This window comes from Nocardioides insulae DSM 17944, from assembly GCF_000422825.1.
Taxonomy (GTDB): Bacteria; Actinomycetota; Actinomycetes; order Propionibacteriales; family Nocardioidaceae; genus Nocardioides; species Nocardioides insulae.
Window position 1 is genome coordinate 572,743 of the sequence record NZ_KE383929.1, and the last position, 115,343, is coordinate 688,085.

A 115,343-nucleotide genomic window follows, 5' to 3' on the forward strand; every position below is an offset into this window, starting at 1 on the left:
GGACGACTCGGGCAAGGTGGTCGCCCGGGGCTCGGGCACCGCGGAGGGCTGGATGGGACGGCTCTATCCCTGGACCGTCCGCGTCGATCTGGGCCGGCTCGATCCGGGCACCTACACCTTCATCGCGCGCACGGACGACCCGACGGGTGGTCAGGAGGGCCCGGGGCCCTTCGAGGACTCCAAGACCATCACCGTGCGCTGAGCGCGCTCACGCCCACCGCGGCGTACGGGCCAGCAGTGCGGCGACCGCCACCACACCCGCCGTGGAGGTGCGCAGCACCTCGGCGCCGAGCTTGACCGTCTGGGCTCCGACCGCCTCGAAGGCGGCGATCTCCTCGGCTGTGAGACCGCCCTCGGGCCCGACGACCACCACGATCCGACCGCTCTCGGGCACCGGGACCGACGCGAGGGCGACCGCGCCCTCCTCGTGCAGGACCACCGCGAGGTCGGCGTCCGCGGCGAGGTCGACGGCCTGCTGGGTGTCGTGCAGGCCGCTCACCTCGGGGTGGTGGGCTCGCCGGGACTGCTTGGCCGCCTCCCTGGCGGTGGACTGCCACTTCGCCCGGGATCTGGTCGCCCGCTCCCCCTTCCAGACCGCGACCGAGCGGGCCGCCGCCCAGGGAACAATCCGGGCACACCCGACCTCGGTGAGCACCTCCACGGCCAACTCGCCACGATCGCCCTTGGGCAGGGCCTGGATCACTGTCACGGCGGGGTCCGGCTCCGGAGAGTGCTCCACGTGGGTGAGGGTGACCGAGAGCCGACGCTTCCCGGTCTCGGCGACCTCGCCGACCGCCGCGGTTCCGGCGCCGTCGGTGAGCATCACCTGCTCACCGACCCGCAACCGACGTACGGCGACCGCGTGGTGCGCCTCGTCGCCCTCCAGGGTGACGGTCTCGCCGGGCGCCACTCCGGCCAGTGAAGGACTCAGGTGGACCGGGAGCGACATGGCCGGCCTCTCAGTGCCCGTTGAACGCGTCGCGGAGCTTGCCGAAGAAACCGTGGCCACCCTGCTTGAGGTTGCCCGTGGGAGTGTCCTCGCCGCGGAGCTCGGCGAGCTGGCGCAGCAGGTCCTGCTGGGCGTCGTCGAGCCGGGTGGGAGTCTCCACGGCCACGGTCACGACCAGATCACCGCGGCCGCCACGCAGTCCGGGCACGCCACGAGCCTTGAGCACGGTGTCCTGGCCCGACTGGGTGCCCGGCTTCACCTCGAGGTCGAAGGAGGTCTCCAGCCCCTCGGTGTCAGGCGTCTCCCCTGCCACCAGGTCGGCCTCGAGGGTCGGCAGGGTGAGGGTGGTGCCGAGGGCCGCCGCGGTCATCGGCAGCGTGACCGTGCAGTGCAGGTCGTTGCCGTGCCGCACGAAGGTGGGGTGCTTGGCCACGTGGATCTCGACGTACAGGTCCCCCGCGGGGCCGCCACCGGGCCCGACCTCGCCCTGCTCGGCGAGTTGCACGCGGGTGCCGGTGTCGACGCCTGCCGGGATCTTCACGGTGAGGGTACGACGCGAGCGGACCCGACCGTCACCGGAGCACTCCCGGCAGGGGTCGGGGATGATGCTGCCGAAGCCTCGGCAGGCCGCGCACGGCCGCAGGGTGCGCACCTCGCCGAGGAAGGACCGCTGCACCTGGGCGACCTCACCGGCTCCGTGACACGTCTCGCACGGCACCGGGTGGGTGCCCGACGCGGTGCCCTCGCCCTGGCACAGGGTGCAGAGGACCGCAGTGTCGACCTTCAGCTCCCGGGTGACGCCGAAGGCAGCCTCGGCCAGGTCGATGTCGAGCCGGATCAGGGCGTCCTGGCCACGGCGTACGCGCGGACGCGGGCCGCGGCCGGCGCCGGTCCCACCGGCCGCCCCGCCGAAGAAGGCGTCCATGATGTCGGTGAAGGAGAAACCGGCGCCCTGGCCGAAGCCACCGGCCCCGCCGAACGGGTCGCCGCCCCGGTCGTAGGCCGCCCGCTTCTGCGGGTCGGAGAGCACCTCGTAGGCGTGCGAGATCTCCTTGAACTTCTCCTCGGCCTCGGGACCGGGATTGACGTCGGGGTGGTACTGCCGGGCCAGCTTGCGGTAGGCCTTCTTGATGGTGGCGTCGTCGGCGTCGCGGTCGATGCCGAGGAGCTCGTAGGGGTCCAACGTCTTCTCTTCCTAGTTCCGGTGCGAGTTCGGATGCCGGCCCGAGGTGGGCGGCCGGTTCACGTGGTCGGGATCGGTCTGGTGGCGGACCGGTCGGTGCGGATGTCTCACGACTCGTCGAGGATCTTGGAGACGTAGCGGGCGACGGCGCGCACCGCGCCCATCGTGCCGGGGTAGTCCATCCTGGTCGGGCCGACCACTCCCAGGGTCGCGAGAGCCTCGTCGCGCGGACCGTAACCGGTCGCGATCACTGAGGTCGAGGACAACTCCTCGTAGGGTCCCTCGGCCCCGATCCGCACGGTCAGCGCTCCACCGGCACTGGCCTCGCCCATCAGTTTGAGCAGGACGACGTGCTCCTCGAGGGCCTCCAGCAGCGGTCCGACCGCGGTGGTGAAGCTGTCGCCGTACCTGGCGAGGTTGGCGGTGCCGCCCACCGCGATCCGCTCGTCGGAGCGGTGGTCGACCATCGCCTCGGTCAGGGCATCCACGACCGCGCTGGTCGCGCCGGCGCCGGCCGGGTCGGCCTCCTCGGCGAGTTCCTTGAGCAACCTGGCCGCCTCGGCGATCACGCCCCCCTGAGCCACCTGATTGAGCTGGGTGCGCAGGTCGGCGAGCGCCTCGTCGTCGAAGTCGTCGGCGACCTCCACGACGCGCTGCTCCACACGGCCCGTCGAGAGGATCAGCACGACCAGCAGGCGGGTGTCGGTGAGCGAGACCAGCTCGATGTGCCGCACGGTCGAGCGGGCCAGGGTGGGGTACTGGACGACGGCGACCTGATGGGTCAGCTGGGACAGCACGCGGACCGAGCGCTGGACGACGTCGTCGAGGTCGACCGCCCCGTCCAGGAAGCTGGAGATGGCGCGGCGCTCGGCCGAGCTCATCGGCTTGACCGTGGTCAGGCGATCGACGAAGAGTCGGTAGCCCTTGTCGGTGGGCACCCGGCCGGCACTGGTGTGCGGCTGGTGGATGTAGCCCTCGTCCTCGAGGGCCGCCATGTCGTTGCGGACCGTCGCCGGCGAGACTCCGAGGCGGTGCCGCTCGACCAGGGTCTTGGATCCGACAGGCTCCGAGGTGGAGACGTAGTCCTGCACGATCGCCCGGAGTACGGCGAGTCTCCGGTCATCCTGCTGCACGCTGCTGCACCTCCTGATCGGGCCGGCCGGATCATCGGTCGATGTTGGCACTCAATACCCCGGAGTGCCAATGCTACAGCCCGGCCCCCCACCCCGACCCAGCCGAGGTGTCCGAGTGTTGCGCGCCACATGCCGTCGACTGGGACCATCGCATAGGTTAGGCTCACCTTAGTGAGTAGCAGTTGATCCGACTTCCCTGAGAGGTATCACCGTGCAGGTCGCCGACACGATCCGCCTCGCCGCCGAGGCGCGCAGCATTCTCTCCTGCCCCGCCCAGGTGGAGCTTGTCGTCGACGGCGTCCCCCTCGAGGGCGACGAGCGTACGTCGATGCGCGAGGCCGGCGCCGTGCCCACCTTCACCTGCGCCCTGGACGGACCGCTCTCCTTCGCGGGCGCCGCCGGTCACGAGGCCCTGCTCACCATCCACTCCGGCCTGGGCACACCGGGGTCACCGGCGCGTCGCACGACCCTGCGCGTCGCCGGGTCGCTGCGCACGATCGGACGGGAGGCCTGCACCTGCTGCGATGAGATCCGTGACCTGGTCGGCCTCGATGTCACCTATGCCCTGCTGGTGCGCTCCTCACCCGACGGTGCGCCCGAGGAGCGGATGCGGGTGCCGCTGGCGGAGTTCCGCTCGGACGTGCACCAGCTCAACGACGGCTACCTGCTCCGCTCGGCGGAGCACGCCAACCTGTGTCACCAGGAGGAACTGCGCCGGGCGGTCTCGCACCGCCAGCAGGTGCGCCTCCGCGAGATCGTCGGGGTCCAGCTCTCCGGGCTGACCCGCGACTCGGTGGCAGTGGACTGGGTGGATCTCGACGGAGCCCACCGGATGCACCTGGACTTCCCGCATCCGGCCGTCACCACCGAAGAACTCGGGATGCTGCTTCGCCACGAGCTGCACCCGGGCATCTGCTGAACCCGGCCTGACCTCACCCGCCCGCGGACACGGACCGCGGGACACCCCAGCGGGCAGGGCTGGCCCGCACCGGCCTCAAGGGGGATGGCCGGTCCGGGCATAGGGTGACGGCGTGAGGTCAGCCGGGTTCAGCGAGATATCCGACCGGGTGTGGCTGCTGCGGCACCCCTGGTGCGAGGTCAACCTCACCGTGGTCGGGGGCCAGGACGGACTGGTCGTCATCGACACACTCCCCTCCTCCGGCGCCGCGGACGACCTGGTGCCGCTTCTGCGCCGGCTCCCCGGCGAGGTGGTCGCCCTGGTCAACACCCACTGGCACGTCGACCACTGCTTCGGCAACCACCGACTCCGCGAGGAGTACGCCGGGGTGCCCGTCCACGCCCACGAGCAGGCGGCCGAGGAACTGCGCGAACATGCCGAGGAGGGTCGTACCGAAGCCCTCGGCACCGCCCCCGACGACGCCGCGCGCGAGGACCTGCGGCGGACCCCGGTCCTGCTGCCGGACCGGCTGTTCTCCTCGGTGGCCGTGATCGACCTGGGCGATCGCCGCCTCGAACTCCTGCACCCCGGCCGCGGGCACACCGCCGGCGACCTGGTGGTGACCGTGCCGGAGGCGGACGTCCTCGTCGCGGGCGACCTCGTCGAGGAGTCCGGGCCACCGGCGTACGGGCCCGACTCCTTCCCGCTGGAGTGGCCGCTCAGCCTCGACCTCGTCCTCGGCCTGCTCGGCCCCGACACGGTGGTCCTGCCCGGGCACGGCGCCCCGGTCGGGCGCGAGTTCGTGCTGGAGCAGCGCGCCTCCCTCGGCGTGGTCGCCGAGACGATCCGCCACCTGGCCGGGGAGGGACTCGACGCGGACGCCGCGCTCGAGGCGGCCGAATGGCCGTTCCCCGCCGCCACCCTGCGCGACGCCGTACGCCGCGGCTTCGCCCACCTGCCGCGCTCGCAGAAGCGGCTGCCGCTGATCTGATCGCCGGCTGGGGCCGGCGGATGGGTCACACCCCGCGCGTCGCGGCACCGGTGGAGGGCCCCGCTGGGCTACGGTCGCTCGTCGTGGATCGCTACGGGACCGACGTACTGGCCGGGGACTGGCGCAAGCCCAAGCGCGGGCGGGCCGTGGAGGCCCCTGCGGAGCTGGGTGCGGTGGTCGAGGAGGTCGAGACCGGGTGGGTCGGTGAGATCGTGCGGGTCGACCGCGACCTCGGCACCGTCACCCTGGAGGACCGGCGCACCAAGCGACGCGTCTTCCCGCTCGGCCCCGGCTTTCTGCTCGAGGGCAAGCCGGTGATCCTTCGCCCGGCCGTGCCCGCCAAGGCGGCGCCCGCCGGGCCGCGGCGCACGGCGTCCGGGTCGATCGCGGTGGAGAAGGCACCTGCCCGGGTCGCCCGGCAGAGCCGGATCTTCGTCGAGGGCCGGCACGACGCCGAACTCGTCGAGAAGGTGTGGGGCGACGACCTGCGGATCGAGGGGGTGGTGGTCGAGTACCTCGGCGGGGTCGACGACCTGGCCGACCACCTCGTCGACTTCCAGCCCGGCCCGCAGCGGCGGGTCGGCGTCCTGGTCGACCACCTGGTCCAGGGGTCCAAGGAGAGCAGGATCGCGAACGCGATCATGCGAGGTCCCCACGGCGCCCATGTCCGGATCGTCGGGCACCCGTTCATCGACGTGTGGCAGGCGGTCAAGCCGGACCGGCTCGGGCTGAAGGAGTGGCCCCGGATCCCGCGCAACATCGAGTGGAAGAAGGGGATCTGCCAGCAGCTCGGGTGGCCGCACCGCAACCAGGCCGACATCGCCCGCGCCTGGCAGCACATCCTGTCCAAGGTCGGTTCCTACGCCGACCTCGAGCCGGCCCTGCTGGGCCGGGTGGAGGAACTGATCGACTTCGTCACCGTGGAGTGAGCCCGGCCGGCCACGCCGTCAGGCTCAGTAGGCGGCCTTCGGCATGATGATCCACATCGCGATGTAGAGGATGAACTGCGGCCCGGGCAGCAGGCAGGAGGCGATCGCCAGGGCGCGGACGAGGGTGACGTTCCAGCCGAAGCGTTGGGCGATCCCGGCGCAGACACCGGCGATCATCGCGTCGTGGCTGGGGCGGGAGAGGGTCGTGCTGCTCATGTCCTCCACGCTACGGCGGACCGGCCGCCCACCCCATCGGGAGCGACCCTGATCTATCCCTGATTCAACCCAGGAGGTCGCGGACCACGGCGTCGGCCAGGAGCCGGCCGCGCAGGGTCAGCACCAGGCGGTCGTCCTCGAGGCCCCCGAGGCCGTCGGCCACCACCTGATAGGCGCGCTCGGGCTCCTCGAGAGCGGCCAGCGGCAGGCCGTCCCGCAGGCGCACCTCGAGTAGCACCCGCTCCAGCGCCTGGGTCTCGGCGTCGAGGATCTCCCGCTGGTACGCCGGGGAGAACCCTTCGGCCAGCCGGGCGGAGTACGCGCTGGGGTGCTTGACGTTCCACCAGCGCACTCCCCCGACGTGCGCGTGGGCACCGGGCCCGATGCCCAGCCAGTTCTGGGAGGTCCAGTAGTACTCGTTGTGCCGGCACCGGGCAGCTCGGTCCCGAGCCCAGTTGGAGACCTCGTACCACCCCAGTCCGGCGGCGCCGAGGCGCTCGTCCACGAGTTGGTACTTGTCGGCCAGGTCGTCCTCGTCGGGCATCGGCAGCTCGCCCCGCCTCACCCGGCGGGCAAGGGCGGTGCCGTCCTCCACGATCAACGAGTACGCCGACACATGGTCGGGCCGGCAGGCCAGCGCGGCCTCCACCGACCTCTCCCAATCAGCCAGGGACTCACCCGGCGTGCCGTAGATCAGGTCCAGACTGACCTGGTCGAACCCCGCTGCCCGCGCCCATTCGACGGCCCGCGGCACCCTCTCCGGATCATGGGTCCGGTCGAGCACCTCGAGAACGTGCGGCACCGCCGACTGCATCCCGAAGGAGAGCCGGGTGAACCCGCCCTCGCGCAGTTCGGCAAGGCTCTCGGGGGTCACCGAGTCGGGGTTGGCCTCGGTGGTCACCTCGGCACCGGCTGCGAGCCCGAACACCTCACGGACGGCCGCGAGCATCCGCACCAGGTCAGCGCTGGGGAGCAGGGTCGGCGTCCCGCCTCCGAAGAAGACCGTCTCGACCTCGGGCGCACCGGTGAGGACTCCACCGAGGAGTTCGACCTCGCGCACCGCGGTCTCGGCGTAGGAGGCCTGGGAGGCGCCGCCGCCCAGCTCGGTCGCCGTGTAGGTGTTGAAGTCGCAATAGCCGCACCGGACCGAGCAGAACGGCACGTGCAGATAGGCCCCCAGCGCACGTTCGGGAAGCGTCGCGAGAGCCTGGTCGGGCAGGCTGCCGTCGGCCGGCGCGGGGTCGCCGAGCGGCAGGGTGGAGGGCACCCCACCATCCTCCCAGCCCGCCCCGGTGACGGCACATTGCCGGGCGCACTCGCCCCGGGACGCTCGCGAAGCCGGTGTTGATCAGCGATTACCTAGGACTGGTAGAACCTGTCGATGCGCTCCTTCTGGTTCTGCTCCACGACGTTGCGCTTCACCTTCAGCGAGGGCGTCAGCTCACCGGACTCGATGGTCAGGTCGTGGTCGAGGATCTCCCACTTCTTGACCGTCTCCCAGCGGTTGAGCTGGGAGTTCAGCTGCTCGACGTAGTCGGCCACCATCGCGTGCGCCTGCGGCGAGGTCACGATCTCGGCGTACGGCTTGCCTCCGAGGTCGTTCTCCTCGGCCCACCCGGCGATCGCATCGGGGTCCAGGGTCACCAGGGCGACGACGAAGTTTCGCTCCGCCCCGAAGACCAGGAACTGGCTGGCGAAGGGGCAGATCGCCTTGAACTTCGCCTCGACGGCGGACGGCGCGATGTACTTGCCGCCCGAGGTCTTGAACAGGTCCTTGATCCGGCCGGTGATGGTGAGGTAGCCGTCCTCGTCGAGGCTGCCCTTGTCGCCGGTGTGCAACCAACCGTCGGCATCGATCGCCTCCGCCGTCTGCTCGGGCAGGTTGTGGTAGCCGGCCATGATGTGCGGACCGCGCAGGAGCACCTCGTCGTTGGCGCCCAGCTTGACCTCGCTGCCCGGCAGCGCCGGGCCGACGGTGCCGATGCGGTAGTCGAGCGGGTGGTTGACCGTGCCGCCGGCGGCGTTCTCGGTGGCGCCGTACCCCTCGAGGATGGTGACGCCGGCAGCGTCGAACCAGCGCGCGATGTCGGGGTTGAGCGCCGCGGCGCCGGAGATGAAGAACCGCACCCGGCCGCCGAACCGCTCGCGGATCTTGGCCAGCACGAGCTTGTCGAGCACCGCCAATTGGGCCGAGAGCAGCATCGGCACCCCCTTGCCCTGCTCGAGCAGCTGCCGGCGCTCCAGGGCGAGCTTGAAGGCGCGGTCGAACAGGGCCTTCTTCGGCCCACCTTCGGCCGCCATCATGGTGATGATTCGGGCATGGGCCTTCTCGAAGATGCGAGGCGCGGCGCCCATGAAGGTCGGCTTCACGACCGCCAGGTTGTCCACGATCTTGTCGATCCGACCATCGACGGCGGTCGGGAAGCCGACCGCCAGCTGGGCGCTGAGCAGCACCTTGCCGAAGGAGTGCGCCATCGGCAGCCAGAGGAACTGAAGGTCGGACTCGTCCAGGATGTCCTGGGCACGGACCGCCTCACCCTCATAGACCCAGGACCTGTGCAGGAGCCGGACACCCTTGGGCCGCCCGGTGGTGCCCGAGGTGTAGATCAGGGTGGCCAACTGGTCGGGCGTGATCGATTCGGCGATCCGCTCGACCAGGTCGGGGTGCTCGGCGAGGAAATCCTCACCACGTGCCGCCAGGTCGTCCAGCCCGATGACCCGCTCACCGTCGGTGGTGCCCTCGAAGGTCACCAGAGTGCTGAGGGCGGGCAGTTCGTCGGCGTGCTTGGCGATCTTCTCCAACTGGGTGTCGTCCTCGGCGAAGACGATCCGGCACTCCGAGTCGCCGAGGATGTAGCCGACGTCGGTGTCGTTGGTGGAGGGGTACACCGTGGTGGTCGCGGCTCCGGCGCACATCACCGCCAGGTCGGCCACGATCCATTCGTACCGGGTGCCGGAGGCGATCCCGACCCGCTGCTCGGGCTCGATGCCGAGGGCGACCAGGCCCGCCGCCAACCGGGTGACCAGGTCACCCACCTCACCCCAGGTCACCGATTCCCAGACCCCCTCGCCCTTCTCCAGGACCGGGAAACGGTAGGCCTCACCGTGCGGGCTGCTCTTCACCCTGTCGAGGAACTGGACCGCAACGTTGCGGGGCATGTGGTCGAGGAAGCTCACATCGGCATGAACAGGCATGATGCTCCTGGCGCGTCGGGGTCTGCAGGGGCTGGAATGGTGCCGACCCTATGCCACGGCGGTGAGCCGCGTCACGCCTTTCGGACGCTCAGGTGACCTGCCGGTAACCGATGCCCCATCGCCCACGGACCGACGGGGTCCTGGGCCGGGTGGGCCTCGGTGAACGAGCTGCCGCGGACATGACGAAGCCCCGGTGGGCCGACTTGCGGCGACCCACCGGGGCTCGACGTGTCAGATCAGGCGTTGACCTGGGCCGGCACGCTCTGGTTCGCGATCCGGTTCTCGGCGTCGACCATCCAGGCGAGCTGCTCGATGCGCGTGATGATCGCGTGCAGCAGGTCCGCGGTGGTGGGGTCCTCGGCGTCGACGTCGTCGTGGATCCGACGGGCGGTGCCGCTGACGGCGTACAGCGCGGCGGCGATGAGGTCCACGGTCGTCGCGGAGTCGACCTCGCGGGCCGGGAACGGCGCGAGCGTGGTCGCCTCGGCGATCGTGGTGGCGCGGGCGTCAGGGGTGACGTAGACGGCACGCATCCGCTCGGCCACCTCGTCGGTGAAGTCACGGGCCGCGTCGACGATCTCGTCGAGCTGGAGGTGCAGGTCGCGGAAGTTGCGGCCGACGACGTTCCAGTGCGCCTGCTTGCCCTGCAGGGAGAGCTCAGAGAGGTCGACCAGGAGCTGCTGGAGGTGGTTGGCCAGCTGCTCGCTCGCGGTGAACGGCGGGTGGGCGGTGTGGGTGTTCGCCATGGTCTGGGTCATCGTTGTTTCCCCTCGTTGGTGATTCCGAACGACCCCGACTCAACCACCTTCTTTGGAACCATTCCAGACAAGTGAGCCTTGCCTTAGCCCCGTTCCACGCTCGAACGACCCCCGCTTGCGACGTCGATGTGGGCGGGTTCACGCCGCTCCGCCGCGACCGTCCGCCTGCCGCCCGAGATGGGCGTCGATCCTGGCCCGCACCTTGGTCGCCAGGCCGTCGATCACGAGCAGTTCCGGCAGCCGCGAGCGGTCGATGTTGATCGCGTGGAACATGGCGGCCGCGGTGATGCCGTGTCCGGGACGGTGCACCACCTCGATCGGGTCGCCCGCCCTCAGCTCACCCTCCTCCACCACCCGCAGGTAGACCCCGGGTCGGCCGGCCCGCGTGTAGCGCTTCACCCAGCCCGAGCCGTCGAAACCTGACACCTCCATCCACGACCGGAACACATGGCACGGCGTCCGCACGTAGCTGAGCTCCAGCAGGGTCGAGCCCACCCGCCACCGCTCCCCCACCTCCGCGGCGTTGACATCGATCCCGGCGGTGGTGAGGTTCTCCCCGAACAGTCCGTCCCGGACCGGCCCGCCCAGTTCGCGGGCCCAGTCGTCGAGGTCCTCGCGCGCGAAGGCGAAGACCGCCTGGTCCGGCCCGCCGTGGTGGGCGGTGTTGCCCTGTTCGTCACCCGCCAGGCCCAGGCGTCGCACCGCGACCGGGCCGGTGACCGATCGCTTGTCGATCGCGGTGCGGTCCGCCCCGGCGTACGCACGCGCCCGGGCACGCCCCACGTTGACCGAAACGATGTGGGGGGTTCGCGCCTGGACCATGGCCCCACTCTCGCAGAGCGCCCGCGAGGATCGCACCGGCCCATCCGCCTGCCGGACGTCAGTCCTGGACCGCCTTGGTGACACTCACGCACATGGTCAGCAGCGCGTCGCCGGCGGTACTCCGCCCGGCGGCTGACGGATCCTCCAGCCACTGAAGCGCGAGATCCAGCATGCGTACGACGACCCAGCCACGGGCGCGCTGCTCGTCCAGCCCGGCGACGTCGACCGCCGCGAAGAAGCGGTCGCGCAGGCCGTCGCGCACCCGGTGGGCGAGTTCGTCGTACCGGTTCCAGAGCAGAGGCGCGACCTCGTAGTGCGGGTCACCGGAGAGCGGCTTGGGATCGATCGCCAACCACGCCTCGCGGTCCGCGGCCAGCACGTTGCCGTAGTGCAGGTCGGTGTGGACCAGGGTGCCGTCGGTCTCCGGGTCGGCCGCGAACTCGCGAGCGAGCCCGCGGGCCTGATCGACCAGTCGGGGCGGGAGCGGGACTCCGCCCGGCAACGCCTCGAGGCGATCGGCCAGGTGGGTCGCGTGATCCGAGAGCAGCCTCAGCTGCGGCGGCGCCGGCCGGTGCAGACGGGAGTAGAGACCGGCCACGGTCTCCGCGGCCTGGACGTCCCAGACCTCGCCGAGATCTTCGCGGTGGAGTCGTTCGAGCAGCAGCGCCCAGCGGTGCGGGTCGGCCCGGAGGAGACGGACGGCACCATCCCCGCCCCACCGCTGCAGGGCGAGCGCCTCGTGCTCGGCCTCGGGGTGCGGGAACCCCACCTTGAGTGCGCCGCTCTCGCCCGCCCCCGTGCGCACGGGGAGCACCAGCGAGCAGTGCCCGTGGGTGAGCTCACCGTCGGGCTGAAGCCGCCACTCGTCGAGCAGGCCGGCGGTCAATGCCGGGAGCCGGTCGATCCACTCCGCCCAGTCCGCACCGCGCGCGGCCGCTGCCCGGAGACCGGGCGGCACCTGGATCCTGATCATCGCGGCCGATTGTGCCGCACCGACGCGGACGGGCGGAGCCGGAGCCGGAGGCGAAGCGCGCTGCCCCGCTACGCTCCCGGGGTGGTCGCGATCTCCTGGTCGGAATTGAACGCCCTCAGCTGTGCGCGCCAGTTCGCGCATCCTCCGTCCCCGACCGCACCAGCCGACACCGAGCACGTCGCCGCCCTGGTCGATCGGATCGGGCCGATCCAGGCGCAGACGGCGCGCTCGCCGTTCATCGGGCTGGCCGCGCGGCTGCCGGGGTTGACCCGCGACACCGTGGCAGCGGCGTACGAGTCCGGCGGGATCGTCCGTGGGAGCACCCTGCGCGGCACGGTGCACACCTGTACGCCGGAGCAGCACGCGATCCTCGCCCCGGTCACCCGGATCGGGCTGCGGGCGCTGTGGCGCCGCACGCTCCGACTGCAGCACAGCACCCTGGAGGAGACCTGGGACGGGATCGAGGCCTTCGCGGGGGACGAGTGGCGCACCCCCGCGCAGCTCTCCGACCACCTGCGGGGCTGGCTGGACGCGCGCGGGGAGGACGTCAGCGTCCTCGACCCGCCCATCGGCCGATATCTCGCCTTCGGTCACGGCGGTCTGATCCGCCGCCCGCTCAGCGGCGGCTGGGAGCGCCAGGGTGCTCCCGGCTACCGCACCGCGGACCGCGTCGTGGACCGTGGCGCCGCACCCGCTGACCCGGTCCTCGCCGTCGCTCGCCTCCACCTGCGCGCCCACGGGCCGGCCACTCGGAAGGATCTCGCCTGGTGGTCCGGCGTAGGGCTGCGCGAGATCGACCGGGCCCTGCGGGTGCTCGACGAGGGGCCCGACGGGCCGCTGGTACGTCGTACCGGCCCCGACGGAGGTGAGTACGTCGACCTGCCGGACGCTCCCGAGCCGGTCGAGGAGAAGGGAGTGCGGCTGCTCCCGGAGTTCGACGCGGTGCTGTGCGGCTACGCCCCTGCGGCCCGCGACCGCTTCGTGGCACCCGACCACCATCGGCTGCTGTGGGAGAAGGCGAACGGCGTCATGCGTCCGCCGGTGCTGCTGAACGGACGGATCGAGGGGTTCTGGCGGTTCGATGGCAATGGCCGCACGCGCGCCCTGGAGGTGCACACCTTCGACCGGGTCGTACGCCGCCAGGACCTCGAGTCCCCGGTGGCGACCCTCGAGGCCGCCCTGGACCTCACCGTGGGGACGGTGACCCTGACCCGAGGCTGAGTCCGAACACCGGGTGCCTCGCCCACTCCGGTCCGCGCCCGATGCGCGCTCGACCGCCGCGACCTACCTGTCCGGCGATGCGATCGTGAGGACGACGACGCGAGCGCGGCCGCGCACCTCACCGGGCCCCATCACCAGGTCGAGGGCTCCCGCCTCCTCCGCTCCGGCGGCGACCCTGCCCTGGACGACGAACGCCGCCTGGTCCGCGGCCAGCGGCAGCACCGAGGTGCGGGAGAGCTCCAGGACGGTGGCCGAAAGCCGGTGGCCGCGCTCGGCGATGAGGTTGAGTGCGCGCACCGGCCCCTCCGGCAGCGCCGCGGCGACCTCGTCGTCCCCGGAGAAGGCGAACGGGCGGGCCGGTTCGACCACGCTCTCGGCGGGACCGTCCGGACCGCCGACCTCGAGCACCAACACCTCGCCCGCAACCAGGGTGAGCAGCCGGTCCTGACCGGGGAAGGAGGAGAAGGAGCCGGGACGGTCGACGTCGGCGAGGCTGATCCGCCACCGCCCATCGGCTGCGCTCAGCAGCTCGCGCGTCGTACCGCCACCGTTGGCCCACGGCTGCGGCACCACCTCGGCGGTGCGGACCACGGACACCGCGAGCTACTTCTTGCCGGTCTTCTCGTTGGACGGCTGGGTGGTGGAGAGCGCGGCCACGAAGGCCTCCTGAGGCACCTCGACACGGCCGACCATCTTCATCCGCTTCTTGCCCTCCTTCTGCTTCTCCAGCAGCTTGCGCTTACGGCTGATGTCGCCGCCGTAGCACTTGGCGAGGACGTCCTTGCGGATGGCCCGGATGTTCTCCCGGGCGATCACGCGGGCGCCGATGGCGGCCTGGATCGGCACCTCGAACTGCTGCCGCGGGATCAGCTCCTTGAGCTTGGCCGCCATCATCACGCCGTAGGAGTACGCCGCATCGCGGTGCACGATCGCGGAGAAGGCGTCCACCGGCTCGCCCTGGAGGAGGATGTCGACCTTGACCAGGTCGGCGGCCTGCTCGCCGGACAGCTCGTAGTTGAGCGAGGCGTAGCCCTTGGTCTTGGACTTGAGCTGGTCGAAGAAGTCGAAGGCGATCTCACCCATCGGCAGGGTGTAGCGCATCTCGACGCGGTCCTCGGAGAGGTAGTCCATGCCGAGCAGCGCGCCGCGCTTCTCCTGGCACAGCTCCATGATGGCGCCGATGTAGTCGCTCGGGGAGAGCAGGGTCGCCTTGACCACCGGCTCGTGCACCTCGGAGATCTTGCCCTCGGGAAACTCGCTCGGGTTGGTCACCACGTGCTCGGAGCCGTCCTCCATGAAGACCTTGTAGACCACGTTGGGCGCGGTCGAGATCAGGTCGAGGCCGAACTCGCGCTCCAGCCGGTCGCGGGTGATCTCCATATGCAGCAGGCCCAGGAAGCCGCAGCGGAACCCGAAGCCCAGTGCACCCGAGGTCTCCGGCTCGAAGGTGAGCGCCGCGTCGTTGAGTTGGAGCTTCTCCAGCGCCTCGCGCAGCACGGGGTACTGGTCGCCGTCGATCGGGTAGAGGCCGGCGAAGACCATCGGGTTGGGGTGCGCGTAGCCGCCGAGCATCTCGGTGGCGGGGCGCGTGGCCGTCGTGACCGTGTCGCCCACCCGCGATTGACGCACGTCCTTCACTCCGGTGATCAGATAGCCCACCTCGCCGACACCGATGGTGGTCGCCTTGGTCGGCTCCGGGCTGATCACCCCGACCTCGAGCATCTCGTGGACGGCGTTGGTCGACATCATCCGGATCTTGTCGCGGTGGTTCAGCTGACCGTCGACGACCCGCACATAGGTGACCACGCCCCGGTAGGTGTCGTAGACCGAGTCGAAGATGAGCGCCCGGGCCGGCGCCTCGGGGTCGCCGACCGGCGGCGGCGTCTGTCGCACGATCTCGTTGAGCACCTCCTCGACACCCATCCCGGTCTTGGCGCTGACCCGCAGCACCTCGTCCGGCTCGCAGCCGACCAGGTTGGCCAGCTCGGCGGCGTACTTGTCGGGGTTGGCGCTGGGCAGGTCGATCTTGTTGAGCACCGGGATGATGTGCAGGTCGGCGCCCATGGCGAGATAGAGGTTGGCCAGGGTCTGGGCCTCGATGCCCTGGGCGGCGTCGACCAGCAAGAGGGCGGCCTCGCACGCCTCCAGCGAGCGCGACACCTCGTAGGTGAAGTCCACGTGCCCAGGAGTGTCGATCATGTTGAGCACGAACGTGCGGCCGGCGTCCTCGCCCTCACTGACCGTCCAGGGCAGTCGCACCGCCTGGCTCTTGATAGTGATGCCGCGCTCGCGCTCGATGTCCATGCGGTCGAGGTACTGCGCCCGCGCCTCGCGCTCGCCGACCACGCCGGTCAACTGGAGCATCCGGTCGGCCAGGGTGGACTTGCCATGGTCGATGTGCGCGATGATGCAGAAGTTGCGGATGATCGCGGAGTCGGTGGAGCCCGGCTGGGGAGCCGCGGCCTTCGGCGCAGTGGACAAGTCGGCGAACACTTCCTTCACAGGGACGTCGATGCCGCCAGTGTCCCATGCACGATGACAAGGGACCCAACCCGCTGCCGCCTGCGCGCTCGGCGCCCTGTTCGCGCCACCGGTCAGATCGGGGTGGCCCTCGCTCCCGGGGCGTCGCGACACCCCGGACGTACCGCTGCCGCACCGGGAGTGGGGCCGGTGGGGAGTCGCGGAGCCGGGGCGTCCTCGGGGGCCAGTGGGGATGCCGCGATCGGGTGGGACACCGCGGGCGGGGGCCTCTCAGTACTGGTGGAACCAGAGGCCGAGGTACGCCGACTCGCCGGGGCAGGTGATGTTGCGATCGCGGTCGGCCTCGACCCACTGGGCCATCACCGCCGCACCGCCCTGGAACATCGCGTCCGCACCACATCGGCGCAGTGCCTCCGCGCGCGAGGTCTGGCCGGCGGCCCGCCACTCGGGGAGCCCGAGACGGAGGTCGCCCACCACCTGCCCCCACAGGTACTGGGTCGAGTAGACACCCACGTCGTAGCCACGGTCCTGGTAGGCCCGGACGCTCCCCCGTACGACCGCGGAGTTGGCCACCGGATCAGCGGACCACTCGAAGTCGCCGACCGGTTCGACGTCCACCCAGATGGCGGGCGCCTGCAACCCGGCCGAGGTCATCGTGCGGAGGTTGAACAGCGCCTGCTGGTAGCCGGCATTGCCGAGCCGGCCCTGCTCGGAGGAGGCGTCGAAGGGGCCGTCGTCGGCGTACTGCTGGAGGTGGTGGGCTTCGGGATAGCTGACCACGGCGTACGCACCGAACATCAGGTGGCGCTGCTTCACCCACTGGCCCTGCTCCGCCAGACACGGGTTGGGGTACATGCCGGGCCCGTTGGTCAGCCCGAGGACGACGAACTCCGAGTCCTCGAACGGCATCGGGGCCCCGTGCGACTTCTTCTCCGGGATCCCCATGCCGGCCGGGCACTGCGGCCAGCTGGCGTCCGCGCCGACCACGGGGCCGCGGTCGCGCAGTTCCGGCAGCGGCGGCACCGTGATGCTGGGCTCGGCCCCGCTCGCGGGGGGAGACGTCGTGGCCGGCGGTGCCGGGTCCGACGAGGCAGGTGCACCAGGCACTGCCGGGTTGGTCGCACCGGGCGGTTCCTCCCCCGCGGGCGGTGCGGCGGAGCTCGGCGCAGCCGGTGAGGCCGATGACACCGATGAGGCCGGTCCCGCGGGGTCCTGGGCTTCGCCGGCATCCCGACCCGTCCGGTCGCCGCAACCGGAGAGCAGGACGATCGCCGCGGCCACGCCAGCCACGCCAGCCAGGCCAGCCAGGCCACGACCGGCGGGGCGTCGTCCGCGGTGGTTCATGGTGCTCCTCTGCTCGTCACGTGGGGTTCAGGAAACCGACAGACCTCGCTCACCGTTCATTGTCCCCATCCCGACAACGTGTCCCATCGTGAACCTGCCCTCTCGGACCCCCTCCAGCCCCCTCGACTCCCCCTCCACCCCTGCTGGTGCCGCACTGGGACGCCGACAGATCCTGCGCGGGACCGCCGCCGGCGTCGTACTCGCTGCACCTCTGCTCGGCGGACCCCTGCTCGGCGCTCCGGCGGCCTCCGCCTCCGCAGCGGGGCGGGCGCCCTCCGCTCCGGCGTTCGTGCGCACCGGCCGCCCCGTCCTCACCCACGGGGTGGCCTCCGGTGACGTGACCACCCGCAGCGCGATGCTGTGGTCGCGGGCGGACCGGCCCGCACGCCTCGTCGCCGAGATCTCCGGAGACCCCGCGTTCCGTCACGCCGTCCGGATCCCCGGACCGCTTCTCACCGCATCCTCGGACTTCACCGGCTCGCTCCCGCTACACCGACTGCCGGCCGGCGAGGAGCTCTTCTACCGTCTGCGCGCGGTGGACCCACACGACCCGCGCCGGAGCGGACCCTGGGAGAGCGGCCGGCTGGTGACCGCCCCGGAGCGGCGGCGCGACGTACGCTTCCTCTGGTCCGGGGACGTGGCCGGACAGGGCTGGGGGGTCAACCCCGACCTGGGCGGCTTCCGGATCGCCGACGCCATGCGGGCCCGGCGCGCCGACTTCTACCTCAGCTCCGGCGACAACGTGTACGCCGACGGCGTGGTCACCGGGAGCGTGGCCCTCCCCGACGGGAGGATCTGGCGGAACCTGGTCACCGAGGAGAAGAGCAAGGTCGCCGAGACGCTCGCGGAGTTCCACGGCAACTACCGCTACAACCTGCTCGCCGACAACTGGCGGGCATTCCTCGCCGAGACCTCGGTCATCGCACAGTGGGACGACCACGAGGTCACCAACAACTGGTATCCCGGCGAGATCCTCGACGACGACCGCTACACCGAACGGCGGGTCGACGTGCTGGCCGCGCGTGCGCGACGGGCCTTCCACGACTACATGCCGGTCAGCGCCGTCTCCCCCGACCCGGACGGCCGGGTCTACCGGGTGCTGCACCTGGGACCGTCGCTGGACCTGTTCGTCCTGGACATGCGCACCCACAAGGATCCCAACACCTCCTCGATGGAGACCCGCGCGGACGGCGGCGTGCTCGGCGAGCGACAGACCGCCTGGCTGCTGCGGGAACTGGCCCGCTCCCGCGCCACCTGGAAGGTCATCGCCGCAGACCTGCCGATCGGGCTGGTCGTGCGCGACGGCGAGACCGCCCAGGAGGGACTGGCCAACGGCGACCCCGGTTCGCCTCGGGGCCGGGAGATCGACCTGGCCCGGGTGCTGTCCGGACTGCAGCGGATGGGCATCCGCAACCACGTATGGCTCACCGCGGACGTCCACTACACCGCCGCGCACCACTACTCACCCGACCGGGCGGCGTACCAACGCTTCGACCCGTTCTGGGAGTTCGTCGCCGGCCCGCTCAACGCCGGCTCCTTCCCGCACGGCGACCTGGACGCCACCTTCGGGCCCTCCCGGGAGTTCGTGTCCTCGCCACAGGCGGCCAACACCTCTCCGCTGGAGGGGCATCAGTACTTCGGCGAGGTCGAGGTCGACGGTCGGACCGAGTCGCTCACCGTCACTCTGCGCGACGTCGTTGGTGCCGCGCTCTACACGCGGACCCTGGAACCCGCCGCCCGCTGATCGGCCGGCTCCACCACCTCCGCGCCACCACTCCCACTGGCCCGCTCCGGGCGTTCCGGCCCGGCTGTCCCGCTCCGGGACGGTCCGGGTCGGTCCGGGTCGGTCCGGGTCCGTCGGTCCGGGTCGGTCGGTCCGGGTCGGTCGGCCGCGGTTGGTCGGTCCGGGTCGTTCGGCCCGGGTCGGTCGGTCCGCTTGCGTCGGTCCGGCGGAGTCGGTCTGGCTGCTCCGGCCGGGCGGGTCGTCGTACCCCCGGCGCACCCCCGGGGGTGGGAGCAGTCGGGCGCGGACGGCGGGTGGGCGAGGATGGTCGGCGTGATCGCGACGACCATTCCGCACGGCCGCACCGCCCGACGCCTGGACTGGGCGCATCTGCCACCCGTCGTCCGCACCGCGATCGAACGACGGCTGGGCTCCCGGGTGGTGGGGTCGGAGTCCCAGGACGCCGGCTACACGCCAGGCTTCGCCTCGGTGCTCGTCTGCGCCGACGGGTCGCGGCACTTCGTCAAGGCCGCATCCCTCAAGGCCCAACGGGCCATCGCGGAGGCCTACCGGGAGGAATCGCGCAACCTCCCCCTGCTGCCGCCGACCGTCCCCGCACCCCGGCTGCAATGGGTGCTCGACCAGGACGACTGGTTCGCCCTGGGGATCCAGTACGTCGAGTCCCGCCCGCCGCACCGGCCCTGGGTCGCCGAGGACCTGCGCGCCGCCGCAGACGCCCTTGTCGAGGCCGGCCGGGCCCTGACGCCCGCGCCGGGACTCGGGCTGAGCACCTTCGCCGAGGAGTTCGCCGCCTACCCGGAGTACTGGTCCCGGCTGACCCATCTGCCTCATCACGCGGAGGCCGCCGAACTGGCCGCCGGGTTTGCCGAGGTCACCGCCGGCGACACTCTCGTGCACACCGACATCCGCGACGACAACATCCTCATCACGCCCGACGGCACCGCCTCGGTGTGCGACTGGAACTGGCCGGTCGTGGGCGCCGACTGGATCGACTCCCTGCTCCTCCTGATCGGGCCGCGCGGCGACGGCGTCGACGTCGAGGCCGTGATCGCCGACCACCCGCTGCTCGCCGACGTACCGGCCGGATCGCTGGACCGGCTCCTGGCGCTGCTGACCGGATTCTTCCTGGTCTCCGCCACCGCTACCGCGCCCCGCACGTCGCCGTACCTGCGGACCGTGCAAGGATGGCAGGGCGAGGTGTGCTGGGACTGGCTCTGCGAACGCCGCGGCTGGCGCTGATCCCTCACGGCACCGCTTCGCCGGATTTTGGCGCCTCCGCGCGCGCTGGTAACGTTGCTGGTCGCGTGTTCAGCTAGGCCTCTCCCCTCTCACGCCCACGAGAGGCCACACGGGAGAGCGCGCCAGGCAATCACCACACCCACCTTCGAACACGAGGAACCAAGACTTCACATGGCGAACATCAAGTCGCAGATCAAGCGGAACAAGCAGAACGAGAAGCGCCACGAGCGCAACAAGGCTGTCAAGACCGAGCTCAAGTCGCTGATCCGCAAGTTCCGCGAGGCCGCCTCCGCCGGCGACAAGGACGCTGCGATCGAGGCCGGCCACGCCGCCAACCGCAAGCTCGACAAGGCCGTCTCCAAGGGCGTCATCCACAAGAACCAGGCCGCCAACCGCAAGTCGGCCATTGCGAAGAAGGCCGCCTCGCTCTGAGCCGAGCCCGGCTCTCAGGCCCGAGAAGGGCCCGTCTCCTCCGGGGGACGGGCCCTCTTCTCATTTCCGGCAGCAGGACTCAGCGCGCATGCTCTCGCAGGGCGGTGACCGTGAGGACCATCCGCTCCATGGTGTACGCCGGGTCGCTGGCCCCTCCCTTGAGGTCGGCGTCGGCAGCGGCGACGGCGCGGATCGCCAGCCCGAGCCCCGACGTGCTCCAACCCCGCGCGAGCCTGCCCAGCGAGTCACGACGCCACGGCGGGAGGTTGCCGTCGCGGTTGCCCGCAGCGTGGTTGGCCACCGAGCGGAGCTGCCCTGCCACCGCGGAGAGGATGTAGACCGGCGAGGTGCCGCGGTCCATCGACCAGCGCAACTCCTCCAGCGCCTTGACCCGCTGGCCGGCGAGGATGGCGTCGGCGATGACGTAGTTCTTCACCTCGGCCCGGCCACCGAAGTACTGCTTCACCCGGTCCTCGGTCAGCGTCTCGCCCGGGAAGTCGTCCACCAGTTGGTGCGCGGCCGCCGAGAGCGCCCGGAGATCCTGGCCCACCGCCTGGAGCAGGAACTCGATCGCGCCGTCCTCGATCCGGCCACCGAAGGACCGCACCTCGGCCGCGACGAACTTCGGGAACTCCGAGGACTTCGGCTCGGCACACTTGTGCTCGGTGACAGCCCGCAGCTTGCGCAGCTTGGCGAGCACGCCGCTGCCTCGGGCTCCACCGGAATGCACCAGCACCAGCGCGACCTCCTCCGAGGGAGCCGCCGCGTAGTCGAGCAGCCCGGCCACGGACTCATCGGGGAGATTCTCCAGCCCGCGCACGATCACGCAGCGGATGCTGGAGAACAGCGACGGCGCGGAGAGCTCGCCCAGGGTCGCCAGGGTGAGGTCGGCGGCCTGGGTCTCGCCGAGCTCGGACTCGGGGTCGAACCCCGTGACCGCTCGCCTCACCTCCGCGACCATGCGCTCGCCGAGGAACTCCTCCTTGCCGGTCACGAGGGTGACCCGCCCGAGGACATCTGCCGCTGCTACACCCTGTCGCGCCATGGTGGGACAAGCCTGTCACAGCACACCGACAGTGCCGGCGCGGGGCGCACGCTCGAGTGCCACCTGACCACCTTCGCGGGCGCGTCTGCCCACTCGCCCGTCCGGCGAGGCTCGCGACGGCGATGACGCCCGGACCCCGGTGAGCCCGGTGAGCCCGGTGAGCCCGGTGAGCCCCGGGGACGCCCGGTGAGCCCGGGTGAGCCCCCGGGACGCCCGGGCGACGGCGCTCAAGGAATCGGGCTCAGCTCAGGGCGGTCCGTCGCGCACCCTGACCTCGATCGCCCCCGCTTCGTCCCCCTCCCCCGACTCGGTGCCGACCCCAGCGGTCCTCGGCCGGCCGAGGACCGCGACCGCGCCGTCCCGGTCGGTGCGGTACACGTCCGCACCGGCGCCTTCCAGCGCCTCCAAGGTGGGCTCGGCCGGGTGTCCGTACTCGTTGTCGCCACCCACCGACACCACCGCCACCTCCGCCTCCAGCGCTGCGAGCCAGGCGGCGTCCTGGAACCTGCTGCCGTGATGCGGCACCTTCACCACGTCGACCTGGAGCCCGCTCGTGGCCCGGCCCAACGCCGCCTGGGCGGGTGGTTCGACGTCCCCGGTGAGGAGCATCCGCACCCCCGCCACCTCCACCAGTAGGACGACGCTGGCGTCGTTGGCCGCCGACTCCCCCTGCCCGAGGGACACGGCCCCCGGAACGGGCCCGATGACCTGGTAGGTCGCCTCCCCGACACCACCGGATTCGCCGTACGCCGCAGCGCGCAGCGGCACCCCTGCCCGATCGGCCAGGGCGTGCACTCGGCGAGCACCATCGGCCGGTTCTTCCAGCGGCGAGGCAAGGATCTGCCCCACCGGCCGCTCACCGAGGAGTCCGTCGAGCCCTCCCACGTGATCGGAGTGGAAGTGGGTGAGGACCACCAGGGGAACCTGCTCGATCCGGAGCTCGTCGAGGCAACGATCGAGCAGATCCGGCTCGGGCCCGGTGTCGACCACCACCGCCCGGTCCGGGCCGGCGCGGATCACCAGGGCGTCCCCCTGGCCCACATCGCAGGCGACGAGCGCCCAGTCGGCGGGCGGCCAGGCACCGGAGGGGGACCCGGGCCCCCAGGCGGCCGAGGGTGCGGTCACCACCGCCACCATCGCGATGGCGCAAAGGATTCCTCCCGCCGGGTGCCGCAAGACCCGCGGACCAGCCAGCGCGAGCAACAGGCTGAGCAGCGTGAGCAGACCGAGCGCCAGGGGTCCGCTGCCCCAGGCGATCTCGGCCACCGGCAACGCGGCGCCCCGCTCGGCGACCAGGATCACCCAGGCCACGCACCATCCGGCAAAGGTGCCGATCCGTTGGGCGGCACCCAGCCAGACCAGCGCCACCAGACCGCCGAGCAGCCCGAGCACCGTGGCCGGGCCCACCACGGTCTGGACAAGCAGATTGGCCACCACCGCCACCATGCTCACCTGACCCGAGATCGCCGCGATGACGGGAAGGCAGGCGAGCTGGGCCGCAGCCGGGACGGCGATCGCCTCCGCACACCACCGCGGGAGCCAGCGAGCCAACGCGTCGCGCCACGGCGGGCCGAACACCAGGATCCCTGCGGTCGCCAGCACGGACAGCGCGAAGCCGGCCGAGACCGCCAGCCAGGGGTCGACCAGGAGCAGACCCAGCACCGAGAGCCCCAGTGCCCGCAGGGCACGCTGAGCGCCGTTGCTCCCCATCGCGATCAGACCGACCGTGCCCATCGCAGCCGCTCTGACCACGCTCGGCTCGGTGCGGGCCAGCAGCACGAAGCCGAGGATCCCGAGTGCGCCGACGAGCAGGAGCCATCGCCCCCGGACCCGGCACCATCGCGCCACGACGAGAAGGAAACCCACGACCAGGGTGAGGTTGGTGCCGGAGACGGCGAGCAGATGGGTCAGGCCGGTGGTCCGGAAGTCGGCGGCAAGGTCCGGCCGGATCGCCTGGTCGTCGCCGTCGACGAGCGCCGGCACCAGGGCCGCCTGGTCGGCGGGGCGGGCCGCCACCGCCGACCGCACGGCGGCCCGGAGATGCGCGGCACCCCGCCACCACAGGTCCGGCCCGGCGAGGACCTCCGGGGCGCCGCGTGCGGCGGCGAACGCGGCCTCCTCCCCCTCACCGGGCCCGAGCCGCGCGCCCAGCCTGACCCGCGCACCGAGCGGAATCTCGGCCCAGGTCTGATCGCCACTGACCAGCACCTCGGCACCGAGTCGGTAGGAATGGCCCCGCCCGGTCACCTGCTGCACCCGAAGCCGGAGCATCCAGCGTGGGCCGTACGCCGTCTCCACCCGCCGAACGTCCGAGCTCACCTGTCCCTGGAGAGTGACGGCCGCACGATCCCGGCCGAGCTCGGCGACCGGGCTCCCCTCCGCCTGGGTGGAGCGGAGCAGCAGCCCGGCACCGCTGACCGCCGCGACCAGCAGGGTCACGAGCAACGTCGCGCGCCAGCGTGGGCTACGCAGCACCACCGCGAGCGCCATCAGCCCGACGACCCCGGCCATGACCAGCACCCAGGCAGGGAGGTGATCGTGCCCGGAGAGTGCGGCCGCGGCGAGCGTGCCGATCCATGAGGCAGCGCCCAGTGCCGGCAGTCTCAGGTCCGCACGTACGGCGGCACCGAGCCATCCCCTGGAGGCGTCCGCAGCCTCCTCGCTCTCGGGCAGCCGCGGCACGGTTCACACCGTGACCAGCGGTGCCAGCTCGGCCAGAGTGACCTCACCGATGCCGTCAACCTCGATGAGCTCGTCGACCGAGGTGAACCCACCGTGCTCGGTGCGCCAGTCGAGGATCGACTGCCCGGTCACGGGACCGACACCGGGCAGGGCGTCGAGCTGGTCGAGCGTCGCGGTGTTGAGATCGACCGGTGCCGCCGGTGACTCGGGTGCACTGGCGGCGGGCACTTCACCCGGCACCTCCGTCTGCCCCGATGCTCCTGTCTGCCCCGGCACCCGGCCCAGCACGACCTGCTCGCCGTCGACCAGCGGACGGGCGAGGTTGAGAGTGCTCAGATCCTTGGCCCGTCTGGCCCCACCTGCCGCCCGCACCGCGTCGATGACCCTCGAACCCTGTGGCAGGCTCAGCACCCCTGGGCGGCGGACCCGACCCACGACGTGCACCAGCAACTCGGCGCCGATCGCCGGCGACGTCGGGGCCGATGTTTCGGACGTGTCGGACGGCTCAGACCGCCCGGATGTCTCGAACCGCACGGCCGTATCGGCCACCTCGGTCGGCTGAACCGGCTGCCCGGCCTGGTCTGGGGCATCCAACGGAACCAGCGGAGCGGCGCTCGTCGTCGGGGAGGCAGGGGGCAGCGGTGCGGCGGCATCCCTCACCACCCACCACGAGGTGACCAACAGCCCGGCGACCAGGACGAGCACGACCGCCGTGACCTGCCAGGGACCGAGCCGCACCCGGCCGCGCAGCGTCTCGGGGACGGACCCGATCGCCGACGCGGCAACCGTGTCGCCGACCCGACCGCGCCAGTCAAGCCGACGCCGCTCGGCATGGCGCCCCGGACTCGGGACCGGAGACGACACCGGAGCAGCCGGCGCCGCGCCGGCCACCGTCGGGCTCAGGTCGGTCTCCCGCCCCGCGCCGCCCCTGGCTCCACGCACGTCGTGGGCCAGGGGCCAGGGTCCGCGACCGGGCTCCTCGTCGAGGCCCGACTCCTCCCCGACCGGTCCAGGCAGCCCGGGCTCGCGGGTGTGCGCGCCCCACCACGCATCGGGGTCAGCTCGGGGACCACTGCCGGCGCGGCCACCGGGGTCCTCGCCGGCGTGAGCGGTGCCGCGGTCGGCCACCGCTCCGGGCAAGGCCGACCCCGGCAACGCCGACCCCGGCAACGCCGACCCCGGCAGCGTTGACCCGGGCGATGAGGCGCTGCGGTCGCCCCGATCGCTCTCCCACCCGGCCTCCCGCTCGGCTCGCACCTGGGCCAGGCGACGGTTGAGTGTCTCCAGATGCTCCGCCCGCTGACGACCTCTCATGCGCCGAGGCTAGGAGTGGCGCGCCGGGCCCGCCGCGGTGGCCGAGCACGCTGGGGAGGACGGCGTCCGGCGGCGACGCTGTGAACGCGGACCGGCCCGCAGCACCGCCCGGGCCCGAGTGGACGCCGGCCGGCCACCTCGTCACAGGGCCGGAGCCACCACCACACCGAGCATGCCTGGGCCGACGTGGGCACCCAGTGCCGCACCGATCTCCGCCACGTAGATGGCCTCGCCGGCCAACCCTCCGGCCAGCCGCTCGGCCAGGTGATCACCCAGCGAGCGGGCGCGCTCGGGTGCGGCCATGTGGGCGACGGTGAGTTCGATCTGCCCGGCCCCGGCCGCTTCCGCGGCGAGGTCCTCGAGCCGCGCGAGCGCCCGTGCCGACGTACGCACCCTCTCCTTGGGCACGACCAGACCGCCGTCGACGGCCAGCAGCGGCTTGACGGCGAGGGCGGAGCCCACCAGCGCCGCCGCTGCACCGATCCGCCCGCCTCGACGCAGGTGCTCGAGGGTGTCGACGTAGAAGAACGAGGTGGTCGCGTCCGCGCGCGCCAGCGCCGCGCGCACCGACTCCTCGGGGGTGCCGCCGTCGGCCAGGGCGACCGCGGCCGCGACCGCGGCGTATCCCTGGCACGGGCCGACCCCGCGCATGTCGAGCACGTGCACCGGGACCGCGGCACCGCGGGCCGCCAGCTGGGCGGACTCGACGGTGCCGGAGAGTTCGGCCGAGAGATGCACCGAGACGATCCGCTCGGCGCCCTCCTCGACCAGGCCCTGGTAGAACTCGCCGATGACCGCCGGAGCGGGCCGGGAGGTGCTCACCGGCCGACGGGCCCGCATCGCTGCCACCACGGCCCCCGGGGAGGCCTCCGCGGTCCCGTCGTCGAAGGACTCTCCGTCGATGACGACCTGCAGTGGCAGGATCGCGATGTGGTGCTTCTGCGCCACCTCCGGCGGCAGCATCGCGGCCGAGTCGGTGACGACGGCGATGTGTCCCATGGCTGGCACCCTACTCGGGACGCCGGGCCTGGGAACCCGTCGCGTGATCGAGCCAGGCCTGCGCGGCGGCGTGCGAGCGCAGGTGGACGAGCTCGACGTGCGGTGCGGTCGCGGCCAGCTGCGCCGGGACGTCGCGGTACTTGTGCCGGGTCCGCCAGGCCCACCGGATGATGTGCTCGTCATCGGTGAGGATCGTGCGCAACGGTCCTTCGCGATTGCCGTTCCACAGTTCGGTACGGCGCAGCCGGCGCTCGACGGTACGCCGGGTGACCTGCCACATCGTCCGCGCCGTGGGCAGGTCGAGCCAGACCAGCGTGGTCGCCCGGGCGAGCAGGACGGGTCTGGCGGTGTCGTACTGCCACTCGGTGACCCAGTCCTCGGTCGCGCTGAAGGAGGCTACGTCAGCTTCGAAACTCGGCCGCTTCGTCCAGTCGGGCCCGTGGAAGAGGGCGTCGAGCTCGACGTACGGCAGGCCCTGGCGCGACGCGATCCGTCGCGCCAGGGTGCTCTTTCCGCAGCCGGAGACACCGGCGACCAGGATCCGAGGCACGCTCAGACGACGATGTTGACCAGCTTGGGCTCACGCACGATCACCTTGCGGATCTGCGCTCCGTCCAGCGCCCGCTGCACTGCCGGGTCGGCCAGTGCGAGCTGCTCCAGATCGGCGGCGGAGACCGACGGGGAGACCTCGAGCCGCGCCTTCACCTTGCCCTTGATCTGGACGACGGCGGTGACGGCGTCCTCGACCAGCAGGGCCGGGTCGACGCTGGGCCACCCGGCGCGGGCGACGGTGGGCTGGTGGCCGAGCCGCTCCCACATCTCCTCGGCGGTGTACGGCGCCACCAGGCTCAGCAGGATCGCCACGGCCTCGGCCGCCTCGCGCACCGCCGGGTCGGCGGGGCCGCAGCCGGAGTCGATCGCCTTACGGGTGGCGTTGACCAGCTCCATGGTGCGCGCGACCACGACGTTGAACCGGTGGCCCTCGATGAGCTGCTCGGCCTCGGCGAGGGTCTTGTGCGTCGCCTTGCGCAGCGCCGGATCACCGTCCTGGACCGCCGCGCCGGGCTCGGAGGCGACGTCGCCGGCGAGCCGCCAGGCACGCTGCAGGAACTTCAGCGAGCCGCCGGGGCTCAGGTCGGCCCAGTCGATGTCGTCCTCGGGCGGGCCCGCGAAGACCAGGGTCAGCCGGACCGCGTCGACGCCGAACTCGTCGATCATCTCGCCGAGGTTGACGCCGTTGCCCAGGGACTTCGACATCGCCTTGCCGCCGTTGATCACCTGGCCCTGGTTGAGCAGGGCGGTGAACGGCTCGGTGAAGTCCAGCATCCCCAGGTCGTACAGGACCTTGGTGAAGAAGCGGGAGTAGAGCAGGTGCAGGATCGCGTGCTCCACGCCGCCGACGTACTGGTCGATCGGCCCCCACTCACGCAGCGCCTCCGCGTCGAACGGCGCACCCTCCTCATGAGGAGAGACATAGCGCAGGTAGTACCAGGAGGAGTCGACGAAGGTGTCCATGGTGTCGGAGTCGCGCTTGGCGGGCCCGCCACAGGTGGGGCAGTCGACGTTGACCCAGGACTCCGCGGCCGCCAGCGGCGAGACGCCCTTCGGCTTGAGGTCGGCCCCACGCAGGTCGTCTGGCAGCACCACCGGCAACTGGTCCTCCGGCACGGGTACCTCACCGCAGGTGTCGCAGTGGATGATCGGGATGGGGGCACCCCAGAACCGCTGCCGGGAGAGCAGCCAGTCGCGCAACCGGAAGTTGACGGTGCCGGTCCCGCGCCCGTCGGCCTCCAGCTGCTCGATGATCCGGTGGATGCCGGCCGCCTTGTCGTCCAGGCCGTCCAGGGCGCCGCTGTTGACGTACACGCCGTTGCCGGTGGTGGCGACCCAGCTCTGCTCGGGGTTCTCCTCGCCGGTGTCGACGACGCGTCGTACCGGGAGCCCGAACTCGCGGGCGAAGTCGAGGTCCCGCTGGTCGTGCGCCGGCACCGCCATGATCGCGCCGGTGCCGTAGTCGGCCAGCACGTAGTCGGAGGCCCACACCGGCATCTGCTCGCCGGTGAGGGGGTTGGTCGCGGTGACGCCCAGGTCGACGCCGGACTTGGGCCGGTCGCTGGCCAGACGGTCGATGTCGCTGGCCTTGCGCACCTCGGCCAGGTAGGTCTCCAGCGCGCCCCGCTGCTCCGGGGCCACGAGCTGGCCCGCGAGCGCGGCGTCGGCCGCGACGACCATGAAGGTGGCGCCGTACAGCGTGTCGGGGCGGGTGGTGAAGACCGTGACCCGCTCGGTCCCACCGGAACCGTCGGCGAGCGCGATGTCGAAGTCGACATGCGCACCCTCGGAGCGACCGATCCAGTTGCGCTGCATCGCCAGGACCCGCTCGGGCCAGGTGTCCGCCAGCGAGTCCATGTCGTCCAGCAATCGCTGGGCGTAGTCGGTGACCTTGAAGTACCACTGGTTCAGTTCGCGCTTGGTCACGACGGCACTGCAGCGCTCGCACAGACCGCCGACGACCTGCTCGTTGGCGAGCACGGTCTGGTCGTGGGGGCACCAGTTGACCGGGCTGTTCTTGCGGTAGGCGAGGCCGCGCTCGCGGAACTTCAAGAACAGCCACTGGGTCCAGCGGTAGTACTCCGGGTCTGAGGTGTGCAGCCGGCGGGACCAGTCGAAGGAGACGGCGTACCGGCGGAAGGACTCGGCCTGGGTCTCGATGTTGGCGTAGGTGTAGACCTTGGGGTGCTCGTCCCGCTTGATCGCGGCGTTCTCGGCGGGCAGCCCGAAGGAGTCCCAGCCGATCGGGTTGAGCACGTCGTAGCCACGCTGCCACCAGTAGCGGGCGATGATGTCGTGCAGGGCCATCACCTCGGCGTGGCCCATGTGGAGGTCGCCGCTGGGGTAGGGGAACATGGTGAGCGCGTAGCGCTTCTCCGCCCCGGCACGCTGCCCGGCCCGGAAGGGATCGATCTCCTCCCACACCGGGCGCCACTTGTCCTGCAGCGCGGCCGCGTCGTAGACCGCCTCACTCACACTCTGCTCCTGCGTCATCGTCGTCTGTGCTCTCTGGGCTCGGGTTGTCTCGGGTCTGCTTCCCGACATGAAAAAACCCCTCACTCAGGGAGGGGTCGCCGCGCTGTGCTGGTCAGCGCGGCCGCGGAAGAAGCAGGTTCATCGACTGCACCCGCCCAGCGTACTCCTTTCCTCCCCTCGCTCCCCCACCGAGTCCGACGTCCCTCGCCGTGTCCCACCCCCGCATCCCCAGGTGTGTCCGGCGCACAACCGATCTGGGCAGAAATGTAAAGACCGATCGACACTCCGTACCCGCAGGTACTTGAGAATTGATCGATTCCGGCGGGCCGTGTAACACTCGACGCCAGCGCCGCCGGTGTGGTGCGCTGCTGAGCGGAAACCCCCCCATTTCGCTCAGCGGAGGCTCGTGCCGGCGGCGTCCTCCATCTCCGGCCGAGGCCCCGACGGGCTCGACGAGACAGACAGGCCCGACCGACGTCCACGTCGGCCGAGCCTGTCGAGGAGCGGTGATTCCGGTGGCTCAGTCGGCCAGGTAGGACACCACCACGGACGGCCGCGGGAAGTCATCGGTGTGCGGCCAGGTGCTGTACGGCGAGGCGAAGGTCGAGTCGTCGCTCTCCCCCGGGTGCTGGACGGCGACGAACAGAGACCGGTCGTCGTCGGCGACGAGCGGGCCGCAGGCCTCCGCACCGCGGGGGACCGTCACCATCTGCTCGACCCGGCCCCGGTCGCGACCGCTGAGCGGGACCCGGAAGACGCCGTCGTTCGATCCCAGCACATTGCCGTCGGTGGAGATCCAGATGTTGCCCGCCTCGTCGAAGGCGACGTTGTCGGGGCAGCTGATCGGACTCACCTTCGACTTGTCGTAGCCGGCGAAGTAGGTCTCGGGGGCTTCCGGGTCACCGCACACCAGGAACAGGTCCCAGGTGAACCTGTCGGAGGCATGGTCACCCCGATGGGGGGTCATCTCGAGCACGTACCCGTTGCGGTTGCCACTGGCCGCCGTCAGCGGGGCGCCGAGCTGGGAGCGCACCATCGAGGAGGCCAGGGGGTTGGCCTCGTCGGGCTCCATCCCCGCCTGGCCGCGGTTGGAGTTGTTGGTCAGGGCCGCATAGACCTTGCCGTTCCACGGGTTCGGCTCGACGTCCTCGGGGCGATCCATCCGGGTCGGGGCGACCTTGTCAGCGGCGAGGCGGGTGAAGACCAGCACCTCTTCCAGGCTCATCCCGGGGACGTAGCTGCGCCGGTGGGTGGCCAGCCGGATCCACTCCCCCGTGCCGTCGTGGACGCCGTCCTCGGTGCCGTCACCGGTGAGCCGCGCGACGTACAGGGTGCCCTCGGTGAGGAGCAGCTTGTTGTGCCGGCGGGCCCAGGGGCTGTCCGAGGGGAGGTAGCGCTCCTGGGAGACGAACTTGTACAGGTAGTCCCCGCGCTCGTCGTCGCCCATGTAGGCCACCACGCGACGGTCGTCGTTGACGATCACATTGGCACCCTCGTGCTTGAACCGCCCCAGCATGGTGTGCTTCACCGGGGTCGAGTGCGGGTCGAGCGGATCGATCTCCACGACCCAGCCGAACCGGTGCGCCTCGTGCGGCTCGGTCGCCAGGTCGAACCGCGGGTCGCTGGCCGCCCAGTTGCGAGCGGCCCCGCCGGTCGCGGAGATCCCGTAGCGCGCGTACTCGGTGGCGTACTGGGCGGGGACTGTGCCGGTCGAGGAGGAGAAGTACTGGTTGAAGTTCTCCTCGCCGGAGAGCACCGTGCCCCAGGGCGTGGAGCCACCGGCACAGTTGTTGAAGGTGCCGAGCACGGTGCGCCCGCGCCGGTCGGCCGAGGTCCGCACCAGGTCGTGGCCGGCCACCGGGCCGGTGAAGGCGAACTCGGTGGCGTCGTGGAACCGCCGGTTGTGCCTGGTACGCCGGGGCGAGACCGGTCGCCACGAGCCCGGCGTACGGCCGCGCTCCAGGGTGACCACGGACATGCCGTGGCTGGCCATCGCGATCCGGCGGATGTCGTCCTCGGAGTAGGTGTCGGCGGGGAACATCAGTTCCTCGTTGGTGTACTCGTGATTGACGACCAGCAGGGCGCGAGTGCCGGGCCGGTCGCCGGAGTCCAGCGGGATCAGGCCGACGTAGTCGCAGTTGTAGCCGAACTGGGCGCGCGCCGACGCGACGCTCTGCCGGTGGGGGTCGAACTGGGTGGCACCCGGGACCACGGGGTCGCCCCATCGCATCACGACCTCCGACTCGAGCCCCTTCGGGACGGTGAAGGCGTCGCGGACGTTGGGCGCCACCGGCTCCACGTCCACCCGGCCGAGGCCACCGCCGCGCGAACCGTGACCGTTGCCGTGACCCGGGCCGCGACCCGGGCCGTGACCCGGGCCGGGACCATTGCCGTGACCCCTGCCGGGTCCCGCCACTGCCGGGCCGGCGATCAGGCCGGCCAGCACCAGGGCCCCGCCGCCGACGGCGGCACCCTTGACCAGGGAACGGCGCTGCAGCGCCGTGTTGACGACGTCGCGGACGTGCGGGTGCTCGGAGCGGTTGGGCTCCGGGTGATCACACGCGTTGCCGCACCGGTAGAAGCAGGTCGCATAACTGCGCGAGCCATGTCGGGTCACGGGGAACAGCGGCAGGGAGCGACGCTCGGGGGCGGTCGTCATCGGGGCCTCTCTCGTTGTATCGGGGATGGACCGGCACGGTCCGGTCCGTCCGGAAGGTAGGGGTCGCGATCGCAACGGATGCGAGCCCCGGATGACGACGGGGTGAACGTCTCTCGACCAACTGAGGACCGACCTCCCCTCGAGGTCGGTCCGATTGGAAACTGAACCGTCCAGTCAGTACAGTTTTGGGGTGACCGCACAGCCGACCCCGACCACCGCTCCCCCTGTACGCCGCCCGGCCCGGCGATGGGCCGGTCTCGCGGTGCTGGTCACCGCCGTACTGATGCTCGGCATCGATGCCACCGTGCTCGCCCTGGCGATCCCGGCGCTCAGCGCCGATCTCGCGCCCAGCGCCACCGAACTGCTGTGGATCGGCGACATCTACTCCTTCGCCGTCGCCGGTCTGCTGGTGACCATGGGCGCCCTCGCCGACCGGGTCGGCCGCAAACGGGTCCTGCTCGTGGGCGCCACCGGGTTCGGTCTCGCCTCGGCACTGGCCGCCTTCGCACCGACCGCCGAGACGCTGATCGCCGCCCGGTTCCTGCTCGGCGTCACCGGCGCCACCTTGATGCCCTCCACCCTCTCCCTGATCCGCAACCTCTTCCCCGAGCCCCGTGAGCGGACCCGCGCGATCGCGATCTGGTCGGCGGCGGCGTCCGCCGGAGTCGCACTCGGGCCACTGGTCGGCGGCGTACTCATCGAGCACTTCTGGTGGGGCGCGGTGTTCCTGATCAACGTCCCGGTCGTGATCGCGCTGGTGGTCGCCGGCTGGCTGCTGCTTCCTGAGTCGCGCGACCCCCGACCGGGGCCGTTCGACCTGGTCTCCTCCGCCCTGTCGATGCTCGCCGTGGTGCCACTGGTGTTCGCCGTCAAGCACGTCGCCGACGGCGGCGCCGACCTGCTCGCACTCACGACGGCCGCGGTCGGCGTCCTGGCGGGCTGGGCGTTCATCCGGCGCCAGCGCCGGCTGCCCTCGCCGATGATCGACGTCGCCCTGTTCCGTAACGCCGCCTTCTCGGGCGCCGTCCTGGCCACCCTGATCTCGGTGTTCGCGCTGAGCGGGCTGCTCTACTTCTTCTCCCAGTACCTCCAACTGGCGCGCGGGTTCACCCCGATCCAGGCCGGACTGGCCGAACTGCCCAGTACGCTCGCGTCCCTGGCGGCGATCGCCCTGGTCGGTCTCACCCTGCGCCGGTTCGGTCTGGGCCGCTCGATCGCGACCGGCCTGGCCCTCACGTCGCTGGGGCTGCTGCTGGTCGCGGCGACCGAAGGCGCTGAGAGCTATGTGTGGCTCGCCATGGCCCTGGTCCCGCTCGGTCTGGGCGTCGGGCTGACACTGACCCTGTGCACCGACGCCGTGGTCGGGACGGCCCCGGCGCACAAGGCCGGGGCGGCCTCGGCGATCTCGGAGACCGCCTATGAGTTGGGCGTCGCACTGGGCATCGCGGTCCTCGGGTCGCTACTGTCCGTGCTCTACCGCTCCGGGCTCGCCCTGCCCGCGGGACTGCCTGCCGAGACCGGTGATCAGGTCCGCGAGTCGCTGGCCTCCGCGGTCACCGTGCTCCCGCCGGACTCCGAACTCGTCCACACCGCCCAGGAGGCGTTCGTCCACGCCATGCAGACCACCGCCGTCATCGCCGCTCTGCTCGCCCTCGCCGGCGCAGTGATCGCGTGGCGCACCATCCCGCGCGTCGCCGCCGCTCCCGCCGGACACGATTCCACCCTCGAGCCGCAGCCGCTCGGGAGGGGTGCCTGATGGGCCGCGCCGCAGGACGTACGCCGGAGCAGACCCGCCGCCAACTGCTGGACGCCGCCGCCACCGCCGTACAGCGGCACGGACTCTCCGCCCCGCTCTCGGAGATCGCCAAGGCTGCCGGGGTGTCCAAGGGCGGCCTGATCTACCACTTCGCCAGCAAGGAGGACCTGCTGCACGCGCTCGCCGCGAACCTCCTGGAGGAGTTCCGCGAGGCGGTCCACCAGGCGATCGACCCGGCCGACCGTGCCCCGGGCCGGCTGGTCCGGGCCTACGTCCGTGCCTCGCTCGACGCCCCCGACGACGCCAGCACGGTGCGCGAGCGGATCACCCTCCAGGCGATGCTGATGACCGACCCGGCGATCGAGGAACTCTCCCGGGCCGACACCGAGCGCTGGGAGCGGGACCTGGCCGAGGACGGGCTGGCCCCCGGCCTGATCACCCTGATCGTCGCCGCCGCCGACGGCGCGTGTACGGCCACGCTGTGGGGCGCCGACATCCGTACCGAGGCCTACGAGGAGCTCGGCGAGCGCCTCATCGCGATGACACGGGAGTGAGGGCCGCATCCACCTTCGGGGACTCCGGCCACCCCATCGTTCGCGATCCTCGGTCCTGCTCCGCGGACTCATAGGATGCAGCCGCGATGACCATGACCGATGCGCCCGACCTAGCCGCGATCCCCGGGATCGATCCCGCGAAGCTCGCCATCACCCTGGAGGTGCTCGGTCAGCTGCCGGACCTGCCACCGGACCACCCCGATGTACGGACGGTGAAGCGGGCGGCGTCGTACGTGTACAAGCTGCTCAAGAAGAGCCGGCGAACCTCGATCCGCCGGGAGCGGCTCGACCACGACCGCGGGGTCACCGAGCGCACCGCCACCGGATCGGCGATGCGGATCGACGACGAGACCGCCGGGATCCCGCTCGTCTCGCAGGCGCCGGGCGCCTTCGCAGGGGAACTGCGCAAGCCGCGGGACTGCTACATCTGCAAGCAGGAATACACCCTCGTCGACGCGTTCTACCACTGGCTGTGTCCATCGTGCGCCGCGACCAGTCATGCCAAGCGCGACCAGGGCACCGACCTGACCGGCCGGCGGGCGCTGCTCACCGGCGGGCGCGCGAAGATCGGGATGCACATCGCTCTCCGGCTGCTGCGGGACGGCGCCGAGCTGACCATCACCACCCGGTTCCCGCGCGATGCCGCCCGCCGGTTCTCGGCGATGCCGGACAGCGCCGAGTGGTTGCACCGGCTGCGGATCGTGGGCATCGACCTGCGCGACCCGACCCAAGTTCTGGCGCTGGCCGACGAGGTGGCTGCCGGCGGCCCGCTCGACATCCTGATCAACAACGCCTGCCAGACCGTACGCCGCTCCCCCGGCGCCTACACCCACCTGCTGGAGGGCGAGTCGACCCCGCTCCCCGAGGGTGTCGCCCTGCCGGATCTGCTCACCTTCGACCGGATCAGCGAGGCCCACCCGGCGGCGCTGACCGGAGCTCTCCGGGAGGGCGGTGTCGCCGGTTCTCCTACCGCCCGGGACGCGGCCTCGCTGGCAGCCCTGGCTCTGACCGCAGGCAGCGCCTCCCTGGAGGCGCACCTGACCGGCACCGCTGTCGACGCCGGCGGCCTCCTCCCCGACGTGGCGACCTCCAACTCCTGGACCCAGGTGGTCGACGAGGTCGATCCGCTGGAACTCCTGGAGGTGCAGTTCTGCAATGCCGTCGCGCCCTTCCTGCTGGTCTCCCGACTCCGGCCGGCGATGCGGGCCGCGGTCCGGGCCGGCCGGTCCCGTGCCTACGTCGTCAACGTCTCGGCCATGGAGGGGCAGTTCGGCCGTCGCTACAAGGGGGCGGGCCACCCGCACACCAACATGGCCAAGGCTTCCCTCAACATGCTCACCCGCACCTCCGCCGGGGAGATGTTCGAGACCGACCGGATCCTGATGACCGCGGTCGACACCGGTTGGATCACCGACGAGCGCCCGCACCACGAGAAGCTCCGCATCGCCGCGGAGGGCTGGCACGCCCCGCTCGATCTGGTCGACGGAGCCGCCCGCGTCTACGACCCGATCGTGCGCGGCGAGGCCGGCGAGGACCTCTACGCCTGCTTCCTCAAGGACTTCGAGCCCAGCCCCTGGTGACCCCCCTTTGGCGTCCTGTCGGTGGCGGCTGCTTCACTGACGCCCATGCATGAGGCTCTCCTCCGCCCCCTCTCCCTGGGTGCCGTCGACGTCCGCAATCGGGTGTTCCTTGCTCCGCTGACCCGGATGCGCGCGACCGCGCCGGGCGACGTGCCCAACGATCTGATGCTGGACTACTACCTCCAGCGCGCCACGGCCGGGCTGGTCGTGACCGAGGCCGCCCAGATCTCCCCGCAGGGCAAGGGCTACATGGACACCCCCGGCATCTACTCCGAGGAGCAGGTGGCGGGCTGGCGCCGGATCACCGACGCGGTGCACGAGGCCGGGGGGCGGATCGCGATCCAGCTGTGGCACGTGGGTCGGGTCTCGCACGAGTCGTTCCACGAGGGCGCAGCGCCGGTCTCGGCCAGTGCCCTGCCTTACCGCAACCGCACCACCATCAAGGGCGAGGACGGCCGCCCCCAGCGGGCGGACTGCCCGACCCCGCGGGCCCTGGCCACCGATGAGCTCCCCGGCGTGATCGCCGACTACGCCCGCGCGACCCGGCTGGCCCGGGAGGCCGGCTTCGACCTGGTCGAGGTGCACGCCGCCCACGGCTACCTGCTGCACCAGTTCCTCAGTGCGGAGAGCAACCACCGCACCGACGGGTACGGCGGCGGACTCGCCGGGCGGGCCCGGCTGACCTGCGAGGTCGTCGACGCGTGCGTGGCCGCCTGGTCGGCCGACCGGGTCGGCGTACGCATCTCCCCGCAGGGTGTCTTCAACGGCCTCGACGACACCGCCGGCGAGCCGATGGGACTCCATCTGGCCGCCGAGTTCGCCCGCCGCGACCTCGCCTTCCTGCACCTCTCCGAGCCGGACTGGGTGGGCGGAGCCGAGTTGGACGAGGAGTTCCGCAAGCGGCTGCGCGAGGCGTTCCCGGGCCCGATCATCGCCGCCGGGGCCTACACCCCGGAGAAGGCCGACCCGTTGCTGGCCGCGGGGCTGATCGACGCGGCCGCCTTCGGCCGGTCCTTCCTCGCCAATCCGGACCTGCCGGCGCGGATCCGCACCGGGGCGCCACTGAACACCCCTGACAAGACCACCTTCTACGGCGGCGGCGCCGAGGGATACACCGACTATCCCTTCCTGGGCGGCTGACCGGGCTCCTACGACGGGAGGCTCGCCGACTCGCCCGGCCGCAGGTCGAGCAGTGCACAGTCCGGTGCCACCCGGGCCAAGGCCTTGGTGAACTCCTGGTGGGGGCGGTCCATCCAACCCTGCGGGCGCTCGCTCATGAAGGGCACGTGCAGGGTGCCCCAGTGCACCGCCAGGGCGTGCCGGGCACCGGTGAGCGCGACCGCCTCCGCCGCCTGGGCGCCGTCCATGTGCCCGCCGGAGAGTCGCGGCCCCCACCCCGAGATCGGCACGATCGCCAGGTCGAGTGGGCGTCCGAGCAGGTCCGGGATGGCCGCCATCTCGTCGTACAGGCTGGTGTCGCCGGCCGCCCACACGGTCACCGCGGGGGTCCGCACCAGATGCCCGTGCGCGTCGTTGGGCCGGTGCGGCATCGGTCGGTGGTGGTGGTCGGCACGGGTGAGACGCACCTCGACTCCGTCGCGGACCCGATGCCAGGGCTGGTCGGCCGGGCCGTCGTCGAGCCCGACCGCTCCGGCGATCCCGTGCCGCCGCAGCCAGGCCACGTTGCCGCTCCCCGTGAGGACCGGCACCCCGGGCAGTCGGCGTAGCGAGGCGAGCTCGGCATGGTCGTGGTGCAGGTGCGAGATCAGCACGGTCTCGGCTCCGCGCCAGCGCTCGGGATGGGGCAGGTCGGTACGCCGCCGCAGCGGACCGTTGTGCGCGCTCAGCAGGGGGTCGGTGATGAGCCGGACGCCGTCCAGGTCCAGTACGACGGTCGAGTGGCCCAGCCAGGTCAGCGAGATCCTCACCTCCCGACCATAGGCCGCCGCGCCGGCGTGGTGGATCCGGCACGCGTGCGTCTCCGGGACCGGGCTCCCTGCTTCCTCGTCGTGGTCTCGGGCGGGGCACCGGCGCGGCGCCGGCGTGACCCCGCCCACCGCGGGTGTCTGGCATCCCAGACGGAAGTGGGGGCTCGGATGCGGGTGAACTGGCGGGGAGACGAAACGATGAGCACCATGATCAAGGTGGCGACTCACTCAGCAATCCTGGAGGTCGGTGTCGAGGCGGTCTCCTTCGCCGATGTGTACGCCGTGGCGCGCGAAGGCGCCGGGGTGCGGCTCGGTGAGGCCGCCGAGGCCGCCATCGAGGAGGGCCGGCGGGTGGTCGACAGACTCGCCGGAGCGCCCACCCCGGCCTACGGCATCTCGACCGGCTTCGGCGCGCTCGCCACCCGCCACATCCCCGGCGAGATGCGCACCCAGCTCCAGCGCTCCCTGGTGCGCTCACACGCGGCCGGGTCCGGCCCGGAGGTGGAGCCCGAGGTGGTCCGGGCGCTGATGTTGCTCCGCCTCTCCACCCTGGCCACCGGCCACACCGGCATCCGGGTCGAGACCGCTCGGCTCCTCGCCGGGCTGCTCACCCACCATCTCACCCCGGTCGTGCGGGAGTACGGCTCGCTGGGCTGTTCGGGGGATCTGGCACCCCTGTCGCACTGCGCGCTCGCCCTGATCGGCGAGGGCGAGGTGCGCGACGCCGAGGGCCGGCTGGTGCCGGCCGCCGACGCGCTCGCCGCGGCCGGCCTCGCACCCGTCGAGCTCGTCGAGAAGGAGGGACTCGCCCTGATCAACGGCACCGACGGCATGCTCGGCATGCTGGTGCTGGCGATCGAGGACCTCCGCCGCCTGCTCCGTACCGCCGATGTCGCTGCCGCGATGAGCGTGGAGGGACAGCTCGGCACCGATCGGGTCTTCGCCGCCGATCTGCAGGCCCTGCGCCCCCATCCCGGGCAGGCCGCCTCCGCGGCCAACCTGGTCGCCCTGCTCGCCGACTCCGGCGTGGTCGCCTCCCACCGCGGGCCGGACTGCAACCGCGTCCAGGACGCCTACTCGCTGCGCTGCTCACCGCAGGTCCACGGCGCGGCCCGCGACACCGTTGAGTACGCCGCCGGCGTGGCCGGCCGCGAACTCGCTTCGGCGATCGACAACCCCGTCGTGATCGGCGACCGGGTCGAGTCGAACGGCAACTTCCACGGCGCCCCCGTGGCCTACGTGCTGGACTTCCTGGCCATCGCGACCGCCGACGTCGCCTCGATCTCGGAGCGGCGTACGGACCGGTTCCTCGACGTGGCCCGCAACCACGGTCTGCCGCCGTTCCTGGCCGACGACCCGGGGGTGGACAGCGGGCACATGATCGCGCAATACACCCAGGCCGGCATCGTCTCCGAGCTCAAGCGACTGGCGAACCCGGCCTCGGTGGACTCGATCCCGTCCAGCGCGATGCAGGAGGACCACGTCTCGATGGGTTGGGCCGCGGCCCGCAAGCTGCGGCGTTCGGTCGACGGCCTCACCCGGGTGATCGCCATCGAGATCCTCACCGCCGCCCGCGCCCTCGACCTGCGCGCCCCGTTGAGCCCGTCGCCGGCGACGGCCGCGGTGGTCACCGCGCTGCGCGAGGCCGGCATCGCCGGGCCGGGCCCGGACCGGCACCTCTCCCCCGAGATCGAGGCCACGGTGGCGCTGGTCGCCTCGGGCGAGGTGCTCCGGGCGGCCGAGTCGGTGCTCGGAGACCTGGCCTGATCCGGAACGAGCCCGGCCGGCGACGCCGCTAGGCTGGCCCGCATGGCGGAGGTACCCGCGGCGGCGCAGACCCTGGCGGTCCTGTCCTACCTCTCCCGCCAGGCCGCCCCGGTGCCGGCCGGACTCTTGGCCCAGGCTCTGGGGATCCCTCGTTCGACGACCTACCACCTGCTCGGGACCATGATCGAGGCCGGGTTCGTGGTGCACTACCCGGAGGACCGCGCATACGGGCTCGGGCTGGCCGCCTACGAACTCGGCACGGGCTATGCCCGCCAGGAGCCGCTGCAGCGGCTGGCGCGTCGTCCGCTGGCAGACCTGTCCGACCGCTGCCGCAACAGCGCGCACCTGTGCGTGCTCATGCAACGCGAGGTCGTCTACGTGATCGAGGAACGTGCCCCCGGCCGGCCGCTCCTGATCACCGACGTCGGGCTGCGGCTCCCCGCCCATGCGACCGCCTCGGGTCGCGCCATCCTGGCCGCCCTGCCCGCAGCCCAGGTCAGGGCGCTCTACCCGAGTGCCGACGCGTTCGCGGGCGGTGCACCGAACACCCCGAGCACCCCCTCGGAGCTGCGGCGGCGCCTCGTCGACGTACGCCGGGAGGGCGTCGCCCTGGAGCAGGGTGAGGTCACCGAGGGGTTGTCCTCGATGGCCCTGGCGGTGCTCGACACCCACGACTACCCCGTCGCGGCGGTCACCGTGACCTACCCCGAGGCGGAGACGAGCGGCGGACGCTTCGCCGAGATCCGCCACCACCTCGAGGCCACCGTCCGGCTGCTCACCCGCCGCGTCGCCGGCCGCACCTGACTGTGGCGCTTGGGGGCGCTGGGGGGCGCTCTGGGTCGCGGTGGCCTCCCTCAGCCGACGAGCGACCCGCCGAGGAAGGTGTCGCGCACGAGCATCACGCCGGGGCGGTAGGCCAGATGCAGGTACGACGGGGCGTCGAGCACGACCAGGTCCGCGCGGGCCCCGACGCGGAGGTGGCCGATGTCCTCGCGGCGCAGCGCCCTGGCGCCGCCGAGGGTGGCCGCGATCAGCGCCTCGGCCGGGCTGAGGTACATCTCCCGCACGCCGAGGGCGATCGCCAGGGGCATCGAGCTCGAGTACCCGGAGCCGGGGTTGCAGTCGGTGGCCAGCGCGACCGTGGCACCGGCGCGGAGGAAGCGACGGGCGTCGGGGTAGGGCGAGCGGGTGGAGAACTCGATGGTGGGGAGCAGGGTCGCCACCACGCCCGAGTCCGCCAGTGCGGAGAGATCGGCGGCGGTGGCGTAGGTGCAGTGGTCCGCGGAGGCGGCTCCGACCTCGCAGGCGACCTGGATGCCCTCGCCGTTCCCGAGTTGGTTGGCGTGCACCCGCGGCATCAGACCGGCCGCGAGCCCGGCACGGAGGATCCGCCGGGCCGAGTCGGCGTCGAAGGCGCCCCTCTCGCAGAAGACGTCGATCCAGCGTGCGTGCGGAGCGCACGCGGCCAGCATCGGACCGGTCACCAGGTCGAGGTAGGCGGCCGGGTCCTGGCGGGCCTCGGGCGGCACCACGTGCGCGCCCAGGAAGGTGGTCTCCGAGGTCGCCTCGCAGGCCAGCCGGAGGGACCGCTCCTCGTCGGCCACGTTCAGGCCGTAGCCGCTCTTGACCTCCACCGTCGTGGTGCCGTGCCGCTGCATCTCACGCACCAGCCGGTGCAGGTTGGCCCGGAGCTCGTCGTCGGTGGCGGCCCGGGTGGCCTCGACGGTGCGGGCGATCCCGCCGGCGGTGTAGGGCTCCCCCGTCATCCGGGCGGCGAACTCCTCGGCCCGGTCACCGGCGAAGACCAGGTGGGCGTGGGAATCCACGAACCCCGGGATCACCGCACCCCCGCCCGCGGAGTGGCGGCGGTCGGCCGCGGGTGCCTCGGCACGCGGTCCGGTCCAGGCGACCACGCCGTCGGAGACCACCAGCGCGGCGTCGTGGAGCAGGCCGAGCTCGCCCGGGTGCCGCGGGTCGAGCGTGACGAGTTCCCCGATGTCCTCGATCAGCAGGCTCCTCATCGGGTCAGCCTCTGCAGCGAATCGGCGAGGGCCTCGACACCGGCCAGGCAGTCCTCGGGGGCGGCGTACTCCGCAGGCGCGTGCGAGATGCCGGTGGGGTTGCGGACGAAGAGCATCGCGGTCGGGATCCCGGCCGCGGAGAGTACGCCGGCGTCGTGTCCGGCCATCGTCGCGATCGCCGGCCAGGAACCGCCGTCCGAACGGCGTGAGACCTCGGCGGTCAGCGCCTCCTCGAAGCGGACCTCCGGCGACTCCGACTCCGCGGTCACGTCCACGCTGGTGCCATGGCCGGTCGCCTGCTCGCTCGCCGACGAGCCGATCTGGGAGACCACCGAGCGGAGGGCCTCCTCCGAACCGGCCCTGGCATCGAGCCAGGCCGTCACGCGCTCGGGTACGGCGTTGGTGCCGTTGGGGCTGACCTCGAGCCGGCCGAAGGTGGCCCGGTCGCCGGTCTCCAGCGCGATCCGGGCGGCCTCGAGGGCGGTGCCGGCGAAGGTGAGCATCGGGTCGCGCCGGTCGCCCATCCGGGTGGTCCCGGCATGGTTCGCCTCACCGCGGAAGTCGAACCGGTAGCGGCCATGCGGCCAGATCATGGTGGCCACGCCGACCGGCACCTCCCGGTGGACCAGGTCGCGGCCCTGCTCGACGTGCAGCTCGACGAAGCTCCCGACACCCTCCACCAGGGTCGAACGGGCACCGCCGGCCACCACGTCACCGAAGGCCACCCCGTCGCGGTCCCGCAGCTCGCGGGCGCTCTCCCAGCTCATCGAGCCGGTGGCGAGGCGGGAGCCGAGGCAGGCGATCCCGAAGCGGGACCCCTCCTCCTCCACGAACACGCCGATCCCCAGGGGCACCGCGGGCACGTGCCCGCGCTCGCGCAGCGCATCCACCGCGGCCAGCGCGGAGACGACGCCCAGCGGGCCGTCGTACCCACCGCCCTCGACCACCGAGTCGAGATGCGAGCCGGTGAGGACGGCGTCCCCGGCCGCCCCCTCGGGACGCCACCAGGCGACCAGGTTGCCGTACGGGTCCTCCTCGACGGTGAGATCGCGCGCGGCGCACTCCTGCCGAAACCAGGCGACCGTCTCGCGCTCCGCGGAGGTGAAGGGCTGACGTCGGTAGCCCCCGGTGCGCACCCGCCCCACCGGCGCGAGTTCGCGCCACATCGATTCGAAGTCCACCCTGCTCCCTCACTGCCGCACGGTCGGTGTGTTCCGACGGATCCCGCTCCGGTCGCGGGTCTCCGATGTCCATTCCAGTGCCTACCGGTCCCCGTCGTCCACGACGGCCGCGACCCGACAGTCTGTGATCCCAGACAGCATCACGCTCTCCCCCGTCCCCGCCGAGTGCTCGATGGCCGTGCAATGGAGGAGCAGCCCAGCAGCATCGAGGGCTACCCACCGCCGCCCGGCCCGCGGCCGGACGTCCCCAGCACAGACCAGGAGACCACCATGGAAGGCGCTCGCCCCGTCCGTGCCCCGCGCGGCACCGGCCTCACCGCCCGCAGCTGGCAGACCGAGGCTCCGCTCCGGATGCTGATGAACAACCTCGACCCGGAGAACGCCGAGCGGCCCGACGACCTGGTCGTGTACGGCGGCACCGGCCGTGCGGCCCGCAACTGGGCGAGCTACGACGCGATCGTGCGCACCCTCACGGACCTGCGCGAGGACGAGACCCTGCTGGTGCAGTCAGGCAAGCCCGTCGGCGTACTCCAGACCCATGAGTGGGCCCCACGGGTCCTGCTCGCCAACTCCAACCTGGTCGGCGACTGGGCGACCTGGCCCGAGTTCCGCCGGCTCGAGCAGGCCGGGCTGACCATGTACGGGCAGATGACCGCCGGCTCCTGGATCTACATCGGCACCCAGGGCATCGTGCAGGGCACCTACGAGACCTTCGCGGCGGTCGCGGACAAGCGTTTCGGCGGCACCCTGGCCGGCACCCTCACCCTGACCGCCGGCTGCGGCGGCATGGGCGGCGCCCAGCCGCTCGCGGTCACCCTCAACGGCGGCGTCTGCCTCATCGTGGACGTGGACGAGACCCGGCTGCGGCGCCGGGCCGAGCACCGCTACCTCGACGAGATCGCGACCGACCTGGACGACGCCGTCCGACGCGCGCTCGCCGCCAAGGCCGAGCGTCGGGCGGTCTCGGTCGGCGTGGTCGGCAATGCCGCCGAGGTCTTCCCCGAACTGCTCCGGCGCGGGGTCGCCGTCGACATCGTCACCGACCAGACCAGCGCCCACGACCCGCTGTCCTACCTGCCGCTCGGCGTCTCGGTCGAGGACTGGCACGCACTCGCCGACAAGGACCCCGACGACTTCACCGAGCGCGCCCAGGCCTCGATGGCGACCCACGTGCAGGCGATGGTGGAGTTCCAGGACGCCGGTGCCGAGGTCTTCGACTACGGCAACTCGATCCGCGACGAGGCCCGCAAGGGCGGCTACGAGCGGGCCTTCGAGTTCCCGGGTTTCGTGCCGGCCTACATCCGGCCGCTGTTCTGCGAGGGCAGGGGCCCGTTCCGCTGGGCCGCACTCTCCGGCGACCCGAAGGACATCCACGAGACCGACCGGGCGATCATGGACCTCTTCCCCGAGCACGACCGGCTCCAGCGCTGGATGCGGGGGGCCCGGGAGCGGATCGCCTTCCAGGGCCTGCCCGCCCGGATCTGTTGGCTGGGCTACGGCGAACGGGACAAGGCCGGCGCGCTGTTCAACGACCTGGTCGCCTCCGGCCGGGTCTCGGCACCGATCGTGATCGGCCGTGACCACCTCGACTGCGGGTCGGTCGCCTCGCCGTACCGCGAGACCGAGGCGATGCTGGACGGCTCCGACGCGATCGCCGACTGGCCGCTGCTCAACGCGCTGACCGCAGCGTCCTCCGGTGCCACCTGGGTCTCCCTGCACCACGGCGGCGGAGTCGGGATGGGCCGCTCGATCCACGCCGGTCAGGTCAGCGTCGCCGACGGCACCGAGCTGGCCGCGCAGAAGCTCGCCCGGGTGCTCACCAACGATCCCGCGATGGGAGTCATCCGACACGTCGACGCCGGCTACCCCGAAGCCGCGGAGGTCGCGGCCAGGAGCGGCGTCCGCATCCCGATGCAGGAGCAGGGGTGACCTCGGGGACCACCCGGTACTTCGCCGACCACGCCTGGCTCGGCCCCCTCGGCGAGGGTGACGGGCTTGCTCGTGACGTCCTCATCGAGGTGACCGGCGACCGGTTCACCGCGGTACGCCCGGATGCCGTCCGTCCTCCCGACGCGGTCCAGCTCGCCGGCCTGACCCTGCCCGGACTGGCCAACGCACACTCGCACGCCTTCCATCGGGCGCTGCGCGGCCGCACCCACCGGGGCGGCGGCACCTTCTGGACCTGGCGCGAGGACATGTACGCGCTCGCCGAGCGCCTCACCCCGGACAGCTACCTGGCGCTGGCCCGTGCGACGTACGCCGAGATGGCCCTGGCCGGGATCTCCTGTGTCGGGGAGTTCCACTACCTGCATCATGCGCCGGGGGGCCATCGCTACGCCGACCCGAACGCGATGACCGACGCCCTGGTCACCGCCGCGGCCGAGGCCGGCATCCGGATCACTCTGCTCGACACCTGCTACCTCACCGGTGGGCCGGATCGGCCGTTGGCCGGGCCGCAGTTGCGCTTCGGGGACGGCGACGCGGACTCCTGGGCGGCCCGGGCCGCGGCGTACCGGACGCCGGACCACGCCCGGCTGGGCGCCGCGATCCACTCCGTGCGCGCCGTACCGGCGGACCAGTTGGGCACCGTCGCGGACTGGGCCAGGGAGCGGGAGGCCCCGCTGCACGTCCACCTGTCCGAGCAGCGCGCGGAGAACGAGGCGTGTCTCGCGGCCCACGGCTGCACGCCCACCGAACTGCTCGACCGGCGCGGTGCCCTGGGTCCGCGCACCACCGCCGTGCACGCCACCCATCTGACCGAGGCGGACATCGCGCGGCTGGGCTCCTCGCGGACCTCGGTCTGTCTCACCCCGACGACCGAGCGCGACCTCGCCGACGGCATCGGGCCCGCCCCGGAGCTGGCCCGGGCCGGGTCGCCGCTCACGCTGGGCAGCGACAGCAACGCGGTGATCGACCTGCTCGAGGAGGCGCGGGCGCTCGAGCTCGACGAGCGGCTCCGTTCCGAGACCCGGGGCCACTGGGCCGCCGCAGACCTGCTCGCCGCGGCCACCGCCGCCGGCCACGCCTCGCTCGGCTGGCCGGACGCCGGACGGATCGCCCCTGGAGCCCTGGCCGACCTCACGACGCTCTCTCTCGACTCGGTCCGCCTGGCCGGCTGGCAGCCCCGGACCCTGCTGGAGTCGGCCGTCTTCGCCGCCGCCTCCGCGGACGTCTCCGACGTGGTCGTGGGTGGACGGATCATCGTCGCCGAGGGCCGCCACCGGCTCCTCGGCGATGTCGCCGGCGAGCTCCATCGCGCGATCACCGGCCCCGCACGGACGTGAGTCTCAGCGCGGCCCATCGGCCACGCTGAGACTCACGACTCCCGCAGGTTCGCCGCGAACCGACGGTCGGGATCGATCCTCCCCAGGATCGCCTCGGCGATCCCGGCGAGCTGGTCGATCTGGGCCGGAGTCAGGGCGTCGACGACGTGCCGGCGTACCTGCGCGACGTGGCCCGGTGCGGTCTCCCGGATCTTCGTCCAGCCCTCCTCGGTCAGTGCCACGTCGGTGGCGCGGGCGTCCCCCGGTGCCGCCGAACGCCGCACCAGGCCCCGGTCGCTCAGCTTGCGGACCACATGCGAGAGGCGAGGCAGGGTGGCATTGGTCTGGGCCGCCAGCGCCGACATCCGGAGCGCACCCTCGGGCGACTCGGAGAGCATCGCCAACACGAAGTACTCGAAGTGGGTGAGCCCCGCGTCCCTGCGCAACTGGGCGTCCAGGACGCCGGGGAGCAGTTCCAGGACCGCGGCGAGGCGGACCCACGCCGCCCGCTCGTGATCATCGAGCCACCGCACGTCCATGACCACCTCCACATAGTTGTCGCTGCAACTTTCTTGGCCTATCCTGATAGTTGTATCAACAACTTATCCCGGAGGGCCACATGACCTCGCGCACCGACCTGACCAGGGCTGCCGACTCGCTCATCCCGGCCGAGCACCCGTTCGCCGCCCACCTGCGCACCGCGGCGGCGGCCCGGGCCGCGCGGCCGCACGCGCCGTGGACCCCGGCCGACGGCCCCCTGCCCAGCCTCTACCTGAGTCACGGCGCCCCGATGCTCTTCGAGATGACCGACTGGATGACCCAGCTGCACGACTGGGCTCGCGCGCTGCCCCGGCCCCGGGCGGTCCTGATCGTCTCGGCCCATTGGGAGTCGGCTCCGCTCAGCCTCAGCACCACCCTGCCCGAGCAGCTGGTCTACGACTTCGGTGGATTCCATCCGATGTACTACCGGATGCGCTACGACACCCCCGCCGCCACCGAGCTGGCGGCCCAGGTCAGCTCGCTGATGCCGGATGCCGAGCCCGTGCACCAGCACAGCTCCCGCGGACTCGACCACGGTGCCTGGGTGCCGTTGAAGATCATGTACCCCGAAGCCGACATCCCGGTGCTCCAGCTGAGCATGCCCACCCACGACCCCGCGCGACTGCTCGACCTCGGCCGGCGACTCCGGACGCTGCGCGAGTCGGGTGTGCTCGTCATCGGCTCGGGCTACATGACGCACGGACTGCCCTTCATCGACTGGTCCACGCCCGACGTCGTCCCCGGCTGGTCCTCCGACTTCGACCTCTGGGCGGCGGAGTCGCTCGGGCGCGGTGACGTCGACGAGCTCGCCGACTTCCGGCACAAGGCACCCGGGATGCCCTATGCCCACCCGACGGTGGAGCACTTCACCCCGCTGTTCATCACCCTCGGCGCAGCCGCCGATCCCAGCGCTCCCCCGCGCACCGTGATCGACGGCTACGCCATCGGGCTGGCCAAGAGGTCCTTCGAGACGCTCTGAGCCCCGGTCAGTCAGCCCAGCGTGCCGGCGAGCCGCTCCGTCGCCGCGAGGTAGTCCTCCGCCATCTCCAGGACGACCTCGCGGGCGGGACGCTTCCTGGTCATCAGGCCCACGCCCTGGCCGACGAAGTACGTCGCGAGCCGCTGCGCCCCCGGGTGCCCCTTGGCGGCGAGCTGGTCGATGCGCCGCAGGGTCGGCTCGGACAGGACGCTCTGCAGCGGCATCGGCAGGGCCGCCGGCGCATCGAGGCCGGCCTCCCAGGCGTCGGTCCAGTCCGAGCGGAGCTGGCGTGAGTACTTGCCGGTGCGGCCCTTGGACCGCACCGTGTCGCGGGAGCCGGCGGCCAGCATCTTCTCCACCGTGTACGGCGCGGTCTCCGCCTCCTCGGTGGTCAGCCACACCGACCCCATCCAGGCACCCGCGGCGCCCATCGCGACGCTGGCTGCCACCTGCCGCCCGGTGACGATCCCGCCCGCGGCCAACACGGGAACGCTGCGGTGCGGCTTGATCGCCTCGATCACCTCGGGCACGAGCACCATCGTGGACACGTCGCCACAGTGCCCACCGGCCTCTCCGCCCTGAGCCACGATCACGTCCACCCCCGCCTGGACCTGCTTGATCGCATGTTCCTTGGCCCCGACCAGCGCGGCGACGGGAACGTTGTAGCTGCGCCCGGCCTCCAACATGAAGCTCGGGGGCACGCCCAGGGCGTTGGCCAGCAGGCCGACGGGGTGCTTCAGCGTCACCTCCAGCAGCCGGGCACCGGTCTCGTCGTTGAAGCGGCCACCCATCACGAACAGGCTCTCCCCGAACTGTTCCGCGTCCAGATCGTGGTCGGCGAGCAATCGGAGGACATAGGCCTTGTGCTCCTCGGGCACCAGGCCCACCACGTCGGCGTCGGTGAGCTCCTGGCCCTTCCCCTCGTAGGTCTCGGGGCAGATGATGTCGACGCCGTACGGGCGACCCTTGACCTGCGAGTCGATCCAGGCGAGCTCGGCCTCGAGCGCCTCCGGGGTGTGGGAGGAGGCCCCCAGCACCCCGAATCCGCCGGCGTTGGTCACTGCCGCGACCACATCCCGGCAGTGGCTGAAGGCCAGCAGCGGCAGGTCGATGTCGAGCAGGTCGCAGATCTCGGTGCGCACAGGCCCCGTCCTTCCTCGCCGGTCGGGCCGGCGAGCCTCGTTCGGTCAGGTTCGGGCACACCATACTGAGATCTCGCTCACATGACACCGGGTCGCACGGCACCGGGCCGCACGGCACCGGGTCGCACGGCTGGCACCGGTTCGCGCGGCGCCGGGTCGCCCGCGGTCACGCGGCATGCGGCGAGCTCCGGGCGGCGGCGGTGCGGGTCCACGGCCAGGTCATCAGCGCCCAGACCGCGGCGATGACCACGATCTCGACGAGGACGTAGACCGGCCAGGGCCCCAGCAGGTCCAGGACCGAGCCGGTCCCGGGCTTCTCGTTGACGAAGCCGTAGTTGGTGCCGAGCGCCGCGTTCACCACGAACACCACGATCAGCCACGCCCCCGTGGCAACGACGGTCGCGCGGTACCACCACCAGGTCGGCCTCAGCCGCACCCCCCAGACGAGGTGGACCGCTGCCCACACGACCAGCAGGTGCTGTCCCCAGAAGGCGACGAACCCCGCATGCGGGAAGGGCTGCTCCAGGGCGGGGGTCAGGGCCGCCTGGGTGGTGAGTGCCAGCCCCCAGTAGTAGGTGAGCGCGGCGGGGAACCGATCCCGTGTCCACAACGCCCAGGCAGCCGCCATCCAGGCGAGGTCGCACAGTTGGAGCGGGAGCACGGTCTCGAGGTGGTAGTCATGGCGGATCAGCAGCAGGCCCTGGCTCACCAGCACGAACACCGGGATGAGCACCGCGAGGATCCGGCCTATCCGGCGGTCGCGGTCCCACCGTCCCAGGAGCACCGCCGGGACCAGCCCGAGACCGAGCAGCACCAGCATCGACCAGTGGGCGACGCCGTAGGCCTGGAAACTCTCCACCTCTCGACAGTGCAGCAGACCGGGTCTCCTGGGAAGCGCCTGGGCACGCCGGCGGCCACCCCGTCACACATGGCCGGAACACGGCTCGCCCTCCGACGGCGTCCTTCCCAGCCGTCCTTCCCGGCCGTCATTCCAGGCCGTCAGGTCCGGGTGCCGCGGACTCAGTGACCCGGACCCTGCACCATCTGTCGCCGCTCCTCCTCGTGTGCCCCGCCCTTGCGCTCGAGCGTCGCACAGGCGTCCGCGATGTCGCGGGCGAGGGTGTCGACGTGCTCACGACTGAAGTTCTCCTTGACCAGGGCCCGCATGATCGTGATCTTCTGCGCGTTCGGCGGCAGCGTGTACGCCGGCACCATCCACCCGCGCTCCGCGGAGAGCTGCCAGGCGAGATCGAACTCGTCGAAGGGCTCGTCCGCACGCAGGCGGAACGCGACCAGCGGGAGGTGCTCGTCCTCGCGCCCGATCAGCTCGAAGCGGTCGATCGCCTCGAGCCGGTCGGCCAGCGCACGGGCGTTGTCCTCCATGCCGCGCATGATGTAGGTGTACCCCTCCCGACCGAACCGCACCAGGTTGTAGTACTGCGCCAGCACCATGCTGGACCCGGTGGAGAAGTTGAGGGTGAAGGTGGAGTCGGTCTTGCCGAGGTAGTTCTCCTCGAAGACCAGGTCGGAGGCGAGGTCGTCCGCCTCGCGGAAGATCAACCACCCCACGCCGGGGTAGACCAGTCCGAACTTGTGTCCGGACACGTTGATCGAGCGCACCTGCTCCAACCGGAAGTCCCACGGCGTGTCCGGGTAGAGGAAGGGCCAGACGAAGCCGCCGCTGGCCCCGTCGACATGCAGGGGTACGTCGAGGCCCCGCTCGCGCTTGAGACGGACCAGCAGGTCGTTGATCCCGACCACGTCGTCACGGTGCCCGGTGAAGGTCGTGCCGACCACGGCGGCAACACCGATCGTGTGATCGTCGAGGTGCGGGGCGACGTCGTCGGGGCCGATCGTGTACCTACCCTCCTGCAGCGGCACGATCCGTGGCTCGACGTCGAAGTACCGGCAGAACTTCTCCCACACCACGTGCACGTCGCCGCCGAAGACCAGGTTCGGTCGGTCGGTGGACGCGCCCGCCGCGGCCCGGCGCTCGCGCCACTTCCACTTCAGGGACAGGGCACCGAGCATGATCGCCTCCGAGGACCCCTGGGTCCGAGCCCCGACGGTCTCACCAGGCGCGTTGAACAGGTCCGCGATCATCCGGATGCAGCGCTGCTCGATCTCAGCGGTCCGGGGATACTCGGCATGGTCGATGAAGTTGCGGTGCAGGTTCGCGGCGATGATCCGCTGGGCCTCGGGCTCCATCCAGGTGGTCACGAAGGTCGCCAGGTTGCGCCCCGGATCGCCCTCCAGTGCCATGTCGAGCGCGACCAGGCGCATCGCGTCCGTCGCGGGCATCCCCTGGTCCGGGAACTTCCGGGTGGGGATGTCCTGATCGAGGAATCTGCCTCCGAACAGGGCGGCCGGGTCAGTGCTCATCTGGACTCTCCGAGGATCGAGGGAGCAACGTGATCCACCATGCCAGTCCCGGGTGCCGACGTACTCCCCCGAAAGGGGGTGGTTCGCGTCGGCGTGCGATCGGTCGGCCGCCCCTGGTCCGGTCGGTGCCCAGGTGCGGTGCGCAGACGCAGCAGAGCCGGACCCGAAGGTCCGGCTCTCTGTGTGATCCGGTGGAGCTGAGGGGACTCGAACCCCTGACCCTCTGCATGCCATGCAGATGCGCTACCAGCTGCGCCACAGCCCCGTGGTGCTGCTCCCGGTAGATCTAGGCCGGGGCAACGACGGAAACATTAATGCATGGCTCGGAGGTTGGCGAAATCGGGGCTCACACCCCCAGGTTGTACGCCGCCAGGGTGGCCCGGCCGGAGTCGATCTCGACCTCGGCCCAGTGGCAGTTGTCCATCCCCCGCAGCGCTGACGAGGCCTCCTCGTCCCAGCCGAGCAGCCCGCCCACGGCGTACTTGATCGCGAGGCCGTGCGCGACGGCCAGCGCCGTCTCACCCTCCGGGGTGAGCGCGAGCAGGTCGATGAGCGCGGCGTGCAGCCGGTCGGAGAGTTCGCTGATCTTCTCCGCGCCCGGGACCGCGGCCGGGTCGCCGGCGCGGAAGGCGGCGTACTGCTCGGGCAGCCGGGCCTTGAACTCGCTGTGCAGCCAGTTCTGGACGTCACCGAAGTGACGCTCACGCAGCCTGGCGTCGCGCGTGACCGGCAGGCCGCCACAGGCTTCGGCGACGTGGTCGGCGGTGACCGCGGCCCTGGCCAGATCACTGCTCCAGATCACGACAGGCGACAGTGCCGCGACCAGCGGCGCCACTTCGGCCGCCTGAGCGAGACCGGCCGCATCCAGGGGCGCGTCGAGCTGGCCCTGGATCCGCTGCTGGTGGTTGAAGGTGGTGCGTCCGTGCCGGAGCAGGATCAGTCGCTTCACAGCGCCGACTCGCCGCCCGTCTCCTCCGCGGGCGGGGTGGCGCCGGCTGCCGGTTCGACCGGTCCGGTCACGTCGGCGGGCAGGGCGATGGTGGGGCAGTCGCGCCACAGCCGCTCGAGCGCGTAGAACTGACGCTCCTCCTCGTGCTGTACGTGCACGACGATGTCGCCGTAGTCGATGAGCACCCAGCGGGCATCGCGCTCGCCTTCGCGCCGGAGCGGCTTGGCGCCCGCTTCGCGGAGCTTGTCCTCGATCTCGTCGACGATGGCCTTGACCTGGCGGTCGTTGTTGCCCGAGGCCAGCAGGAAGGCGTCGGTGATGGCGATCTGTTCGCTCACGTCGAAGGCGACCAGGTTGCGGGCCTGCTTCTCAGAGGCCGCCCGGGCGGCGGTGCGGATCAGATCGAGGGCGTGGTCGGTGGCGGTCATGCGGGCTCGCAGTCTCGGAGGCTGCTCCTGGGCCGGCTGCTCAGGAGGACGAATGGTCGGCATAGAGGCGGTGCTTGGCGATGTACTGCACCACCCCGTCGGGCACGAGATACCAGACCGGTTCGCCGTTGGCGGTCCGGGACCGGCAGTCGGTGGAGGAGATCGCCAATGCGGGGATCTCCACCATGGTCACCCGGTCGGAGGGAATTTGCGCAAGCGTGGGGCCGTCGACGGTGTACCCGGGGCGTGTACACCCCACGAAGCGGGCCAGTTCGAAGAGATCCTCGGTGCCGCGCCAGGTGAAGATATCGGCCAGTGCGTCGGCACCGGTGATGAAGTACAGCTCGTCACCCGGCATCGCCTCGTGCAGGTCGCGCAGGGTGTCGATGGTGTACGTCGGACCGGACCGGTCGATGTCGACCCGGCTCACCGTGAACCGAGGGTTGCTGGCCGTGGCGATGACGGTCATGAGGTAGCGGTGCTCCGCCGGAGAGACCACCCGGTGGGACTTCTGCCAGGGATCGCCGGTCGGCACGAAGACGACCTCGTCGAGGTCGAACCAGGCCTGCACCTCCGAGGCCGCCACCAGGTGACCGTGGTGGATCGGGTCGAAGGTCCCGCCCATCACACCGACACGGCGCCGGGCCACAGGAGGTCCCGGACTCAGGAGTGCTCGCGCCCGGCGCCGAAGAACATCAGAGCGGCGAGCAGCACGAGCAGGATCGCCAGGGCGCCGAGACCGACCCCTGCGGCGAGGCCCATGCTGACCTCGTGCTCGGCGGATTCGGCGGACATCTGGACAACGGTGTTGAGCATGCGCACACCTTACCCGGCGGGGCACCCCCGGTGGCCACCGGCTCACGCCCGGGATCGAGGCGGGATCGAGGGCCACGGGCCGTGCTGCCGGGGACGTGGGCCTAGCGGATCTGGCCCTCGCCGGTCACGACGTACTTGGTGCTGGTCATCTCCGGCAGACCCATCGGACCACGGGCGTGGAGCTTCTGGGTGCTGATGCCGATCTCGGCACCGAACCCGAACTCCCCACCATCGGTGAACCTGGTGCTGGCGTTGACCATCACGGCGGCACTGTCGACCCGTGCGGTGAACCGGCGGGCCGCGGCGAGATCCTCGGTGATGATCGCCTCGGTGTGGCCACTGGAGAACCTGCGGATGTGTGCCACCGCCGCGTCGAGCGAAGGCACGACGGCCGCGGAGATGATCGAGTCGAGGAACTCGGTGTCGTGGTCCTCATCGGTGACGGGCACGACCCCGTCGACCGCGGCGAAGGTCTCATCGCCGCGCACCTCCACGCCCCGCTCCTGGAGGGCGGCCACGACCTTGGGCACGAAGACCTCGGCCACCTCGGCGTGCACCAGCAGCGATTCGGCGCTGTTGCACACACTCGTGCGGTGGGTCTTGGAGTTGATCACCACGGCGAGCGCCTTCTCCAGATCGGCCGCCGCGTCGACGTACACGTGGACATTGCCGGTGCCGGTCTCGATCACCGGGACGATGGATTCCTCGACCACCCTGCGGATCAGTCCGGCACCACCGCGGGGGATCACCACGTCGACCAGGCCGCGGGCACGCATCAGCGCCTGGACACTGTCGCGGGACTCCGCGGGGAGCTGCTGGATCACGTCGGCGGGGAGGCCGTTGGCCTCGACCGCGGCCCGCAGCACGGTGGTGATCGCGGCGTTGGAGTCCGAGGCGCTCCGCGAGCCGCGCAGGAGCACGGCGTTGCCGGACTTGAGGCAGATGCCGGCGGCGTCCGCGGTGACGTTGGGCCGGGCCTCGTAGATCATCCCGACCACGCCGAAGGGCACGCGGACCTGGCGCATCTCGAGCCCGTTGGGCAGGGTCGAGCCGCGCACCACCTCGCCCACCGGGTCAGGCAGGGCCGCGACCTCGCGCAATCCCTGGGCCATGGCCTGCAACCGCGCCGGGGTGAGCCGGAGTCGGTCGACGATGTTGCTCGGCGTGCCCTCGGCCTCGGCGCGCGCGATGTCCTCGGCGTTGGCGGCCAGGATCTCCTCAGCCCGCTCCACCAGGGCCTCGGCCATCCCCACCAGGGCGGCGTCCTTGGTCGCTCGCGTGGCGACCGCGAGGTCGTAACCGGCCTCCCTGGCGCGCAGCGCTGCGCTCCGAACCTCCTGCTCGATGCTCATGCGCTCAGGATAGGTCCGTCCCCCGACACTCCCCTCCCTTGTCCGAGACCCGAGGCGGCACCTACGAGTGCTCGGTCGCTGCGACGTCGCCCTGCGCTGCGATGGTCCGGAGCCGCCGCAGGGCCCGATCGGCCACCGGGTTCTGCCCGGCACGGGATGCCAGTTCGACCAGTGCGGGCAGATCGGCGGCGTGAGCGATGTCCAGATCCTCCCCGTCACCGCCCCGCTCCCCCGGCCGAGCAGCACTCCAGCCGGTCAGGATCCCGGCAAGGTACTGTGCGTCCCGATCGAAGCGGACGAGGTTGCCCAGATCGGTGAAGCTGTGCCCGGCGTGGGCGAACTCCCAGTCCACGACCGCCAGCACCGCCAGAGTCGTCGGGTCGAGGAGGACGTTCTTCGGATTCAGGTCGCTGTGGACCAGGCACGCGCGCGGCCGGGCGGCCAACCGTTCCGCTGCCGCCCGCGCAACCTCCCGTAGACCGGTCAGCTCGTCCTGGCTCAGCTCCAGCCGGTCGGAGTACTCGTCCACCCAGTCGGGCAGCCAGAGATCGTACGGCGTGATCCGCAGGTCGGCGTCGGCGAAGGTTCCAGCACGCAGCATCGGGATCCGGGACAGGGTGCGGGCGATCGCCCCGAGCGCGCATCCCACGCGGTGCCGCCCCTGCGCGTCGAGGTCCGGCAGCAGCAGGTCGCCGCGTACGCCGTCCACGAACTCGGTCACGAGCAGCCCCGGCGTGCCGGCCTCCGGGTCGGCCCGGCGTACCTCCAGCACCTGGGGTACGGGGATCAGGCCGCGCACCAGCCGCAGCAGCGCCTCCTGGATCTGAGGTGCCTGGGGATGGTGCCGTGGGTCCGCGAAGATCCGCACCACCGACCGGCTCCCCGACGCTTCGGCGAGGAACGTCTCCCCCGACCACCCACCGTCGAGCGGGCTCAGCGAGGAGAAGTCGTCCACCTCGGGATCATCGCACGGCCGGTCCATCGACTCGGAGCCCCAATGGCCACTTGCGTCACAGCGCCCAGGGGATAGTGGCACTTCTGGCCGTCTTTTCGGCCGGAAAGCGGACGTTTCCCCGGTTCACCGGGGAAACGTCCACTCCCAAACGCACCGAAGCCCGCCCCGCACGAGGCGGGACGGGCTCGGGAGCGGGGGGATCAGCCCTTGCGCTTGTTGATCTCCTCGGTCAGCGCGGGGAGGACGGTGTGGAGGTCACCCACGACACCGAAGTCGACCAGCTCGAACATCGGGGCCTCTTCGTCCTTGTTGACGGCCACGATGGTCTTGGAGGTCTGCATGCCGGCACGGTGCTGGATGGCGCCCGAGATGCCGTTGGCGACGTAGAGCTGCGGAGAGACGGTCTTGCCGGTCTGACCCACCTGGAAGGTGTGAGGGATCCAGCCGGAGTCGACCGCGGCCCGCGAGGCGCCGACGGCCGCGCCGAGGGCGTCAGCGAGGCCCTCGACCGCGGTGAAGTCGCCGCCGGTGCCGCGTCCACCGGAGACGACGATCGCCGCCTCGGTGAGCTCGGGGCGACCGGATGCCTTGCGCGGCTGGGCGGCCACGATCTGGGCGGTCTTGGCGGCGTCGGAGATCGTCACCGCGAACTGCTCGACGGAGCCGGCGGCAGCCGACTCGACCGGAGCGGCGGAGTTGGGCTTGACCGTGATGATCGGGGTGCCCTTGGTGACCTTCGCGGTGGCGGTGAAGCCACCGGCGAAGACGGACTGGGTGGTCACGCCACCGTCGGCGATGTCGACGGCGTCGGTGATCAGGCCCGACTCGAGCTTGATCGCGAGGCGGCCGGCCACCTCCTTGTTCTCCGCCGAGGACGGGAGCAGGACCGCAGCCGGAGCCACCTGGGCGGCCAGCTGCTGGAGAGCCTCGGCCTTGGGAGCCACCAGGTAGCCCTTGATCTGCGCGTCATCGATCGCGTAGACCTTCTCCGCGCCGTAGGCCTTGACCTTCTCCGCGGCGCCGGCGGCCTGGCCGGGGTCTCCGATGAAGACGGCCGAGGGGGTGCCGAGTCGGGCGGCCAGGGTCAGCAGTTCGTAGGTCGGCTTCTTGACCTCGCCACCGACGTGGTCGATCAGAACCAGGACTTCAGACATGTCAGCGGGCTCCTCAGATGAACTTCTTTGACGCGAGGAACCCGGCTAGCGCCACTGCGCCCGAGCCGTCCTCGTCCTTGACGATCTCGCCGGCGGTGCGCGGCGGGCGCGGAGCGGTGTCCTCGACCTGGCTCCAGGCCACCGAGAGACCCACCTGCGCGGGCTCGACACCGAGGTCGGCCAGCGACCAGGTCTCCAGCGGCTTCTTCTTGGCGGCCATGATGCCCTTGAACGACGGGTAGCGCGCCTCGCCGGACTGGTCGGTCACCGAGAGCACCAGCGGCATGGTGCCGCCGATCACCTCGGTGGCGGTGTCACCGTCACGCTTGATGCGGACCTGGTCCCCCTGGGTCTCCACGACCGAGGCCTGGGTGACCTGCGGCAGCCCGAGACGCTCGGCCAGCATCGCCGGCACCACGCTCATCGACGCGTCGGTCGAGGCCAGGCCGCACATGACGACCTCGGGGACGGCGCCGCCGTTGGCCTTCTTCACGGCCTCGGCGAGCACCAGGGAGGTCGCGATCGCATCCGAGCCGGCGATGGCCTCGTCCTGCACGTGGACCGCCTTGTCGGCGCCCATCTGCAGAGCCTTGCGGACCGCGTCCACGGCCTTCTCGGGACCGATGGTCAGCGCGGTCACGGTGATCTCCTCGTCGGAGCGCTTCTCCTTGAGCTGGAGAGCCTGCTCGACGGCGTACTCGTCGAGCTCGGAGAGCAGACCGTCGACGCCGACGCGATCCACGGTGTTGTCAGCCTCGAAGGACCGGTCGCCGGTCGCATCGGGGACGTACTTCACACAGACGACAATGTTCATGGTGGTGTGGCCGGGTGGCCCCTCCTGATGCTTCGTGGGTTTGTACGAAGATACCGACGAGTCACTTACGCCGGGCACTGCTCTCAGCACCGAAAATGTCACACAGGTGTGCCGCCTCCCACATCGGGTCTCGGATGTGAGACCCGACACAGCGGTACGACGGCCCCCTCCCGGGGGCCCGCAGACTCCTCAGCGTGGCCGGAGGATGCGGTCCCCGAGCCTGCCGACCACCAGCCAGCACAGTGCACCGACACCGTAGTTGACCAGCACGGTGTTGGTCGCGGCGCTCTCCCCGTCGAAGGCGACGATCGGCTGACCGAGGTCGAAGACCCCCACATCGGCCACGTCGGCGAGGTCGAGGACGAACGAGACCAGGGTGTTGGCCGGGTTGGCTCCGACGGTGATGAGCAGGGCGGCGACCGCGAGACACAGGGCGGCGAGCAGGCAGATGGTCCAGACCAGGTGGCCGAGCACTCGACGCAACCCGTTCAGCACCCTGCGCCGTGGCCGCTCGGTCTCCGCGGGCACCCCGCGTCACTTCCCCTCGAAGACAGCCTTACCGGGACCGTTCTCCACGAACGACCGCATACCCGTGGCGCTGTCCTCGGTGGCGAAGACACCGGCGAACTGAGCCTTCTCGATCTCCAGCCCGGTGGCCAGGTCCACCCCGAGGCCCTGGTCGATGCTGGTCTTCGCGGCGCGCAGCGCGTACGCCGCGGCCCGGCGGAACTGGCCGGCCCAGGCCTGCGCCTCGGCGTACACGTCCGCCGCGGCGACGACGCGGTCGGCGAGCCCCAGCGCGAGTGCCTCCGATGCGGGCACGAACCGGCCGGTGAAGATCAGGTCCTTGGCCTTGCTGGGACCGATCAGGCGCGAGAGCCGCTGGGTTCCCCCGGCGCCGGGGATGATCCCGAGCAGGATCTCGGGCTGCCCGAAGGTGGCGTTGTCCGCGGCGATCCGGTAGTCGGCGGCGAGGGCGAGTTCACAGCCACCGCCGAGCGCGTAGCCGGTGACGGCGGCCACCACCGGCTTCGGGATCTGGGCCACCGCCGTGACCGCGCCGGAGACCGACTCGGCCCGCTGCACCATCTGGGCGTAGCTGAGCTCGGCCATCTCCTTGACGTCATTGCCCGCCGCGAAGAGCCGCTCCCCGCCGTACAGCACGACCGCGCGGACGTCGTCCCGTTCGGCGGCCTCGGTCGCGGCCGCGCGCAACTCCTCCTGCACCTGGAAACTGATCGCATTCATCTTCGGCCGGTCGAGCCGGATGGTGCCGACGCCGTCGTCGACGGTCAGGTTGACGAACTCACCCATGAACTGCACGTCCTCCACACGCTCCACCGGCCCCGGGTTGGGCCGGACACCGGGTCATCCTCACCGGAGGGCCCAGCATGCCAGTGCGCGGGTGAGCTCGGACACGCGGTCTCGTCCGCCGGGTCACCTCGCCAACGGCGTCGGCGCCGCCATCCGGGCCAGCTTGTGCGGATTGCGAACCAGGTAGAGGCCGGTGACCAGCCCTTCCTCGACCCGTACCGTCACGGCCTGGTCGAGCACCCCGCCGAGCCACACCAGCAGGGCGGGTGCGCCGTTGACCTCCGCCTCGACCATCCGGATCTCCGCGACCGTCTCGAGGGTCTTGGCGAGCGTGCCGGACAGGAATCGCAGCACCTTGTCCGCCCCCTCGATCGGGCGCCGGGCGGCGTTCCTGACCCCGCCTCCGTCGGTCATGAGCACCACATCGGGGGCGAGGACGTCGACCAGGGACTGGAGGTCGCCGGTCTCCACCGCCTGCCGGAAGCGGGTCGTCACCCGGCGGCCCTCCTCGGCCGAGACCACCTCCCGCGGCCGGCGGGCGGCCACGTGCGAGCGCGCCCGATGGGCGATCTGACGTACGGCGGCCGGGGTCTTGTCCACGGCACGGGCGATCTCGTCGTAGCCCAGCTCGAAGACCTCGCGCAGCACGAAGATCGCCCGCTCGACCGGTCCCAGCGTCTCGAGCACGAGCAGCATGGCGGTCGAGACACTGTCGGCCAGCTCGACGTCATCCGCGACGTCCGGGGACGTCAGCAGCGGTTCGGGCAACCAGGGTCCGACGTAGGCCTCCTTGCGCCGCGAGAGGGTGCGCACCCGGTTGAGCGCCTGCCGGGTCGCGATGCGGACGAGATAGGCGCGGGGGTCCCGCACCTCGTCGAGGTCCACCTCGGACCAGCGCAGCCAGGTCTCCTGGACGACGTCCTCGGCGTCACCGGCCGAGCTCAGCATCTCGTAGGCCACCGTGAACAGCAGGCTGCGGTGCGCCACGAAGACGTCGAGGGCGGGGTCGGACGTCATGACGGCGACCGTATCGCCGTGGCACCCCCCGCGTCGGCCAGCGGGATCTCGCACCTGTCCGAGAACCCCTGGCTCTGTAGCCCGGCGGCCGAGTTGGCGCGCGACCGCATGTTCTCCAGGGCGATCATCTCGGTCAACTCCACCACAGCGGGGGCACCCAACTCCTCGAGCAGGCGCGCGACCAGGTCGTCGGTGACGGTCGGCGGGGTTACGGTCATCGCCTCGGCGTACTCGAGGACGTCGCGCTCCAGGTCGGAGAAGACGTCGCTGTCCCGCCACCGCGGCACCTGGCTGATCCTGCTGAGGTCCAGCCCGGACTCTCGGGCCTTGAAGTAGCCGAAGTCGAGGCACCAACTGCACCCGATCAGGGCGGCGCTGGCGAGCTGCGCGTAGGTCTTCAGGGTGGGGTCGAGGGCGTCCCACTTCGCGACCTTGCCCTCGAAGGAGAGCACCGAGCGGAGCACCTTCGGCTGGTGCGCGGCCACATGGGCGACGTCGGGGATCTCCCCGAAGGTACGGCGGCAGTAGGCCGCGATCAGGCGGCCGGTCAGGCCCCGCAGGGGCGCCTTCGGGATGCGGAACGTGCTGGGCACAGCGATCTCCTCCTCATGTGTCTGTGATCGGGAGGTGCGGATGCGTTCCCTCCCTGCCATGGGACACCGCCCGCGCGCCGGTTGTGACACGCCGGTCGTCCTGAGGGGAACCACTGATCGATCCCGCCTGCTGCGCACCGGTGTCGATCAGCCTCTCCCTAGCGCGGTCGCGAAGGCCGGAGTAGGAATGTGAACGGTCCCCGTCGCACCAGGCGACGAACCGCAGCACGCAGACACCGGACCGCAGTTCGTGCAGACCGCACACACAGAGAGGTGCTCCTATGAAAGCCCTGCAGTACGTCGAAGTCGGTGCGCCGCCCCAGGTGCGCGACGTGCCCAAGCCGGAGCCCGCGCCGGGCGAGGTGCTGATCAAGGTCACCGCCGCCGGCGCCTGCCACTCCGACTCGTTCGTGATGGGCCTGACCGAGGAGCAGTTCGCGCAGTTCGGCTACCCGCTCCCGATGACGCTGGGGCACGAGGGCGTGGGCGTGGTCGACACCCTGGGCGACGGGGTCACCTCGGTGAGCGTCGGTGACGCCGTGGCGGTCTACGGCCCCCAGGGCTGCGGGCGCTGCTACCAGTGCGCCCAGGGCAAGGAGAACTACTGCCCGCGCGCCGCCGAGCTCGGCATCACCCCTCCCGGCCTGGGCTCGGACGGCTCGATGGCCGAGTACATGATCGTGCGCGATGCGCGGCACCTCGTCCCGCTGGGCGACCTCGACCCGGTGGCCAACGTCGCCCTCACCGATGCCGGCCTCACGCCGTACCACGCGATCAAGATGTCGTTGCCCAAGCTGGTCCCGGGCTCGACGGCGGTCGTGATCGGCGCCGGTGGCCTCGGGCACGTCGCCATCCAGATCCTGCGGGCGATCACTCCGGCCACGGTGATCGCACTCGACGTCAGCGAGGACAAGCTCGCCCTGGCCACCGACGTCGGCGCGCACCACGCCTTCCTCTCCGACTCCGGCGCACCGGGAAAGATCGGCGAGGCGCTGGGTCGCCCGACCGTGACTGCGGTCTTCGACTTCGTGGGCATCCAGCCGACGATGGACCTCACGGCTTCGTTGCTCGGCACCGAGAGCGACCAGGTGGTCGTGGGAGTCGGCGCCGGCACGGCGAACATCGGCATGCTCGCCAGGCCCTACGACTCCGCCATCCGCGGACCCTATTGGGGCTCGCGTGCCGAACTGATGGAGGTGCTCGAACTCGCCCGCGCCGGGCTGGTGACGGTGGAGACCGAGTCGTTCTCCCTCGACGACGCACCGACGGCCTACCACCGCCTGCACGAGGGCACGCTGCGCGGCCGCGCCGTGGTCGTCCCCTGACTCCGGCGTCCGTGCTCGCCCACCCGACCCCTCGGCCACGTGGCTAGGGTGGGCGCGTGACCGATCCAGAGACGAGCGTGACCACCGTCGCCGAGGGCATCGCCCGGATCTCCATCGCCCCCGGCGAGGTGGTCGACGTCGTCCGCCACGAGGTGGCCACCGCGCTGCTCACCCACGCCCGCGTCGAGACCCTGATCGACCCCGACGACGTCGCCTCCCAGCGGACGGCCACCTGGTCCGGGATGCGCCGCGAGGGCGTGCTGCGGGGGGTCACCGTCGGTGGCGCGCCGGTCGACCGGATCTGTTACGCCCGACTCGCCAGCGACGTACCGGCGGATCAGCCGGAGGGCTTCCGGGCCCTGCTGAACAGCTTCCTCCCCCGCAAGCGCGCGATCGGGCAGATGCTGGTCCGCGACCCGCAGCAGCGGGTGCTGATGTGCCAGCTGACCTACAAGCGCGACTGGGATCTCCCCGGTGGCGTGGTCGAGGTGGGCGAGTCACCACGCCTCGGCGTCACCCGCGAGATCGAGGAGGAGCTCTCCCTCGAACTACCAGCGGGTGCGTTGATCCTCACCGACTGGCTCCCCGCCTGGAGTGGCTGGGACGACGCGGTCACCCTCGTCTTCGACGGCGGCGTGCACGAGAGCAGCCTCACCGATCGCATCGTCGCGGAGGCCCGCGAGATCCGCTCGGCGGAGTTCTGCACCCTCGACCAGGTGCGCGACCGGGCCGCCGACTACACCGCTCGCCGGGTGGAGGCCGCCCTCGCCACCCTGCACGGCGAGGGCCCCGCCTACACCGAGTCGGGCCGGGCGGTCTGAGCCCCGCCCCCGTCGAACCGGCCGCGCCGGGCGAGACCGGTCACGACTCGGCTCAGGGGGTGTCAGCTCAGAACAGGGCGGAGGCGAGCGCCTGGCGTCCCTGGAGCACCCGCGGGTCGTCGTTGCCCACCGCGGCGAACAGGCCGAGCAGGTGCTCTCGGGCCGCGTTGCGTTCGTCCCCGGAGGTACGGCGGATCAGCTCGACCAGCCGCCCGAAGGCGTCCTCGACGTGGCCGCCGAGCATGTCGAGATCGGCACACAGGGTCTGGGCCGGGACGTCGTCGGGAGCCTCCGCCGCCTTCGCCCGGGCCTGGTTGAGGTCGACGCCCTGGGTGCGCTGAAGGACCTTCGCCATCGCGAGTCCCGCGGCGGCCTCGGCGTCGGCCGGATTGCCGTCCACGAGCTTCTGGTACTCAGCGACCGCCGCGTCGACGTCTCCGGCGCCGAGGGCGTCCTGGGCGGCCGCATAGCGCGGGTCCGCCGCGGGCCCCTCGTCCTCGCCCTCGCCGGACGGAGCAGCGGACCGGGGCTGGTGCCGCCCGGTGATGCCCTGTGCGGTCAACTGCTGGGACAACTGGGTGAACAGGGTGCGCAGCTCGTCGAGCGAGAGCGCGCCGGGGATCGGCTGGGTGGCCGGACGGCCGTCGAGGAGCACCATCATCAGCGGGACCTGCGGGATCTGCATCGCCTGCGCGATCTGCGGGGAGGCGTCGATGTCGATGCTCGCGGCGAGGAAGCGACCGTCGTGCTCCTCGGCCACGGTGGCGACGTCCTTGACCAGCGTGACGCTCTCCGGCGAGCGGGACGCCGAGAAGAAGACGAGCACCACAGGCGCGGTCATCGACGACTCGAGCACCGACTGGAAGGACTCCTCGGTGACCTCCACCGAGTAGGCACCGGTCGACCTGGCGGCGCCGGGCGCGGTCGCGCCCGCCCCGCCAGAGGCTCGGGGCGCGCCCTGCGCGGGGGCGCCTCCGGCACGCTGCTGGAGACCGGAGAGGTCGACTGCGCCAGGACGGGAGAACGGCTGCTGCGTCATGCGCGACATCCTAGTTTGATGCGGCAACGCCGGGTGGGCGGCGGGGTGGTCTCACAGGAAGCGACGGCCCCGGAGTCCGGCCTGCTGCACGACCCGCTGGATGGCCAGGTCGCGCTCGTTGGCCCGCCCGACGTACCGGATCTCGCGAAGCCCCTGCTTCTGCGCCGCGGACTCGAAGACGAAGTGACCGAAGCCGAGCACCCGGCCGTGCAACGGCTTCTCCACGGTGATGTCGAGGATCCGGGTCAGCGGCATCGTCGCCAGCCGGGTGGTCAGGACGCCGTAGACCCGGAACACGCGCATGTTGGTGATGACGAACCGGTCGCGGTACTCCCCCACGGCCAGCCACAGGGCGTGCGCCCAGGCCGCGAGCGCGAGCAGGATCGGGAGCCACGCCACATCGGTGCGGATGAACGCCGCCCCCACCAGCAGGGCCAGACCCAGCAGGAACTCCAGGACCGGGCGGACGTAGGCCGCCCAGTGCCGGCGTACTTCGTCGACGATCACCTCGCCCTCGTCGCGCAGCAGGTGCTGACCGATCTGGGGGGCGAGGCTCACCCCCAGCACACTCATGACGTCCGCCGGTCCACCACTGGCCCTCAGGCCAGGTTGCCGATGAAGCCGATGACCGCCTCGAAGAGCGCGCCGACGCCTACCGTCGCGGCGACGATGGCCTGCTCGGTCAGGTCGGCCAGGCCGCGGGGGTCGGTGAAGAGCCAGAAGCCGACGAACAGCACGGCCACCACAAGGACCAGCTTCTTCATCGACGTACCTCTCCGGGGTGGTGCGTGGGCATGGCGCCCATTCCTACCAGCCCCCGGGTGCCCGACCCGGAAGACTCGCCGGGGCGCCCCGGAGGTCGGCGGGCGTTGACGCGGATCCGGGGGCGCGCGAGAGCGCGGCGACGACGTCGTTCACGCTCCAGCCGAGCCCGACGCGGCGGGCGGGCGCCCACCTACGCCGGCCCACCTCCGGGCGGCTTCGGGGCCAGTGCCAGCAACTGATCGGCCGCGGCGTACGGGTCCAGGTCTCCGGCCGCCACCCGGTCCGCGAGGCCGTCCAGCGCCTCCACGGTGCCGACGCGGCCCCAGCTGCGACGCAGGTCGTCCAGGGCGATCGCCTCGATCTCGTCCCGGGCCCGCCGTGCGCGCCGGCGCACCAGTTCGCCGCTCGCCGTGAGCCGGCGATGGTGCCGGTCCAAGACGTCGGCCACCTCGGCCAGCCCCTCGCCGGTCTGCGCCACGGTCTTGAGGATCGGCGGCTTCCACGCCTCCGGCGGCCGATCGGCCAGCGCCATCATGCTGCGCAGGTCCCGGCGCACGTGATCGGCCCCGTCACGGTCGGCCTTGTTGACGACGTACACGTCGCCGATCTCGAGGATGCCGGCCTTGGCCGCCTGGATGCCGTCGCCCATGCCGGGGGCGAGCAGTACGACGGTGGTGTCGGCCAGGCCGGCGATCTCGACCTCGCTCTGCCCCACGCCCACGGTCTCGATCACGACCACGTCGAAACCCGCAGCGTCGAGCACCCGCACGGCCTGCGGCGTCGTCCAGGACAGTCCGCCGAGATGGCCGCGCGAGGCCATCGAGCGGATGAACACCCCGGAGTCGAGGGCGTGGTCGCCCATCCGGATCCGGTCACCGAGCAGCGCGCCTCCGGAGAACGGCGAGGACGGGTCGATCGCCAGCACCGCCACCCGCCGGCCCCGACCGCGCAGCTCGCGTACCAGCGCACTGGTGCTCGTGGACTTGCCGACGCCCGGCGCGCCGGTCAGCCCCACGACGTGGGCGTGCCCGACGTGAGGCGCCAGAGCGGCCATCACGGCTCGTAGCCGCTGGGAGAACACGGGTGAGGCGGGGGTGGCGTCCTCGACCCAGGAGATCAGCCGTCCGACCGCCCGGGCCTCACCGGCGCGGGCCCGCGCGACCAGGTCGTCGACCTGGCCGCGCGGATCGGGCTCAGCTGGACGGGACACGCACGATCAGAGCGTCGCCCTGGCCGCCACCGCCGCACAGCGCGGCCGCCCCGACGCCGCCGCCGCGGCGCTTCAGCTCGAGAGCCAGGTGCAGGACGACGCGCGCGCCCGACATGCCGACCGGGTGACCCAGTGCGATCGCGCCGCCGTTGACATTCACGATGTCGTCGGAGAGGCCGAGCTTGCGGGAGGACTGGATGCCGACCGCGGCGAAGGCCTCGTTGAACTCGACCAGGTCGAGATCGGCGGCGGTGAGGCCCTCCTTGGCCAGCGCCCGGGCGGTCGCCTCGGCGGGCTGGTCCTGCAGCGAGGAGTCCGGCCCCGCCACCATCCCGTGGGCGCCGATCTCGGCGAGCCACTCCAGGCCGAGCTCCTCGGCCTTGGCCTTGCTCATCACGACCACGGCACAGGCGCCGTCGGAGATCTGCGAGGCCGAGCCGGCGGTGATGGTGCCGTCCTTGGCGAACGCCGGCCGCAGCTTGGCCAGGCTCTCCGAGGTGGTGTCGCCGCGCACGCCCTCGTCGGCGCTGATGACGACCGGGTCGCCCTTGCGCTGCGGGATGCTCACCGGCACGATCTCGTCGTCGAAGACACCGTTCTTCTGGGCCTCCGCGGCGCGCTGGTGGGAGCGCGCGGCGAACGCGTCCTGCTCCTCGCGAGACAGCGCGACCCCCTCGGCGTTGACCTGCTCGGTCAGGTTGCCCATCGCCTGCTGGGTCAGCTGGTCGTAGAGCGCGTCGTAGGCCATCGAGTCGACCAGGGCGGTGTCGCCGTACTTGAATCCCTCGCGCGACTTCGGCAGCAGGTGCGGCGCCTGCGTCATCGACTCCATGCCGCCCGCCACGATCACCTCGGCCTCGCCGGCCCGGATCATCTGATCGGCGGTCGCGATGGCGTTGAGGCCGGAGAGGCAGACCTTGTTGATGGTGATCGACGGGATGCTCATCGGCAGGCCGGCGGCCTGCCCGGCGGTCCGGGCGGGGTTCTGGCCGGCACCGGCCTGGATCACCTGGCCCATGATCAGGTAGTCGACCTGGTCGCCGGTGACGCCGGCCCGCTCGAGCGCCCCCTTGATCGCGACGCCGCCGAGCTGGGCGCCGGAGAGGCCCTTGAGGCCGCCGAGCAGACGGCCGATCGGGGTGCGCGCCCCCGCGACGATGACGGTTCCGGACATGGGTTCCTCCAACGGATTGCTGAGCGGATGTGCTGAGTTCTGGGGTGTCGGTCGATGAGCCGGTCGCCTGTCCAACCTACCCGCGGGTCACAGGTCTGCGGGCGCGGGTTGAGCGGAGTCGGTACGGCGCCCTGCCGCCGCCGCTGCCGGATGCCAACGATGGCGGCCGGCGGAACGGCGGGCCGGGCTCGCGTCGTTGCAATGTAGCGCTGCTCACACCCTCTCGCCCTTCGACTGTGTCCCACACCACGATGACCCCATGACGACACCCCTGGAACTCGACCCTTCCCTGTTCACCGCCATCGACCACGTCGGCATCGCCGTCGCCGACCTGGACGAGGCGATCGGCTTCTATGAGTCGACCTTCGGGATGCGACTGTCCCACCGCGAGGTCAACGAGGAGCAGGGCGTGGCCGAGGCGATGATGGCCGTGGGCGACTCCGGCTCGTGCATCCAGCTGCTCTCCCCACTCTCCCCCGAGTCGACGATCGCCAAGTTCCTCGAGCGCAGCGGTCCCGGGATGCAGCAGTTGGCCTACCGGGTCACCGACGTGGAGAAGGTGAGCGCCACCCTGCGCGAGCGAGGCGTGCGACTGCTGTACGACGCTCCGCGGCGAGGAACCGCCGGGAGCCGGATCAACTTCGTGCACCCCAAGGACGCCGGTGGCGTGCTGGTCGAGCTCGTGGAGCCGAACCCTGATGCTGACCACTGACCACTGATCCGCACCGATCCCCGCTCCGCCCCGACGTGGTGGCGGTCGGGGTGGGGCCCGGGTGGATGCGTGCTGTAGGTCACAGCCACTGTTCAGCCGAGATTACCGACTGGTAAGCATGCCGCAACGCGACGCCGAGCACCCGCCCGGTCCCTCGCCGTACTCACGCTCGACCCGCTGGTGCCCAGCGGTCCCGCCCCTTCAGCGAACACCACAGACGCAGGAGCCGACGTGCAGCACATCCTCGACGCCATCTCCGCCGGAGACACCTCCTCGGCCGACTTCGCCAACCTCGATCTTCCGGACCACTACACCGCCGCCACCGTCCACAAGGACGAGGTCGACATGTTCGAGGGGGTCACCTCCAAGGACAAGGACCCCCGCAAGTCGATCCACGTGGAGGATGTGGCGCTGCCCGAACTCGGCCCGGGTGAGGCCTACGTCGCGGTGATGGCCTCGGCGATCAACTACAACACCGTGTGGACCTCGATCTTCGAGCCGGTGGCGACCTTCGGTTTCCTGGAGCGCTACGGCAGGCTCTCCGAGCTGACCAAGCGGCACGACCTGCCCTATCACGTCGTCGGCTCCGACCTGGCCGGCGTCGTGCTGCGGACCGGACCGGGCGTCACCAAGTGGCAGCCCGGTGCCGAAGTGGTGGCGCACTGCCTCTCCGTCGAACTGGAGAGCGCCGACGGCCACAACGACACGATGCTCGACCCGGAGCAGCGGATCTGGGGCTTCGAGACCAACTTCGGCGGGCTGGCCCAGATCGCCCTGGTCAAGTCCAACCAGCTGATGCCGAAGCCGGACCACCTCACCTGGGAGGAAGCGGCCTCGCCCGGGCTGGTCAACTGCACGGCGTACCGCCAGCTGGTGAGCCGCAACGGTGGCGACATGAAGCAGGGCGACAACGTTCTGATCTGGGGCGCGTCGGGCGGCCTGGGCGGGTTCGCGACGCAATACGCCCTCAACGGCGGCGCCACTCCGGTCTGCGTCGTCTCCAGCGAGGAGAAGGCCGCGATCGCGCGCTCGATGGGTGCCGAGCTGATCATCAACCGTTCCGAGGAGGACTACCGCTTCTGGAACGACGAGGGCACCGAGCAGAACCCCCGCGAGTGGAAGCGGTTCGGCGCCCGGATCCGGGAACTCACCGGCGGCGAGGACATCGACATCGTCTTCGAGCACCCCGGCCGGGAGACCTTCGGCGCCAGCGTCTACGTCACCCGCAAGGGCGGCACCATCACCACCTGCGCCTCCACCTCTGGCTACATGCACGAGTACGACAACCGCTATCTGTGGATGAACCTCAAGCGGATCATCTCCTCCCACTTCGCCAACTACCGCGAGTCCTGGGAGGCCAACCGGCTCATCGCCAAGGGCAAGATCCACCCCACCCTGTCGCGCAGCTACCCACTGGCCGACGTCGGCCAGGCCGCGCTCGACGTCCACCATAACCTGCACCAGGGCAAAGTCGGGGTGCTCTGCCTGGCGCCGGAGGAGGGCCTCGGCGTCCGCGACCACGAGCTCCGGGCCACGCACCTCGACGCGATCAACCGCTTCCGCGGAGTCTGAGGTCCGGCCCCGCCGGGACGTCTCGGCACTGCCTGCTCGAGCGTCGGACGTGCCGGGCGCGGACCCACTCCGCGCCCGGCCGTCCGGCGTTCCTGCGCGGCATGGCGATGACTGCCTCACATCCCTGTCCGTTTCCACCGTGTCTAGACCCTTCGTGGCAGGCTTCTGGGGGGATGATGTGCACACCCACGAGACGGAAGAGGAACCCGCGATGAGCAACCAGGGCCTGTCGATCTTCGATGACGAGCCGGAGGGCGGCAAGAAGTCAGCGAAGCAGGACAGCGATGCCACCCGCGTCATTCCGGCCGTCCCGGTGAGCGCTCCGCCGTCCTCACCGATCCCGACCGTGCGGCGCGGTGGGTACGACCCGTCGGCGGTGGACGCCCGCCTGCAGGCGATGACCGTCGATCGCAGCAAGCTCGCCTCGGATCTGGCCACCGCACAGCGCCGGGCCACCGAGCTGGACGCCGAGCTCACCCGACTGAAGGAGAACGTCGAGGAGACCCGGAACCCCTCCTACGCCGGCCTCGGCGGTCGGGCGAGTGCCCTGCTCCGGCTGGCCGAGGAGGAGGCCGCCGAGATCAGCACCAGCGCCACCCGCGACGCGACCGACATCCGGTCCCAGGCCGAGCGCGACGCCGAGGCGATCCGGGCCTCCGCCGCCCAGGAGGCCGACGACATGCGCACCGTCCAGCTCAAGGAGTTGGACGAGCAGCGTGCCCGTCTGGTCGCCCAGGCCGAGCAGGAGCGTGCGGCGGCTCACGCCGAGGCCGAGGATCTGCGTGCCTCGGCGCAGCGGGATGCCGACCAGCAACGGCTGGCCGCCCAGCAGGAGACCACCGAGCTCCGTACCTCGGTGCAGCGGGAGGTCGAGCAGAAGCGGGCCGGCGTCGACCGCGAGGTCCAGGAGGCCCGCCGGATGCTGGCTGTGGAGAAGGAGCGGCTGGCCCGGGAGGCCACCGACCATCACAACAGCGCGATGGCCGAGACCTCGCGCTTGGTCGAGGAGGCCGAGCAGCGCGCCACCGCCGCCGAGCAGCGGGCGAAGGAGGCCACCGCTTCCCTCGCCGAGCAGCGGATCGCAGCCCAGCAGGAGGCGGAGACCCAGCTTGTGCGCGCCCGGCGCGAGGCCGAGCAGATCGTGACCACCGCCCGCACCCAGGCCGACGCGATCGCAAGCAACGCCTCCGCCGACGCCGAGCGCGAGGCGGCCGCGGTCAAGGCCGAGGTCACCCGACTGACCAAGCGCCGCGACGCGATCACCGCGCAGATGGCCTCGCTCAGCGAACTGGTCGCCGGGTTCATCAAGGACGACGAGGAGTGAGTGCCAGGCGGTCTCGGGCCGCCCGTTTCGAGGATGCGGCGCTGTCGGCCGAGGAGCACGAGGGGCACGGCGAGTTCGGCAGGCCCGGCCCGCCGTTCGCCCGATCTCCCTTCCTGATCGGTCTGATGGGCGGCCTGGGCCTCCTGGTCGCGTTCGCGCTGGGCCAGATGGTGCTCACCATCAGCGGCGTCCTCATCCAGATCCTGGTGGCCCTGTTCATCGCGGCGGGTCTCAACCCCGCCGTGGAGACGTTCGTACGTCGGGGCATCGGCCGACCGTGGGCGGTGCTGATCGTCATCACCGGTGTGATCGTCGCCCTGGTGCTCTTCTTCGTCGCACTCGTCCCGGTCATCACCGACCAGATCGCGGCGATCTCACGCAGCGCCCCCGAGTGGCTTGACTCGCTCCAGCGCAACCGACAGATCCAGCAGCTCAACGACGACTACGAGGTCATCGACAAGGTCCGTGACTACGTCACCCAGGGCGACTTCCTCAGTGGTCTGTTCGGCAGTGCGGTCGGGGTCGGACTGGCCGTCTTCGGCGCGCTGATCAACGCCTTCGTCGTCACCGTGATGACGCTGTACTTCCTCGCGGGCTTCGACCGGATCAAGGCCGCCTGCTACCGGCTCGCTCCGGCCTCGCGCCGCGACCGAGTCAGCAGGATCGGCGATCGCGTGGTCCGAGGGGTCGGCGGGTACGTCTCGGGTGCGTTCGTGGTCGCCCTGTGCGCGGGCATCTCCTCGATGATCTTCCTGTTCGCGATCGGGCTGGGCGAGTACGCCGTGGCACTGGCCTTCGTCGTCGCCCTGCTCGACGTCATCCCGATGATCGGTGCCACGATCGGCGCGATCGTGGTCACCGCGATCGCGTTCGCGACCGATCCCCTCATGGGGCTGTTCTGCCTGATCTTCTACCTCGCCTATCAGCAGGTGGAGAACTACCTCATCTACCCGCGCGTGATGGCGCGCTCGGTCGACATCCCGGGCGCGGTCACGGTGATCGCCGCCCTCGTCGGTGCCTCCCTGCTGGGCGTCATCGGCGCCCTGCTGGCGATCCCCACCGCGGCCGCGATCCTGATGATCGTGCGCGAGGTGTTCGTCCGTCGCCAGGACGCCAGGTAGGCCCGGTCACGGGCCGAGGTGGGAGGACCTCTGCGCCGAATCGGTCGACCCGCCCGCGTGGTTGCGGGTCGGGAGTGGCGGCGCCACGCGTGCGACCTTCCGGCACGGCCACGCAGACGCGCTCGCACGGGCCGAACCCGACGGCCTGACCTGACCGGTCACCGACACGTCATGCCGTCGGGTCACCGAGGAAGCGACGCAGGATCTCCACGAAGAGCTCGGGCCGCTCGGAGTGCACCCAGTGGCCGGTGTCCTTCATGGTCACGCGGCGGTAGTGCGGGAACCAGCGGCGCATCGGCTCGGCGTACTCGTCGGTGACGTAGTCGGAGCGTCCGCCACCGAGCCACAGCACCGGTCCCTGGTACGGCGCCACTCCGGTGAGGCGTTCGGCGGGCCAGCCTCCGACGGTGGCCAGATCGCGGTCGAGGAGGTCGAGGTTGGCCTGCCACTCCCACCCGTCGCCGCGGCGGCGCAGATTCTGCAGGAGGAAGGACCGCACGGTGTCGTCGTGCACCTCGGCGGCGAGCTGCTCCTCCGCATCGGAGCGCCGCTCGATCCTGTCGAGGTCCAGGCCCTGCATCGCCGAGATGTAGCGGCGGAACTCGCCCGCGCGCCGGTAGTCCACCGGTGACATGTCCGCCACCAGCAGACGCGAGACCAGCTCCGGCCGGGTGAGGGCGAGGGCCATCGCGACCTTGCCGCCCATCGAGTGCCCGACCACGGCCGCAGGGTCCTGCGCATCGATCAACTCGGCGACCCGGCTGGCCATGGCGAGGTAGTCGATCTCCCCCGACCACGGCGAACGACCGTGGTCGGGAAGGTCCACGCCGGTCGCCCGGTGCCGGCCCGCGATCGCCTTGGCGACGGTGCCCCAGTTACGGCCCTGGCCGAAGAGTCCGTGCAGGAAGAGCACCCGGCTACCGGTCTCACCCCAGGTCAGCGTGTGCAGGGCAGTGGTCGACTCGCTCACCCGCAGACCCTAGCGATCCGGGGCAGTGGCGAGACCATCAGGTCCGCCCGGCGGAGAACAGGTGCGGGGCTGCTCAGAAGCCGAAGTCGCCGAAGTCGAAACCGCCGCCGTCGCCGCCACCGTAGTCGCCACCACCGTCGCCGTAGTCGCCACCACCGAGCTCCCCGGAGGCGTCGGAACCGTCGAAGGCACCGAGGGAGCCCATCATCAGGCCCATCATCATCCAGTTCATCGCGGCGTAGGTGGCGAAGTAGCCGGCGGCGTACGGCTCGAAGGCCCGGCCGCCCTCGTAGTAGGGCACCCGCTTCGATCCGACCATCACCTGGCGGGTGTCCGGCTCGGCTCCGGCGGCCACCCGCTCGGCGTCAAGCGCACATGCCGGTACGTCGCGTGGCACCCCGCCCGGGGGCGCCCACTCCACGTCGGCCACCGACAGACCGTGCCGCGGATCGAAGAAGCACGGTGGCCGGCGGACCGGGAGTTCGCGGCCGGCGACCCGGGCACGCACGCAGGCGATGGCGTAGCGCCCGTCGTCGACGACCGAGGTGACGTGCTTGATGTCCTCGGGGCTGGTCATCGAGTCACCGGCACGCTTGGCGTCGTCGTAGACGTCGAGGGCCCGCTGGTAGTCGGCGCGGGCTCCCTCGTCGAGAGGCTCCCCAGCCAGGTCGGCGTCGAGCTGCTGCAACTCCTCCCCCAGCTTGGTGACGTCCTCGAAGGCGAGGGTGCGGACCGGGGCTAGCTCGAGCTCACGCCGCTGGGCCGCGTTACGTCGGCTGACTGCGATCGCGACGCCGATCACGGCCAGGATCGCGATGATCAGAAGGAGGCCTCCCATGCGCCCACAGTACGGGATCGGTGGTGATCCCGGTCTCGCTCAGTTGGTCTTCGGACCATGGCCGTTCGACCGGCCGGCGGCCCTGCTCAGCAGCTGCCCCAGCGCGGCCACCTCCGCGACCAGCTCGGGCGGCTCGAGCACCTCGAACTCGCAACCCGAGTGAGCCAGTCGCATCGCCAGCCAGTAGGGGTCGTCGGCTCCCAGGGTGAGCCGGCAGCGGCCGGGGCCCAGTGGCTCGACCACCCCGGTGGTCGGCGGGATCCGCTCGCGGATCGTGGCGGCGTCCTCGTGCAGCACGACCACCGCCTGCAGCGGATAGCCCCCTTGCGAGATCGCGCGTTGGACGTAGGCCACCGGATCGGGATGCTCCCGTGGGCGGAACCGCCAGGTCGTGACCCTCAGATCATGCAGCCGGTCGAGCCGGAAGGTGCGCCAGTCCTCGCGCTCCAGGTCGAAGGCCATGAGGTACCAGCGCCGACCGGTCGCGACCAGCTGATACGGCTCCAGTCGGCGCTGGGTGCGGGCACCGTCGCGCGCCTCGTACCCGAACTCGACGCGCACCCGGTCGCGCGACGCCTTGGCGAGGGCGAGGAGGGCGTCGGCGTCGACCTCGATCCGAGCACCGTCCAGGGTCGCGATCGCCTCGTGCAGGGCACGCACCTCCCCACGCAGCCGGGCCGGCAGCACCTGATCGAGCTTCGCGAGGGTGCGCACGGCGGCCTCGCTCGCACCTGCGACCGTGCCGCCGGCCGCCAACCTCAGTGAGACCGCGGTGGCGATCGCCTCGTCGTCGTCCAGCAGCAGTGGCGGCAGCGCCTTGCCGGCGCCCAACTGATAGCCGCCGCCGGCCCCCTGGGTGGCGTTGACGGGGTAGCCCAGGGCCCGCAACCGCTCGACGTCGCGCCGGATGCTCCGGGTCGTGACCCCGAGCCGCTCCGCCAGCTCCGGGCCGGTCCACACCGGACGTTGCTGGAGCAGCGCGAGCAGGCGCAGCACCCGCTCGGTCGTGCCGATCTCGGTCATGAACAACACTCTGCCACCCCAAGCGGACAGATCGCGTCCGCTTGACGGGCCGGCCCGGGGCCACTCGACCGAGCCGGATCCGACCCCAGCCCGGCCGGACCCGACCTCGCCGGACCAAGGCACTCCGCCGGCCCGGTGTGGCACCGCGCCGCCGCCACGTCGTAGCCCAAGGCGGGCCGGGCGGCTAGCGTGACGGCGTGACCGACTCGAGCACGCCCACCGGACCAGCCGACCATCCGTTCCCCGCCGGGGACTCGACCGAACGGATCTCCGCCGATCGCGTCATGCCGGCCCCACCGGCGGAGGTCTTCGCCGTCCTGTGCGACCCCCACGGCCACGTCGCCATGGATTCCTCCGGGATGCTGCAGTCCTCGGCCGGCGATCCGGTGGGTGCGGCTGGCGACCGGTTCATCGTCCACATGGATCGCGAAGCTCTCGGCGACGTTCCGCTGGGCAAGTACGACGTGGAGGTGGAGATCACCCGCTTCGAACCGGACGCGGCGATCGAGTGGACCATCCACGGCACCATCAAGCCGCCCATCGGGCACGTGTACGGCTATCTCCTCGATCCGGTCTCTACCGAGGACGACTCCCCCGCCACCCGGGTCACGTCGTACTGCGACTGGAGTTCGGCCGCTGAGAAGTGGAAGCCGGTCTTCCCCGTGATCGACCAGAAGTCGCTGCGCGCCTCGCTGGGAGTGCTGGAGAGAGCAGTACGGCGAGGCTATCCCCGCCCGGAGTGACGCGCTCCCACGTCATCCCGCGACGGTGTCCGGGCAGGACCGTCCGGACAGCGTCCCGGCGACACCTCGGGAGGCCTCGCCGGGATCCGGTCCGTCATCGGTAGTCGTGGAACCCCCGCCCGGTCTTCCGGCCGAGCTCGCCGGCGGCGACCTTCTCCTCGAGTAGCGCGGCGGGAGCGAACCCGGCGTACTCGAACTCGCTGTGCAGCTCCTTCTGGATCGCCAGGGAGACGTCGGCGCCGACCACGTCGAGCAGTTCGAAGGGGCCCATCGGCAGCCCCGCCTGCTCCTTGAGGGCCGTGTCGATCACGGCCATGTCGATCCCGGACTCGTGCAGCTTGATGGCGTCGTTGAGATAGGGGAAGAGCAGGCAGTTGACGATGAACCCGGCACGGTCGGTGCACGACACGGCGACCTTGCCGACGGAGGCGCACAGCGCCTTGACGCTCTGATCGACCTCCGGTGCGGTGAGGTCGGTGGCCACGACCTCGACCAGCTTCATCACCGGTGCCGGATTGAAGAAGTGCATCCCGATCACGTCCTGCGGTCGACCTGTCACCTTGGCGAGCTCGGTGATCGGCAGGCTCGAGGTGGTGGTGGCGAGGATCGTGCCTGGCTTGCACACCCGGTCCAGGTCGAGGAACAGCCGGGTCTTCAGTTCGAGTTGCTCCGCAACCGCCTCCACGACCAGGTCGACCTCATCCAGTGTTTCGATCGCCGTCGCGCCGGTCAGCCGGCCGAGCACCTCGGTCTTGGTGGACTCCTCGGCCCGGCCCTTGGCGATCGCGCGGTCCAGCGAGGCGGTGATCGTGGTGACCACGCCGTCGACCTTGTCCTGGGTGCGCCCGACGAAGATCACGTCGTACCCGCTCTTCGCGAACACCTCGACGATGCCGGCGGCCATGGTGCCGGTGCCGACCACGCCCACCCTCTCGATCCGGTGCTTGAGGACGGGGTCACCGGTGACCGCGGCCGGTGCTGCGCTGGCGACCGTCGACGCCTCGTCGGCGACCCTGTCTAGCAGTGCCGCGGGGCGGTGCAGCGGATCACCGGTCTCGGCGAAGCGCTGCGCGAGGGCGCCCCGCACCCCCGCCGGCCCGGTCTCGTCGAGGACGGCCAACGGCCCGGCCGGGTAGCCGCAGCCGAAGCGCATGGCGGCATCGATGTCGGCGGCGGTCGCGTAACCGCTCTCGAGCATCCGCACCGCATGGTTGAGGTAGGGGTAGATCAGCGTGGAGGCGATCCGCGCGGCAGTGGGCGAGGTCATGTCCGGCAGCATGACAGTCTCACTACCCCCTGGTAACCCTTCCGTGACGCAGGTCACGATGCCGACGATTTGCCGCCCCGGCCGACTCGTGCGCTCCGCCCCAGAGCCTTGTGCGTGTACGCCGGAGAGCATCGAGTGTCCCTCTCCCGGCGGCACGGCTGAGCCGCCGCGCGCGGCGACCGAGGACGGACGTGGAAGGGTCGACCCGCATGGGGCGGCGGCGCCACCACCCCGGGCGCTCCCCTGCCCTTGCGGCGCCGGTCCCGCCGGAGCAGCGGTGTGCCGCACTGCCACGGGGGCAGGTAGATTGCGGCCGCGTGAGACTCGTCGTTGCCACCTGCCAGGTCGACTACGCCGGCCGCCTGACCGCCCACCTGCCGATGGCCACCCGAGTGCTGATGATCAAGGCCGACGGCTCGGTGCTGGTGCACTCCGACGGCGGGTCGTACAAGCCACTCAACTGGATGTCCCCGCCGTGCACCCTCAGGGAGGGCAGCGCCGAGGACGGCCGCGCCGAGTGGACGGTGACCTCCAAGACCGATGACACCTTGCGCATCCTGATCCAGGAGATCCACCACGACACCTCGCACGTGCTCGGTCTCGACCCCGGGTTGCAGAAGGACGGCGTGGAGAAGCACCTCCAGGAGCTCCTGGCCGACCACCCGACCACGCTGGCCGACGGCCTCACGCTGGTACGACGGGAGTTCCCCACTGCGATCGGCCCGGTCGACCTGATGTGCCGCGACGCCGAGGGCCGCTCGGTGGCGGTGGAGATCAAGCGGCGCGGCGAGATCGACGGTGTCGAGCAGCTCACCCGCTATCTCGACCTGCTCAACCGCGACCCGCTGCTGGCGCCGGTCCGCGGCATCTTCGCCGCCCAGGAGATCCGGCCGCAGGCCCGGGTGCTCGCCACCGACCGCGGCATCGCCTGTGCCGTGGTCGACTACGACGCCCTGCGGGGCCTCGACGACCCCAGCGAGCGGCTCTTCTGAGCTCCTCCGGGTGGCCTTTGCGACCGTCGCGACCGTGGCATCGGCCGGACCCGCTCAGCCGACCAAGGCGACGACGTCCTCCGCACAGCCCCAGCTCAGGGTGACGCCGGCGCCACCTTGGCCGTAGCAATGCACGACGTCCCCCTCGCGCTCGACCCGCACCGCCGGGCGGGCCGGTCGAAGCCCCACCCGGTGCTGGAGCACCTTCGCCCCGGCGAGTTCGGGCACCAGCGCGGTAGCGCGCGCCAGGATCGCATCCGCCGTGGCCGGGTCGGGGGTGCGGCTCCACTCGCCACGCTGTTCGGTGCCGCCCACCACGATGTCGCGCGAGCGCGGGACGATGTAGGTCGGTTCATCGGTGGAGTCGTCGAGCCACCAACGGTCGAGCCCGAACTGTGCGACCCGCAGCACCTGGCCGCGGACCGGCTCCACGGTGAGGTCACCGGCGAAGTGCCGGGCGGCCAGGCCGGTGCAGTTGACCACCACGTCGGCCCGGCCCGCACCCGTCTCCGGAAGTGCCGAGAGGGTGTGCCGGGTGATGGTGCCGCCGAGTGAGTCCAGACGCGCCGCCAGCCAGTCGAGGTAGACCGGCATCTCGATCACGGGGACGGTGAGCGTCCAGCCGTCGGCGTACCCGGGTGGCAGCGCCGTCTCCCGGTCGAGGCCGGGGACCGCACTTCCCCACCACGGCCGCTCGGTGCGTTCGCGGAAGACCTCGGTGCCGGTCCGCATCTCCACCCCGGTGCCGGCCTTCGTGGCGAGGTCGGCGAAGACCTCGAAGGACCGGGCCGACCAGGTCGTCACTCGATCCCGGGGCAGCGCGAGGTAGGGATACCAGATCGCGGCGGCCACCGCCGAGGTCGTCTCCCTCGGAAGGTCCCGGGCGAGTACGTCGACCCGGTGCCCGGCCTCGGCCAGGCGGACGGCTGCGCTCAGGCCGACCACGCCCGCGCCCACCACGATGACCCTGCTCATGGAGCTCACCGGGCGAGTCTGTCAGGCGACGACGCAGCCGTCAGCGCCTACGCGCCCGCGATCGGCGGCGCGGTGGGGTCGCTGTCGCCCTTGGTGGCCTCACGGGCGACGAACTCCTCGATCTGCTCGAGGTCGTCCCGGTTGCGGGTGACGACGGCGAGGAGATCCCCCATCGTGGCGACCTCCTCGACCTGCTCGCGGATGAACCAGCCCATGAACTGCTCGGAGGCGAAGTCGATCTCCTCGCGGGCGATCCGGTACAGCTCGTTGATCTGGTCGGTGACCCGCTTCTCCTGCTCGAGCGCGAGCGCCACCGGAGCGACGACGTCCTCGAAGCTGTTGACCACCGCGGGGACGGCCGGGAACTCGACCTTCGCGTCGGTGTCGAGGAGGTACTGCACCATCATCAGCGCGTGGTCGCGCTCCTCGCCCGCCTGACGGTAGAAGAATGCCGCCATCTGGGGCAGCGTCAGATCGTCGTAGTAGACCGCACAGGCGAGGTACTGGTTGTGCGCGGCCAGTTCGTTGCCGATCTGGACGTTGAGCTGTTCGACGAAACGATCGGCAACCACACTGGTCTCCTCATCATGGGTCGGGGTCAGGCGGCCTTGGCGAGCCGCTTCTTGGTGACCTTACGCCCGTCCACGCTCACCAGCTTGCGCTTCTTGACCGTGTACCCCTCGGGCAACGTGCCTTCCTTGAGCATGCGCAGCGGGCAACGAGAGCACTTCGACTTGGAGACGCAGCACTCCATCTTCGGCAGCTTGTTCTTGCTCTTCTTACCCACGCGCAGAAAGTAGCACGAACAGGTAAGCCTCACCTACGTGAGGCGCACCACGTGGATGGCGCGCCGCCTGCGCACCCGGATGGTGCCGCGGGGCGGGTGGGGATCGGTGGATCCGGGTCAGTCGGCCAGCCCGTTGGCCGATCGGATCACGTCGACGAAGCCGCCCATGATCTCGGTCAGCCCGAAGTCCTTCGGGGTGTAGACCGCCGCCACCCCCAGCTCGCGCAGGGCCGCGCCGTCGGAGTCGGGGATGATCCCGCCCACGATCACGGGGACCTCGGCCATCCCCGCCTCCTTGAGCCCGCCCAGGACGGCAGGCACCAACTCCATGTGCGACCCGGAGAGGATCGAGAGGCCGACCAGGTGGACGTCCTCGGCGACCGCCGCCGCAACGATCTGCTCGGGCGTCAGACGGATGCCCTGGTAGATGACCTCGAAGCCGGCGTCACGCGCCCGGACCGCGATCTGCTCGGCGCCGTTCGAGTGTCCGTCCAGACCGGGCTTGCCGATCAGGACGCGCAGCCGACCGCCGATCTCCTCACCGGTGCCGCGCACCCGCTCCCGTACGGCGGCCAGCTCCGCACCGGCTTCGGCGACACCGACCGCGCCGGCGACCCCGGTGGGGGCGCGGAACTCCCCGAACACGCCCCGCAGCGTCTGAGCCCACTCCCCTGTCGTGGCTCCCGCCCGGACCGCGGCCAGGGTCGCCGACATCAGGTTGTCCTCGGACTTCGCGGCCGCCGCGAGCGCGGCGAGCGCCTGTGCCACGGCGGAGTCGTCACGGTGCGCCTTCCACGCCCGCACCGACTCCTGCGCGGACCGCTCCGCGGCCGGATCGGCGGTCTGGATGGCCGCATCCAGGTCGGCGGTGAGCGGTGAGGGCTCGGTTGTCTCGAACCTGTTGACGCCCACGATCACCTCACTGCCGGCCTCGATGGCGGCGCGCCGCCGGGCGTGCGAGGAGACCAGTTCCTGCTTCATGTAGCCCGAGTCGACCGCGGCGATCGCTCCCCCCATCGCCTGGATCCGGTCGATCTCGGCCTTGGCGCCCTCGACCAGCTCGCCGACCTTCGCCTCGACCACCGGCGACCCGTCGAACAGATCGCCGTACTCGAGCAGATCCGACTCGAAGGCCAACACCTGCTGGAGGCGCAGTGACCACTGCTGGTCCCAGGGTCGGGGCAGCCCCAGCGCCTCGTTCCAGGCGGGCAGCTGGACCGCGCGGGCGCGGGCGTTCTTGGAGAGGGTGACCGCCAGCATCTCGAGCACGATCCGCTGGACGTTGTTCTCCGGCTGGGCCTCGGTCAGCCCGAGGCTGTTGACCTGGACGCCGTACCGGAACCGGCGCATCTTGGGGTCCTGGACGGCGTACCGCTCCCGGGTGATCTGGTCCCAGAGCTCGACGAAGGCGCGCATCTTGCACATCTCCTCGACGAACCGGACCCCGGCGTTGACGAAGAAGGAGATCCTGCCGACGACCTTCTCGAAGTCGGCCTCGTCGACCTGGCCCGAGGCCTTCACCGCATCGAGCACGGCGATCGCGGTGCTCATCGCGAAGGCGATCTCCTGAACCGGGGTGGCCCCCGCCTCCTGGAGGTGGTAGCTGCAGATGTTGATCGGGTTCCACTTGGGCACCTGGTGGACCGTGTACGCGATCGTGTCGCTGATCAGGCGCAGGGAGTGCTCGGGCGGGAACACGTAGGTGCCCCGGGAGAGGTACTCCTTGATGATGTCGTTCTGGGTGGTGCCGGCCAGTTGCGCGGCGACCTCCTCCGGCGACAGGTCGGGGTTCTGCTCCTCGGCGACGACCTGGTACATCGCCAGCATCCACATCGCGGTGGCGTTGATCGTCATCGAGGTGTTCATCCCGGTGAGCGGGATCTGCTCGAACAGCTTGCGCATCTCCCCGAGATGCGGCACGGGTACGCCGACCTTGCCGACCTCACCGCGCGCCAGCGGCGAATCGGGGTCGTACCCGGTCTGGGTGGGCAGGTCGAACGCGACCGACAGGCCGGTCTGTCCCTTCGCGAGGTTGCTGCGGTAGAGCGCGTTGGAGGCCTCGGCGGTGGAGTGCCCTGCGTAGGTGCGCATCACCCAGGGGCGGTCCTTCGCCGGGGTGCGCGGCGCATCCGTCTGGTCGGTCATGGAGCCGACCCTAGGCCGAAGTTAACCCCTTGGTAACCGCCCTGGATGTGGAATATGTGACACCCGGCACCCTTGCGCCGGCGGACCCTGGCACACTCGGCCGACGCAACCGACATGCGTGGCCGGTGGTCTCCGGTCCCAGCCGGGACGGGGATCGGCGGGGAAGCGACGCTCAGGCGGTGGCCGCGTGCTCGACCTCGACCATCCGGCGCATCTTGGACAGGTGCAGCATCCGACGCACCGATGGCCCGCACCCGCGCAGGGTCAGGTGGTGGCCCGCTGAGGCGGCCCGCCGGGTCGCCACGGCGATCATCCTGATCGCGACCAGGTCGATGAGGGTGACCTCGGAGAGGTCGAGCACTGCGTCGTCGTAGCGGTCGAGCTGCGCGTAGATGGCGGCGCGCACCTCCCAGGTGCTGCGCGCGTCGAGCTCACCCCGCAGCGCCAGCGTGGAGCCGTCGGTGACGATGTCCATGTCAACTCCCCCCGGAGTAGAGCCCGGCGGCCGCGGCCGCCTTGTACCTCGTTGACCTGTCCTGCCACACACTATGACGCGCGTCACACCGATTCGGTTGCGTCTTGGTGCACGTTGATCTGTTCGTGTCGCACTGGCCACACCAGCCACACGAGATTCCAGGTGGTTCTGGCACTGCTTCTCGGGCCCTGCGCTCAGCACCCGCAGTGACGAGCGAGTGCGGCCTTCGACATGGCAACTGTGGCAATCGATTGACCCGCCTCGGCCGCCTCCCCGAGCATGCGGAGGAACCTGTGATGGCGATCACCCCGACCGACGGCTCCCGTGCGATCCACGGACGCGTCGGACATTCCCACGCACCTGTGACCAGGAAGGCTCTGCCATGCCCACCCTCGATCGCCGCGCCGTCGTGCGCGGTGCCGCGCTCTCGGCATTGGGCGCCGTCGTCGCCCGTGCCGCCCTCGACCCATCCTCCGCCGCCGCGGCGGCACCAGCCCGTTGGAGCACCCCACCTCCCGGTGGTGCCCGTCCGGGCGGCCCGCTCGGCGCTCCTCAGAGCCTGGACGGCCGGGCCCTGCCGGCGTTCGATCGGTCGCGCGCCAATCGGCTTCCCCGTGAGATGACCGGCTTCTGGACGCGTTCCTTCGAGCTCGCCGGCGGGTCTCGGACCGCGAAGGTCTACATCTCGCCCGAGACACCGATCCGCCAGTACTTCACCGTCCTGGCGGTACCCCCCGGGATCCCGACCGCCGAGTTCCTGGAGCGCAGCGGCTGGCGCGACGTGGCCGATGAGCGGGGCGAAGGACTCTTCGTCCTCGAACCGGGACCGGACGGCTGGCAGGACCCCGAGACCGAGGCGGAGTACGTCGCCGCCGCGATGACCTTCCACCAGGCCAACGGCTACTACTCGATCTTCGGCGAGCACTATCTGGTCGGGTACGACGCCGGTGCGGCTCCCCTGGAGCGCTGGGCGGGGACCTACCCGCTGCGGGTGATCAGCCAGGTCTACCTCGGATCGAGCGGCCTCGAGGCGGCCTACCTCAGCCAGCTCGGGGACCTCGAGTACGACGGCACCACCGAAGGCAGCTACACCCCCGTCCAGTTCCCCGAGGACTTCACGCTGATCCGGCGGGACGAGGTGGTGCTGCCGACGTGGTACATCGCACCCGCTCGTTCCGCCCGTGCGAGCATCGAGCACTGGGTGGCGGCCAACGATGCCGAGCGACGGGGACGGCCGGACCGGGCGCTCGGCTCGGTGCACTCCCAGCGGCGGGGCTCGCAGCGCTGGATGACCTCACACTCGGGCCCGATCTCGCAGGTCGCGGTGCAACCCCGCCGACTGCGGGCGACGAGCCCCTCGACAACCCGCCAGGTCCTGGCGTTCCTGACCTTCTACACCCGCTACGAGAACTTCTTCGCCTACGGCAATCAGCTGCTGCTGCGTCCCGACCTGGGCCGACTCGGCGTGGACATCGGCACCATGGCGGTGGCCGGCGAGGAGCGCGAGTTCTTGGTCTACGAACCCCGCTCCGCGCGCCGCATCTGGGGCTCGAGAGCTCCGGTGGTCTTCATCTGGCCCGGCAACACCCAGACCGATCGGGTCTTCTTCGACTCCGCCGCCTGGTGGCAGGTCGCGGACCGGGAGGGCTGCGTCCTGGTGGTCATCTGCGAGACCTACAGCGCTTCGGCGATCTCGGTCAGCCACCGCGACTCCGACCTGTTCTTCGGCCAGTTGCGCGATCACGTGCAGCGCCGCTACGGCGTCGACCCGAGCAGGTTCTACTCCACCGGTCAGTCCGCCGGCAGCTCGGTGACCCAGACGCTGGCGATCGCCAGGCCGGAGTACTTCGCCGCCGTCGCCTCGACCTCGTTCGCGGCGGCCCCGGACGAGACCGGACGCATCACCCTCGACGGCATGGCCCTCCCCGCCGCCGAACGGCCGATCCCGACCTACCAGATCTACGGCGCCGGAGACCTCGCCTTCCTCGAGGGCACGCTCTGGGACGACGTGGACAACCTGCTCGACGGCTGGGCGGCGTACCACCTCCGGATCAACGGCCTCACCCTCGAGGACGTCGATGTCGCCGACGGCGATCGCAGCGGTTGGCAGGACCGCTTCCGCACCTGGACCTGGGATGCCCCGGATTCCGGGGTGCCCGCGGTCAAGCTGACCCGTAACGAGTACCGCTCCCACAACAACATCCCGGAGGAGACGCCGATGCTGTGGGAGTTCCTCCGCCACTACCGGCACGAGGTCGACCGCGACGGGCGGGTACGCCGCTGGTACAGCCCCTCCGGCTTCCGTCGCCGTCGCGACGAGGTCGAGATCCCGGCCTGATCGGCCCTCGCCCAGAGGAGGCGCCCGGTCACGGCGCCCCCTCTCGGGGCGGAGCCGGGCTCAGGCCGCCTGGTGCTCCCCGCCCACGACCGCCCGGGCGGAGCGGGCCAGATGGGCCAGCCAGGCCTCGGTGCCCATCGCGCGGCGCTGGGGCTCGTTGGGCAGCTCGATGCTGATCGGGGTGTCCGTCGGGAGGCAGGCGTAGATCTCGGCGAGCCCGATGCCACCCTCACCCGGGGCGAGCCGATGCTCCCGGGCGTCCCGGATCAGTTCCGCGTCGCTCGGGGGTGCCGGAACCAGTCCGTCGCACAGTTGGGTGTAGTGGATCCAGTCGGCGGGGATCGCGCGGAGGTCGGCCAGGGTGGTGGCCGAGCGGGCGGCGTGCAGGGTGTCAACCAGCATGGACCGGGCCGGGCCGTCGGCCTGGCTGAGGACCGCCATCGCCGTTCGAGCGTCGGGGACGGCGGTCCAGGGCATGAACTCCAGGCTCGCCGCGAGTCCGTACGGCGCGCAGGCGGCCGCGAAGGAGGCGTAGCTGTCGCTGAGCCGGGTGAGGTCGCGGTCGTCGCCACCGATCAGCACGGCCCGGGCGCCGAGCTCGGCCGAGGCCTCCAGGAATCCGGCGTACCGGTCGACGTCGAAGTCGGCGTCGATCCGAACGATCTCGACGTCGAAGACCCGGACCGGGGAATCCGCCAGCCGAGCCTTGACCTCGCGCAGCCGGTCGGCGTCGGTGTGCAGCGGATAGGCGGTGGTGCCCGGGACGGCGGGCAGCAGCCGGAGGCCGACCGTGTCGTAGCCGCACTTCTCCGCGAGGGCGATCTGGTCCAGGGGAGGCGTATCGAGCACGGTCAGCGCCGCCAGGCCGAGCGGAGCGCTCATCGCGCGAGCTCCCCGGCCGAGACGGTCCGCGCAGTTGGGACCTGCTCGGCGAGCCGGCGGCCGGTGCGGTAGCCGAAGGTCATCGCCGGGCCGATGTTGATCCCGCCGGAGGGGTAGTGCCCACCCAGCACGTTGCTCTGGTCGACCCCGACCGCCGACAGGCCGGGCACCGGTCGGTTCTCGGCGTCCAGCACCCGCGAGTCGGCGTCGGTCAGCACCCCGGCGAAGGTGCCGAAGCTGCCCGGCACGACCTTGACGGCGTAGAACGGTCCCTGCTCGAGGGGCGCCAGGCTCGGGTTCGGCCAGGGGTTGTCCCCGTCCCCCGAGCCCTGGTTGAACGTGGTCCGGCCGCGACCGAACTCCGGGTCCTCACCTCGGCGGGCATGCAGGTTGAACTCGGCGATCGTCGCCTCGAGCCCGTCGGGGTCGATCCCGCACCGGTTCGCCAGGTCGCGCACGGTGTCGCCCTTCTTCAGGTATCCCGAGCGCAGATAGGGGTAGGTGGGCACCGGGAACGGCTTGGCCATCCCGAGCGGGAAGTACTTCAGGTAGGTACGGTCCGCGATCAGCCAGGAACACACCTCCTCGCCCTCCGGCGCCTCGGCGAGCATCGCCCGGGTGTAGTCGTGGTAGCCGTTGGCCTCGTTCACGAACCGCCGACCGGTCGAGAGCACCCCGATCACGCCGGGCTTGCCCCGGTCCAGGATGTGCGGGAACACGCCGGTCCGGCCGTTGGGGTAGGGCACCAGCGAGACGGGGCAGTACGCCGCCACCGAGGCCCCGGAACGGTCGAGCCGGCCACCGGCGGACTCGGCCAGCCGGAGCCCGTCGCCGGTCGTCGTACCCGCCGGCGGCAGCGTCCAGTGCTCCCGGCCCGTGGGCGTACGGGGGAAGAGCTCACGGCGGAGATCCTGGTCATGGCTGAACCCGCCCGTGGCGAGGACGACGCCCGTGGCGGCACGCACGGTATAGGCGTCCTGCGGCCCCTGCAGCCGTACGCCGTCGACCCGGCCGCCGTCACCGGTGACCAGTGCCACCGCGGCGGTGTTCACCCGGATCTCCACGCCGGCGTCGAGCGCGGAGCGCAGCAGACGCCCGATCAGGGCGGTGCCGTTGACCAGGCTCTGTCCCCGACGGTGCCTCACCAGGTCGAACAGGTGACGGGTCACACGGACCGCGCAGTGTAGGAACGCGCGCGGCGAGCGGGTGGCGTGCAGGAAGGACTGCAGGTCGGGGCCGGCCATGATCCCCATCCCCAGGAAGGAGGTCTCATACATCTGCCGGCGCAGCAGCCGAGCCACGTCGGGGCCCAGTGAGGTCAGCCGCACCGGCTTCGGTGCCACCTGCCGGTGGCCCTGCGCCGCGCCCGGAGTGTCGCCGTGGATGTCGGCGACGGCCGCACCCGGCACGAACCGGAGCGCGGTCTGCTCCTCGAAGAAATCCACCATCTCCGGCGCACCCCGCAGGTAGGCGTCGACCCGCTGTTCGTCGTACTCCTCCCCCAGGCGGTGTCGGAGATAGGTCTTCGGCTCCTCGATGCTCTCGTGTACGCCGGCCGCCCGGGCGAACCGGTGTCGCGGGGTCCACATCCAGCCACCCGACCAGGCGGTCGCCCCGCCGCAGGTCTCGGCCTTCTCCACCACGAGCACCCGAGCACCGCCGTGCGCCGCAGCGGTCGCCGCGGACAGGCCGCCGGCTCCCGACCCGATCACGACGACGTCGAAGGTCTCGCTCATACTCCCACTCCCTGGGGGACGCTGGTGTCGAGGCCGGCGCCGGGCTTCTCACCGAGTTCCGCCAGCGGGGTCCGGGAGGTCTCCCGGGAGGTCCAGGCACCGATCGCCGCCACCACGCAGAGCGCGAAGACGATGCCGCCGACCACGACCGGGACGGAGACGCCACTGCCCGGCCCGGCCACGAGGGAGTGCACGGTGGGCACGAACCCGGTGAGGGCGAAGCCGGCCTGGGAGGCGATCGCGACAGCGGTCACGCGGTTGCGGGTAGGGAACAGCTCCTGCCAGAAGGCTGGGAAGACGGCGTTGTAGCCCTGGTAGAGGATGCCCCACATCACCAGCGCGGTCAGCAGGGCGAGCACCGGGCGGCCGAGGCTGATGAAGTGCAGGTAGACGAACATCAGGGCACCCGCCCCGAGCGCGCCGGTCACGAAGACGGGACGTCGACCGAGCCGGTCCGAGAGGCCACCGACGTACGGGATCGCCGCCACGGCGACGACGTTGCCGAGCACGGGGATCCACAGGAACGTCGACTCGTCCAGCTCCAGGCCGTAGCCGGCCTGGGTGGCGTAGGCGGTCCCGAACACCGTGGTGGTGAGGGCCAGGCCGTTCATCGCGGTCATCAGGAACACCCGGAACAGGTCCGCCTTGTGGTGACGGAACACCTCGATGATCGGAGAGTCCGGCACCCGGTCGTGCTCGACCTCCTCCTTGAACGCCGGCGGCTCCTCGACGTTGCGTCGGATGAGGTACCCGGCCGCGACGACCACGGCGCTGAGCCAGAACGGGATCCGCCAGCCCCATCCTTCGAAGGCCGCGTCCGAGAGGACGCTGGTCAGCGGGATGAAGACGGCCGCGGCGATGATCTGGCCGGCCTGGGTGCCCTGCAGAGTGAAGCTGCAGAAGTAGCCGCGCCGCCCGTCGGGGGCGTGCTCGAGGATCATCGCGTTCGCGCCGGCCATCTCGCCGGCGACCGCGAAGCCCTGGATCAGGCGCAGGGTGACCAGCAGGATCGGGGCCCAGATCCCGATCGTGTGATAGCTGGGCAGGAAGCCGATCAGGGTCGTGCAACCGCCCATCATGATCATGCAGACCACGAGCAGGTTCTTCCGACCCCGCCGGTCGGCCCACCGGCCGAGCACGAAGGCGCCGATCGGACGGGCGACGTACCCGACCCCGAAGGTCGCGAGCGAGGCGACGATCGCCACCGTGGCGTTGCCCTCAGGGAAGAAGAGCTGCGGGAAGACCAGTGCCGCGGCGCTGGCGTAGATGAAGAAGTCGTAGTACTCCAGGGCGCTTCCCACCCAGCCGCTCGCGGCGGCCTTCCAGGGGGTGCGCGCTGGCGCGTCGGCGGTCGGGGAGGTCAGGTCGTGTGGCACGGGATTCTCCGATCAGCCGCGGGAGGGGGTGAGGGAACCGGTCTCGACGACGCCGCCGGTGCGCGCGGCCTCGGCGACGGCCCGGGTGACCCGGAGGGTCTCGGCGGCATCGCGGACGGTGGCGAGGGGGGGCTGCTCACCCCGGATGACGGCCAGGAAGTGCTCGAGCTGAGCGGCGAGCGGGTCGGCACGGTCGACGTGCGCGGTCGAGGTCTCGAAGGGTTCCCACCAGGACCGCTTGTCCCGGTCGGGGTAGGTACGCAGCCGCATGGTCGGCACGGCCAGGGACCCGTCGGTGCCGGCGAGCACGTAGCAGTTCTCCTCGGGATGGGTCGGGTAGTCGGGGTTCTCCCCCGAGGTCTGCTCCCAGCTCCGCTCGGAGGCGGCGGCGTCGGAGAGCAGGAAGGTCCCGAGCGCACCGTTGGCGAAGCGCAGCACGATCGCGGCGGTGTCCTCGACCGGGAACCCCCGGGTCGCGTTGGAGGTGCAGGCCTGCACGGACACGATGTCGCCGCACAGGAAGCGCAGATTGTCGATCTCGTGGATCAGGTTGATCAGCACCGGACCACCCCCCGCCTCCCGGCGCCACGGCGCGGCGTCGAAGTAGTCGTCGGGCTTGTAGAAGATCGCGCTCCCCTGCACCGCGACCAGTCGGCCGAGCGCACCCTCCTCGACCAGCTCCCTGGCTCGACCGAGGATCGGGCTGTGCCGGCGGTGGTGACCGACCAGCAGCGGTACGCCGGCGGCCTCGGCCGCCTCGGCGAGCGCGAGTGCCTCGGAGAACTCCTCGGCCACTGGCTTCTCGATCAGGGCCGGTACGCCGGCCGCGACGCACTCGGTCGCCCCCGGGACGTGCAGGCGGTTGGGCGTGGCCAGGATGACGGCATCCGGGCGACCCGCGGCGAAGAGTTCGCCCAGGGTCTGGAACCGGGGCACCCCGGCCCCGGCTGCGATCTCCACCGCGCTCGGCGCCGGATCGACCACCGCCGCCAGCTCACAGCGGGGGTTGGCTGCGATCAGCTCGATATGCCTGCGCCCGATCAGTCCCGCGCCTGCCACGGCGATGCGGAGAGACGTCATGTCTCGGCCCTTCCCATTCGATCCATGGCGCACCCGTGGGTCCGCCGGGACTCCCACATCGTGAGAGCCACTCTTTCATCCCAGGAAGTTTGATCGGCGTCACACCGCAATGTCAATCGGGGACTCTCATGTGATGACACCCTCTCCCATCATATGGGAGAGTGACCGCGTGATTGAGACGCAGGACACGTCCACCCCGGGCGCGCGCCGGGGTGGGCCCAAGACGGACATGGTCGGTAAGGCCCTCCACATGCTGACCGCACTGGGCGAGTTCCCCGGGGGCGCGAGCGCCAGCCAGTTGGCCCGCTCGACGGGTCACCCGCTCAGCACCGCCCATCGCCTGCTCCAGTCCCTGGTGCGCGATGCCTTCGCCGAGTTCGATCCGGAGACCCGGCGCTATCGCCTCGGCCTGCGGATCTTCCAGCTCGGCCAGCAGACGTCGTACGCACAGGGCTTCGCGGGCTCGGCCCAGCCCGTGATCCGCAGGGTCACCGAGGCCACCGCCGAGGCCACCGTGGTGGCGATCCTGGACGGTGCCCGGCAGATGACGGTGGCGAAGGTGGACGGCCCGCCGCCGTTCCGGGTCACCAGCGACCCGGGCAGCCACGGGGCTCTCCACTCCACCGCCATCGGCAAGGCCCTGGTGGCGTTCGCCGCGAAGGACTCCGAGGCCCTCATCGAGGAGCTCGACCTGGTCCGCTTCACCGACCGGACCATCACCGACCGCGCTGCGCTCCGTCGGGAGATCGAGCGGGTGCGCGAACTGGGCTACGCCACCCAGGACGAGGAGAACGAGGACGGCATGCGCGCGCTCGCGGTGCCCGTCCGGAGCGGGAGTGGGGTCGCCGTCGCCGCGCTCGGCGTGGCCGCTCCCGCCTTCCGTGTCTCGATGGAGGGTCTGATCGCCCACCTCGACCTGTTCCGCGCCGCCGCCGACGAACTGGGCAGCCGGCTCCCCCTGCGCGCTTGAGAGTGGTGACCAGGTCCGGCGATCGCGAACGACGTGCGGTTGCCGGTGCGATGACGGGGCGTCGCCCGAGCGGCGGCATGCAGCCGGCACGCATGCCTGGCGGCGGTCAGCCGATCCTCAGCATGACCCAGGCCCTAGGCTCGGCGTCATGGTCAACCTCACCCGCATCTACACCCGCACCGGCGACGCCGGGAGGACCCGCCTCGCCGACCTGAGCGAGACCAGCAAGAACGATCTGCGCCTGCACGCGTACGCCGACGCCGATGAGGCCAACGCCTCCCTCGGCGTGGCGCTCGCGTGCGGCGACCTGGAGCCGGACGTCGTCCAGGTGCTGACCCGGGTGCAGAACGACCTGTTCGACGTCGGCGCCGACCTCGGCACGCCGGTGGTGCCCGACCCGAAGTACCCGCCGCTGCGGGTGGAGCAGTCCTACATCGACCGGCTCGAGGGCTGGTGCGACAGCTACAACGAGCAGTTGGAGCCGCTGCGGTCCTTCATCCTCAACGGTGGTACGCCGGGCGCGGCGTACCTCCACGTCGCCCGTACCGTGGTGCGTCGCGCGGAGCGGGCCGGCTGGGCGGCCTACGAGGAGCACGGCGAGACCATGAACCCCCTCGCCATCACCTACCTCAACCGCCTCTCCGACCTGCTGTTCATCCTGGCCAGGCACGCCAACCGCGAGCGGGGCGACGTCTTGTGGGTGCCCGGCGGCGAGCGCGACTGACCCACTTCCACCGATGCCGGACCACCCCGGCCCGTCGAGGTCCCTCGCGACTTCGGGGATCGGGCCGGGTGCTGAGAGCATGGGATCACCATGAACCTGCTGGGCACCCTCACCGACTCCAATCTGGAGGAGGTCTTCGACGCCGGCTCCCTGAGCCGGGGTCGGGAGTACGCCGCAGACGACCGGGTCTTCGACCCGCACATCACGGTGCTGACCAAGACCTCGTTGATCGCGACCGCGATCGTGATGGGCGGCGCGACCACGCCGTACTCCGTCAAGCTGACCCTGGACGCCTCCGGTCCCGACCTGTGGGTGGACACCACCTGCAGCTGCCCGGTGGGCGAACTGTGCAAGCACGGCGCCGCGCTGGCGCTGACCATCCGGGTGGGGTACGTCCGCCCCGAGCAGGAGGACGACGCCTGGCAGTCCTCCCTCTCCTCCCTGGTCCAGGAACTGGCCGAGCAGGTCGCACCTGCGCCGGACACCGTGCCGGTGGCCTTGGAGTTCTCGGTGCAGAGCGGGCGGCCGACCGGGCGCTCCGGCTCCGCCGGCGACCCGCAGGTGCGGATGCGCCCGCTGCGCCAGGGCAGCCAGGGCCGCTGGGTCAAGAGCGGTGTGGAATGGCGTGAGGTCAACACCACGACCGCCCAGCGCGGACACCATCCCGGACCCCAACTGGCGGCGCTCCGCCGGCTGCAGCGCAGCCTGCGGGCATCGCCGTATTCGCTGCAGGGATCGCCCGCGCCGGTGCTGCACGACTTCGGCGACCGCGTCTTCGAGCAGATCCTCGAGGCCAAGGACGCCGGCGTCGAACTGCTCCCCGCCTCACCGCTGCGCGCGGTCGAACTCCACGAGCAGCCGATCCCCTTCGTCGCCGACGTCCGCGCCGACGAGCGCGGCACCCACCTGGTCGCCGGCGTCGAGTACGCCGGCCGGCTGTGGTCCGGCGAGGACCTGATCCCCATCGGTCACCCCGCCCACATGCTGGGCCTGGTGGACGAGGCCGTGCTGGTGCTCGTCCGTCCCGAGCGGCCGCTGCCCACCGCGGCGCTGCGGCTGCTCGCCCAGGGAACCCTGACGGTGCCGCCCCACCAGCGTGACGCCCTGGCCGACCTGCTGGCGCCGCTCGCCCGGCTGGTCCCGGTGCGCTCCCCCGACGAGTCGGTGGAGATCCCCACCGCTCCGCCGCCACGGCTGGTGGTCACCGTGACCTGGCGTGGCGCCACCCACGCCGACCTCCGGTGGGAGTGGGCCTACGCCGAGCGCCGGTACCGCTACGGATCCGCCGACGAGCTCGGTCTGCTGCGCGACCCCACCGCGGAGAAGGAGATCAGCTCGATGCTGCCGGCCGGTCTCCCCGGCCTCGGCCGGGTCGAGGGCGAGGCGGCGCTACAGCTCGCCCTGACCGGCGTACCCGCCCTGCGTGAGGTCGAGGGCGTCGACGTGATCGAGGAGCAGCGCCCGCCGTTCCGCGAGGCCGTCGAGGACCCGGAGATCTCCTTCGAACTGCTCGACGGCCCCGATGGTCCGGGCGGCAGCGGCACCGACTGGCTCGACCTCACCGTCAGCATCACCGTCGACGGCGAGAGCGTGCCGCTCAGCGACGTCCTCGGCGCGCTGACCGCGGGCGCCGACCACCTGGTGCTGCCCAGCGGCCTCTACCTGCGCACCGACCGTCCCGAACTCGCCCAGCTGCGCGACGTCGTCCAGGCCGCTGCCCAGCTGCGGACCAGCGAGGACGGCACGCTCTCGGTGGGCACCCACGATCTCGGGGTGTGGGCTCAGCTGGACGATCTCGGCGTCGTCGCCAGCCAGGCGGCCGAGTGGGTCGCGCGAGCCCGCGCGCTGCGCGATCTCACCGATATCCCGCGGCCCGCTCCCACCGGGGTCGCCACCGAACTCCGGCACTACCAGCTCGACGGGTTCCACTGGCTGGCCTTCCTCTGGCAGCACGGCCTGGGCGGGATCCTGGCCGACGACATGGGCCTGGGCAAGACCCTCCAGGTGCTCTCCCTGATGAGCCACGCCACGGCCCAGGGGTCCGAGCGACCGTTCCTGGTGGTGGCGCCCACCAGCGTCGTCTCAGCATGGGCCTCCGAGGCCGCCCGGCACACTCCCGGGCTCCGGGTCGCCACGGTGACCAGTCGCGCCGACGACATCGCCGCCCTCGCCGGTGACGCCGACGTCGTGCTCACCACCTACACCCTGCTCCGCCTCGGCCAGGACTCCTACGCCGGCCTCCGCTGGGCCGGACTGGTCCTCGACGAGGCGCACCACGTCAAGAACCACCAGTCCAAGACGTACGCCGCCGCTCGGCTCATCGACGCCTCCTTCCGGCTGGCGGTCACCGGCACCCCGTTCGAGAACCGGCTGATGGAGCTGTGGTCACTGCTATCGGTGACCGCGCCGGGCCTGTACCCCACTCCGCGCTCCTTCACCGAGCACGTAGTCAAGCCGGTCGAGAAGGGCGGGGACTCCACGGCGCTGACCGCCTTCCAACGTCGCATCCGCCCCTTCCTGCTGCGTCGCACCAAGGAACTGGTGGCCGCCGACCTGCCCCCGAAGCAGGAGCAGGTGCTGCCCGTCGTCCTCTCCCCCGCCCATCGCAAGGTGTACGACGCCCACCTGGCCCGCGAGCGACAGCGGATCCTCGGTCTGGTCGACGACTTCGACCGCAACCGGGTCGCGATCCTCAGTGCGCTCACCAAGCTGCGGCAACTCTCCCTCGACCCCGCGCTGGTCGACGACGCCCACGAGGGCGTCGGCTCGGCCAAGGTCGACCTGCTCGTGGAACACCTCCAGGAGATCACCGCCGAGGGGCACCGCGCCCTGGTCTTCAGCCAGTTCACGTCCTTCCTGGGCCGGGTCTCGGACCGACTGGAGGCGGAGGGGATCGGGGCGGCGTACCTCGACGGCCGTACCCGTGACCGCGGCTCGGTGATCTCCGCCTTCCGCGACGGCGACGTGCCGGTCTTCCTGATCTCCCTCAAGGCCGGTGGCGTCGGGCTCACCCTGACCGAGGCCGACTACGTCTTCGTGCTCGATCCCTGGTGGAACCCCGCCGCCGAGGCCCAGGCCGTCGACCGTGCGCACCGGATCGGGCAGGAACGCCACGTACACGTCTACCGGATGATCTCCTCCGAGACGATCGAGGAGAAGGTCATGGAGCTGAAGGAGCGCAAGGCCGAGCTCTTCGCCCAGGTGGTCGACGGCGAGGGCGCCCTGGGCGCGACCATCGACGCCGACGACATCCGGGGCCTGTTCGAGGGCTGAGCGCCTCCCCGGGTCCTCGGGCCCGATCTGCTCGCCCCGGTCGGTGACCTGCATCGGGGTGGGCCGGCGTGGGCGCGTCCCGGTCGACCGGGGACGTCGTGCCCGCACTCGGTGATGCAGCGCCCCGGGTCCGCCGGCGATCGGATGCGGGTGGTGCGGCCCCGGCTCACGCCTGTCCGGCGTGATCACCGACGGCGACGGTCCCAGTCGGTGCCGGGCGGGCGGGCCTCGAGCCAGGCCTGGAAGCCGGTGAGGGTCGCGGGGGCCATCGCCAACTCGACCAGTGAGCCATCACCGGTGCGGCACACCACGACGACGTGCTCGGGGTACAGGGACACCTGCTCCGGGCCCTCGGCGACCCGACTCGAGACGAAGACCAGGCCGGAGCGGGACCAGACCCGCTTCGGGCGTGGGGACAGGGTGAAGACGCGGAACCACTCCAGCGTCTCTCCCGAGTAGCGCCCCACCCCCAGGAACCAGCCGTGCCCGGGCCGAGTCGCCCGCACGCGATGACTGAGCTCGAAGGTGCCCCCGTGGCGGGCGATGATCCGACGACGCACCATCAGTGCGGCGCCGTAGGCGAGGACGAGAACGAGCAGCAGGACAGCCACATCGAGCAACCAGTCCCAGACCGTCATTCCCTGTCGTTCCCTCTTCCTGGTTCGAACTCACCCGCGTGACTCGCTGGGGTGCCGGAAGAAGCATAGTGGCACGCCCTTCAGGACCCGCGGCGGCGTCGGCGTACGCGGCACACCACCCGGGAGTGAGAACAGGGCCGCCGTGCGAGGGGAACTCCCCCGGCACGGCGGCCCCGGTCATGCTGTGCAGCCTCAGGCGTGCTTGTACTTCTCCACGGCCCGGATCTGGGCCTCGGCCCGGCGGATCCGGAGGTGCGCGTCGTCGTCCTCACCGAGCCGGACCTTGGCGTTCTCCAGCTCGACGTAGGCCTGCTCGACGTTGATCTCCTCGGCGAGCAGCACCTCCTCGGAGAGCAACGACACCCGGTTCTCGGCCACCGAGAGGAAGCCGCCGTCGGCGGTGGCGATGACGACCGGCCCCTCGGAGGGGCTGATCTCGATGACCGCCTCGGCGAGCAGCGAGAGCATCGGCGCGTGATTGGGCAGGATGCCGACGTCGCCCTCGATCGTACGGGCGACGACGACCTCCGCCTCCCCCGACCAGACCAGCCGGTCGGCGGCGACGAGCTCCACGTGGAGCGTGTCGGTAGAGGTCGCCATGATCAGAGGTTCTTCTGGATCTCGGCCCAGTTGCGCTCGACGTCGTCGAGGCCACCGCACATGAAGAACGCCTGCTCGGCCACGTGGTCGAACTCGCCGTCGCAGATCTTGTTGAACGCCTCGATGGTGTCGGCCAGCGGCACCGTCGAGCCCTCGACGCCGGTGAACTGCTTGGCGACGTAGGTGTTCTGCGAGAGGAACCGGGAGATCCGGCGCGCCCGCGAGACGATGACCTTGTCCTCCTCGGACAGCTCGTCGACACCGAGGATGGCGATGATGTCCTGGAGTTCCTTGTTGCGCTGCAGGATCTGCTTGACCCGGATGGAGCAGTCGTAGTGCTCGCGACCGATGTACTGCGGGTCGAGGATCCGCGAGGTCGAGGTCAGCGGGTCCACGGCCGGGTAGATACCCAGCGACGCGATCTCACGCGAGAGCTCGGTGGTCGCGTCGAGGTGCGCGAAGGTGGTCGCCGGCGCCGGGTCGGTGTAGTCGTCGGCCGGCACGTAGATCGCCTGCATCGAGGTGATCGAGTGACCACGGGTCGAGGTGATCCGCTCCTGCAGCACACCCATCTCGTCGGCCAGGTTGGGCTGGTAGCCCACCGCGGAGGGCATCCGGCCCAGCAGGGTGGAGACCTCCGAGCCGGCCTGGGTGAACCGGAAGATGTTGTCGATGAACAGCAGCACGTCCTGCTTCTGGACGTCACGGAAGTACTCCGCCATGGTCAGCGCGGAGAGCGCGACGCGCAGACGCGTGCCCGGCGGCTCGTCCATCTGACCGAAGACGAGAGCGGTCTGACCGAGCACGCCGGCCTCGCCCATCTCGACGATCAGGTCGTTGCCCTCACGGGTGCGCTCGCCGACGCCGGCGAACACGGAGACACCACCGTGGTTCTTCGCGACTCGGGCGATCATCTCCTGGATGAGCACGGTCTTGCCCACGCCGGCGCCGCCGAACAGGCCGATCTTGCCGCCCTGGACGTACGGGGTCAGCAGGTCGATGACCTTGATGCCGGTCTCGAACATCTGGGTCTTCGACTCCAGCTGGTCGAAGGCCGGGGCCTTGCGGTGGATGCCCCAACGCTCGTTGACCTCGAGGGTCTCGCCCTCGGGGAGGTCGAGGACGTCGCCGGTCGCGTTGAACACGTGGCCGAGGATGCCGTCGCCCACCGGCACCTGGATCGGATTGCCGGTGTCACGCACCAGCGCACCGCGGACCAGGCCGTCGGTCGGCTTCAGCGAGATCGCGCGGACCATGCCGTCGCCGATGTGCTGGGCGACCTCCAGGGGCAGCGACACGGTCTCATCCGCGAGGGTGATGTCCGTCTCGAGCTTGTTGTAGATCTCCGGCATGGCGTCGACAGGGAACTCCACGTCGACGACCGGGCCGATGACCCGGGCGATGCGACCGGTGCCGGCGGCCCCGGTGCCCTGGGTCTCTTCAACCGTTGCAGTCATGTCTTGTATCTCTCTTCGAGTCAGTCGGAGTCAGTCGTTCGCGGAGTTCGCATCGGCGAGCGCGTTGACGCCACCGACGATCTCGCTGATTTCCTGGGTGATGCCGGCCTGGCGGGCCTGGTTGGCGATCCGGGTGAGCTTGTTGATCAGCTCATCGGCATTGTCCGTCGCGGCCTTCATCGCCCGCTGGCGCGCGGCCAGCTCGGAGGCAGCGGCCTGCAGCAGCGCGAACCAGATCCTGCTCTGGACGTACTGCGGCAGGAGCCCGTCGAGGACCTCCTCGGCGGAGGGCTCGAACTCGTAGAGCGGGAGGATGTCCTGCTCCTCGGGAGCATCGACGCCCTCCACGACCTCGAGCGGCAGCAGGCGCACCGCGGTCGGCTTCTGGACCAGCATCGACTGGAACCGGGTGAAGACCACGTGCACCTCGTCGACCGCCGGCTTGGCGGCCTTCTCGGCCTCCGCACCCTGGAGGAAGACGTCGATCAGCAGGGCGCCGATCTCCTTGGCCGCCTCGTAGGTCGGCTGGTCACTGAAACCGGTCCAGCTCTGCGCCACCGGCCGCCCGCGGAACTTGAAGTAGGCCTCGCCCTTACGCCCGGTGACGTAGAGGTCGACCTCCTTGCCCTCCGCCTTGAGCTTCTCCACCAGGCCGTCGGCCTCACGCAGCACGCTCGAGGAGTAGGCCCCCGCCAGACCCCGGTCGCTCGTCACGACGAGGACCGCGGCCCGGGTGGGGTTCTCCGGCTCGGTGGTCAGGGCGTGTTCGACGTTGGAGTACGTCGCCAGTGCCGAGACCGCACGGGTGAGCTCACGGGCGTACGGCGCGGCGGCCTGCGCCCGCTGCTGCGCCTTGATGATGCGGGACGCAGCAATGAGCTCCATGGCGCGCGTGATCTTCTTCATCGACTCCGTCGACTTGATCCGCGCGCGGTACTCACGCAGCGATACGGCCATCGTCAGCCCCGCTTCTGCTTGACGATCTGCTCCTGCTCGACGTCCTCGTCCTCCAGGGCCTCGGCCTGGCCGGAGCCGGGCTTGACCGACTGGCCGTCCGAGGTCTCGAACTGGTCGAGGAAGGAGGTGTAGGCGTCCGCGAGCGCGGACTCGGTGGAGTCCTCGAACTTGAGCGACTCGCGGATGCCGGAGAGCACACCGGCGTGGCTGCGCCGCAGGTAGTCCAGGAACTCACCCTCGAAGCGCAGGACGTCATCCACCGGGACGACGTCGAGGCGCCCGCTGGTACCGAGCCACAGCGACACGGTCATCTCGTCGACCGGGTACGGCGAGTACGCCGGCTGCTTGAGCAGCGCCATCAGCCGCTGGCCGCGGGCCAGCTGCTGCTTGGAGGCGGCGTCCAGGTCGGAGGCGAACATCGCGAAGGCCTCCATCGCGCGGTACTGCGCGAGGTCGACCTTGAGCGAACCGGTGACGTTCTTGACCGCCTTGGTCATCGCCGCGCTGCCGACTCGCGAGACCGAGACACCCACGTCGATGGCGGGGCGCTGGTTGGCCGCGAACAGGTCGGACTGGAGGAAGATCTGACCGTCGGTGATGGAGATGACGTTGGTCGGGATGAACGCCGACACGTCGTTCGCCTTGGTCTCGATGATCGGCAGACCGGTCATCGAGCCGGCACCCATCTCGTCGGAGAGCTTGGCGCAGCGCTCCAGCAGCCGGCTGTGCAGGTAGAACACGTCGCCCGGGTAGGCCTCACGGCCCGGCGGACGGCGCAGCAGCAGCGAGACCGCACGGTAGGCCTCGGCCTGCTTGGTGAGGTCGTCGAAGACGATCAGGACGTGCTTGCCCTGGTACATCCAGTGCTGGCCGATGGCCGAACCGGTGTAGGGGGCGAGGTACTTGAAGCCGGCGGAGTCGGAGGCGGGAGCGGCCACGATCGTGGTGTACTCCAGGGCCCCGGCCTCCTCGAGCGCGCCACGCACGGAGGCGATGGTCGAGCCCTTCTGGCCGATCGCGACGTAGATGCAGCGCACCTGCTTGTCGGGGTCGCCCGACTCCCAGTTCTGCTTCTGGTTCATGATCGTGTCGATCGCGATGGTGGTCTTGCCGGTGGCGCGGTCGCCGATGATCAGCTGACGCTGGCCACGGCCGATCGGGGTCATCGCGTCGATCGCCTTGATGCCGGTGGCGAGCGGCTCGTGCACGGACTTGCGAGCCATCACGCCGGGGGCCTGGAGCTCGAGGGCGCGGCGGCCCTCGGACTCGATCTCGCCGAGACCGTCGATGGGCTTGCCGAGCGGGTCCACGACCCGGCCGAGGTAGGCGTCGCCGACCGGGACCGAGAGGATCTGGCCGGTACGACGGACCGTCTGACCCTCCTCGATCTTGTCGAAGTCACCGAGGATGACGACGCCGATCTCGCGGGTCTCCAGGTTCAGGGCGATACCAAGGGTGCCGTCCTCGAACTCCAGCAGCTCGTTGGCCATCGCCGACGGGAGACCGGACACGTTGGCGATGCCGTCCGCGGTGGTCGCCACCACGCCGACTTCCTCGCTCTTGGCGGCCTCGGGCTGGTACTCGGCGACGTACTTCTGTAGCGCGTCGCGGATCTCGTCCGGACGGATGGTGAGCTCCGTCATCTTTCGGTGCCTTCTCTCTTGGTTCTCAAGTAGGGGTACGTCGTCGGGTCAGCCGGCCAGGGCGCGGCGAGCATCGTCGAGTCGGGTCGCGATGGTTCCGTCGATGACATGGTCACCGACCTCCACCTTGATGCCACCGAGCACCTCGGGGTCGACGACCACGTTGAGGTGGACGGGACGGCCGAACTGGCGGGTGAGCCCGGCGCTGAGTCGGGCGATGTCCTGCTCGGTCAGGGGCTTGGCCACGCGGACCGTTGCGACCCCTTCGCCCTGCACGGACGCCGCGACCTTCTGGTACTCGCCCAGCGCGACGGTCACGGTGCGGTAGGTCCCGGAGACCGACTGCTTGGCCAAGGTCACCGTCGCAGGCAGCGCGCGACCGGCCAGCAGGTCCTCGAGCAGCCGCTCCTTGTCGGAGACCGAACGGGCCGGGTCCGCGAGCGCATCGCGCAGGTCGGCGTTCTGCTGGACCGCCTGCCGCAGCGCGAACAGCTCGTCGCCGAGCCGCTCGATCTCGCTGCCGGCGGACCGGACAGCGGCGATCTCCCCGAGGTGCTCGATGCCGGTGGCGATGTCGACGCTGCGGGTCCAACGACGGGTGACCGCCGAGGACACGAGCTCGCGAGCCTGCTCGTCGATCTTGCCGCCGAAGAGCTGGCCGATCAGACCGCTCTTGGCCTCGTCCGGGACCGAGCTGTCGGTGACGAAGCGACGCAGGGCCGCCTCGCTCCGCAGGGTCCGGGCGACCGCGAACAGCGAGTCCGCGACGGCACCGGCCGGGACCCCCGGGCCGGAGACGGCGGTCTCCAGCTCGGAGGACAGGACGGTGACGGACTCGGCCGACGCACCACGAAGATCCATCAGTTCACCCCGGGGGCGGACTCGAGATCGGCGAGGAAGCGCTCGACGACCCGGCTCTGGCGGACGTCGTCCTCGAGGCTCTCGCCCACGATACGACCGGCCAGGCCGGTGGCCAGGGTGCCGACCTCGGCGCGCAGTGAGGTGACCGCCTGCTGGCGCTCGGCCTCGATCTGGGTCTTGCCGTGCTCGACGATGCGGTCGGCCTCGGCCTGCGCCTGACCGCGCATCTCGGCGACGATCGCGGCGCCCTGCTCACGGGCCTCCTCGCGGATGCGGGCGGCCTCGTGCCGGGCCTCCGAGAGCCGCTGCTCGAGCTCGGCGAGCTTCGCGTCGGCCTCGGCCTGCTTCGTCTCGGCCGCCTCGATGCCACCTTCGATCGCCTTCGTGCGCTCGGCGTAGGCCTTCTCGAAGTTCGGTACGACGAACTTCCAGACCGCGACGACCACGATGACGAAGACGATCAGTCCGAGGATGAGCTCGGACGTCTCCGGCAGCAGCGGGTTGTGAGTCTCCTCCGCCGCCAGAACAACAGACGTGTTCATGGATGCTCTCCCTTAGGGGCGGGCGTCACAGTGGCAGGACGAACGCCAGGGCGACGGTGATGATGAAGAGGGCCTCAGCGAGAACGAAGCCGAGAATTGCGATCGACTGCAGGCGGCTCTGGGCCTCCGGCTGGCGGGCGACACCGGCGATGAACGCGGCGAAGATCAGGCCGATACCGACACCGGGACCGATGGCGGAGAGGCCGAGGCCGATCAGGTTGATGGAGCCTTCCACGGCTTTTCCTTTCGTCGGCGACGTGGGGCCACGTCGCGTGTGTGGCGAAAACTGGGGGTTGCTATGCAGTTATGGAGGGGACGGCGTCGCAGTCAGCCGTCGGTTCTGGGGGCTCAGTGCTCCTGAGCGATGGCCTCGCCGACGTACATCGCCGAGAGCAGGGTGAAGACGTAGGCCTGCAGGAACATGACCAGCATCTCCAGGAAGCTGATCGCGATGCCGAGCAGGAAGGACACGATGCCCACCGCGCCGTAGCCGATGTTGCCGCTGGTCAGCAGCGCCGCGCCACCGGTGGCGAAGAGGATCAGCAGGATGTGGCCCGCGAACATGTTGCCGAACAGACGCAGGGTGAGCGTGACCGGCCGGACGATGATGTTGGAGAGGAACTCCAGCGGCACCAGCAGGATCAGGATCGGGCCGCTCACTCCGGCGGGCATGGTCTGGTGCTTGAGGTACTTCAGCGGGCCCTTGTGCGCCCAGATTCCGGCGGCGATGAAGATCACCCAGCTGAGCAGGGCCAGCGGGATCACGTAGCCGATCCGGGCCATCGTGGGGAACTGGATGAACGGGATCACGCCGTAGTAGTTGTTCACCAGCAAGAACATGAACAGCGAGAACAGCCACGGCACGAACTTCATGAAGTGCTCGCTGCCGATGCTCTCCCTGGCAATGCCGTTACGCACGAACCCGTAGAAGAACTCGCCCGCGAACTGCAGGCGGCTCGGCACGACCGCGGCCTTGCGGGAAGCCGCCCAGGTGAAGCCCACGACGATGATCGCGGACAGCACCACCAGGATCATCGGCTTGGTGACGTCCCCGAACACCGGAGGTAGCTCGAAGCTCCCTGGCCCCGGGGCGTGGAAACCGGAGTCATCAGCGGCCTGGACGGACGCCGCGATCGAAGCGGTGACGCTCACTCTTTCTCCTGCCTTAGCTCTTCTTCATCGTGGGCCCGGCATTGCGCCGGACCTCGCCATGTCAATCCCGGGTGTACGGTGCCCGTCAGGACTCCCGGGAGCGCCGGACACTGCCTGTGCGCATCCCCTCGGGCACCCTCATCAGGGTGAGCCATCGCCTGCCGGACGATATCAGGGCAGCCTCACTCATCTCGCACCGCCCCGACCGGCTCCTCGGGGAGCTCGTAGACGGGGATACGTGCCTTGGTGACCGCCAGGATCTGGCCCGCACACCACACCAGTGTCGACGCCACCAGGGCGGCGGCAAGCCACCTCGGGGCGAGGGTGCCGTCGGTCAGCAGACCGCTCTGGTTCAGCCTGAAGAACACCAGGGCCATCAGCAGGACCTGCAGGGTGAAGGTGAGCAGAGCGACCAGCAGCGCCGCGGTCGGCACGACCTTGGCCACCAGGTGCACCACGACGGTGCCGGCGACGAAGACTCCCACCGCGAGCATGGTGCCCACGAGGGCTCCGGCCGCCGCGGCCGACCCTGAGACGATCAGACCGACGAGGCCGAGAACCAGCCCCACCAGGAACGCACCACCGGCCGCGCCGAGCAGCATCACGAAGCCGCGCGAGCGGGGGCGTGAAGCGGTAGCGGTCGTCATGTCGGCGGCCGTTTCTGTGGAGGTGACAGTCGGTGTCCCAGTGCGGGATCGCTCGTGAAAGCTATCACTTGGGGGTGACCGAGTCGAAATGGAACGATCCACCCGGGGTGTGAGGTGACCCGCGGGTACCACTCTCCCGCCGACTCATCCGTCGGTGCCGGGCTCCTCGGTCAGGGTCCCGTCGTCGGCGGCGACCACCAGCGGCTTCTTGACCACCGGCACCACGAACGTGAGCACCAGCGTGACCGCCAGCCAGGCCCCCAGCACGCCCCACACCCACGGACCGGTGTAGAGGCTCATGATGACCGACCCGAAGGCGATCAGAGCCGCCCACAGCCACATGATCAGCACCGCCCGGCGTTGGGAGTGCCCGATCTCGAGGAGCCGGTGGTGCAGGTGCTGCTTGTCCGGTGCGAACGGCGAGCGACCGGCGGCGGTGCGTCGTACGACGGCCATCACCAGGTCCGCGAGCGGCACCAGCAGGATGGTCAGCGGCAGTAGGACGGGCAACAGGGTCGGCAGGAAGTTGGCACTGGCACCGCCGCCACCCTGGGCCAATTGGTCGGAGCCGAACTGCCCCGAGAGGGTCACGGCGCTGGCCGAGAGCACCAGCCCGAGCAGCATCGAGCCGCTGTCGCCCATGAAGAGTCGGGCCGGATGGAAGTTGTGGAACAGGAAGCCGATGCAGGCGCCGGCCAGTGCCACGCTCAGCAGCGCGGCGGTGGTCGCGCGGTCGGCGTTGTTGATCCGGGTGAGCTCGTAGCAGAACAGGAAGAACGCCAGGGCGCCGATCGCGACCACCCCTGCGGCGAGGCCGTCCAGGCCGTCGACGAAGTTGACCGCGTTGACCGTCGCCACCACCACGAACCCGGTGAGGAGCGCCCCCTGGGTGGGGTCCAGCACGAACGTGGTGCCGTCGGGCAGGGTGATGAACCAGTACCGGACGTCGAAGAAGATCAGGAACGCCGTCGCCAGCACCTGCCCGCCGAGCTTGGTGAGGGCGTCCAGCTCGAAGATGTCGTCGAGCACCCCCACGGCACAGATCCCGATGCCGGCCAGCAGCACCACCCCGGCGTCCTGGAGGACGAAGGCTCCCCCCTCGGAGAGGAACGGCAGGTTACGGGCGACGAGGTAGGCCCCGATCAGCCCGCCCAGCATCGCCACGCCGCCGAGGTAGGGGATCGGCTCGTCGTGCACGTCCCGGTCACGCACCCGGGCGACCGCGCCGGTGCGCAGGGCGATCTCCCGCGCGATCACGGTGAGCAGGTAGGTCACCGCGAGCGCGACGAGGAAGACGAGCAGATACTCGCGCATCAGTCCGAGTCGGTCTCGCCGGGTTCAGCGCGCCGGGCGATGTCCGTGCGCTCGCCGGAGGCCGGGTCGACGTCTGCCGAGTCGGTCGAGGGCGTGGTCTCCTCGCCGGTGTCGTCGCCAGTCTTGTCGCCGGTCTTGTCGTCTGTCGCGTCGTCGGTCGTGTCGGAGTCGTCCTCGGACACGCTGAGCCCGAACCGGCGCAGCACCTGGTCGAGCTGGTCGGCGGTGATCGCGCCCTGGCGAAGGACCTGGGGAAAGGCGCCGGTCGCGTCGACGATCGTGGACGCCTCACCTCCCGGCGACGGGCCGTCGTCGAGTACGGCGGCCACGTGGTCGCCGAGCATGTCCTCGGCCGCCGCCGCGTCCAGCGCCGCGGGCTGACCGGTGCGGTTGGCGGAGCTGACCGCGAGCGGCCCGGTTCGCTCGAGCACCCGACGGGCCAGATCATGGTCGGGGACGCGGACCGCGACGGTGCCGCGGGTCTCGCCGAGGTCCCACTTGAGCGAGGACTGCTGGTGACACACCAGGGTCAGTGCCCCAGGCCAGAACTCCTCGGCCAGCGCACGCGCCCACGCCGGCAGCATCGTCGCGAGTGCGTCCAGCGTGCCGGCCTCGCTGACCAGCACCGGCGGGGGCATGTCGCGCCCGCGGCCCTTCGCGGCCAGCAGCGCACGCACGGCCGCCGGGTCGAACGCGTCGGCGCCGATGCCGTAGACGGTGTCGGTCGGCAGCACGATGAGCTCGCCCCGGCGTACGGCGAGCACGGCCTCCTCGATCGCGGACTCCCGCTCCTGGTCCGGCTCCTGCTCCTGGGTCTCGTGCTGCGCCTGGTCCTGCGCCTGGTCCTGCGCCTGGTCCTGCGCCTGGTCCTGCGTCTGGTCCGATCCCTCGTCCGACACCTGGTCGGGCACCTCCGAGGCGGGTCCTTCACTCATAGCGCTCATCGTGCCAGTCGCGCCGTGGTGAAGCGCGGCCGACCTGCCAGGTCTGTGTGGTCGCGCACCTCCAGCCAGTCACCGATGGCGGCGAAGACGGCCGGGGCTCCACCCCCGGCACCGTCTGGTCCCTGCTCGTCGGCGTGCTCGACGCCGAGCACCCCACCGGCACGGAGCAGACGCGCCGCGCGCCTGGCCAGCACCCGGATCGCATCCAGGCCGTCGTCGCCGGAGAAGAGCGCCAGATGAGGGTCATGATCGCGGGCCTCGACCGCGACCGACTCCCAGGCCTCGAGGGGGATGTAGGGCGGGTTGCACACCACGACGTCCACGGTGCCGAGGAGGTCGTCGAAGGCGAGGGCGAAGTCGCCCTGACGCAGATCGACCTCGGTGCCGGCCAGGTTGCGCGCCGCCCACTGGTGCGCGTCCGGGGAGAGTTCGACCGCATGGACCTCGGCCTGCGGCAATTCGTCCGCGATGCTCCGGGCGATCGCGCCGGAGCCGGTGCACAGGTCCACCACGACGGGCCCACGACCCGAGGCGAGTACCGCCCGGGCCGCGTCCAGGGCCCACCCGGCCAGCAGTTCCGTCTCCGGGCGGGGCACGAAGACACCGGGGCCCACCGCCAGTTCGACGTGCCGGAAGTGCGCCACACCGGTCAGGTGCTGGAGGGGCTCGCGGGCCGCGCGCCGGGCCACCAGGACCTCGAACCGCCCGACCGTCGACTCCTCGACCCGGTCGACCAGCACCAGTTGTCCGCGCGTCGTGCCGAGCACGTGGGCGAGCAGTTCCGCCGCGTCGTGCTCGGGGCTCCCGACCCCTCCGGCCCGGAGCCGGCCCGCTGCTTCGGCGAGCAGGCGCCTGGTCGGCGTACCGCCGACGGCAGCATCGAGGGCGTCGCCCTCACTCACGACTCCCATCCCTCCAGCCGGGCCGCGAGGTCCGCCTCGACGCAGGAGGCGATCACCGGTTCCAGGCCCCCGTCGAGCACCTGGTCGAGGTTGTACGCCTTGAAGCCGGTGCGGTGGTCGGAGATGCGGTTCTCCGGGAAGTTGTAGGTGCGGATCCGCTCGGAGCGGTCCACGGTGCGCACCTGGCTCCGGCGCGCGTCGCTGGCCTCGGCGTCGGCGGCGTCCTGGGCCGCGGCGAGCAGCCGGGCGCGGAGGATCCGGAGCGCCTGCTCCTTGTTCTGCAGCTGGCTCTTCTCGTTCTGGCAGCTCACCACGATCCCGGTCGGCAGGTGGGTGATGCGGACCGCCGAATCGGTGGTGTTCACGCTCTGCCCGCCGGGGCCGGAGCTGCGGAAGACGTCGATCCGAAGGTCCTGGTCGTGCACCTCGACATCGACCTGCTCGGCCTCGGGCAGGACCAGGACGCCGGCGGCGCTGGTGTGCACCCGCCCCTGCGACTCCGTCACCGGCACCCGCTGCACGCGGTGGACCCCGCCCTCGAACTTCATCAGGGCGTACGGCGTCCGCCCCGGCTCCGGGGTGCCCTTCGCCTTGAGCGCCACCGTCACGGACTTGAAGCCGCCCAGGTCGGACTCGGTCGCATCGAGGATCTCGGCCGACCAGCCCTGGTGTTCGGCGTACCGCGTGTACATGCGGAGCAGGTCACCGGCGAACAGCGCGGACTCCTCCCCGCCCTCCCCCGACTTCACCTCGAGAAGGGCGTCCTTGTCGTCGGCCGGATCCCGCGGCACGAGCAGCCTGCGCAGCCGTTCCTCGGCGACGTCGTACTCCTCGGCCAGGTCGGCCGCCTCCGCGGCGAACGCCTCCCGGTCGGGGTCCTCGGGGTCCGCGGCCAGTTCGCGAGCGGCCTCGAGGTCCTCCCCCAGTCGGCCCCACTCCCGCCAGGCACCGATGATCGCCGCCAGCGTGGAGTAGCGCTGGTTGAGGCGCTTGGCCAACCGAGCGTCGGCGTGGGTCTCGGGCGCCGCGAGCTGCCGCTCGAGCTCCGAGTGTTCCTCCACCAGACCCTGCACTGCCTCGAACACGTGATCCCTCTTCGTGAGGATGGGTGATTGCGCCCGTCACCGGTCGACCGATGAACGGCGCACTTCTCGGGTGTTGCACCGCCCGGGGAAGGCGCACGAGCCTCCGACCGTGTGGGCAAATGCGAAGCGCCGGCCCCCCGCCATGGCGGAGAACCGGCGCTCGGAGGCAACTACTTCTTGCCGTACCGGGCCTCGAACCGGGCAACGCGGCCGCCGGTGTCGAGGATCTTCTGCTTGCCCGTGTAGAACGGGTGGCACTGCGAGCAGACGTCGGCACGAAGGACGCCTTCGGTCTTGGTGCTGCGCGTGGTGAACGTGTTGCCACAGGTGCAGGTCACCTGGGTCTCCACGTAGGTCGGGTGGATGTCAGCCTTCATGGTGTCCTCTCATCAGGGGTGCCGGGTCGGTGTGCGAGCGCACGACCGTGAACCGGAACCGAACGAACCAAGAGTAGTCAACACCCTCGGGGGCACACCAATTCCCGGCCGGTGTGCGCGACCTCGGCGTGGGGCGCGCACCTCAGATCCTGACCGGCTCGGTAGGCCCATCAGTCGACGAAGAGACCGACTCCGGCGAGGATCGCCCAGAACCGGATCGTCCGGCCGAGGAACACGGTGGGAACGAACACCCAGCGCGGCATCTTGAGCGCACCGGCGACCGCGGCCAGGACCAGCATCGGCGGGATGCCGACCGAGCCGGCGAGGAGGAGGACGCCGCCGGCGTACCACGGCCGCCCCTGCATCCGGCCGAGCCAGCGCCCGTAGACCCGGCCCACCTTCGGCCCTTCCAGCTTGCGACGCATCCAGGCGGTGTCGACGCCGCGGCGCGCCCCTTCGTACCAGACCAGCTTCCCGAGGGTCTGGCCCGCGCCGGTGGCGATCGCCAGCGCGGCCACCTGGCCGGGGCCGACGGCAGCGATCCCGGCCAGGTAGACCTCGATGTTGACGAACGGCAACAGGGCGGACGCGAAGGCCACCCAGAAGCTGGTGAAGGCCAGCATCAGCCCGCGTTCCGTGCGTCCTCGACGTGCCGGTGCGCACTCGCGCCAGACGTGTCATCGCGCGCTGGGACGGGAAGGCCGAGCCGGAAGAGCCAGGTCATCGACACGCACTTGAGGATCAGCAGGGCCGCGGCGATGACGGTGCCGGCCACGATCGCGGCCGGCGTCGACCAGTGATGGAGCACGAGCAGCACGACGGCGAACAGCCCGGAGTTGGCGGCCTTGCCGAGCCGCGACCAGTTCCAGCGGTATATCCGCGCGTCCACCACGTAGAAGTAGTTGGGGCTGCGGATCGGCCAGGCCAGGAAGGCGAGCGACAAGAAGGTGTCGACCACCATGAACTCGACCAGGTAGAGCCCCACCGGCACCACCAGCACCGGCATCAACCAGATCAGGCCCAGATAGAACAGCGCCACGCACAGCCGGTCGCACACCAGGTCCATGACCGCGCCGATCCGCGTCTCGCAGTCGAACCAGCGGGCGTACTCACCATCCAGCGAGTCGCCGATCCAGTGTGAGACCAGGCCGACCACCAAGATGGTCAGGCTCTGCTCCACGGTGCCCCACATCAGCAGCCCCACGGTCAGGGCCGTGCGGAGCAGGGTGACCACCGTGGCGCCGGTGAAGAACCGTTCCCGGGCGGGGTCCGCCCAGATCCGGTCCGCCCATCTGGAGCCGGGCACGGCTACTGCTGCCCGGGGGTCGAGTGCTGGACCTGGGTGAGGAACTCGACGTTGCTGTGGGTCGCGCGGAGCCGCTCGAGGAGACGTTCGTGCGCCTCCTCGGGCTCGAGGTTGGCCAGCGCCTTGCGAAGCTTCCACACGATCTCCACCTCCTCGGGACCGAGCAGGAGGTCCTCACGTCGGGTGCCCGAGGCGAGCAGGTCGACGGCGGGGAAGAGACGCTTGTCCGCGAACTCCCGGCGCAGCCGGATCTCCATGTTCGCGGTGCCCGCGATCTCCTCGAAGACGAGCTCGTCCACCTTGGACCCGCTCTCGACCACCGCCGTCGCGAGAATGGTCAGCGAGCCGCCGTTCTCGACGTTCCGGCCGGCGCCGAAGAACTTCTTGGGCGGGTGGAGCGCCGCTGCGTCCACTCCCCCGGACAGGACGCGACCGCTGGCCGGGAGAGCCAGGTTGTACGCGCGTCCCAGACGGGTGATGCCGTCGAGCAGGACGACCACGTCGTGACCGAGCTCGACCAGGCGCTTGGCCCGCTCGATCGCAAGCTCGGCCAGCGCGGTGTGGTCTGCTGCGGGTCGGTCGAAGGTCGAGGAGATCACCTCTCCCTTGACCGAGCGCTCGAAGTCGGTGACCTCCTCGGGCCGCTCGTCGACCAGCACCACCATCAGGTGGCACTCGGGGTTGTTGGCGGTGACCGACGCAGCGATCCGCTGCAGCATCGCGGTCTTGCCCGCCTTGGCCGGCGAGACGATCAGGCCACGTTGCCCCTTGCCCACCGGAGCGGCCAGGTCGATCATCCGACCGAGCAGGTCGTGGGCGTCGGTCTCCATCCGCAACCGGTCCTCGGCATGGAGCGGAGTCAGCTTCGTGAAGTCCGCACGGTGGCGGGCGGTCTCCGGGTCGGCCCCGTTGACGGCGTCGATCCGGACCATCGGGTTGAACTTCTCCCGGCGCTCACCATCCCGGGGCTGGCGCACCTGGCCCACGATCGCGTCACCGCTGCGCAGTCCCAGCTTCTTGACCAAGGAGAGCGATACGTAGACGTCGTCCGGTCCGGGGAGGTAGCCACTGGTCCGCACGAACGCGTAGTTGTCGAGTACGTCGAGGATGCCGGCCGCAGGGACGAGCACGTCGTCGTCGAGGATGGAGGTGTCCAACTCCCCGCGGCGGTTGCGGTCGCGGTCGCGTCCGCGCCGGCGCCGATTGCGCCGGCTATCACCGTCGCCGTCCTGACCGTGATCCTGGTCCTGCTGGCCGCGGTCCTGACCCTGCTGAGGCTGCTGGGCCTGCTGAGCCACCCTGGACTGCGACTCCTGCTTGGCCTGGTCCTGCCTGGCCTGCTGGGCTGCCTGGTCCTGCTTGGACTCCTGCTTGGCCTGGTCCTGCTTGGCCTGGTCCTGCTTGGCCTGGTCCTGCTTGGCCTGGTCCTGCTTGGCCTGCTGGGGCCGGCTCTGCGCGGTGGCCTGCTCGCCGCGCTGACGCCGGGTGCGGGCAGGCTGGTCGCTCCCCTGCCGGGCGCGCTCCCCCTGCTGCCGGTCCGGCTTGCTGTCCTGGGCCCGGTCCTGGGCCAGTTCCTGCGCCCCGACCTGCGCCCGGTCCTGGGCCCGGTCCTGCGCCTTGTCCTGGGCCGGTTCGGCGTGAGGTTCGGCGGCCGGGGCGGTGGCCGCCTTGGCCCGGCTGCGGCGCGGCTTCGTCGCCGTCCCACCGTCGCCCGTCGCGGCCTGCGGTGCGGACGACGTGGACGGTGCGGCGGACGGCTGGGGAGCGGCGCCGGCCTGGGCCGCCTTGATCGCCTCGATCAGCTGCGCCTTCTTCATCGAGTTGGCGCCGGCGATACCCATTCCACCGGCCATCGCCTTGAGGTCGGCGAGCAGCATCGCGCTCAGTCCGCCGCCACGCTTCTTCCGGGCGCCCCCCGCGCTCGGGCCGGTGGTCTCCGGGGCGCTGGTGATGGCGTCGTTGGTCTCGGTCACGTGAGGTCCTTCCCACGTTCGGGTGTCCGCGGCCGGAGCCGGCGGACAGGTCGGTCGGTCCCATCCCCCGCCGCCTCGTGCGGCGGCCGGGAAGGCCGAGGCACACGCGAGATCGGTGTGCGGGGACGACCCGCACGGGACTGGGGAAGATCTGCGCATCCGCGGGGTGTGCCCCACCGAGTGGAGCACGCGGGTGCGACGCCGGAGCCGGCGCGCGCCCAGGGTAGCACCGCCACCATCACGACCACGCCCCTACGCCGCTCACTCGAGGCGGGCGCCCGACGGGTCGACGTCGAGGTGCAGCGAACGCCAACCCCGCGGGCAGCGGGTCTCGAGCGCGGCCGCCTGGCTGTCGTCGCAGAACGCGAGCACCGTCGGGCCGGCTCCGGAGACCACCGCGGGCACCCCGGCCGCGCGGAGCCGGTCGACCAGGTCGAGCGAGGCCGGCATCGCGGGGCGACGGTACTGCTGATGCAGGTAGTCCTGGGTGGCCCGAAGCAGCTGCTCGGGCCGGCCGGCGAGCGCCGCGACCAGCAGGGCCGCTCGCCCGGCGTCGGCGGCGGCGTCCCGATGCGGGACCCGCTCGGGCAACAGGCCGCGGGCGACCTTGGTCTCGACGCCCTCGGCGGGGATGAAGACCACCGCACTGACCCGCGGGTCGACCGAGGAGCCGACCGCGAAGAACCCGTCCTCGTCGGCGCCGGAGATCACGAAACCCCCGTAGAACGCCGGGGCCACGTTGTCGGGGTGGCCCTCCAGTTCCGCGGTGAGGCGGAACGCCGCCTCGTCGTCCATCAGCAGCGAGCCCCCGGCGACCAGCGCCCTGGCGAGGACGACGCCGCCGACGATCGCGGCCGAGGACGACCCGAGCCCACGGGCATGCGGTACCGAGTTCTTGCAGGTCAATCGCAGACCGGGCGGCTGGGCACCCATCTGGGTGAACGCAGCCCGCATGGCCCGCACCACGAGGTGCGACTCGTCGGTGGGTACGCCGTCAGACCCCTCCCCCTCGACCTGGACGACCAGCCCCTCGGGGAGGACCTCCGCCTCGAGTTCGTCGCGCAGGGACAGTGCGAGGCCGAGGCTGTCGTAACCGGGTCCGAGGTTGGCCGAGGTCGCAGGCACCGAGACCTGGACGGGCCCGTCCACGAAGGTCGTCATGGGCGTCCTCAGATCAGGCCGGCGGCGGCCGCGGCCGCGTCCACCTCGGCGTCCACGACCGTGGGCTCCAAGGTGCCGAACGACTCCAGAGCAGTGGCGACGTCCTTGAGCCCGTGCCCGGTCACCGTGATGACGACCGTCTTGCCGGCGTATGACTCCCCGCGTTCGAGGTCCTGCAGGAAGCCGGCGACACCGGCGGCGGAAGCGGGCTCCACGAAGACGCCGTCGCGCGCCGCGAGGTTGCGCTGCGCGGTGAGGATCTGGGTGTCGCTGAGCGAGGCGAACCGGCCACCCGACTCGGCGGCCGCAGCCTCGGCGAGCTTCCACGAGGCGGGGTTGCCGATCCGGATCGCGGTGGCCTTGGTCTCCGGGTGGGGGAACACCTCACCGGTGACCAGCGGGGCCGCGCCCTCGGCCTGGAAGGCGCGCATGACCGGACGCTTGGTGGCCTTGCCGGCGGCGGCGTACTGCTGGTAGCCGAGCCAGTACGCCGAGATGTTGCCGGCATTGCCGACCGGCAGCAGATGGAAGTCGGGGGCGTCCCCGAGCCGGTCGACCACCTCGAAGGACGCGGTCTTCTGGCCCTCCAGGCGCACCGGGTTGACCGAGTTGACCAGGGCGACCGGGTAGTGCTCGGCCAGCCCGCGGGAGAGCTTGAGGCAGTCGTCGAAGTTGCCGCGGACCTGGATCACCTGGGCGCCGTGGATCACCGCCTGGGCCATCTTGCCCGCCGCGATCTTGCCCTCGGGCACCAGCACGATCGGCGTGATCCCGGCCTTGACCGCGTAGGCGGCCATCGAGGCCGAGGTGTTGCCGGTGGAGGCGCACACACACGCCTTGGCGCCCTCGTGCACCGCGACCGAGATGGCCGCGGTCATGCCCCGGTCCTTGAACGAGCCGGTGGGGTTCTGCCCCTCGACCTTCAGCCAGACCTCGGCGTCGCCGGCCTCCGAGAGCCAGCGCGAGGTGACCAGCGGGGTACCGCCCTCACCGAGGGTGATGGCGGGGGTGCCGGCCGGGATGTCGAGGAGATCGCGGTATTCCTCGATGACTCCGCGCCACTGGTGGGTGCTCACTCGTGTCCTCCCTCGACGCGCATCACCGAAGTGACCTCGCGCACGATGTCCATGGTCTGCAGGTGCTCGACGGTTGCCGAGAGTTGGGCGTCGGTCGCCTGGTGCGAGACGACGACCAACTGGGCGTCCTCGTCGCGTCCCTCCTGGCGCACGGTCTGGATCGAGACCCCGTGCTCGGAGAAGGCGGTGGCGACGGCCGCCAGGACACCGGCGCGGTCCTCGACGTCGATCGCCACGTGGTAGCGGGTCACGGTCTCCCCCATCGGGAGCACCGCCCGGTCGGCGTAGGCCGACTCACCGACGCCGCGGGTGTCCTTGACCCGGTGACGGGCTACGGAGACGAGGTCGCCCAGGACGGCGCTCGCCGTCGGCGAGCCGCCCGCGCCCTGGCCGTAGAACATCAGCGACCCGGCCGACTCGGACTCGACGAAGACCGCGTTGAACGCCTCGCGGACGCTGGCCAGCGGGTGGGTGCGCGGGATCATCGCGGGGTGCACCCGCACCGAGATGTCGCCGTCGTTGAGCTCGACGATGGCCAGCAGCTTCACCACGCAGCCCATGTCCTTGGCCGAGGCGACGTCGCCGGCGGTGATCTCGGAGATGCCCTCCCGGTGGACGTCGGCCGCGGTGACCCGCGAGTGGAAGGCCAGTGAGGCGATGATGGCCGCCTTGGCCGCGGCGTCGAAACCCTCCACGTCGGCGGTGGGATCCGCCTCGGCGTACCCGAGTTCCTGGGCCTCCGCGAGCGCCTCGGCGAAACCGGCGCCGTGGGTGTCCATCTTGTCCAGGATGTAGTTGGTGGTGCCGTTGACGATGCCCATCACCCGGGTGACACGGTCACCGGCGAGCGACTCGCGCAGCGGTCGCACGATCGGGATCGCGCCCGCCACGGCCGCTTCGTAGTAGAGGTCGCGGCCGGCCTTGTGAGCCGCCTCGTACAGCGCCGGACCGTCCTCGGCGAGCAGGGCCTTGTTGGCCGTGACGACCGAGGCGCCGTTCTCCAGGGCAGCGAGGATGAGGCCGCGGGCCGGCTCGATGCCGCCGATCACCTCGATCACCAGATCGATGTCGTCGCGGGTCACCAGTCCCAGCGCATCGGTGGTGAGCAGCTCCGCGGGCACCTCGACCTCCCGGGGTGCGTCGAGGCGACGGACCGCCACCCCGGCCAACTCGATCCGGGCACCCACCCGGGCGGCCAGATCATCGGCCTGCTCACCCAGCAACCGGACGACCTGCGAGCCGACCGAGCCGCATCCGAGCACGGCCACCTTCAAGGAACGCTCGCTCTTCACCCGCCCAGCCTATCCGCGTCCGCCCTCCTCACCCTCATGCAGGCCCCATCGCGGACAGCGTCCGGCGCAGCCCGATCCCGGACGTCCCCGGCTCCGCCCGCGCTCGCTCGTTGCCGGGCGGTGTGGAACGACCCTGGGCCGGTACGCAGACCTCAACTAAGGTTGAGTTCGATGAACGCACACCTGATGAGCCCGGGCGAGGTCGCCGCGCGTTCCGGGATGGCCGTCTCCGCGTTGCACTTCTACGAGCGGGAGGGGTTGATCAGTAGTACGCGCACCCCCGGCAACCAGCGTCGCTACCGGCGCGACGTCCTCCGCCGGCTCGGGTTCATCCGGGTCTCCCAACGGGTCGGGATCCCGCTCGGCGAGATCCGCGAGGCGCTCGCCACCCTGCCCGAGTCACGCACGCCGACCAAGCAGGACTGGACCCGTCTCTCCCGCGGCTGGCGTTCACACCTCGACGCCCGGATCGAGCAGCTGGAACGGCTACGCGACGACCTCGACGGGTGCATCGGCTGCGGGTGCCTCTCGCTCAGATCGTGCACCCTCAACAATCCGGGCGACCGACTCGCCGAGCAGGGCCCCGGACCGGTGCGCTTGGAGGTCTGAACCGCCACGATGGGACGGTGCTCTTCTCCCAGGCCGACCTCCGCCGGATCGTCGCCGGCGACCTCGACCTGGCCTTCCGGCGCTGGCGCCGCCCCCGACACGTGCTCGGTGGGCGGCAACGCACCCCGGTCGGCGTGGTCGAGTTCACCTCGATCGACCGGATCGAGGAGACGGCGCTCACCGAGGCGGACGCCGCCCGGGCGGGCACCGACCTGACCCGGCTACGGGCGCTGCTCGCCCGCAAGGAGGGCGACCTCTACCGGATCGGACTGCGGTACGCCGGCCAGGACGAGCGGGCCGTCCTCCGCGAGCAGGTCCCCGACGAGGCCGGCATCGACGCGCTGCTGGACACCCTGGCCGCGATCGACCGGCGCAGTCGGCACGGTCCGTGGACCGAACGGCACCTCACCCTGATCGGCGAGCGCCCCGGC

General features: G+C 71.1%; 108 protein-coding genes and 1 tRNA gene (2 of these 109 only partly in view). 31 read left to right on the forward strand and 78 right to left on the reverse strand.

The window, feature by feature from the left end; translation table 11 throughout:
• Window positions 1-202 carry the 3' end of a Gmad2 immunoglobulin-like domain-containing protein gene (locus tag G515_RS22115; protein ID WP_036555922.1) on the forward strand. 815 nt of this gene lie to the left of the window's left edge, so only the last 202 of its 1,017 coding nucleotides appear in the window; its start codon lies beyond the left edge, outside the window; the stop codon is at window positions 200-202.
• 6 nt (window positions 203-208) lie between these two features.
• Here the strand turns inward: G515_RS22115 and G515_RS0117160 are convergent, their stop codons facing one another.
• The 3 genes from G515_RS0117160 to hrcA all read right to left on the reverse strand — a co-directional run bounded on the left by G515_RS0117160 (window position 209) and on the right by hrcA (window position 3,265).
• Window positions 209-949: a 16S rRNA (uracil(1498)-N(3))-methyltransferase gene (locus G515_RS0117160; RefSeq protein WP_028661135.1), complete on the reverse strand. Its 741-nt coding sequence runs from the start codon at window positions 947-949 to the stop codon at window positions 209-211.
• A gap of 10 nt (window positions 950-959) precedes the next feature.
• Window positions 960-2,132, reverse strand: a complete 1,173-nt coding sequence (gene dnaJ, locus G515_RS0117165) for a molecular chaperone DnaJ (protein WP_028661136.1) — start codon at window positions 2,130-2,132, stop codon at window positions 960-962.
• A 107-nt stretch (window positions 2,133-2,239) separates the two neighbouring features.
• Window positions 2,240-3,265: a heat-inducible transcriptional repressor HrcA gene (gene hrcA, locus G515_RS0117170; protein ID WP_036555924.1), complete on the reverse strand. Its 1,026-nt coding sequence runs from the start codon at window positions 3,263-3,265 to the stop codon at window positions 2,240-2,242.
• A 211-nt stretch (window positions 3,266-3,476) separates the two neighbouring features.
• On the opposite strand from hrcA, the gene G515_RS0117175 reads away from it, so the two are divergent.
• The 3 genes from G515_RS0117175 to G515_RS0117185 all read left to right on the forward strand — a co-directional run bounded on the left by G515_RS0117175 (window position 3,477) and on the right by G515_RS0117185 (window position 6,083).
• Window positions 3,477-4,184 carry a hypothetical protein gene (locus G515_RS0117175; protein ID WP_028661138.1) on the forward strand — a complete coding sequence of 236 codons (708 nt, stop codon included), beginning with the start codon at window positions 3,477-3,479 and terminating at the stop codon, window positions 4,182-4,184.
• Window positions 4,185-4,296: 112 nt separating this feature from the next.
• On the forward strand, window positions 4,297-5,154 hold the full coding sequence (locus G515_RS0117180) for an MBL fold metallo-hydrolase (RefSeq protein WP_028661139.1): 858 nt from the start codon (window positions 4,297-4,299) through the stop codon (window positions 5,152-5,154).
• Between the two features lie 83 nt (window positions 5,155-5,237).
• Entirely contained in the window at window positions 5,238-6,083 is an 846-nt protein-coding gene (locus G515_RS0117185; RefSeq protein WP_028661140.1) for a DUF3097 domain-containing protein, read from the forward strand.
• Between the two features lie 24 nt (window positions 6,084-6,107).
• Here G515_RS0117185 and G515_RS0117190 read toward each other — a convergent pair whose 3' ends face one another.
• From G515_RS0117190 to G515_RS0117215, 6 genes are all read right to left on the reverse strand, one after another.
• Entirely contained in the window at window positions 6,108-6,299 is a 192-nt protein-coding gene (locus G515_RS0117190; protein ID WP_036555927.1) for a PspC domain-containing protein, read from the reverse strand.
• 64 nt (window positions 6,300-6,363) lie between these two features.
• Window positions 6,364-7,566 (reverse strand): radical SAM family heme chaperone HemW, encoded by a 1,203-nt coding sequence (gene hemW / locus G515_RS0117195; protein WP_028661142.1) that lies wholly within the window; start codon window positions 7,564-7,566, stop codon window positions 6,364-6,366.
• Window positions 7,567-7,658: 92 nt separating this feature from the next.
• The gene (locus G515_RS0117200; RefSeq protein WP_051218521.1) at window positions 7,659-9,494 is read right to left on the reverse strand and encodes an AMP-dependent synthetase/ligase; all 1,836 of its coding nucleotides are present in this window, start codon (window positions 9,492-9,494) and stop codon (window positions 7,659-7,661) included.
• A gap of 236 nt (window positions 9,495-9,730) precedes the next feature.
• Window positions 9,731-10,252 carry a Dps family protein gene (locus G515_RS0117205; RefSeq protein WP_051218522.1) on the reverse strand — a complete coding sequence of 174 codons (522 nt, stop codon included), beginning with the start codon at window positions 10,250-10,252 and terminating at the stop codon, window positions 9,731-9,733.
• Between the two features lie 138 nt (window positions 10,253-10,390).
• A complete protein-coding gene (locus G515_RS0117210) occupies window positions 10,391-11,074 on the reverse strand; it encodes an MOSC domain-containing protein (RefSeq protein ID WP_028661145.1) in 684 nt (227 codons plus the stop codon).
• A 58-nt stretch (window positions 11,075-11,132) separates the two neighbouring features.
• Complete coding sequence (locus G515_RS0117215; protein WP_036555929.1) at window positions 11,133-12,047, reverse strand: aminoglycoside phosphotransferase family protein; 915 nt, start codon at window positions 12,045-12,047, stop codon at window positions 11,133-11,135.
• A gap of 81 nt (window positions 12,048-12,128) precedes the next feature.
• Here G515_RS0117215 and G515_RS23155 point away from each other — a divergent pair, with 81 nt between their 5' ends.
• Complete coding sequence (locus G515_RS23155; protein WP_028661147.1) at window positions 12,129-13,268, forward strand: winged helix DNA-binding domain-containing protein; 1,140 nt, start codon at window positions 12,129-12,131, stop codon at window positions 13,266-13,268.
• Window positions 13,269-13,331: 63 nt separating this feature from the next.
• On the opposite strand, the gene G515_RS0117225 is transcribed toward G515_RS23155, so the two are convergent.
• From G515_RS0117225 to G515_RS22120, 3 genes are all read right to left on the reverse strand, one after another.
• Complete coding sequence (locus G515_RS0117225; protein WP_028661148.1) at window positions 13,332-13,865, reverse strand: HutD/Ves family protein; 534 nt, start codon at window positions 13,863-13,865, stop codon at window positions 13,332-13,334.
• A 6-nt stretch (window positions 13,866-13,871) separates the two neighbouring features.
• Window positions 13,872-15,749 carry a translation elongation factor 4 gene (gene lepA / locus G515_RS0117230; protein WP_028661149.1) on the reverse strand — a complete coding sequence of 626 codons (1,878 nt, stop codon included), beginning with the start codon at window positions 15,747-15,749 and terminating at the stop codon, window positions 13,872-13,874.
• A 270-nt stretch (window positions 15,750-16,019) separates the two neighbouring features.
• Window positions 16,020-16,772 carry a glycoside hydrolase family 25 domain-containing protein gene (locus tag G515_RS22120; RefSeq protein WP_084653683.1) on the reverse strand — a complete coding sequence of 251 codons (753 nt, stop codon included), beginning with the start codon at window positions 16,770-16,772 and terminating at the stop codon, window positions 16,020-16,022.
• A gap of 409 nt (window positions 16,773-17,181) precedes the next feature.
• Here G515_RS22120 and G515_RS22125 point away from each other — a divergent pair, with 409 nt between their 5' ends.
• The 3 genes from G515_RS22125 (at window position 17,182) to rpsT (ending at window position 20,508) form a co-directional block, all read left to right on the forward strand.
• A complete protein-coding gene (locus G515_RS22125; protein ID WP_245565453.1) occupies window positions 17,182-18,837 on the forward strand; it encodes an alkaline phosphatase D family protein in 1,656 nt (551 codons plus the stop codon).
• Window positions 18,838-19,140: 303 nt separating this feature from the next.
• A complete protein-coding gene (locus tag G515_RS0117245) occupies window positions 19,141-20,076 on the forward strand; it encodes a phosphotransferase (protein WP_028661150.1) in 936 nt (311 codons plus the stop codon).
• 171 nt (window positions 20,077-20,247) lie between these two features.
• Window positions 20,248-20,508 carry a 30S ribosomal protein S20 gene (gene rpsT / locus G515_RS0117250; protein WP_028661151.1) on the forward strand — a complete coding sequence of 87 codons (261 nt, stop codon included), beginning with the start codon at window positions 20,248-20,250 and terminating at the stop codon, window positions 20,506-20,508.
• A gap of 79 nt (window positions 20,509-20,587) precedes the next feature.
• Here rpsT and holA read toward each other — a convergent pair whose 3' ends face one another.
• From holA to G515_RS0117285, 7 genes are all read right to left on the reverse strand, one after another.
• Complete coding sequence (gene holA, locus G515_RS0117255; protein ID WP_028661152.1) at window positions 20,588-21,553, reverse strand: DNA polymerase III subunit delta; 966 nt, start codon at window positions 21,551-21,553, stop codon at window positions 20,588-20,590.
• Between the two features lie 246 nt (window positions 21,554-21,799).
• Complete coding sequence (locus G515_RS22130) at window positions 21,800-24,235, reverse strand: ComEC/Rec2 family competence protein (RefSeq protein ID WP_245565454.1); 2,436 nt, start codon at window positions 24,233-24,235, stop codon at window positions 21,800-21,802.
• 3 nt (window positions 24,236-24,238) lie between these two features.
• Window positions 24,239-25,549 (reverse strand): ComEA family DNA-binding protein, encoded by a 1,311-nt coding sequence (locus G515_RS22135; protein ID WP_084653686.1) that lies wholly within the window; start codon window positions 25,547-25,549, stop codon window positions 24,239-24,241.
• A gap of 141 nt (window positions 25,550-25,690) precedes the next feature.
• Window positions 25,691-26,548, reverse strand: coding sequence for a DegV family protein (locus tag G515_RS0117270; protein ID WP_036555931.1), 858 nt, complete (start codon window positions 26,546-26,548; stop codon window positions 25,691-25,693).
• Window positions 26,549-26,558: 10 nt separating this feature from the next.
• On the reverse strand, window positions 26,559-27,098 hold the full coding sequence (locus G515_RS22140) for a P-loop NTPase family protein (protein ID WP_245565455.1): 540 nt from the start codon (window positions 27,096-27,098) through the stop codon (window positions 26,559-26,561).
• A 2-nt stretch (window positions 27,099-27,100) separates the two neighbouring features.
• Window positions 27,101-29,593 (reverse strand): leucine--tRNA ligase, encoded by a 2,493-nt coding sequence (gene leuS / locus G515_RS0117280; protein WP_028661154.1) that lies wholly within the window; start codon window positions 29,591-29,593, stop codon window positions 27,101-27,103.
• Window positions 29,594-30,095: 502 nt separating this feature from the next.
• Window positions 30,096-32,234, reverse strand: coding sequence for a PhoX family protein (locus tag G515_RS0117285; RefSeq protein WP_028661155.1), 2,139 nt, complete (start codon window positions 32,232-32,234; stop codon window positions 30,096-30,098).
• A 190-nt stretch (window positions 32,235-32,424) separates the two neighbouring features.
• Between G515_RS0117285 and G515_RS22145 the strand changes: the two genes are divergently transcribed.
• From G515_RS22145 to nemA, 4 genes are all read left to right on the forward strand, one after another.
• Window positions 32,425-33,990: an MFS transporter gene (locus G515_RS22145; protein WP_051218525.1), complete on the forward strand. Its 1,566-nt coding sequence runs from the start codon at window positions 32,425-32,427 to the stop codon at window positions 33,988-33,990.
• Window positions 33,990-34,544 carry a TetR/AcrR family transcriptional regulator gene (locus G515_RS23965; RefSeq protein ID WP_028661156.1) on the forward strand — a complete coding sequence of 185 codons (555 nt, stop codon included), beginning with the start codon at window positions 33,990-33,992 and terminating at the stop codon, window positions 34,542-34,544. The genes G515_RS22145 and G515_RS23965 overlap by 1 nt, the downstream gene beginning before the upstream one ends.
• Before the next feature lie 86 nt (window positions 34,545-34,630).
• On the forward strand, window positions 34,631-36,124 hold the full coding sequence (locus tag G515_RS0117300) for an SDR family NAD(P)-dependent oxidoreductase (RefSeq protein ID WP_028661157.1): 1,494 nt from the start codon (window positions 34,631-34,633) through the stop codon (window positions 36,122-36,124).
• Between the two features lie 45 nt (window positions 36,125-36,169).
• Entirely contained in the window at window positions 36,170-37,264 is a 1,095-nt protein-coding gene (nemA, locus tag G515_RS0117305) for an N-ethylmaleimide reductase (protein ID WP_028661158.1), read from the forward strand.
• 8 nt (window positions 37,265-37,272) lie between these two features.
• Here nemA and G515_RS0117310 read toward each other — a convergent pair whose 3' ends face one another.
• Window positions 37,273-38,052 (reverse strand): MBL fold metallo-hydrolase, encoded by a 780-nt coding sequence (locus G515_RS0117310; protein ID WP_028661159.1) that lies wholly within the window; start codon window positions 38,050-38,052, stop codon window positions 37,273-37,275.
• A gap of 207 nt (window positions 38,053-38,259) precedes the next feature.
• Between G515_RS0117310 and hutH the strand changes: the two genes are divergently transcribed.
• Both hutH and G515_RS0117320 read left to right on the forward strand, forming a co-directional pair.
• The gene (hutH, locus tag G515_RS0117315; protein WP_036556220.1) at window positions 38,260-39,819 is read left to right on the forward strand and encodes a histidine ammonia-lyase; all 1,560 of its coding nucleotides are present in this window, start codon (window positions 38,260-38,262) and stop codon (window positions 39,817-39,819) included.
• Between the two features lie 42 nt (window positions 39,820-39,861).
• A complete protein-coding gene (locus tag G515_RS0117320) occupies window positions 39,862-40,623 on the forward strand; it encodes an IclR family transcriptional regulator (RefSeq protein ID WP_036555933.1) in 762 nt (253 codons plus the stop codon).
• Window positions 40,624-40,673: 50 nt separating this feature from the next.
• On the opposite strand, the gene hutI is transcribed toward G515_RS0117320, so the two are convergent.
• Together hutI and G515_RS0117330 are read right to left on the reverse strand one after the other, a co-directional pair.
• Window positions 40,674-41,840, reverse strand: a complete 1,167-nt coding sequence (gene hutI / locus G515_RS0117325; protein ID WP_028661162.1) for an imidazolonepropionase — start codon at window positions 41,838-41,840, stop codon at window positions 40,674-40,676.
• Window positions 41,837-43,021, reverse strand: coding sequence for an allantoate amidohydrolase (locus G515_RS0117330; RefSeq protein ID WP_028661163.1), 1,185 nt, complete (start codon window positions 43,019-43,021; stop codon window positions 41,837-41,839). Before G515_RS0117330 ends, hutI begins: the two co-directional genes overlap by 4 nt.
• A gap of 270 nt (window positions 43,022-43,291) precedes the next feature.
• Here G515_RS0117330 and hutU point away from each other — a divergent pair, with 270 nt between their 5' ends.
• Window positions 43,292-44,950, forward strand: a complete 1,659-nt coding sequence (gene hutU, locus G515_RS0117335; protein ID WP_028661164.1) for a urocanate hydratase — start codon at window positions 43,292-43,294, stop codon at window positions 44,948-44,950.
• Window positions 44,947-46,305, forward strand: coding sequence for a formimidoylglutamate deiminase (locus G515_RS0117340; protein WP_028661165.1), 1,359 nt, complete (start codon window positions 44,947-44,949; stop codon window positions 46,303-46,305). Before hutU ends, G515_RS0117340 begins: the two co-directional genes overlap by 4 nt.
• 32 nt (window positions 46,306-46,337) lie before the next feature.
• Here G515_RS0117340 and G515_RS22150 read toward each other — a convergent pair whose 3' ends face one another.
• Window positions 46,338-46,823, reverse strand: a complete 486-nt coding sequence (locus tag G515_RS22150) for a MarR family winged helix-turn-helix transcriptional regulator (protein ID WP_036556225.1) — start codon at window positions 46,821-46,823, stop codon at window positions 46,338-46,340.
• Between the two features lie 80 nt (window positions 46,824-46,903).
• Here G515_RS22150 and G515_RS0117350 point away from each other — a divergent pair, with 80 nt between their 5' ends.
• The gene (locus G515_RS0117350; RefSeq protein WP_028661166.1) at window positions 46,904-47,803 is read left to right on the forward strand and encodes a dioxygenase family protein; all 900 of its coding nucleotides are present in this window, start codon (window positions 46,904-46,906) and stop codon (window positions 47,801-47,803) included.
• Window positions 47,804-47,814: 11 nt separating this feature from the next.
• Here G515_RS0117350 and G515_RS0117355 read toward each other — a convergent pair whose 3' ends face one another.
• The 16 genes from G515_RS0117355 to G515_RS0117430 form a co-directional block, all read right to left on the reverse strand.
• Window positions 47,815-48,945: an NAD(P)H-dependent flavin oxidoreductase gene (locus tag G515_RS0117355; RefSeq protein ID WP_028661167.1), complete on the reverse strand. Its 1,131-nt coding sequence runs from the start codon at window positions 48,943-48,945 to the stop codon at window positions 47,815-47,817.
• 166 nt (window positions 48,946-49,111) lie between these two features.
• Complete coding sequence (locus G515_RS0117360) at window positions 49,112-49,804, reverse strand: YwaF family protein (protein ID WP_028661168.1); 693 nt, start codon at window positions 49,802-49,804, stop codon at window positions 49,112-49,114.
• A 161-nt stretch (window positions 49,805-49,965) separates the two neighbouring features.
• Window positions 49,966-51,327 carry a glutamate decarboxylase gene (gad, locus tag G515_RS0117365; protein ID WP_028661169.1) on the reverse strand — a complete coding sequence of 454 codons (1,362 nt, stop codon included), beginning with the start codon at window positions 51,325-51,327 and terminating at the stop codon, window positions 49,966-49,968.
• A 192-nt stretch (window positions 51,328-51,519) separates the two neighbouring features.
• Window positions 51,520-51,592, reverse strand: a tRNA-Ala gene (locus tag G515_RS0117370).
• A gap of 81 nt (window positions 51,593-51,673) precedes the next feature.
• Window positions 51,674-52,276, reverse strand: a complete 603-nt coding sequence (locus G515_RS0117375; protein WP_028661170.1) for a histidine phosphatase family protein — start codon at window positions 52,274-52,276, stop codon at window positions 51,674-51,676.
• Window positions 52,273-52,704: a ribosome silencing factor gene (rsfS, locus tag G515_RS0117380; protein WP_028661171.1), complete on the reverse strand. Its 432-nt coding sequence runs from the start codon at window positions 52,702-52,704 to the stop codon at window positions 52,273-52,275. Before rsfS ends, G515_RS0117375 begins: the two co-directional genes overlap by 4 nt.
• A gap of 40 nt (window positions 52,705-52,744) precedes the next feature.
• Window positions 52,745-53,353, reverse strand: a complete 609-nt coding sequence (nadD, locus tag G515_RS0117385; RefSeq protein WP_281168311.1) for a nicotinate-nucleotide adenylyltransferase — start codon at window positions 53,351-53,353, stop codon at window positions 52,745-52,747.
• Window positions 53,354-53,367: 14 nt separating this feature from the next.
• Window positions 53,368-53,520 carry a hypothetical protein gene (locus G515_RS23670; protein ID WP_157571174.1) on the reverse strand — a complete coding sequence of 51 codons (153 nt, stop codon included), beginning with the start codon at window positions 53,518-53,520 and terminating at the stop codon, window positions 53,368-53,370.
• A gap of 101 nt (window positions 53,521-53,621) precedes the next feature.
• On the reverse strand, window positions 53,622-54,872 hold the full coding sequence (locus G515_RS0117395; RefSeq protein WP_028661173.1) for a glutamate-5-semialdehyde dehydrogenase: 1,251 nt from the start codon (window positions 54,870-54,872) through the stop codon (window positions 53,622-53,624).
• A 61-nt stretch (window positions 54,873-54,933) separates the two neighbouring features.
• Window positions 54,934-55,827: a phosphotransferase family protein gene (locus G515_RS0117400; protein ID WP_028661174.1), complete on the reverse strand. Its 894-nt coding sequence runs from the start codon at window positions 55,825-55,827 to the stop codon at window positions 54,934-54,936.
• Window positions 55,828-56,027: 200 nt separating this feature from the next.
• Window positions 56,028-56,981 (reverse strand): electron transfer flavoprotein subunit alpha/FixB family protein, encoded by a 954-nt coding sequence (locus G515_RS0117405; RefSeq protein WP_028661175.1) that lies wholly within the window; start codon window positions 56,979-56,981, stop codon window positions 56,028-56,030.
• A 13-nt stretch (window positions 56,982-56,994) separates the two neighbouring features.
• A complete protein-coding gene (locus tag G515_RS0117410; protein ID WP_028661176.1) occupies window positions 56,995-57,795 on the reverse strand; it encodes an electron transfer flavoprotein subunit beta/FixA family protein in 801 nt (266 codons plus the stop codon).
• Between the two features lie 189 nt (window positions 57,796-57,984).
• Window positions 57,985-58,323 (reverse strand): hypothetical protein, encoded by a 339-nt coding sequence (locus G515_RS0117415; protein WP_051218528.1) that lies wholly within the window; start codon window positions 58,321-58,323, stop codon window positions 57,985-57,987.
• Window positions 58,324-58,329: 6 nt separating this feature from the next.
• Complete coding sequence (locus G515_RS0117420) at window positions 58,330-59,136, reverse strand: enoyl-CoA hydratase/isomerase family protein (RefSeq protein WP_425411236.1); 807 nt, start codon at window positions 59,134-59,136, stop codon at window positions 58,330-58,332.
• 96 nt (window positions 59,137-59,232) lie between these two features.
• Complete coding sequence (locus G515_RS0117425; protein ID WP_036555937.1) at window positions 59,233-60,126, reverse strand: RNA polymerase sigma-70 factor; 894 nt, start codon at window positions 60,124-60,126, stop codon at window positions 59,233-59,235.
• On the reverse strand, window positions 60,123-60,719 hold the full coding sequence (locus tag G515_RS0117430) for a carboxymuconolactone decarboxylase family protein (protein WP_028661180.1): 597 nt from the start codon (window positions 60,717-60,719) through the stop codon (window positions 60,123-60,125). The genes G515_RS0117425 and G515_RS0117430 overlap by 4 nt, the downstream gene beginning before the upstream one ends.
• Before the next feature lie 281 nt (window positions 60,720-61,000).
• Between G515_RS0117430 and G515_RS0117435 the strand changes: the two genes are divergently transcribed.
• Both G515_RS0117435 and G515_RS0117440 read left to right on the forward strand, forming a co-directional pair.
• A complete protein-coding gene (locus G515_RS0117435; protein WP_028661181.1) occupies window positions 61,001-62,044 on the forward strand; it encodes an NAD(P)-dependent alcohol dehydrogenase in 1,044 nt (347 codons plus the stop codon).
• Window positions 62,045-62,100: 56 nt separating this feature from the next.
• Window positions 62,101-62,865 (forward strand): NUDIX hydrolase, encoded by a 765-nt coding sequence (locus G515_RS0117440; RefSeq protein WP_028661182.1) that lies wholly within the window; start codon window positions 62,101-62,103, stop codon window positions 62,863-62,865.
• A gap of 67 nt (window positions 62,866-62,932) precedes the next feature.
• Here the strand turns inward: G515_RS0117440 and G515_RS0117445 are convergent, their stop codons facing one another.
• From G515_RS0117445 to G515_RS0117465, 5 genes are all read right to left on the reverse strand, one after another.
• Window positions 62,933-63,904 (reverse strand): tetratricopeptide repeat protein, encoded by a 972-nt coding sequence (locus tag G515_RS0117445; RefSeq protein ID WP_028661183.1) that lies wholly within the window; start codon window positions 63,902-63,904, stop codon window positions 62,933-62,935.
• Between the two features lie 51 nt (window positions 63,905-63,955).
• Window positions 63,956-64,462, reverse strand: coding sequence for a PH domain-containing protein (locus G515_RS0117450; RefSeq protein WP_342662883.1), 507 nt, complete (start codon window positions 64,460-64,462; stop codon window positions 63,956-63,958).
• 41 nt (window positions 64,463-64,503) lie between these two features.
• The gene (locus G515_RS23390) at window positions 64,504-64,668 is read right to left on the reverse strand and encodes a hypothetical protein (RefSeq protein ID WP_157571175.1); all 165 of its coding nucleotides are present in this window, start codon (window positions 64,666-64,668) and stop codon (window positions 64,504-64,506) included.
• Window positions 64,669-64,859: 191 nt separating this feature from the next.
• Window positions 64,860-65,879 (reverse strand): methylmalonyl Co-A mutase-associated GTPase MeaB, encoded by a 1,020-nt coding sequence (gene meaB, locus G515_RS0117460; protein WP_051218529.1) that lies wholly within the window; start codon window positions 65,877-65,879, stop codon window positions 64,860-64,862.
• Window positions 65,863-67,053, reverse strand: a complete 1,191-nt coding sequence (locus G515_RS0117465; protein WP_028661186.1) for an acetyl-CoA C-acetyltransferase — start codon at window positions 67,051-67,053, stop codon at window positions 65,863-65,865. Before G515_RS0117465 ends, meaB begins: the two co-directional genes overlap by 17 nt.
• A gap of 259 nt (window positions 67,054-67,312) precedes the next feature.
• Between G515_RS0117465 and mce the strand changes: the two genes are divergently transcribed.
• The 4 genes from mce (at window position 67,313) to G515_RS22160 (ending at window position 71,782) form a co-directional block, all read left to right on the forward strand.
• Entirely contained in the window at window positions 67,313-67,765 is a 453-nt protein-coding gene (gene mce, locus G515_RS0117470) for a methylmalonyl-CoA epimerase (protein ID WP_028661187.1), read from the forward strand.
• 231 nt (window positions 67,766-67,996) lie between these two features.
• The gene (ccrA, locus tag G515_RS0117475) at window positions 67,997-69,337 is read left to right on the forward strand and encodes a crotonyl-CoA carboxylase/reductase (RefSeq protein ID WP_028661188.1); all 1,341 of its coding nucleotides are present in this window, start codon (window positions 67,997-67,999) and stop codon (window positions 69,335-69,337) included.
• 211 nt (window positions 69,338-69,548) lie between these two features.
• Window positions 69,549-70,661, forward strand: a complete 1,113-nt coding sequence (locus G515_RS22155) for a coiled-coil domain-containing protein (protein ID WP_084653688.1) — start codon at window positions 69,549-69,551, stop codon at window positions 70,659-70,661.
• Window positions 70,658-71,782: an AI-2E family transporter gene (locus G515_RS22160; RefSeq protein ID WP_051218531.1), complete on the forward strand. Its 1,125-nt coding sequence runs from the start codon at window positions 70,658-70,660 to the stop codon at window positions 71,780-71,782. The genes G515_RS22155 and G515_RS22160 overlap by 4 nt, the downstream gene beginning before the upstream one ends.
• A 169-nt stretch (window positions 71,783-71,951) precedes the next feature.
• Here the strand turns inward: G515_RS22160 and G515_RS0117490 are convergent, their stop codons facing one another.
• The 3 genes from G515_RS0117490 to G515_RS0117500 all read right to left on the reverse strand — a co-directional run bounded on the left by G515_RS0117490 (window position 71,952) and on the right by G515_RS0117500 (window position 74,613).
• On the reverse strand, window positions 71,952-72,752 hold the full coding sequence (locus tag G515_RS0117490) for an alpha/beta fold hydrolase (RefSeq protein WP_157571176.1): 801 nt from the start codon (window positions 72,750-72,752) through the stop codon (window positions 71,952-71,954).
• 73 nt (window positions 72,753-72,825) lie between these two features.
• Window positions 72,826-73,590 (reverse strand): membrane protein, encoded by a 765-nt coding sequence (locus G515_RS0117495; protein ID WP_028661190.1) that lies wholly within the window; start codon window positions 73,588-73,590, stop codon window positions 72,826-72,828.
• 39 nt (window positions 73,591-73,629) lie between these two features.
• The gene (locus tag G515_RS0117500; protein WP_028661191.1) at window positions 73,630-74,613 is read right to left on the reverse strand and encodes a helix-turn-helix transcriptional regulator; all 984 of its coding nucleotides are present in this window, start codon (window positions 74,611-74,613) and stop codon (window positions 73,630-73,632) included.
• 197 nt (window positions 74,614-74,810) lie between these two features.
• Between G515_RS0117500 and G515_RS0117505 the strand changes: the two genes are divergently transcribed.
• A complete protein-coding gene (locus G515_RS0117505; RefSeq protein ID WP_245565456.1) occupies window positions 74,811-75,356 on the forward strand; it encodes an SRPBCC family protein in 546 nt (181 codons plus the stop codon).
• A 94-nt stretch (window positions 75,357-75,450) separates the two neighbouring features.
• Here G515_RS0117505 and G515_RS0117510 read toward each other — a convergent pair whose 3' ends face one another.
• Window positions 75,451-76,623: a 3-hydroxyacyl-CoA dehydrogenase NAD-binding domain-containing protein gene (locus G515_RS0117510; RefSeq protein ID WP_028661193.1), complete on the reverse strand. Its 1,173-nt coding sequence runs from the start codon at window positions 76,621-76,623 to the stop codon at window positions 75,451-75,453.
• Between the two features lie 317 nt (window positions 76,624-76,940).
• Here G515_RS0117510 and nucS point away from each other — a divergent pair, with 317 nt between their 5' ends.
• Window positions 76,941-77,615: an endonuclease NucS gene (nucS, locus tag G515_RS0117515; protein WP_028661194.1), complete on the forward strand. Its 675-nt coding sequence runs from the start codon at window positions 76,941-76,943 to the stop codon at window positions 77,613-77,615.
• A 54-nt stretch (window positions 77,616-77,669) separates the two neighbouring features.
• On the opposite strand, the gene G515_RS0117520 is transcribed toward nucS, so the two are convergent.
• The 5 genes from G515_RS0117520 to G515_RS0117540 form a co-directional block, all read right to left on the reverse strand.
• Window positions 77,670-78,590 (reverse strand): FAD-dependent oxidoreductase, encoded by a 921-nt coding sequence (locus tag G515_RS0117520; RefSeq protein ID WP_028661195.1) that lies wholly within the window; start codon window positions 78,588-78,590, stop codon window positions 77,670-77,672.
• Between the two features lie 47 nt (window positions 78,591-78,637).
• A complete protein-coding gene (locus G515_RS0117525; protein ID WP_028661196.1) occupies window positions 78,638-79,162 on the reverse strand; it encodes a ferritin in 525 nt (174 codons plus the stop codon).
• Window positions 79,163-79,188: 26 nt separating this feature from the next.
• Window positions 79,189-79,377, reverse strand: coding sequence for a hypothetical protein (locus G515_RS23160; RefSeq protein WP_084653689.1), 189 nt, complete (start codon window positions 79,375-79,377; stop codon window positions 79,189-79,191).
• A gap of 117 nt (window positions 79,378-79,494) precedes the next feature.
• Window positions 79,495-81,522: a protein meaA gene (locus G515_RS0117535; protein ID WP_028661198.1), complete on the reverse strand. Its 2,028-nt coding sequence runs from the start codon at window positions 81,520-81,522 to the stop codon at window positions 79,495-79,497.
• A gap of 172 nt (window positions 81,523-81,694) precedes the next feature.
• Window positions 81,695-81,997, reverse strand: a complete 303-nt coding sequence (locus G515_RS0117540) for an STAS domain-containing protein (protein WP_028661199.1) — start codon at window positions 81,995-81,997, stop codon at window positions 81,695-81,697.
• Window positions 81,998-82,379: 382 nt separating this feature from the next.
• Here G515_RS0117540 and G515_RS0117545 point away from each other — a divergent pair, with 382 nt between their 5' ends.
• The gene (locus G515_RS0117545; RefSeq protein ID WP_028661200.1) at window positions 82,380-84,335 is read left to right on the forward strand and encodes a CE1 family esterase; all 1,956 of its coding nucleotides are present in this window, start codon (window positions 82,380-82,382) and stop codon (window positions 84,333-84,335) included.
• A gap of 60 nt (window positions 84,336-84,395) precedes the next feature.
• Here the strand turns inward: G515_RS0117545 and G515_RS0117550 are convergent, their stop codons facing one another.
• From G515_RS0117550 to G515_RS0117565, 4 genes are read right to left on the reverse strand one after another with little or no spacing between them, the layout of a single operon-like run.
• Entirely contained in the window at window positions 84,396-85,217 is an 822-nt protein-coding gene (locus tag G515_RS0117550; protein ID WP_028661201.1) for a sugar phosphate isomerase/epimerase family protein, read from the reverse strand.
• Window positions 85,214-86,953 (reverse strand): FAD-dependent oxidoreductase, encoded by a 1,740-nt coding sequence (locus tag G515_RS22165; protein WP_051218532.1) that lies wholly within the window; start codon window positions 86,951-86,953, stop codon window positions 85,214-85,216. Before G515_RS22165 ends, G515_RS0117550 begins: the two co-directional genes overlap by 4 nt.
• Entirely contained in the window at window positions 86,950-88,329 is a 1,380-nt protein-coding gene (locus tag G515_RS0117560; protein ID WP_051218533.1) for an MFS transporter, read from the reverse strand. Before G515_RS0117560 ends, G515_RS22165 begins: the two co-directional genes overlap by 4 nt.
• A gap of 12 nt (window positions 88,330-88,341) precedes the next feature.
• On the reverse strand, window positions 88,342-89,409 hold the full coding sequence (locus tag G515_RS0117565; protein WP_028661203.1) for a Gfo/Idh/MocA family protein: 1,068 nt from the start codon (window positions 89,407-89,409) through the stop codon (window positions 88,342-88,344).
• 169 nt (window positions 89,410-89,578) lie between these two features.
• On the opposite strand from G515_RS0117565, the gene G515_RS0117570 reads away from it, so the two are divergent.
• The 3 genes from G515_RS0117570 to G515_RS0117580 all read left to right on the forward strand — a co-directional run bounded on the left by G515_RS0117570 (window position 89,579) and on the right by G515_RS0117580 (window position 94,376).
• Entirely contained in the window at window positions 89,579-90,379 is an 801-nt protein-coding gene (locus tag G515_RS0117570; protein ID WP_211221071.1) for an IclR family transcriptional regulator, read from the forward strand.
• 148 nt (window positions 90,380-90,527) lie between these two features.
• Complete coding sequence (locus G515_RS0117575; RefSeq protein ID WP_028661205.1) at window positions 90,528-91,103, forward strand: cob(I)yrinic acid a,c-diamide adenosyltransferase; 576 nt, start codon at window positions 90,528-90,530, stop codon at window positions 91,101-91,103.
• A gap of 90 nt (window positions 91,104-91,193) precedes the next feature.
• Window positions 91,194-94,376, forward strand: coding sequence for a DEAD/DEAH box helicase (locus G515_RS0117580; RefSeq protein ID WP_028661206.1), 3,183 nt, complete (start codon window positions 91,194-91,196; stop codon window positions 94,374-94,376).
• A 185-nt stretch (window positions 94,377-94,561) separates the two neighbouring features.
• On the opposite strand, the gene G515_RS0117585 is transcribed toward G515_RS0117580, so the two are convergent.
• The 21 genes from G515_RS0117585 to G515_RS0117685 all read right to left on the reverse strand — a co-directional run bounded on the left by G515_RS0117585 (window position 94,562) and on the right by G515_RS0117685 (window position 114,303).
• Entirely contained in the window at window positions 94,562-95,014 is a 453-nt protein-coding gene (locus tag G515_RS0117585) for a DUF2550 domain-containing protein (protein WP_028661207.1), read from the reverse strand.
• 192 nt (window positions 95,015-95,206) lie between these two features.
• Window positions 95,207-95,614, reverse strand: a complete 408-nt coding sequence (locus tag G515_RS0117590; protein ID WP_028661208.1) for a F0F1 ATP synthase subunit epsilon — start codon at window positions 95,612-95,614, stop codon at window positions 95,207-95,209.
• A 2-nt stretch (window positions 95,615-95,616) separates the two neighbouring features.
• Window positions 95,617-97,071, reverse strand: coding sequence for a F0F1 ATP synthase subunit beta (gene atpD / locus G515_RS0117595; protein WP_028661209.1), 1,455 nt, complete (start codon window positions 97,069-97,071; stop codon window positions 95,617-95,619).
• Between the two features lie 30 nt (window positions 97,072-97,101).
• The gene (locus G515_RS0117600) at window positions 97,102-98,028 is read right to left on the reverse strand and encodes a F0F1 ATP synthase subunit gamma (protein ID WP_028661210.1); all 927 of its coding nucleotides are present in this window, start codon (window positions 98,026-98,028) and stop codon (window positions 97,102-97,104) included.
• Between the two features lie 2 nt (window positions 98,029-98,030).
• Window positions 98,031-99,671: a F0F1 ATP synthase subunit alpha gene (gene atpA, locus G515_RS0117605; protein ID WP_028661211.1), complete on the reverse strand. Its 1,641-nt coding sequence runs from the start codon at window positions 99,669-99,671 to the stop codon at window positions 98,031-98,033.
• Window positions 99,672-99,719: 48 nt separating this feature from the next.
• Window positions 99,720-100,532, reverse strand: a complete 813-nt coding sequence (locus G515_RS0117610) for a F0F1 ATP synthase subunit delta (RefSeq protein ID WP_028661212.1) — start codon at window positions 100,530-100,532, stop codon at window positions 99,720-99,722.
• Window positions 100,532-101,074: a F0F1 ATP synthase subunit B gene (locus G515_RS0117615; RefSeq protein ID WP_028661213.1), complete on the reverse strand. Its 543-nt coding sequence runs from the start codon at window positions 101,072-101,074 to the stop codon at window positions 100,532-100,534. The genes G515_RS0117610 and G515_RS0117615 overlap by 1 nt, the downstream gene beginning before the upstream one ends.
• A gap of 25 nt (window positions 101,075-101,099) precedes the next feature.
• Complete coding sequence (gene atpE / locus G515_RS0117620) at window positions 101,100-101,309, reverse strand: ATP synthase F0 subunit C (protein ID WP_028661214.1); 210 nt, start codon at window positions 101,307-101,309, stop codon at window positions 101,100-101,102.
• 113 nt (window positions 101,310-101,422) lie between these two features.
• The gene (gene atpB / locus G515_RS0117625; RefSeq protein ID WP_245565457.1) at window positions 101,423-102,226 is read right to left on the reverse strand and encodes a F0F1 ATP synthase subunit A; all 804 of its coding nucleotides are present in this window, start codon (window positions 102,224-102,226) and stop codon (window positions 101,423-101,425) included.
• A gap of 182 nt (window positions 102,227-102,408) precedes the next feature.
• Complete coding sequence (locus G515_RS0117630) at window positions 102,409-102,873, reverse strand: hypothetical protein (RefSeq protein ID WP_157571177.1); 465 nt, start codon at window positions 102,871-102,873, stop codon at window positions 102,409-102,411.
• A gap of 144 nt (window positions 102,874-103,017) precedes the next feature.
• Complete coding sequence (locus G515_RS0117635) at window positions 103,018-104,187, reverse strand: glycosyltransferase family 4 protein (RefSeq protein ID WP_028661217.1); 1,170 nt, start codon at window positions 104,185-104,187, stop codon at window positions 103,018-103,020.
• A complete protein-coding gene (locus G515_RS23165; RefSeq protein WP_084653690.1) occupies window positions 104,187-105,122 on the reverse strand; it encodes an L-threonylcarbamoyladenylate synthase in 936 nt (311 codons plus the stop codon). Before G515_RS23165 ends, G515_RS0117635 begins: the two co-directional genes overlap by 1 nt.
• Window positions 105,123-105,127: 5 nt before the next feature.
• Window positions 105,128-106,033, reverse strand: coding sequence for a peptide chain release factor N(5)-glutamine methyltransferase (gene prmC, locus G515_RS0117645; protein ID WP_245565458.1), 906 nt, complete (start codon window positions 106,031-106,033; stop codon window positions 105,128-105,130).
• Window positions 106,030-107,118 carry a peptide chain release factor 1 gene (gene prfA, locus G515_RS0117650; RefSeq protein ID WP_028661219.1) on the reverse strand — a complete coding sequence of 363 codons (1,089 nt, stop codon included), beginning with the start codon at window positions 107,116-107,118 and terminating at the stop codon, window positions 106,030-106,032. The genes prmC and prfA overlap by 4 nt, the downstream gene beginning before the upstream one ends.
• 170 nt (window positions 107,119-107,288) lie before the next feature.
• A complete protein-coding gene (gene rpmE, locus G515_RS0117655; protein ID WP_028661220.1) occupies window positions 107,289-107,495 on the reverse strand; it encodes a 50S ribosomal protein L31 in 207 nt (68 codons plus the stop codon).
• 170 nt (window positions 107,496-107,665) lie between these two features.
• Complete coding sequence (locus G515_RS0117660; RefSeq protein ID WP_051218534.1) at window positions 107,666-108,118, reverse strand: YqaA family protein; 453 nt, start codon at window positions 108,116-108,118, stop codon at window positions 107,666-107,668.
• Complete coding sequence (locus tag G515_RS22175) at window positions 108,118-108,801, reverse strand: CDP-alcohol phosphatidyltransferase family protein (RefSeq protein WP_157571178.1); 684 nt, start codon at window positions 108,799-108,801, stop codon at window positions 108,118-108,120. The genes G515_RS0117660 and G515_RS22175 overlap by 1 nt, the downstream gene beginning before the upstream one ends.
• 2 nt (window positions 108,802-108,803) lie before the next feature.
• Window positions 108,804-110,774 (reverse strand): transcription termination factor Rho, encoded by a 1,971-nt coding sequence (gene rho / locus G515_RS0117670; RefSeq protein WP_036555945.1) that lies wholly within the window; start codon window positions 110,772-110,774, stop codon window positions 108,804-108,806.
• A 261-nt stretch (window positions 110,775-111,035) separates the two neighbouring features.
• The gene (gene thrB, locus G515_RS0117675; RefSeq protein WP_028661223.1) at window positions 111,036-111,935 is read right to left on the reverse strand and encodes a homoserine kinase; all 900 of its coding nucleotides are present in this window, start codon (window positions 111,933-111,935) and stop codon (window positions 111,036-111,038) included.
• Window positions 111,936-111,943: 8 nt separating this feature from the next.
• A complete protein-coding gene (thrC, locus tag G515_RS0117680) occupies window positions 111,944-113,011 on the reverse strand; it encodes a threonine synthase (protein WP_028661224.1) in 1,068 nt (355 codons plus the stop codon).
• A complete protein-coding gene (locus G515_RS0117685; RefSeq protein ID WP_028661225.1) occupies window positions 113,008-114,303 on the reverse strand; it encodes a homoserine dehydrogenase in 1,296 nt (431 codons plus the stop codon). Before G515_RS0117685 ends, thrC begins: the two co-directional genes overlap by 4 nt.
• 171 nt (window positions 114,304-114,474) lie before the next feature.
• On the opposite strand from G515_RS0117685, the gene soxR reads away from it, so the two are divergent.
• Entirely contained in the window at window positions 114,475-114,912 is a 438-nt protein-coding gene (soxR, locus tag G515_RS0117690; RefSeq protein WP_028661226.1) for a redox-sensitive transcriptional activator SoxR, read from the forward strand.
• 17 nt (window positions 114,913-114,929) lie between these two features.
• Window positions 114,930-115,343, forward strand: partial view of a hypothetical protein gene (locus tag G515_RS0117695; RefSeq protein WP_028661227.1) — the 5' portion only. It continues 180 nt past the right edge of the window; the window shows 414 of its 594 coding nt (coding positions 1-414); it begins with the start codon at window positions 114,930-114,932; the stop codon falls past the right edge of the window.

Bases quoted from the DNA above. Each gene is read 5' to 3' on its own strand.
- G515_RS0117660 (WP_051218534.1), bottom strand. From the start codon at position 108,118: ATGCTGGCCTTCACCAGCTTCTGGGTGGCCTTCGCGTCCGCCCTGTTG.
- G515_RS0117630 (WP_157571177.1), bottom strand. From the start codon at position 102,873: ATGACGACCGCTACCGCTTCACGCCCCCGCTCGCGCGGCTTCGTGATG.
- G515_RS0117600 (WP_028661210.1), bottom strand. From the start codon at position 98,028: ATGGCCGTATCGCTGCGTGAGTACCGCGCGCGGATCAAGTCGACGGAG.
- hutI (WP_028661162.1), bottom strand. From the start codon at position 41,840: ATGAGGAGCCTGCTGATCGAGGACATCGGGGAACTCGTCACGCTCGAC.
- G515_RS0117285 (WP_028661155.1), bottom strand. From the start codon at position 32,234: ATGACGACCGCCCCCGAGCGTCGCTCCCTGCCGCTGTTCCCCGTGACC.
- G515_RS0117435 (WP_028661181.1), top strand. From the start codon at position 61,001: ATGAAAGCCCTGCAGTACGTCGAAGTCGGTGCGCCGCCCCAGGTGCGC.
- holA (WP_028661152.1), bottom strand. From the start codon at position 21,553: ATGGCGCGACAGGGTGTAGCAGCGGCAGATGTCCTCGGGCGGGTCACC.
- G515_RS0117445 (WP_028661183.1), bottom strand. From the start codon at position 63,904: ATGACGCAGCAGCCGTTCTCCCGTCCTGGCGCAGTCGACCTCTCCGGT.
- G515_RS0117215 (WP_036555929.1), bottom strand. From the start codon at position 12,047: ATGATCAGGATCCAGGTGCCGCCCGGTCTCCGGGCAGCGGCCGCGCGC.
- G515_RS22135 (WP_084653686.1), bottom strand. From the start codon at position 25,549: ATGAGAGGTCGTCAGCGGGCGGAGCATCTGGAGACACTCAACCGTCGC.
- G515_RS23390 (WP_157571175.1), bottom strand. From the start codon at position 64,668: ATGAAGAAGCTGGTCCTTGTGGTGGCCGTGCTGTTCGTCGGCTTCTGG.
- G515_RS0117495 (WP_028661190.1), bottom strand. From the start codon at position 73,590: ATGGGAGGCCTCCTTCTGATCATCGCGATCCTGGCCGTGATCGGCGTC.
- hutH (WP_036556220.1), top strand. From the start codon at position 38,260: ATGATCAAGGTGGCGACTCACTCAGCAATCCTGGAGGTCGGTGTCGAG.
- G515_RS0117320 (WP_036555933.1), top strand. From the start codon at position 39,862: ATGGCGGAGGTACCCGCGGCGGCGCAGACCCTGGCGGTCCTGTCCTAC.
- G515_RS0117300 (WP_028661157.1), top strand. From the start codon at position 34,631: ATGACCATGACCGATGCGCCCGACCTAGCCGCGATCCCCGGGATCGAT.
- G515_RS0117615 (WP_028661213.1), bottom strand. From the start codon at position 101,074: ATGAACACGTCTGTTGTTCTGGCGGCGGAGGAGACTCACAACCCGCTG.
- G515_RS0117565 (WP_028661203.1), bottom strand. From the start codon at position 89,409: ATGACGTCTCTCCGCATCGCCGTGGCAGGCGCGGGACTGATCGGGCGC.
- G515_RS0117585 (WP_028661207.1), bottom strand. From the start codon at position 95,014: ATGACGGTCTGGGACTGGTTGCTCGATGTGGCTGTCCTGCTGCTCGTT.
- G515_RS0117200 (WP_051218521.1), bottom strand. From the start codon at position 9,494: ATGCCTGTTCATGCCGATGTGAGCTTCCTCGACCACATGCCCCGCAAC.
- gad (WP_028661169.1), bottom strand. From the start codon at position 51,327: ATGAGCACTGACCCGGCCGCCCTGTTCGGAGGCAGATTCCTCGATCAG.
- G515_RS0117405 (WP_028661175.1), bottom strand. From the start codon at position 56,981: ATGTCTGAAGTCCTGGTTCTGATCGACCACGTCGGTGGCGAGGTCAAG.
- G515_RS0117550 (WP_028661201.1), bottom strand. From the start codon at position 85,217: ATGAGCGCTCCGCTCGGCCTGGCGGCGCTGACCGTGCTCGATACGCCT.
- G515_RS0117520 (WP_028661195.1), bottom strand. From the start codon at position 78,590: ATGAGCAGGGTCATCGTGGTGGGCGCGGGCGTGGTCGGCCTGAGCGCA.
- G515_RS0117395 (WP_028661173.1), bottom strand. From the start codon at position 54,872: ATGAGCATCGAGCAGGAGGTTCGGAGCGCAGCGCTGCGCGCCAGGGAG.
- G515_RS0117610 (WP_028661212.1), bottom strand. From the start codon at position 100,532: ATGGATCTTCGTGGTGCGTCGGCCGAGTCCGTCACCGTCCTGTCCTCC.
- mce (WP_028661187.1), top strand. From the start codon at position 67,313: ATGACGACACCCCTGGAACTCGACCCTTCCCTGTTCACCGCCATCGAC.
- G515_RS0117575 (WP_028661205.1), top strand. From the start codon at position 90,528: ATGGTCAACCTCACCCGCATCTACACCCGCACCGGCGACGCCGGGAGG.
- G515_RS0117410 (WP_028661176.1), bottom strand. From the start codon at position 57,795: ATGAACATTGTCGTCTGTGTGAAGTACGTCCCCGATGCGACCGGCGAC.
- G515_RS0117205 (WP_051218522.1), bottom strand. From the start codon at position 10,252: ATGACCCAGACCATGGCGAACACCCACACCGCCCACCCGCCGTTCACC.
- G515_RS0117270 (WP_036555931.1), bottom strand. From the start codon at position 26,548: ATGGGACACATCGCCGTCGTCACCGACTCGGCCGCGATGCTGCCGCCG.
- G515_RS0117545 (WP_028661200.1), top strand. From the start codon at position 82,380: ATGCCCACCCTCGATCGCCGCGCCGTCGTGCGCGGTGCCGCGCTCTCG.
- rsfS (WP_028661171.1), bottom strand. From the start codon at position 52,704: ATGACCGCCACCGACCACGCCCTCGATCTGATCCGCACCGCCGCCCGG.
- G515_RS0117210 (WP_028661145.1), bottom strand. From the start codon at position 11,074: ATGGTCCAGGCGCGAACCCCCCACATCGTTTCGGTCAACGTGGGGCGT.
- G515_RS0117535 (WP_028661198.1), bottom strand. From the start codon at position 81,522: ATGACCGACCAGACGGATGCGCCGCGCACCCCGGCGAAGGACCGCCCC.
- thrB (WP_028661223.1), bottom strand. From the start codon at position 111,935: ATGACGACCTTCGTGGACGGGCCCGTCCAGGTCTCGGTGCCTGCGACC.
- soxR (WP_028661226.1), top strand. From the start codon at position 114,475: ATGAACGCACACCTGATGAGCCCGGGCGAGGTCGCCGCGCGTTCCGGG.
- G515_RS23965 (WP_028661156.1), top strand. From the start codon at position 33,990: ATGGGCCGCGCCGCAGGACGTACGCCGGAGCAGACCCGCCGCCAACTG.
- nemA (WP_028661158.1), top strand. From the start codon at position 36,170: ATGCATGAGGCTCTCCTCCGCCCCCTCTCCCTGGGTGCCGTCGACGTC.
- G515_RS22155 (WP_084653688.1), top strand. From the start codon at position 69,549: ATGAGCAACCAGGGCCTGTCGATCTTCGATGACGAGCCGGAGGGCGGC.
- G515_RS0117635 (WP_028661217.1), bottom strand. From the start codon at position 104,187: ATGCGCGAGTATCTGCTCGTCTTCCTCGTCGCGCTCGCGGTGACCTAC.
- rpsT (WP_028661151.1), top strand. From the start codon at position 20,248: ATGGCGAACATCAAGTCGCAGATCAAGCGGAACAAGCAGAACGAGAAG.
- G515_RS0117350 (WP_028661166.1), top strand. From the start codon at position 46,904: ATGACCTCGCGCACCGACCTGACCAGGGCTGCCGACTCGCTCATCCCG.
- G515_RS0117590 (WP_028661208.1), bottom strand. From the start codon at position 95,614: ATGGCGACCTCTACCGACACGCTCCACGTGGAGCTCGTCGCCGCCGAC.
- atpA (WP_028661211.1), bottom strand. From the start codon at position 99,671: ATGACGGAGCTCACCATCCGTCCGGACGAGATCCGCGACGCGCTACAG.
- G515_RS0117500 (WP_028661191.1), bottom strand. From the start codon at position 74,613: ATGACCGAGATCGGCACGACCGAGCGGGTGCTGCGCCTGCTCGCGCTG.
- G515_RS0117580 (WP_028661206.1), top strand. From the start codon at position 91,194: ATGAACCTGCTGGGCACCCTCACCGACTCCAATCTGGAGGAGGTCTTC.
- G515_RS0117245 (WP_028661150.1), top strand. From the start codon at position 19,141: ATGGTCGGCGTGATCGCGACGACCATTCCGCACGGCCGCACCGCCCGA.
- rpmE (WP_028661220.1), bottom strand. From the start codon at position 107,495: ATGAAGGCTGACATCCACCCGACCTACGTGGAGACCCAGGTGACCTGC.
- G515_RS0117190 (WP_036555927.1), bottom strand. From the start codon at position 6,299: ATGAGCAGCACGACCCTCTCCCGCCCCAGCCACGACGCGATGATCGCC.
- G515_RS0117465 (WP_028661186.1), bottom strand. From the start codon at position 67,053: ATGTCCGGAACCGTCATCGTCGCGGGGGCGCGCACCCCGATCGGCCGT.
- G515_RS0117160 (WP_028661135.1), bottom strand. From the start codon at position 949: ATGTCGCTCCCGGTCCACCTGAGTCCTTCACTGGCCGGAGTGGCGCCC.
- atpD (WP_028661209.1), bottom strand. From the start codon at position 97,071: ATGACTGCAACGGTTGAAGAGACCCAGGGCACCGGGGCCGCCGGCACC.
- G515_RS0117540 (WP_028661199.1), bottom strand. From the start codon at position 81,997: ATGGACATCGTCACCGACGGCTCCACGCTGGCGCTGCGGGGTGAGCTC.
- leuS (WP_028661154.1), bottom strand. From the start codon at position 29,593: ATGACGCAGGAGCAGAGTGTGAGTGAGGCGGTCTACGACGCGGCCGCG.
- G515_RS22150 (WP_036556225.1), bottom strand. From the start codon at position 46,823: ATGGACGTGCGGTGGCTCGATGATCACGAGCGGGCGGCGTGGGTCCGC.
- hutU (WP_028661164.1), top strand. From the start codon at position 43,292: ATGGAAGGCGCTCGCCCCGTCCGTGCCCCGCGCGGCACCGGCCTCACC.
- G515_RS23165 (WP_084653690.1), bottom strand. From the start codon at position 105,122: ATGAGTGAAGGACCCGCCTCGGAGGTGCCCGACCAGGTGTCGGACGAG.
- G515_RS23670 (WP_157571174.1), bottom strand. From the start codon at position 53,520: ATGCTCAACACCGTTGTCCAGATGTCCGCCGAATCCGCCGAGCACGAG.
- G515_RS22165 (WP_051218532.1), bottom strand. From the start codon at position 86,953: ATGAGCGAGACCTTCGACGTCGTCGTGATCGGGTCGGGAGCCGGCGGC.
- G515_RS0117425 (WP_036555937.1), bottom strand. From the start codon at position 60,126: ATGACGTCCGACCCCGCCCTCGACGTCTTCGTGGCGCACCGCAGCCTG.
- G515_RS0117510 (WP_028661193.1), bottom strand. From the start codon at position 76,623: ATGACCTCGCCCACTGCCGCGCGGATCGCCTCCACGCTGATCTACCCC.